This is a genomic window from Brevibacillus sp. FSL L8-0520 (genome assembly GCF_037963895.1).
GTDB classification, from domain to species: Bacteria; Bacillota; Bacilli; order Brevibacillales; family Brevibacillaceae; genus Brevibacillus; species Brevibacillus borstelensis.
This window is the reverse complement of record NZ_CP150171.1, coordinates 2377113-2490860: the sequence shown is the minus strand read 5'-3', so window position 1 is coordinate 2490860 and position 113748 is coordinate 2377113. Positions and strand designations below refer to the sequence as shown.

At 51.7% G+C, this 113748-nt stretch carries 122 protein-coding genes, 2 tRNA genes, 2 pseudogenes and 1 other annotated feature (2 of these 127 running past the window's edge); of the genes and pseudogenes, 13 read left to right on the top strand and 113 right to left on the bottom strand.

Annotation, left to right across the window (positions count from 1 at the left end; translation table 11 throughout):
• The 16 genes from NSQ24_RS12465 to NSQ24_RS12390 all read right to left on the bottom strand — a co-directional run.
• On the bottom strand, nt 1-83 hold the 5' end (the start) of the coding sequence (locus NSQ24_RS12465) for a hypothetical protein (protein ID WP_171506298.1). Its footprint begins 610 nt before the window's first position; only the first 83 of its 693 coding nucleotides appear in the window; the start codon lies at nt 81-83; its stop codon lies beyond the left edge, outside the window.
• A gap of 375 nt (nt 84-458) precedes the next feature.
• Nucleotides 459-1757, bottom strand: a complete 1299-nt coding sequence (locus NSQ24_RS12460) for an amidohydrolase (protein ID WP_031933273.1) — start codon at nt 1755-1757, stop codon at nt 459-461.
• Between the two features lie 15 nt (nt 1758-1772).
• Nucleotides 1773-2396 carry a redox-sensing transcriptional repressor Rex gene (locus tag NSQ24_RS12455; protein ID WP_003387037.1) on the bottom strand — a complete coding sequence of 208 codons (624 nt, stop codon included), beginning with the start codon at nt 2394-2396 and terminating at the stop codon, nt 1773-1775.
• A 16-nt stretch (nt 2397-2412) separates the two neighbouring features.
• Entirely contained in the window at nt 2413-3312 is a 900-nt protein-coding gene (locus NSQ24_RS12450; protein ID WP_024985011.1) for an MBL fold metallo-hydrolase, read from the bottom strand.
• 41 nt (nt 3313-3353) lie between these two features.
• The gene (gene dinG / locus NSQ24_RS12445; RefSeq protein ID WP_031933272.1) at nt 3354-6278 is read right to left on the bottom strand and encodes an ATP-dependent DNA helicase DinG; all 2925 of its coding nucleotides are present in this window, start codon (nt 6276-6278) and stop codon (nt 3354-3356) included.
• Nucleotides 6279-6365: 87 nt separating this feature from the next.
• Nucleotides 6366-7931, bottom strand: a complete 1566-nt coding sequence (locus NSQ24_RS12440; protein WP_003387041.1) for a tetratricopeptide repeat protein — start codon at nt 7929-7931, stop codon at nt 6366-6368.
• Nucleotides 7932-8007: 76 nt separating this feature from the next.
• The gene (panD, locus tag NSQ24_RS12435) at nt 8008-8391 is read right to left on the bottom strand and encodes an aspartate 1-decarboxylase (RefSeq protein ID WP_003387042.1); all 384 of its coding nucleotides are present in this window, start codon (nt 8389-8391) and stop codon (nt 8008-8010) included.
• Between the two features lie 23 nt (nt 8392-8414).
• Nucleotides 8415-9275 carry a pantoate--beta-alanine ligase gene (gene panC / locus NSQ24_RS12430; protein WP_003387043.1) on the bottom strand — a complete coding sequence of 287 codons (861 nt, stop codon included), beginning with the start codon at nt 9273-9275 and terminating at the stop codon, nt 8415-8417.
• Entirely contained in the window at nt 9272-10135 is an 864-nt protein-coding gene (gene panB, locus NSQ24_RS12425; protein ID WP_003387044.1) for a 3-methyl-2-oxobutanoate hydroxymethyltransferase, read from the bottom strand. Before panB ends, panC begins: the two co-directional genes overlap by 4 nt.
• 263 nt (nt 10136-10398) lie before the next feature.
• A complete protein-coding gene (locus tag NSQ24_RS12420; RefSeq protein ID WP_311067559.1) occupies nt 10399-11382 on the bottom strand; it encodes a biotin--[acetyl-CoA-carboxylase] ligase in 984 nt (327 codons plus the stop codon).
• Nucleotides 11372-12595: a CCA tRNA nucleotidyltransferase gene (locus tag NSQ24_RS12415; RefSeq protein ID WP_024985007.1), complete on the bottom strand. Its 1224-nt coding sequence runs from the start codon at nt 12593-12595 to the stop codon at nt 11372-11374. The genes NSQ24_RS12420 and NSQ24_RS12415 overlap by 11 nt, the downstream gene beginning before the upstream one ends.
• A 132-nt stretch (nt 12596-12727) precedes the next feature.
• Nucleotides 12728-13849 carry an N-acetyl-alpha-D-glucosaminyl L-malate synthase BshA gene (gene bshA, locus NSQ24_RS12410; RefSeq protein WP_031933270.1) on the bottom strand — a complete coding sequence of 374 codons (1122 nt, stop codon included), beginning with the start codon at nt 13847-13849 and terminating at the stop codon, nt 12728-12730.
• Between the two features lie 18 nt (nt 13850-13867).
• Complete coding sequence (gene bshB1 / locus NSQ24_RS12405; protein WP_003387048.1) at nt 13868-14563, bottom strand: bacillithiol biosynthesis deacetylase BshB1; 696 nt, start codon at nt 14561-14563, stop codon at nt 13868-13870.
• Between the two features lie 5 nt (nt 14564-14568).
• The gene (locus NSQ24_RS12400) at nt 14569-14970 is read right to left on the bottom strand and encodes a methylglyoxal synthase (RefSeq protein WP_003387049.1); all 402 of its coding nucleotides are present in this window, start codon (nt 14968-14970) and stop codon (nt 14569-14571) included.
• Between the two features lie 54 nt (nt 14971-15024).
• Nucleotides 15025-15777 carry a 4-hydroxy-tetrahydrodipicolinate reductase gene (dapB, locus tag NSQ24_RS12395; protein ID WP_003387051.1) on the bottom strand — a complete coding sequence of 251 codons (753 nt, stop codon included), beginning with the start codon at nt 15775-15777 and terminating at the stop codon, nt 15025-15027.
• Nucleotides 15777-16118 (bottom strand): nucleotide pyrophosphohydrolase, encoded by a 342-nt coding sequence (locus tag NSQ24_RS12390; protein WP_003387052.1) that lies wholly within the window; start codon nt 16116-16118, stop codon nt 15777-15779. Before NSQ24_RS12390 ends, dapB begins: the two co-directional genes overlap by 1 nt.
• Nucleotides 16119-16450: 332 nt before the next feature.
• Here NSQ24_RS12390 and NSQ24_RS12385 point away from each other — a divergent pair, with 332 nt between their 5' ends.
• Nucleotides 16451-17308, top strand: coding sequence for a YitT family protein (locus NSQ24_RS12385; protein ID WP_003387053.1), 858 nt, complete (start codon nt 16451-16453; stop codon nt 17306-17308).
• A 142-nt stretch (nt 17309-17450) separates the two neighbouring features.
• Here NSQ24_RS12385 and NSQ24_RS12380 read toward each other — a convergent pair whose 3' ends face one another.
• The 48 genes from NSQ24_RS12380 to NSQ24_RS12145 form a co-directional block, all read right to left on the bottom strand.
• Complete coding sequence (locus NSQ24_RS12380) at nt 17451-18266, bottom strand: sporulation protein YpjB (protein WP_031933269.1); 816 nt, start codon at nt 18264-18266, stop codon at nt 17451-17453.
• A gap of 48 nt (nt 18267-18314) precedes the next feature.
• A complete protein-coding gene (locus NSQ24_RS12375; protein WP_003387055.1) occupies nt 18315-18914 on the bottom strand; it encodes a DUF1405 domain-containing protein in 600 nt (199 codons plus the stop codon).
• Nucleotides 18915-18988: 74 nt separating this feature from the next.
• Complete coding sequence (locus NSQ24_RS12370; RefSeq protein ID WP_003387056.1) at nt 18989-19786, bottom strand: menaquinol-cytochrome c reductase cytochrome b/c subunit; 798 nt, start codon at nt 19784-19786, stop codon at nt 18989-18991.
• 26 nt (nt 19787-19812) lie between these two features.
• Nucleotides 19813-20484, bottom strand: a complete 672-nt coding sequence (locus tag NSQ24_RS12365; RefSeq protein ID WP_003387057.1) for a cytochrome b6 — start codon at nt 20482-20484, stop codon at nt 19813-19815.
• 1 nt (nt 20485) lies between these two features.
• A complete protein-coding gene (locus NSQ24_RS12360) occupies nt 20486-21004 on the bottom strand; it encodes a ubiquinol-cytochrome c reductase iron-sulfur subunit (protein ID WP_003387058.1) in 519 nt (172 codons plus the stop codon).
• A gap of 229 nt (nt 21005-21233) precedes the next feature.
• Nucleotides 21234-21641, bottom strand: a complete 408-nt coding sequence (locus tag NSQ24_RS12355) for a DUF2487 family protein (RefSeq protein ID WP_003387059.1) — start codon at nt 21639-21641, stop codon at nt 21234-21236.
• Between the two features lie 81 nt (nt 21642-21722).
• On the bottom strand, nt 21723-21938 hold the full coding sequence (locus NSQ24_RS12350) for an IDEAL domain-containing protein (protein WP_003387061.1): 216 nt from the start codon (nt 21936-21938) through the stop codon (nt 21723-21725).
• Nucleotides 21939-21947: 9 nt separating this feature from the next.
• A complete protein-coding gene (locus tag NSQ24_RS12345) occupies nt 21948-23063 on the bottom strand; it encodes a hypothetical protein (protein ID WP_227277475.1) in 1116 nt (371 codons plus the stop codon).
• 118 nt (nt 23064-23181) lie between these two features.
• Nucleotides 23182-24120, bottom strand: coding sequence for a tetratricopeptide repeat protein (locus NSQ24_RS12340; protein ID WP_003387063.1), 939 nt, complete (start codon nt 24118-24120; stop codon nt 23182-23184).
• A 120-nt stretch (nt 24121-24240) separates the two neighbouring features.
• Nucleotides 24241-24870: a zf-HC2 domain-containing protein gene (locus tag NSQ24_RS12335; protein ID WP_231504352.1), complete on the bottom strand. Its 630-nt coding sequence runs from the start codon at nt 24868-24870 to the stop codon at nt 24241-24243.
• A gap of 14 nt (nt 24871-24884) precedes the next feature.
• Nucleotides 24885-25475: a sigma-70 family RNA polymerase sigma factor gene (locus NSQ24_RS12330; protein ID WP_003387065.1), complete on the bottom strand. Its 591-nt coding sequence runs from the start codon at nt 25473-25475 to the stop codon at nt 24885-24887.
• Between the two features lie 147 nt (nt 25476-25622).
• Nucleotides 25623-26744 (bottom strand): amidohydrolase family protein, encoded by a 1122-nt coding sequence (locus NSQ24_RS12325; protein WP_251237476.1) that lies wholly within the window; start codon nt 26742-26744, stop codon nt 25623-25625.
• Nucleotides 26745-27058: 314 nt separating this feature from the next.
• The gene (gene aroA, locus NSQ24_RS12320) at nt 27059-28339 is read right to left on the bottom strand and encodes a 3-phosphoshikimate 1-carboxyvinyltransferase (RefSeq protein WP_339167902.1); all 1281 of its coding nucleotides are present in this window, start codon (nt 28337-28339) and stop codon (nt 27059-27061) included.
• 114 nt (nt 28340-28453) lie between these two features.
• The gene (locus NSQ24_RS12315) at nt 28454-29554 is read right to left on the bottom strand and encodes a prephenate dehydrogenase (RefSeq protein ID WP_024985000.1); all 1101 of its coding nucleotides are present in this window, start codon (nt 29552-29554) and stop codon (nt 28454-28456) included.
• A gap of 70 nt (nt 29555-29624) precedes the next feature.
• On the bottom strand, nt 29625-30719 hold the full coding sequence (gene hisC / locus NSQ24_RS12310) for a histidinol-phosphate transaminase (RefSeq protein ID WP_003387069.1): 1095 nt from the start codon (nt 30717-30719) through the stop codon (nt 29625-29627).
• A 30-nt stretch (nt 30720-30749) separates the two neighbouring features.
• A complete protein-coding gene (trpA, locus tag NSQ24_RS12305) occupies nt 30750-31568 on the bottom strand; it encodes a tryptophan synthase subunit alpha (RefSeq protein WP_243014307.1) in 819 nt (272 codons plus the stop codon).
• The gene (gene trpB / locus NSQ24_RS12300; protein ID WP_003387071.1) at nt 31565-32797 is read right to left on the bottom strand and encodes a tryptophan synthase subunit beta; all 1233 of its coding nucleotides are present in this window, start codon (nt 32795-32797) and stop codon (nt 31565-31567) included. The genes trpA and trpB overlap by 4 nt, the downstream gene beginning before the upstream one ends.
• The gene (locus tag NSQ24_RS12295; protein WP_024984999.1) at nt 32794-33438 is read right to left on the bottom strand and encodes a phosphoribosylanthranilate isomerase; all 645 of its coding nucleotides are present in this window, start codon (nt 33436-33438) and stop codon (nt 32794-32796) included. The genes trpB and NSQ24_RS12295 overlap by 4 nt, the downstream gene beginning before the upstream one ends.
• A complete protein-coding gene (gene trpC / locus NSQ24_RS12290) occupies nt 33435-34244 on the bottom strand; it encodes an indole-3-glycerol phosphate synthase TrpC (protein ID WP_251237474.1) in 810 nt (269 codons plus the stop codon). The genes NSQ24_RS12295 and trpC overlap by 4 nt, the downstream gene beginning before the upstream one ends.
• On the bottom strand, nt 34234-35259 hold the full coding sequence (gene trpD / locus NSQ24_RS12285) for an anthranilate phosphoribosyltransferase (RefSeq protein ID WP_339167899.1): 1026 nt from the start codon (nt 35257-35259) through the stop codon (nt 34234-34236). The genes trpC and trpD overlap by 11 nt, the downstream gene beginning before the upstream one ends.
• A complete protein-coding gene (gene trpE / locus NSQ24_RS12280; RefSeq protein WP_031933264.1) occupies nt 35253-36770 on the bottom strand; it encodes an anthranilate synthase component I in 1518 nt (505 codons plus the stop codon). Before trpE ends, trpD begins: the two co-directional genes overlap by 7 nt.
• 439 nt (nt 36771-37209) lie before the next feature.
• Entirely contained in the window at nt 37210-37575 is a 366-nt protein-coding gene (aroH, locus tag NSQ24_RS12275; RefSeq protein WP_024984995.1) for a chorismate mutase, read from the bottom strand.
• Between the two features lie 6 nt (nt 37576-37581).
• Nucleotides 37582-38682 carry a 3-dehydroquinate synthase gene (gene aroB, locus NSQ24_RS12270; RefSeq protein ID WP_003387078.1) on the bottom strand — a complete coding sequence of 367 codons (1101 nt, stop codon included), beginning with the start codon at nt 38680-38682 and terminating at the stop codon, nt 37582-37584.
• Entirely contained in the window at nt 38682-39842 is a 1161-nt protein-coding gene (aroC, locus tag NSQ24_RS12265) for a chorismate synthase (protein WP_003387080.1), read from the bottom strand. Before aroC ends, aroB begins: the two co-directional genes overlap by 1 nt.
• A 181-nt stretch (nt 39843-40023) precedes the next feature.
• The gene (locus tag NSQ24_RS12260; RefSeq protein WP_170208335.1) at nt 40024-40191 is read right to left on the bottom strand and encodes a hypothetical protein; all 168 of its coding nucleotides are present in this window, start codon (nt 40189-40191) and stop codon (nt 40024-40026) included.
• 73 nt (nt 40192-40264) lie between these two features.
• Nucleotides 40265-41038, bottom strand: coding sequence for a protein-glutamate O-methyltransferase CheR (locus NSQ24_RS12255; protein WP_003387081.1), 774 nt, complete (start codon nt 41036-41038; stop codon nt 40265-40267).
• Between the two features lie 150 nt (nt 41039-41188).
• A complete protein-coding gene (gene ndk / locus NSQ24_RS12250; RefSeq protein ID WP_003387082.1) occupies nt 41189-41632 on the bottom strand; it encodes a nucleoside-diphosphate kinase in 444 nt (147 codons plus the stop codon).
• A gap of 103 nt (nt 41633-41735) precedes the next feature.
• Nucleotides 41736-42701 carry a polyprenyl synthetase family protein gene (locus tag NSQ24_RS12245; protein ID WP_003387083.1) on the bottom strand — a complete coding sequence of 322 codons (966 nt, stop codon included), beginning with the start codon at nt 42699-42701 and terminating at the stop codon, nt 41736-41738.
• Nucleotides 42702-42720: 19 nt separating this feature from the next.
• Nucleotides 42721-43572, bottom strand: coding sequence for a menaquinone biosynthesis protein (locus tag NSQ24_RS12240; RefSeq protein WP_024984993.1), 852 nt, complete (start codon nt 43570-43572; stop codon nt 42721-42723).
• A 4-nt stretch (nt 43573-43576) separates the two neighbouring features.
• Complete coding sequence (locus tag NSQ24_RS12235; RefSeq protein ID WP_339167893.1) at nt 43577-44173, bottom strand: flavin prenyltransferase UbiX; 597 nt, start codon at nt 44171-44173, stop codon at nt 43577-43579.
• Nucleotides 44170-45039, bottom strand: a complete 870-nt coding sequence (locus NSQ24_RS12230) for a UbiA-like polyprenyltransferase (RefSeq protein WP_003387086.1) — start codon at nt 45037-45039, stop codon at nt 44170-44172. The genes NSQ24_RS12235 and NSQ24_RS12230 overlap by 4 nt, the downstream gene beginning before the upstream one ends.
• A gap of 42 nt (nt 45040-45081) precedes the next feature.
• Nucleotides 45082-45801, bottom strand: a complete 720-nt coding sequence (locus NSQ24_RS12225; protein ID WP_024984991.1) for a demethylmenaquinone methyltransferase — start codon at nt 45799-45801, stop codon at nt 45082-45084.
• 5 nt (nt 45802-45806) lie between these two features.
• Complete coding sequence (locus tag NSQ24_RS12220; protein ID WP_003387089.1) at nt 45807-46640, bottom strand: heptaprenyl diphosphate synthase component 1; 834 nt, start codon at nt 46638-46640, stop codon at nt 45807-45809.
• 103 nt (nt 46641-46743) lie between these two features.
• Entirely contained in the window at nt 46744-47259 is a 516-nt protein-coding gene (locus NSQ24_RS12215; protein ID WP_003387091.1) for a hypothetical protein, read from the bottom strand.
• Between the two features lie 55 nt (nt 47260-47314).
• The gene (locus NSQ24_RS12210; RefSeq protein WP_024985259.1) at nt 47315-48760 is read right to left on the bottom strand and encodes an IS1182 family transposase; all 1446 of its coding nucleotides are present in this window, start codon (nt 48758-48760) and stop codon (nt 47315-47317) included.
• A gap of 109 nt (nt 48761-48869) precedes the next feature.
• On the bottom strand, nt 48870-49112 hold the full coding sequence (mtrB, locus tag NSQ24_RS12205; protein ID WP_003387092.1) for a trp RNA-binding attenuation protein MtrB: 243 nt from the start codon (nt 49110-49112) through the stop codon (nt 48870-48872).
• Nucleotides 49113-49153: 41 nt separating this feature from the next.
• Nucleotides 49154-49828, bottom strand: a complete 675-nt coding sequence (locus NSQ24_RS12200) for a lytic transglycosylase domain-containing protein (RefSeq protein ID WP_003387093.1) — start codon at nt 49826-49828, stop codon at nt 49154-49156.
• A 156-nt stretch (nt 49829-49984) separates the two neighbouring features.
• A tRNA-Pro gene (locus tag NSQ24_RS12195) sits at nt 49985-50061 on the bottom strand.
• Between the two features lie 274 nt (nt 50062-50335).
• A complete protein-coding gene (locus tag NSQ24_RS12190; RefSeq protein ID WP_251237472.1) occupies nt 50336-51607 on the bottom strand; it encodes an MFS transporter in 1272 nt (423 codons plus the stop codon).
• Nucleotides 51608-51903: 296 nt separating this feature from the next.
• Nucleotides 51904-52182, bottom strand: coding sequence for a hypothetical protein (locus tag NSQ24_RS12185; protein WP_003387095.1), 279 nt, complete (start codon nt 52180-52182; stop codon nt 51904-51906).
• Between the two features lie 263 nt (nt 52183-52445).
• A tRNA-Pro gene (locus NSQ24_RS12180) sits at nt 52446-52522 on the bottom strand.
• A gap of 67 nt (nt 52523-52589) precedes the next feature.
• The gene (gene folE, locus NSQ24_RS12175; RefSeq protein ID WP_003387096.1) at nt 52590-53150 is read right to left on the bottom strand and encodes a GTP cyclohydrolase I FolE; all 561 of its coding nucleotides are present in this window, start codon (nt 53148-53150) and stop codon (nt 52590-52592) included.
• 171 nt (nt 53151-53321) lie between these two features.
• Nucleotides 53322-53594 (bottom strand): HU family DNA-binding protein, encoded by a 273-nt coding sequence (locus NSQ24_RS12170; RefSeq protein WP_003387097.1) that lies wholly within the window; start codon nt 53592-53594, stop codon nt 53322-53324.
• Nucleotides 53595-53831: 237 nt separating this feature from the next.
• A complete protein-coding gene (gene spoIVA / locus NSQ24_RS12165) occupies nt 53832-55310 on the bottom strand; it encodes a stage IV sporulation protein A (RefSeq protein ID WP_003387098.1) in 1479 nt (492 codons plus the stop codon).
• A 178-nt stretch (nt 55311-55488) separates the two neighbouring features.
• A complete protein-coding gene (locus tag NSQ24_RS12160) occupies nt 55489-56220 on the bottom strand; it encodes a hypothetical protein (RefSeq protein ID WP_024984950.1) in 732 nt (243 codons plus the stop codon).
• Between the two features lie 18 nt (nt 56221-56238).
• Nucleotides 56239-56583 (bottom strand): 2Fe-2S iron-sulfur cluster-binding protein, encoded by a 345-nt coding sequence (locus NSQ24_RS12155; protein ID WP_003387100.1) that lies wholly within the window; start codon nt 56581-56583, stop codon nt 56239-56241.
• 15 nt (nt 56584-56598) lie between these two features.
• A complete protein-coding gene (locus NSQ24_RS12150; protein WP_003387102.1) occupies nt 56599-56895 on the bottom strand; it encodes a 2Fe-2S iron-sulfur cluster-binding protein in 297 nt (98 codons plus the stop codon).
• 15 nt (nt 56896-56910) lie between these two features.
• Entirely contained in the window at nt 56911-57099 is a 189-nt protein-coding gene (locus tag NSQ24_RS12145; protein WP_003387103.1) for a DUF2768 family protein, read from the bottom strand.
• Nucleotides 57100-57237: 138 nt separating this feature from the next.
• Between NSQ24_RS12145 and NSQ24_RS12140 the strand changes: the two genes are divergently transcribed.
• Nucleotides 57238-57726, top strand: coding sequence for a hypothetical protein (locus tag NSQ24_RS12140; RefSeq protein WP_003387104.1), 489 nt, complete (start codon nt 57238-57240; stop codon nt 57724-57726).
• A gap of 119 nt (nt 57727-57845) precedes the next feature.
• Here NSQ24_RS12140 and NSQ24_RS12135 read toward each other — a convergent pair whose 3' ends face one another.
• The 17 genes and pseudogenes from NSQ24_RS12135 to prsW all read right to left on the bottom strand — a co-directional run bounded on the left by NSQ24_RS12135 (nt 57846) and on the right by prsW (nt 70960).
• Nucleotides 57846-58118: a stage VI sporulation protein F gene (locus tag NSQ24_RS12135; protein ID WP_003387105.1), complete on the bottom strand. Its 273-nt coding sequence runs from the start codon at nt 58116-58118 to the stop codon at nt 57846-57848.
• A 78-nt stretch (nt 58119-58196) separates the two neighbouring features.
• Nucleotides 58197-59225: an NAD(P)H-dependent glycerol-3-phosphate dehydrogenase gene (locus NSQ24_RS12130; RefSeq protein ID WP_024984948.1), complete on the bottom strand. Its 1029-nt coding sequence runs from the start codon at nt 59223-59225 to the stop codon at nt 58197-58199.
• Nucleotides 59226-59260: 35 nt separating this feature from the next.
• A complete protein-coding gene (plsY, locus tag NSQ24_RS12125; RefSeq protein WP_024984947.1) occupies nt 59261-59866 on the bottom strand; it encodes a glycerol-3-phosphate 1-O-acyltransferase PlsY in 606 nt (201 codons plus the stop codon).
• Nucleotides 59867-59881: 15 nt separating this feature from the next.
• On the bottom strand, nt 59882-61195 hold the full coding sequence (der, locus tag NSQ24_RS12120) for a ribosome biogenesis GTPase Der (RefSeq protein ID WP_003387108.1): 1314 nt from the start codon (nt 61193-61195) through the stop codon (nt 59882-59884).
• 54 nt (nt 61196-61249) lie between these two features.
• Entirely contained in the window at nt 61250-61432 is a 183-nt protein-coding gene (locus NSQ24_RS12115) for a hypothetical protein (protein WP_003387109.1), read from the bottom strand.
• On the bottom strand, nt 61422-62339 hold the full coding sequence (locus tag NSQ24_RS12110; RefSeq protein ID WP_003387111.1) for a YIEGIA family protein: 918 nt from the start codon (nt 62337-62339) through the stop codon (nt 61422-61424). Before NSQ24_RS12110 ends, NSQ24_RS12115 begins: the two co-directional genes overlap by 11 nt.
• Before the next feature lie 6 nt (nt 62340-62345).
• Nucleotides 62346-62984, bottom strand: coding sequence for a hypothetical protein (locus NSQ24_RS12105; RefSeq protein WP_003387112.1), 639 nt, complete (start codon nt 62982-62984; stop codon nt 62346-62348).
• A gap of 64 nt (nt 62985-63048) precedes the next feature.
• On the bottom strand, nt 63049-64119 hold the full coding sequence (gene fni, locus NSQ24_RS12100; RefSeq protein ID WP_339167889.1) for a type 2 isopentenyl-diphosphate Delta-isomerase: 1071 nt from the start codon (nt 64117-64119) through the stop codon (nt 63049-63051).
• A gap of 57 nt (nt 64120-64176) precedes the next feature.
• A complete protein-coding gene (gene rpsA / locus NSQ24_RS12095) occupies nt 64177-65349 on the bottom strand; it encodes a 30S ribosomal protein S1 (protein ID WP_024984945.1) in 1173 nt (390 codons plus the stop codon).
• A 247-nt stretch (nt 65350-65596) separates the two neighbouring features.
• A complete protein-coding gene (locus tag NSQ24_RS12090; RefSeq protein WP_003387115.1) occupies nt 65597-66205 on the bottom strand; it encodes a lysophospholipid acyltransferase family protein in 609 nt (202 codons plus the stop codon).
• Between the two features lie 4 nt (nt 66206-66209).
• Nucleotides 66210-66872, bottom strand: coding sequence for a (d)CMP kinase (gene cmk, locus NSQ24_RS12085; RefSeq protein ID WP_003387116.1), 663 nt, complete (start codon nt 66870-66872; stop codon nt 66210-66212).
• A 137-nt stretch (nt 66873-67009) separates the two neighbouring features.
• Nucleotides 67010-67192, bottom strand: coding sequence for a hypothetical protein (locus NSQ24_RS12080; protein ID WP_003387117.1), 183 nt, complete (start codon nt 67190-67192; stop codon nt 67010-67012).
• A 23-nt stretch (nt 67193-67215) separates the two neighbouring features.
• Nucleotides 67216-67905, bottom strand: a complete 690-nt coding sequence (locus NSQ24_RS12075) for a flagellar brake domain-containing protein (RefSeq protein ID WP_339167886.1) — start codon at nt 67903-67905, stop codon at nt 67216-67218.
• A gap of 105 nt (nt 67906-68010) precedes the next feature.
• A complete protein-coding gene (ypeB, locus tag NSQ24_RS12070) occupies nt 68011-69378 on the bottom strand; it encodes a germination protein YpeB (RefSeq protein WP_003387119.1) in 1368 nt (455 codons plus the stop codon).
• Nucleotides 69379-69403: 25 nt separating this feature from the next.
• A pseudogene (locus NSQ24_RS12065) lies at nt 69404-69760 on the bottom strand (cell wall hydrolase); the annotation flags it as partial.
• Nucleotides 69761-70102: 342 nt separating this feature from the next.
• Complete coding sequence (locus tag NSQ24_RS12060; protein WP_170208336.1) at nt 70103-70264, bottom strand: hypothetical protein; 162 nt, start codon at nt 70262-70264, stop codon at nt 70103-70105.
• 21 nt (nt 70265-70285) lie between these two features.
• A complete protein-coding gene (prsW, locus tag NSQ24_RS12055) occupies nt 70286-70960 on the bottom strand; it encodes a glutamic-type intramembrane protease PrsW (RefSeq protein ID WP_003387124.1) in 675 nt (224 codons plus the stop codon).
• A gap of 85 nt (nt 70961-71045) precedes the next feature.
• On the opposite strand from prsW, the gene NSQ24_RS12050 reads away from it, so the two are divergent.
• Complete coding sequence (locus NSQ24_RS12050) at nt 71046-72017, top strand: asparaginase (protein ID WP_003387125.1); 972 nt, start codon at nt 71046-71048, stop codon at nt 72015-72017.
• A gap of 55 nt (nt 72018-72072) precedes the next feature.
• Here NSQ24_RS12050 and NSQ24_RS12045 read toward each other — a convergent pair whose 3' ends face one another.
• Complete coding sequence (locus tag NSQ24_RS12045; protein ID WP_003387126.1) at nt 72073-73365, bottom strand: Glu/Leu/Phe/Val dehydrogenase; 1293 nt, start codon at nt 73363-73365, stop codon at nt 72073-72075.
• Between the two features lie 337 nt (nt 73366-73702).
• On the opposite strand from NSQ24_RS12045, the gene NSQ24_RS12040 reads away from it, so the two are divergent.
• A complete protein-coding gene (locus NSQ24_RS12040) occupies nt 73703-74449 on the top strand; it encodes a PIG-L deacetylase family protein (RefSeq protein ID WP_039070924.1) in 747 nt (248 codons plus the stop codon).
• A gap of 81 nt (nt 74450-74530) precedes the next feature.
• On the opposite strand, the gene NSQ24_RS12035 is transcribed toward NSQ24_RS12040, so the two are convergent.
• From NSQ24_RS12035 to NSQ24_RS12005, 7 genes are all read right to left on the bottom strand, one after another.
• Nucleotides 74531-75133, bottom strand: coding sequence for a genetic competence negative regulator (locus tag NSQ24_RS12035; protein ID WP_003387128.1), 603 nt, complete (start codon nt 75131-75133; stop codon nt 74531-74533).
• A gap of 278 nt (nt 75134-75411) precedes the next feature.
• Complete coding sequence (locus tag NSQ24_RS12030; protein WP_003387129.1) at nt 75412-75834, bottom strand: hypothetical protein; 423 nt, start codon at nt 75832-75834, stop codon at nt 75412-75414.
• A gap of 118 nt (nt 75835-75952) precedes the next feature.
• Complete coding sequence (locus tag NSQ24_RS12025; protein WP_339167882.1) at nt 75953-76855, bottom strand: NAD(P)/FAD-dependent oxidoreductase; 903 nt, start codon at nt 76853-76855, stop codon at nt 75953-75955.
• 59 nt (nt 76856-76914) lie between these two features.
• Nucleotides 76915-77679 carry a LysM peptidoglycan-binding domain-containing protein gene (locus tag NSQ24_RS12020; RefSeq protein WP_122958403.1) on the bottom strand — a complete coding sequence of 255 codons (765 nt, stop codon included), beginning with the start codon at nt 77677-77679 and terminating at the stop codon, nt 76915-76917.
• A complete protein-coding gene (locus NSQ24_RS12015) occupies nt 77676-78002 on the bottom strand; it encodes a CPBP family intramembrane glutamic endopeptidase (protein ID WP_339167880.1) in 327 nt (108 codons plus the stop codon). Before NSQ24_RS12015 ends, NSQ24_RS12020 begins: the two co-directional genes overlap by 4 nt.
• 249 nt (nt 78003-78251) lie before the next feature.
• Nucleotides 78252-79835 (bottom strand): ATP-dependent DNA helicase RecQ, encoded by a 1584-nt coding sequence (locus NSQ24_RS12010; RefSeq protein WP_339167877.1) that lies wholly within the window; start codon nt 79833-79835, stop codon nt 78252-78254.
• Nucleotides 79816-80949 carry a helix-turn-helix domain-containing protein gene (locus tag NSQ24_RS12005; RefSeq protein ID WP_122958406.1) on the bottom strand — a complete coding sequence of 378 codons (1134 nt, stop codon included), beginning with the start codon at nt 80947-80949 and terminating at the stop codon, nt 79816-79818. The genes NSQ24_RS12010 and NSQ24_RS12005 overlap by 20 nt, the downstream gene beginning before the upstream one ends.
• 104 nt (nt 80950-81053) lie before the next feature.
• Here NSQ24_RS12005 and NSQ24_RS12000 point away from each other — a divergent pair, with 104 nt between their 5' ends.
• From NSQ24_RS12000 to NSQ24_RS11970, 7 genes are all read left to right on the top strand, one after another.
• The gene (locus tag NSQ24_RS12000; protein WP_003387143.1) at nt 81054-81965 is read left to right on the top strand and encodes a hypothetical protein; all 912 of its coding nucleotides are present in this window, start codon (nt 81054-81056) and stop codon (nt 81963-81965) included.
• A 103-nt stretch (nt 81966-82068) separates the two neighbouring features.
• Nucleotides 82069-82278: a ferredoxin gene (locus tag NSQ24_RS11995; RefSeq protein WP_003387144.1), complete on the top strand. Its 210-nt coding sequence runs from the start codon at nt 82069-82071 to the stop codon at nt 82276-82278.
• Between the two features lie 123 nt (nt 82279-82401).
• A complete protein-coding gene (locus tag NSQ24_RS11990) occupies nt 82402-83334 on the top strand; it encodes a manganese-dependent inorganic pyrophosphatase (protein ID WP_003387145.1) in 933 nt (310 codons plus the stop codon).
• A gap of 326 nt (nt 83335-83660) precedes the next feature.
• Nucleotides 83661-83907, top strand: a binding site (T-box leader).
• Between the two features lie 162 nt (nt 83908-84069).
• On the top strand, nt 84070-85224 hold the full coding sequence (locus tag NSQ24_RS11985) for an alanine--glyoxylate aminotransferase family protein (protein WP_031933253.1): 1155 nt from the start codon (nt 84070-84072) through the stop codon (nt 85222-85224).
• A complete protein-coding gene (gene serA / locus NSQ24_RS11980; RefSeq protein WP_003387147.1) occupies nt 85217-86800 on the top strand; it encodes a phosphoglycerate dehydrogenase in 1584 nt (527 codons plus the stop codon). Before NSQ24_RS11985 ends, serA begins: the two co-directional genes overlap by 8 nt.
• A gap of 123 nt (nt 86801-86923) precedes the next feature.
• On the top strand, nt 86924-88204 hold the full coding sequence (locus NSQ24_RS11975) for an ArsB/NhaD family transporter (RefSeq protein WP_122958407.1): 1281 nt from the start codon (nt 86924-86926) through the stop codon (nt 88202-88204).
• Between the two features lie 15 nt (nt 88205-88219).
• A complete protein-coding gene (locus tag NSQ24_RS11970) occupies nt 88220-88495 on the top strand; it encodes a hypothetical protein (RefSeq protein ID WP_003387149.1) in 276 nt (91 codons plus the stop codon).
• A gap of 259 nt (nt 88496-88754) precedes the next feature.
• On the opposite strand, the gene NSQ24_RS11965 is transcribed toward NSQ24_RS11970, so the two are convergent.
• From NSQ24_RS11965 to NSQ24_RS11935, 7 genes are all read right to left on the bottom strand, one after another.
• Nucleotides 88755-89891, bottom strand: coding sequence for an HAD hydrolase-like protein (locus NSQ24_RS11965; RefSeq protein ID WP_122958409.1), 1137 nt, complete (start codon nt 89889-89891; stop codon nt 88755-88757).
• A 19-nt stretch (nt 89892-89910) separates the two neighbouring features.
• Nucleotides 89911-91689 (bottom strand): ATP-binding protein, encoded by a 1779-nt coding sequence (locus NSQ24_RS11960; RefSeq protein WP_122958410.1) that lies wholly within the window; start codon nt 91687-91689, stop codon nt 89911-89913.
• Nucleotides 91690-92406, bottom strand: coding sequence for a response regulator transcription factor (locus NSQ24_RS11955; RefSeq protein WP_003387153.1), 717 nt, complete (start codon nt 92404-92406; stop codon nt 91690-91692).
• A 103-nt stretch (nt 92407-92509) separates the two neighbouring features.
• Complete coding sequence (gene ccsB / locus NSQ24_RS11950; protein WP_003387154.1) at nt 92510-93739, bottom strand: c-type cytochrome biogenesis protein CcsB; 1230 nt, start codon at nt 93737-93739, stop codon at nt 92510-92512.
• Nucleotides 93740-93763: 24 nt separating this feature from the next.
• Entirely contained in the window at nt 93764-95392 is a 1629-nt protein-coding gene (locus NSQ24_RS11945) for a cytochrome c biogenesis protein ResB (RefSeq protein ID WP_003387155.1), read from the bottom strand.
• Nucleotides 95393-95400: 8 nt separating this feature from the next.
• A complete protein-coding gene (gene resA, locus NSQ24_RS11940; protein WP_031931834.1) occupies nt 95401-95928 on the bottom strand; it encodes a thiol-disulfide oxidoreductase ResA in 528 nt (175 codons plus the stop codon).
• 161 nt (nt 95929-96089) lie between these two features.
• A complete protein-coding gene (locus tag NSQ24_RS11935) occupies nt 96090-96839 on the bottom strand; it encodes a pseudouridine synthase (protein ID WP_003387157.1) in 750 nt (249 codons plus the stop codon).
• 169 nt (nt 96840-97008) lie between these two features.
• Between NSQ24_RS11935 and NSQ24_RS11930 the strand changes: the two are divergent.
• Together NSQ24_RS11930 and NSQ24_RS11925 are read left to right on the top strand one after the other, a co-directional pair.
• Nucleotides 97009-98380, top strand: a pseudogene (locus NSQ24_RS11930) (MATE family efflux transporter).
• Between the two features lie 140 nt (nt 98381-98520).
• Nucleotides 98521-98970: a MarR family transcriptional regulator gene (locus tag NSQ24_RS11925; protein ID WP_003387160.1), complete on the top strand. Its 450-nt coding sequence runs from the start codon at nt 98521-98523 to the stop codon at nt 98968-98970.
• A 122-nt stretch (nt 98971-99092) separates the two neighbouring features.
• On the opposite strand, the gene NSQ24_RS11920 is transcribed toward NSQ24_RS11925, so the two are convergent.
• From NSQ24_RS11920 to spoVAD, 17 genes are all read right to left on the bottom strand, one after another.
• Nucleotides 99093-99626 (bottom strand): spore maturation protein, encoded by a 534-nt coding sequence (locus tag NSQ24_RS11920; protein WP_003387161.1) that lies wholly within the window; start codon nt 99624-99626, stop codon nt 99093-99095.
• 12 nt (nt 99627-99638) lie between these two features.
• A complete protein-coding gene (locus NSQ24_RS11915; protein ID WP_003387162.1) occupies nt 99639-100229 on the bottom strand; it encodes a nucleoside recognition domain-containing protein in 591 nt (196 codons plus the stop codon).
• Entirely contained in the window at nt 100222-101388 is a 1167-nt protein-coding gene (locus NSQ24_RS11910) for a D-alanyl-D-alanine carboxypeptidase family protein (protein ID WP_031931830.1), read from the bottom strand. The genes NSQ24_RS11915 and NSQ24_RS11910 overlap by 8 nt, the downstream gene beginning before the upstream one ends.
• An 87-nt stretch (nt 101389-101475) precedes the next feature.
• Nucleotides 101476-102060: an SMC-Scp complex subunit ScpB gene (gene scpB / locus NSQ24_RS11905; protein WP_003387165.1), complete on the bottom strand. Its 585-nt coding sequence runs from the start codon at nt 102058-102060 to the stop codon at nt 101476-101478.
• Nucleotides 102061-102063: 3 nt separating this feature from the next.
• Nucleotides 102064-102819: a segregation/condensation protein A gene (locus NSQ24_RS11900; protein WP_003387167.1), complete on the bottom strand. Its 756-nt coding sequence runs from the start codon at nt 102817-102819 to the stop codon at nt 102064-102066.
• Between the two features lie 21 nt (nt 102820-102840).
• Entirely contained in the window at nt 102841-103515 is a 675-nt protein-coding gene (locus NSQ24_RS11895) for a site-2 protease family protein (protein ID WP_003387168.1), read from the bottom strand.
• An 87-nt stretch (nt 103516-103602) separates the two neighbouring features.
• Nucleotides 103603-103932, bottom strand: coding sequence for an AzlD domain-containing protein (locus NSQ24_RS11890; RefSeq protein ID WP_003387169.1), 330 nt, complete (start codon nt 103930-103932; stop codon nt 103603-103605).
• Nucleotides 103929-104657 (bottom strand): AzlC family ABC transporter permease, encoded by a 729-nt coding sequence (locus NSQ24_RS11885; protein WP_003387170.1) that lies wholly within the window; start codon nt 104655-104657, stop codon nt 103929-103931. The genes NSQ24_RS11890 and NSQ24_RS11885 overlap by 4 nt, the downstream gene beginning before the upstream one ends.
• Complete coding sequence (locus NSQ24_RS11880; RefSeq protein ID WP_003387171.1) at nt 104657-105388, bottom strand: alanyl-tRNA editing protein; 732 nt, start codon at nt 105386-105388, stop codon at nt 104657-104659. The genes NSQ24_RS11885 and NSQ24_RS11880 overlap by 1 nt, the downstream gene beginning before the upstream one ends.
• A 65-nt stretch (nt 105389-105453) precedes the next feature.
• Entirely contained in the window at nt 105454-106269 is an 816-nt protein-coding gene (locus tag NSQ24_RS11875; RefSeq protein ID WP_122958411.1) for a helix-turn-helix domain-containing protein, read from the bottom strand.
• 175 nt (nt 106270-106444) lie between these two features.
• Nucleotides 106445-106879, bottom strand: coding sequence for a peptidylprolyl isomerase (locus NSQ24_RS11870; RefSeq protein WP_003387173.1), 435 nt, complete (start codon nt 106877-106879; stop codon nt 106445-106447).
• 168 nt (nt 106880-107047) lie between these two features.
• Nucleotides 107048-109330 (bottom strand): bifunctional diguanylate cyclase/phosphodiesterase, encoded by a 2283-nt coding sequence (locus NSQ24_RS11865; protein WP_339168038.1) that lies wholly within the window; start codon nt 109328-109330, stop codon nt 107048-107050.
• Between the two features lie 167 nt (nt 109331-109497).
• Nucleotides 109498-110820, bottom strand: a complete 1323-nt coding sequence (gene lysA / locus NSQ24_RS11860; RefSeq protein ID WP_003387175.1) for a diaminopimelate decarboxylase — start codon at nt 110818-110820, stop codon at nt 109498-109500.
• 174 nt (nt 110821-110994) lie between these two features.
• Nucleotides 110995-112467: a spore germination protein gene (locus NSQ24_RS11855; protein WP_339167866.1), complete on the bottom strand. Its 1473-nt coding sequence runs from the start codon at nt 112465-112467 to the stop codon at nt 110995-110997.
• Nucleotides 112448-113035, bottom strand: coding sequence for a stage V sporulation protein AE (locus tag NSQ24_RS11850; protein ID WP_003387181.1), 588 nt, complete (start codon nt 113033-113035; stop codon nt 112448-112450). The genes NSQ24_RS11855 and NSQ24_RS11850 overlap by 20 nt, the downstream gene beginning before the upstream one ends.
• Before the next feature lie 31 nt (nt 113036-113066).
• On the bottom strand, nt 113067-113417 hold the full coding sequence (gene spoVAE, locus NSQ24_RS11845) for a stage V sporulation protein AE (protein WP_003387182.1): 351 nt from the start codon (nt 113415-113417) through the stop codon (nt 113067-113069).
• Nucleotides 113417-113748: the final stretch of a stage V sporulation protein AD gene (spoVAD, locus tag NSQ24_RS11840; protein ID WP_003387183.1), read on the bottom strand. It continues 697 nt past the right edge of the window; 332 of the gene's 1029 nt are visible here — the last part of the coding sequence; the start codon falls outside the window, past its right edge; its stop codon occupies nt 113417-113419. Before spoVAD ends, spoVAE begins: the two co-directional genes overlap by 1 nt.

Below are 113748 nucleotides of genomic sequence, written 5' to 3'. Positions count from 1 at the left end.
AGTTCTCCAAGCAAGGTGCCCAAGGCAAACAGGACGAGAAATAATGACGGAAGCCACCAGAGCTGTTTGGGCTTAATATACAAGTCCGTTCACCCCTGTCCCTTTTTCCTTATGCGTATGAATTCTGGGAAGGTTTTAGAACAGGACGGAAAACTTGCTAAACATACGACCCGGCACCTGGGCCATACTACAGATACACCCCGAGGAGGTGAGCGCGTGAAGTTGTCAAACCAAACGACATCTCCTGACCTCTTAGGGTCTATGCTGCAGGATTATCGCGTCTCCTGGGCAGCATTGTCTTCACCTCTAAGAGCATCGTCTCACTCATCCCCACTGGAATTTCGCCATACCTCGCTTGCGGAAGTATGGCGAAAATAAGTCGGCATGGTGACCAATCAAAATCCCTCTACCTACACCTACAACCTTTCTCCTGTCCCCCATGACAGGAGCCTTTTCCCTTATCGCTTCAATTGCTGAAACATCCGGTTGGCTTCAAAAATAACGCGCTCCTCGTCGACGGTGAGAAGCTCTCTGTTGCGCATCAGGAAAGAACCGGCCACAATCGTATCCTTAACATCGCGGCCATTTGCTGCGTACACGACATGGGACACGGGATCATGAGCCGGATGGAAATGCGCCTGATGACTGTCAAGCACAATCAAATCCGCTTGTTTCCCAGTCTCGATCGTTCCGAGTGTATCCGGCTGGAATACGCCCTCTGCGCCATAACGGGTTGCCATGCGCAGCGCTTCCTCGGCTGGAACTGCGACGGGGTCGTTGTTTACGCCCTTGTGCAAAATGGCAGCCAGCTTCAGCTCCTCAAACAGGTTGAGGTTGTTGTTGCTCGCGCTGCTGTCTGTTCCGAGGGAAACGTGAATCCCTTTTGCCAGCATTTTCGGTACTGGCGCCACTCCACTTGCCAGCTTCAGGTTGCTGACGACATTATGCGATACCTTCACGTGATAGTTTGCCAAGACGTCGATCTCTTCATCCGTGAGGTGAACGGCGTGGGCGAGCAAAGTTGGACGATTGAAGACACCCAGCTTTTCCAGGTGAGCAACCGGGCGAACCCCATAATCCTTTACATTCTGACCAACTTCCCACTCCGTCTCCGACATGTGGATATGGATCGGCAGAGACAGCTCCTCCGCTTTTTCCACAATTTGTGTGATAAATTCCGGTGGGCAAGTGTACGGAGCATGTGGAGCCATCATGACGGTCACGCGTCCATCCGCCTGGTTATGCCATTCACGGGCGAAAGAAACGGCATCCCGCAGCTTTGCCTGACGCTCTTCCTCGGAGCAAAGGCCGATCATTCCGCGGCAGAGACGCGCTCTCATCCCGGACGCTTGCACGGCTTTTGCCACTTCATCCATATGATCATACATATCGACGAATGTCGTCGTACCGGTCCGAATCATTTCGATAAGGGATATGTATGTGCCCCATTTCACATGCTCGGACGTGAATTGTGCCTCCAGCGGCCACATTTTGTCTTCGAGCCACTGCTGGAGCGGCAAGTCATCCGCATAACCGCGGAGCAGCGACATTCCTGCGTGCCCGTGTGTATTGATGAAGCCTGGCAGCACATAATCCCCTTTCAGATCAATCACTTCGTCATAGCCGGAGAGATCATCGGGGGTCGGACCGACGTACGTAATACCCGCTCCTTCAAATCCGACAGCTCCGTCCTGAATCACTTCATTTTGGTCATTTGCGGTAATTACCGTTGCATGGGTCAATATGGTCTTTTTCATCGTTACACTCCATTCTTACGTCAAGTAATAAGCAAGGCTCTGCAAACTGGATGTCACATCGGCATAGTGGATCCTGACATCGCGTTCGGTGCGAATCGTGGTGGGAGCAAAATTCAAAATCCCTTCAATCCCGGCCTCAAACAGCAGGTTGGCGACCGACTGGGCCGCCGCTGCTGGCACTGTTAGGATGGCAAGACGAATTTTCTGCTCTTTCACGGTCTGAATCAGCTCTTCCAGTGGCTGAATGGTGATTCCCGCGAGCACTTTTCCGCATTTGGCCGGGTCATTGTCAAAGATAGCCGCAATCCGCATGTAATCCTCTACCTGCGCATTGTAATTGCTAATGGCGTGTCCCAGATGCCCGGCCCCGATCAGCGCCACGCGAATTTCCTCGCTCAATTTTAAGATCTGACGGATTTTTTCTACCAAATAGTTCACGTCATAGCCGATGCCCTTTTTGCCGAAATCCCCAAAGGAAGAGAGATCTTTTCTGATTTGGGCAGGGTTGACGTCGAGATTTTTGCCCATCTGCTGGGAGGACACCGTCGTCACGCCCACTTGCTGCAGATAGCTTAGGTAGCGCAGATAAATCGGCAACCGGCGCACAACCGCTTCCGAAATCTTTTCACTTTTGGCCACGTACGGTCGATCCTCCTTACTTTTTTCTTTTCAAAACGCGATAATCCTTTCCATTGGAGAGGATCGTGATGGTTCCGTTCTGACTGGTAATGTAGGTCTCAGCCCAGGATTCGCCGAGCCGCTCCAGCACTTCTTCCTGGCCATCCTTTAGCTTTTCTCTCGGCTTTCCGGTTAAAATGACCGCCACTTGCGGATCCACCTTGCTCAAAAATGGCTGCGAGGAAGCCTGATTGCTGCCTTGAGCAGCAACCTTCAAAACCGCTGCTTTCAATTGATCTGCGTGTTTCTCAAGCAGCCTCTCCTCGGCCTTTTCATTCATCGCACTGGCGAAGAGAAAAGACAACTTGTCATGCCGCAATTGAAAGACAAGGGAGTTGTCTTGCGGAGACAGGAACAGCGGTTCACTCGGGTGCAGGACCTGGAGCATCACGTCTTCGTCCAGTCTGATTGCTTCTCCGTCAGTAACAGTCACTGCCTTTTTTGCTGCTTTGAGCGGGGCCGCGTTGCGAATCGAAGACTCAATCGGACGGGGCAAAATGACGTTCTCTACAAGCACCCGCTCCACAAGAAAAGCGAAGCCCCCTGCGTGCCCCGGCAAATCATTTGTCAAGACCACGTAATCCAACCGGGTAATTTTCCGTTCGGTCAGCGCCGCAAACAAGCGGGGCCAATCCTCAGCGCTTCCGGTATCAACGAGCATGTTTTTTCCATTCGGCAATCGAATCAAGGTTGCTTCCCCGTGCGGCAGCTCCAGATAGTGGATGACAAGCCCGATGAATTCACTCTCGTCTTCACTTGCGAACGGATCTTCTACTTTTACCGCCTTTTGCAAGTGGTTGTCGATCGAGCAGCCGGGTATCAAAAGCATTGTGACAGCCAACACCAACAGCCAAGCTCTTCCCGCTTTCCACAGCATTTATTTTATCACCTATATCCCTGTGAGACTATTGATTCATTTTATGAATCAGACAGGGATTGCATGCCCCGAAGAAACGGAGCGATGTCTTCGCGCAGGGTTGTCCAGGGGCCTGTTCTCGTATCGAAAGGTGGGAGCGATTTGAGAAACGAGCGTCCGTAGCGGGATTCCACGATGCGTGTATCAAGCACGACAACTACACCGCGATCGTCCTGGTGGCGGATCAGTCTTCCGACCCCTTGTTTGAATTGGATGACAGCCTGAGGCAAAGCGATCGACATAAACGCGTTTTTGCCCTGCTCTTTTACCTGCTCTGCCCTCGCCTGATAAATCGGGTGGTTCGGCGGAGTAAACGGAAGGCGTACAATCACCAGACAGCTCAATGCCTCGCCCTGGATATCTACCCCTTCCCAGAAGCTGCTCGTCCCCAGGAGAACGCTGTTTGTTTCTCTCTGGAACATGCGCACCAGCTTTGTCCGGTTGTTGCTGTCGATTCCGTGTCCGAGCAGTGTATAAGGCTCGTTGTCCAGTTGTTCCTTCAAGCCTTGGTACACCACACGCAGCATCGAATAGGAGGTGAACAGGATCATTGTCCGGCCGCCTGCTGCCCTGATGGCATCCACGCATCCCTGAATCACGGCCTCGAGGTACTGCTGCTCGCTCTCTTTGCCCAATGTAGGCAGATCGGATGGAATCAGCAGGAGCCCTTGCTTTTCATAACAGAACGGAGACGGCAGCTGGAGTGTTCGGACGCGCTCCTCTGGCAGCCGGTCGAGCCCCATCCTTTCCAGAATATATGAAAAGCTGTCTTTGACTGTCAGCGTCGCCGAGGTGAGAATCACGCTTCTGCGCTCGTCAAAAAGCGGTTCCGCCAAGCGTGTTGCCACTTGCAGCGGCGCAGCATGAAAGTACACTTGCTTTTTCGGGGTGCGAGACTCGATTTCCATCCAGCACACATACTCATCATCCGGCTCCAGGAGAAAGAAGTGAACCATTTCCATCCCTTCTTGCCACTCCTTCAGCAAGCCTGCAGCATCGGTATGAAGACTTTGCAGTTCAAAAGACGGCTTTTCGCCGGATGGCATGGAAGACAAAAGCGATTCCAGGTCAGACGCGTAGATCGACATCGATTCGATTACCCGCCGGGCCGTTTTTCGGATTCGCTCGTGCTTGCCGGAAAAAGACAGCGTCTGGTAACGGACCGTATCTCTTCCGGTATCGGAGGTCTCTTCTCCTCGGTCTGCCGCCCACTGATACAACAACTGCGTCAGTTGCTGGGCCTTTTCCTTGAGCCGGAGAAAATGCTCATTCATGCTTGCCCGCACCGAATTGACAGCCGCTGCCTTCTCATTTCCTGGCCAAGCCAAGAGCTGCTCGGCAAAACGGTGGAGATAGCTGCCCTCCTCCGGATTGGCTCGCTCCAGCAAAAACAAGAGCTGGGCCGTCGAAAATTGCTTGCCCAGATGGTGGGTTGCCACACTCTCCAAATGATGGGCCTCGTCAATGATCGTGATGTCATGAGCAGGCAGGATTCTTTTCTCAGCCTGCAGATCGCTGACGAGCAATGCGTGATTGACGATGAGAACATCTGCTTCGGCGGCTCTTTCCCGCGCCTGAAAGTAATAGCAGCGGCTAAACCATGGACAATTCCGGTGAAGACATGAATCCGTATCGCTTTTCACCTGCTGCCAGTACAACTGGCCGGTTGACGGCATGCTTAATTCTTCGACATCCCCGGTCTCGGTCTGGGTCAGCCAGGTCACCATTTGGCCTTTCACCAGCCGGAGCTCCTGGCTGCTGCCTTCCATGGACTCTTCCAGACTCTGTTCAAATTTTCGCAGACAGAGGTAGTTCCCTCTCCCCTTGAGCGTGGAAGCCCGGAAGGAGAACGGGAGCGACTGCTGCAGCGCGGGGATTTCTTTGTGAAACAGCTGCTCCTGGAGCTGAATCGTATTCGTACTGATGACGACAGGCTCGCGCCGCTGCTTCGACCAGAGGATGGCCGGCAGCAAATACGCGAGAGATTTGCCGGTGCCGGTCCCCGCTTCCACTAGCAAGTGAGATCCCTTCTCCATCGAGTCAAAAATGGCCCGCATCATCGATTCTTGGGCCTCCCTCCGCTGGTACCCCGCAAGGTTGCGGGAAAATGCGGCTTCTTCCCCAATCATCTGTTCGATCATGTCCTCAAACGAAGAAGTGGCCGGCAAGCCTGGGCTTTCTTCCCTTTTCAGAGAAGCTTTGAGGCGTTCCGGCTTTTTGCGCAGAGCAAGCTGCCTGTACACATCCCATTTTTCGGAATCGTCCGGGTCTGACATCCCGTCAGCGTCCCGCCCGAGCGTATCCAACTGGTCCATCGATCCCCATTTTTTCATCTCAAAGAACCGCAAGAGCTCCGAAATATCGGAACGAAAAGAAGAGACCAGCATCTGCAGGCGTTGGATGGTCACCAGAGGCAGCTCATTTATAATGTCCAGCAGATGCAAAAACAGCTGGGCCGTAGCCAAAGCGTCACTGTCCGCCTGGTGCGGACGATCATGTTCAATGTGCAGGTCATCAGCCAATTCTCCCAACCGATAGCTGCCTTGCATCGGCAACAGGAAACGAGAGAGCTCGACCGTGTCCAGTACATATCCGTCAAACGTATAATAGCCCTGGCTCAGCAGGGCTTCTTGCAAAAACTGAAGATCGAAGCTGGCATTATGCGCGACGAATGCCCGTCCTTCCAGCATGCGAAGGAATCGCGGCAGGACCTCCTCCATTGTTGGCGCATCCGCTACCATCTCGTCGGTAATGCCAGTCAATTGCTTAATAAAAGGGGGAATCGCCTGTCCCGGATTGATCAGGGTGGAAAATGACTCGGTAATATGTCCGTCGTCAATCGTAACGGCACCGATCTGAATGATGCTGTCTCCCTGTCTGGGATGGCTCCCCGTGGTTTCGAAGTCTACTACGATGAAACGATTCAAGCTATGGTCACCTCGTACTTGCGCGGCCCGTATCGTGTCCGCTTCCCTAACACTTCGGCAAAGACCGGGAAATTTCCTGCTCCCTGATCAAGGATGCAAAAGTTCGCTCTCGGCTACGTGTTCCCCCAGCTTGCCTGCGCACATTTGCAGATAAAACGGTATTTCCCTGAAGTGATCGCTGTGCGGCAATACCCGGCGGAAATATTGTTCGGCCAGTCGCCAGTTTTCCTCTGCCAAGGCGATCCGCCCCAGGTGGTAGTATCCGAGTGATCGGACGTATGGATCCTGGTCTTCGGTAAACGGCTTTGCCAGTTGTTTGGCCGCCAAAATATCCCCCATCCATTCATAGGCCGTGATCATTCCCGATTGGGCAAGGCGATGATCCCGCTGCTTCAGCAAAATGAACCGGAAGGCTGCCAATGCCTCTTCGATTTTGCCGTCAAATAACAGCATCCAGCCATAGCTAAAGGTAAAGTCGAGCTGATCGGGGGCCAGGGCGATCGCCTTTTTCATCAATGTCAAAGCGCGGCGCGTTCCGGCGATGAGCCACGTGTTCCAGGCCAGCCCATGCCAAGCATGGCCGTCTTGCGGATAACGCTCGGTCAGGAAGTGATAGCAGATCTGTGCCCGGTGGTAATTCCCCAACGATTCATAGAGGGAGGCCATCTCCTGCAGCGTCGCGCTGTCAAGATTGCGGTTGGGCAGCCTAAGTCCGCCAGGCGGCGCCAGCTCCGCTGCCGGGTCGCTCATTTGCAGCAGACGGGCTGCCCGCAGCCAAAGCATCTGCGCTTCCCAATCCTGTTCTCCTTCATCGAGCACCTTCTCGATCGTCTCCATGGCCTCGTGGATGTATCCGTCTTCCAGATAGCACAGCGCCAAGTTAAACCAGGCATCCCGGTGATCGGGCTTGATCGAAACGGCTTCCTTGAACGCTTGGGCAGCTTCCAGCCACTGCCGTTCTTCGGCCAGGATGCATCCGATGGCATTATAGCTGATCGCCGTGACCGCAGGGGAGCTGGCCGATCTGCTAAGGAGGCGAAATTCCCGCAGCGCCGTTTCCTTTTCACCGCAAAACAAGAGACTGTACCCGTAATACAACCGCCCGCTTTCCCAGTCCGGAGACTGGTCTACCAGCTCGGCAAAACAGCGTTTGGCATCCTGGTACATCCGGAGGTGGTAAAAGCCCTCTCCTTTCCGAAACATATGCTCATATTCCCGATGCAACTCGAGGTGACCCTGCTTTTGCTGGGAAGCTGCTTGTGCCAAGGACTGCTCTTCGGCCGTAGTCGCGCCGTCTGTCAAAGCGGATTGCAAATCCTTCCACGCAGATGTGGAAGCGTTTTGATCTGCTTTTGGCTGTTTCCCCTCGGTCTTCGGCTTGTCCTGTGATGTATACGATTGTCCAGCAAGAGGCTCGCCAAAAGCTTCTTCCTGCTCATCATCCTGGCCTTCCATCTTTTTAATCTGCCGAATTGCAGCAGACAGCTTCTCTTCAAACTGCAGCCACAGATCGACGACTCTGTCGCTTACCTGGCGAAGCTGAAACAACTGATCAGCAAGCTGAAGCTTTTCATGCTCGGAAGCCGCCGGCCACCTTTGTTCAATTGTTTCCGCTTTTGTTTGCAATGTATCAAACCATTCTTCCAGCTTCAAAAAAAAGCCACCCCCTGTGAGGCGTGTGTAGTCTCATTGTTTCACAAGGGATGGGGCTCTATGCAGATTCTCCCGATTAATAGACGGTGGCGTGTACTTCCTCGGCGAGAAGCTGTGCAATTTTATTGTGCTCATCCATGATCGCAACCCGCGGTTTGTGGCTGCGGGCTTCTTCATCGCTTACCAGCGCATAGGAAATGATGATGACGATATCGCCGGGCTGCACCAACCGGGCTGCCGCTCCATTCAGGCAAATAACGCCGCTTCCCGGTTCTCCCTCGATCACGTACGTCTCCAGACGAGCTCCGTTGTTGTTGTTGACAATCTGCACTTTTTCATTCGGCAAGATGTCCAAGGCATCGAGAATGTCCTTGTCAATCGTAATACTTCCTACGTAATTCAGATTCGCTTCCGTTACCGTTGCCCGGTGAATCTTTGCTTTCATCATCGTACGAAACAAAGGGGAATCCTCCTTTTCCTGCATCAAACTGTCACAATCACGTTGTCAATCAAGCGTGTTTTGCCAAATCGCACAGCCAGGGCGATCAATACCCGGTCTCCCTTTTCCGGTGCTTCTGGCTTTGTCAAATCAGGGTATCGCAACAGCTCTACATAATCGATGTCCGCCAGCGGCTCGGCCTCGATGGTACGGATCATCTCATCCCGGACGCTATCGAGGTCTGCTCCGCTCGCCACTTTCTTTTCGGCTAGCTGCAGGCTGCGGTACAAGACAGCAGCCTGTTTTCGTTCTTCGGCGCTGAGATAAACATTTCGCGAGCTCATCGCCACGCCGTCTGCTTCGCGGACAATCGGGCAAGGGATGATGGTCACAGGCACGGAAAGATCCCGTACCATCTGCTCCACAACAGCAACCTGCTGCGCATCCTTTTGTCCAAAAAAGGCGTAATCGGGCTGCACGATCTGGAACAGCTTCAAAACGACTGTTGCCACACCGTCAAAATGACCGGGACGGGAGCGGCCGCAGAGCGGTTCCGAGACGCCTGAGACAGAGACGTTTGTTTTTACTTGCTGCGGGTACATTTCCCCTACACTGGGCGAGAACACAAAGTCAACACCGGCAGACGCCGCCATCTTCAAATCCCGCTCCATATCGCGAGGATAACGGTCAAAATCCTCGTTTGGCCCAAACTGCAGCGGATTGACGAAAATGCTCATTACGACGATCTCACAGTGTTTTTTTGCTTCATTCACCAAACTGAGGTGTCCCTCATGCAAGTAACCCATCGTCGGTACGAGCCCAACCCGTTTTCCCTGACGACGAGCTTCTTTCAGATGCTGCCGCAGCTCGGCAATCGTCACTACTTGCTGCATGGTCTGCATCATGACCGTAATCCCCCTCCTCCGTACAGCTTCGAAACCATTTCTTCTTTGGCATGAAAGACATGTTCCGGAGCGGGGAAACGGCGTTCCTTTACTTCGGATACATAATCACGCACTGCGTCCCGGATGGAAGTGCCGACATCCGCGTACCGTTTCACGAACTTCGGCTGCAATTGCGATGCGTACCCCACCAGGTCATGAAAAACGAGGACTTGTCCATCGCAAGAACTGCCAGCGCCGATGCCGATAACCGGAATGTCCAGTTTGGCGGAAATAAGCGCTGCCACCTCTTCCGGCACACATTCCAGCACGAGGGAGAAAATGCCTGCCTCCTGCAATGCTTCCGCCTCGTCCATCAGCCGGCGCGCCGCTTCCAGATCCCTTCCCTGGACCTTGTAGCCGCCTAATTGATGAACAGCCTGGGGGGTCAAGCCGATATGACCCATCACGGGTATGCCCGCCTGCACGCAACGTTTTACGAGCGGAACAAGTTCGGTGCCCCCCTCCATTTTGACGGCCTTTGCCAACCCTTCCTGCAAGAGCCTGCCCGCATTTTTCACGCCTTCTTCTACGGTACCGTGATAGCTGAGAAACGGCAAATCCGCCACGACGAACGCTCTCTTGGCCGCTCTGGTCACAGCTTTGGTATGGTGCAGCATGTCATCCATTGTCACTGGCAGCGTCGAGTCGTATCCGAGTACGACCATGCCGAGTGAATCACCGACAAGGATCATTTCGGCCCCGGCCTCTTCCACCAGCTTGGCTGAGGGAAAATCGTAAGCGGTAATCATGGCGATTGGTTCGCCCGCATGTTTTTTTGCGCGCAGATCAGACGTTGTGATCGGCGCCAGGTTGTTTGTCATCTCTCTCCCACCTCTACATGCGCCCTTTCCCGTGAGACCAGTACGGAAACGAAAAAACCTTCTCGCCGATAAAGGGAGAAGGTTGTCCACGCAAATACCTGGCAACATCATCAATGTCGCCGGATTCCTTCTGTCTCGGTCCACACAGGCTCTGAGCAGATTGTTGTCCATAGCATTACACAGAATGAAAAGAAAAACCCCACATACGGGAGTGCCGGTCGGAAACCCGATACAGCCTCCACTCATGGAGTATATCAAAAGAATCAGGAATTTGCACCATAATTGACGTCTGCCGAGTACACCTTGTGCCTCTTTCCAGTAGCGTCTTCCAGGATCAGCACGCCTTCCTCGTCCAGGCCAATCGCCCTTCCTTCGAGCGTATACTGAATCGTGCTCACGGTAATCCATTTGCCGATCGTATAGGAGTGCTGCTCCCATTCCGATTTGACCCGCTCAAAGCCCTCCCGCAAATAGTGATCGTATTCCCGCTCAAAATTCTCGCAAAAGCGCTGGATGAAAGCGACCCGCTTGATCGGCTTGCCCGATTCGATGCGAAGGGAAGTCGCGATCGAGGACAGCTCCGGCGGGACGTCCTTTTGCTCGAGATTGGCGTTGATCCCCATTCCGATCACCAGGTAGTTGACGCGGTCCGACTCTGCATTCAATTCCGTCAAAACTCCGCTGACCTTCTTGTCGCCGATAAAAAGATCATTGGGCCACTTTATTTTGATGTCAACGCCGGTTGCTTCCCACATCGTCTTGGCCAACGCTACCGCGGTCAACAGCGTCATTTGCGGAGTTTTGGGCAGCGGAATTTCGGGTCTGATGATCAGACTCATCCAGATGCCGGTCCCCCTCGGAGAATGCCAGGGGCGGCCAAGTCGTCCCTTTCCGCCCGTTTGCTGCTCCGCGATCACTAGTGTTCCCTCAGGCGCACCTTTGGCGGCAGCCTCGTGCGCCAATGGCTGCGTCGAGAGAACGGTGTCATACGCCAGAACCTGCTGGCCGATCCGATAGGTGCTGAGTCCGGCTCTGATCTCCTCCGCTGAAAGGCGGTCGGGTGCAGCGATCAAGCGATAGCCTGATTTCCGCAGAGCCTCAAACTCATACCCGTCCTTGCGCAGCTCCTCGATATGCTTCCAGATCGCTGTACGCGAGCATCCACAGGTCTGACTCAGCTCCTCCCCGGAGATGAACTCCCCGGGTTTTTCATGAAATGCCTTGATAATCTCTTGCTTAATATTCATGACGGGCAACCTCTTTCTTCGCTTCCTCAAGCAATGCCTCCGGCGTATTCGCCAAACCGTAAAATGCCGTCTGCTCCCACAGATGCTGCAGCATGTGCTGTACCCATTGGCCGGGCTTTTTGTCCAGCAACGTATACAGTTGCTTTCCGTTCAAGGCCAATTCCTGCACCGATTTGACAGGCATTTTTTCGCAGGTATCTTCCAATGATTTTTTCAAATCAAGAGCCGGCATGTTTTTCCATACGGCCTCAAGAAGATTCGACAGCTCCAGACAGAACGGCAAACCCGTTTGCAAGAGCAGGGGCCTCCAGTCGATCACAGTTGGTTCATCCCATTTCGGCTTCAATTGCGTAATATGCTGGACAAAGGAACAGACCGCTTCTGTCTCCCGTTTTGACAGCTTCAGCTCATGGCAAACGCCTCTTGCCTGATCGGGGTCAAGCCCGGCCGCATACATCAGCAATGCCCATTTTTGCGGAAGGTTCGCAAGGAAAGGCAATCGCGAGACATACTCCTGTCTCACCGAGAAAAGGCGCTGCAGCAAAGGTGATGTGTGCAGTGCTGCCGTCTCCGCCAAAAGCCTTGCCCCTACCTCCGGCGCTGGACTGTCCATGATTTTATGCAGTTCATCACGAACTCGCTCCATCGCGATATGGGACAGCAGAAAAGAGGTTTCGCTCATGGCTGCAAGAGTTGCGGGCTCGATCTGAAAGTGTAATTGTGCGGCAAAGCGAACAGCCCGCAAAATACGAAGCGCATCCTCTCGAAAGCGTTGAACCGGTATGCCTACCGCGCGAATCAGACCGTTTTCCAGATCAGCCTTGCCCTGAAGGGGGTCTTTCAAACAGCCATTCCGATCCATGGCAATGGCATTCATCGTAAAGTCCCTTCGCTCCAAATCGATTCGCAGCTCCGAGACAAAACTGACTTCGCTCGGCCTGCGAAAATCTTCATACCTTCCTTCAGTGCGATAGGTCGTCACTTCATAGAGCGAGCCGTCCAGCTTGACAGAAACAGTCCCATGCTTGAGTCCTGTCGGCACATGGTCGGGGAACAAGCGCATCACGTCGCCTGGATGGGCATTGGTACATATGTCTATATCATGCACAGGTCTATTCAGCAGCCAGTCACGGACGCAACCGCCGACGAAATAAGCCTCGTACCCGTTTTCCTCCAGTATTTTCAAAATGATTTCTGCCTGTTTCTTTCCCACACGTTACACTCCGTTTTCGTCCGCCCTGGTTAGTAGGAGGCGTAGTTGATGAAATTTCTCATGGGTTTATTTATTATGATTTCGAAGCTGTTTCAGCTTGCAAAAAGCAGTCCGGTCCGTTCCGTCCATAAATCAAGATTGATTGATTAATTGCAGATAGAGCGACTCGTACTCCGAAGCGATCTTGTCGTGACAAAATGTTTCACATGAGCGCTCGATGCTGCTCCGGGAAAAGCGGGCGTACAATTCTTCATCCTGCAGTAAACGCAGCGTCTGTTCAGCCATTCCAGCCACATCTCCGATTGGGCGGAGAAACCCGCACACGCCGTCCAACACGACTTCCGGCAAGCCGCCAGCCAGTGTAGCGACCACAGGTACGCCACATGCCATCGCTTCCAAGGCTACGAGTCCAAAGCTCTCTTTTTCGGAAGGAAGCAGCATCACATCCGCCATCGAGATGACTTCGGCAACATCCTCCTGCTTCCCGAGGAAATGAACGTCTCCCTCCAGGCCTTTTTCAACGATTTTCTGGCGTACCATGCTCAGATCAGGCCCTTCTCCGATCAACAGCAGCTTTGCCGGCATCTGATCCCGGACCCTTGCGAAGACTTCAATCACGTCCTGTGAACGCTTGACCGGTCGGAAGTTGGAAATATGCATGATAATTTTCTCGCCGTTCGGGGCAAATACCCGCTTGATTTCGCTTACTTCCTTGGGGTAGTACCGGCGCTTGTCGACGAAGTTATACACAGGGACAATGTCTTTCTCCACGTGAAGCAATTCTTTTGTCTGGCGTATCAAATCATGGGATACCGCCGTGACCATGTCGCTTTGTTCGATCCCAAAGCGGATCAGGCTGCTCAAGCTCGAATCGTAACCGAGCACCGTGATATCGGTCCCGTGCAAAGTCGTGACGATTTTAAGCTGCTCGCCCACCATCTGTTTGGCCAGATAGGCACAGAGAGCATGCGGTACGGCGTAGTGAACATGCAGAACGTCCAGCTTCTCGTTCTTTGCCACTTGTGCCATGCGGTTCGCCAGCGTCAGATCATAGGGCGGATATTTGAAGACGTCGTAATGACTGACCTCTACCTCGTGATAAAAAATGTTGGGGTGAAACTTCCCGAGGCGAAACGGCATGCTTGATGTAATGAAATGCACCTGATGCCCGCGTTCGGCAAGAAGCTTCCCCAGCTCTGTCGCCACAACGCCAGAACCTCCCAGTGACGGATAGCAGGTAATTCCGATGTTCATTCTTGATTTCACCTCTGTTTACAAACGATCCAGCACATAGGGTGTGGCGCTGACAAACCCTTCGGCATACATAACACCAGACTGCTGTCCGAATAACCGCTCCCGGTATTCCACTGATTCCAGATAGCCGTTATTCAACGGGGTAGCGACTGTCCCCTCTTCACGTTCAAATTGGCTCCGGTAACAGCGCAGCACATCCATTTTTTCTTTGTAGACAGATGTAATGTCTACAACGACATTTGGTGTCACGGTCGTATTGATAAAGTAGTACAACAGTTTTTCCGGACGATAAGCAGGAAGCGACAGGCCAGCCGGGTACTTGCGGATTCCCGCGGAAAACACGGCTTCGCGGACGATTCTGCTCACGCTTTCGTGATCGGGATGCCGGTCTTGCCAATAAGGAGCGAGCACAACGCGCGGTTTGATCTGCCGAATCAAATCGACCGTCCGGCTGATAGCCTCTTCCTTTACAGCTTCCAGGCCGCGGTCAGGCAACCCGAAATTGTACCTTGTAATTCCCCCTAAAGCCCGGTCTGCCGCCGCTGCTTCCTGCTGCCTGCGCTCTACGGTCCCATTGGAAGAGAGCTCTGCATAGGTCAAGTCCAGGATTCCGACACGCTCTCCTCGTTTTGTGGCGAGCAGCAAGGTTCCTGCGGCGCCTATTTCCACGTCATCGGGATGCGCTCCGATTGCCAGGATATCTACACGATCCATGCGTTTCACTCCTTGTGAACAATTTCCCGCCAGCTAAGCTCACCGCGTTCCAGAGCTTTCAATAAGACCTCAGCCGTTCCCAGATTGGTGGCAAACGGGATTTTGTGCACGTCGCAAAGTCTCAGCAAAGCGATAATATCCGGCTCATGAGGCTGAGCCGTCAGCGGGTCGCGCAGGAAGATGATCAGATCCATTTCATTCCGTGCGATCATGGCCCCAATCTGTTGGTCACCACCAAGCGGTCCGGAAAGGAAACGAGTCAGGGTCAAGGAGGTCGCCTCCATGATCCGAAGACCTGTCGTACCGGTTGCATACAGCTCGTGTTCAGATAAAATGCCTTCGTACGCCATGGATAGGTTTACAATCTCTTCTTTCATCCGGTCATGGGCAATCAATGCGATTTTCAATCAGACCTCTCCCTTGCTGTCAGTAGGAATTAAACGATCGTTTAAAAATGCAACCTAGTCGATCAAATGCTCCAGTCCATAGACCAATTGATTGAGGTTCATCACGGCTTTAATGGCCATGTTCACGCCAGGCATGAACGATTCGCGGTTGATCGAATCGTGCCGAATCGAAAGAGTCTGACCAGTCGCTCCAAACAGCACTTCCTGATGAGCCACCATCCCCGGCAAACGAACGCTGTGGATGCGAAAACCATCGTAGTCAGCGCCCCTGGCTCCAGCGATTGTTTCTTTCTCTTCCGGATGCCCTTGCTTCATGTTCTCCCGGACAGCAGCGATCATTTCTGCTGTTTTCAATGCGGTTCCGCTTGGTGCATCCAGCTTTTTATCGTGGTGAAGCTCGATAATTTCCACATGCGGCATGTATTTTGCTGCCATCGCCGCGAATTTCATGCACAAAATGGCCCCGATCGCAAAGTTCGGGGCAATAATGGCTCCAAGCCCCGCTTCTTTATAGCGGGCCGTCAAGTCTTCCAATTGCTCCGGAGTAAGCCCGGTCGTCCCGACAACCGGTCTTACATTGTGACGCAAGCACAGCTCCATATGCCGATAAACCGTATGCGGAGTCGTGAAGTCAACCAGCACATCCGGCTTCATCTCTGCCAGCTGCCGCTCAATTTCTTCATCACTCACCCTCGTGTCCAATGCTCCAGTATAGACCAGCTCCTGATCCTCGCCAAGCATTTTGACGACTTCTTGTCCCATTCGGCCTTGCGCTCCTGCAACCGCGATACGAATCTGTTTTTCCATCATTCTTCCGTCTCCTCTATTCTTGTCCACCGGTCTTTATCCCGTGTGTTGAACTTATGCATGATACGGTCAAATGCCTCTTGCAGGTCGATGCCGAGCGAATTGGCAAAACAGAGCACAATAAAGAAAACATCACCCAGCTCCTCTTCGACCGTTTTTTCGCCCTCATCCTTTTTCTTTGGCTTTTCGCCGTAAAAATGATTGATCTCCCTTGCCAGCTCGCCCACTTCTTCTGTCATTCGGGCCATCATTGCCAAGGGGGAAAAATAACCTTCTTTAAACTGTGATATGTATTGATCTACTTCTTGCTGGATTTCCTCCAGGGTTTTGCGCTGAGTCATCGGGTCACTCCTTTTGCAGCCTTGATTTGCCATTGCCTTTATCGTAACCGAAACAGGGCCGTTTGCCAAATCTCAATACGCTGCGACTGGCAGCATATGGACATTTCCATCAGCCTTCAATTATAATGGCTGTCGTATACATCAAAGCAACTAGGTATGATAAACAAAGTTTCGCCAGTATGAAGGAGGCACCCGAAGGGCACGGGATCTGGCTGCGCATGGATGCTTATTCGAGGCAGTTTCGCCAGTTTAAGGAGGCACCCGAAGGGCACGGGATCTGGCTGCGCATGGAAGCTTATTCGAGGCAGTTTCGCCAGTTTAAGGAGGACTTTATGAAAATTCGGTTGACAAGCATTATTGCCATCATCATTGGTTCTGCCATCATGGGGTTTGGCATTAACGCCTTTAATATTCCCAATAACCTGGCAGAAGGCGGAATCACAGGGATCAGTATCTTGATCAAGCTGCTTTTCCCGAGCGTCGACCAAGGTATTGTGTTTTTCTTGCTGAACATTCCCCTGTTCATCCTCGGCTGGAAGGTTTTGGGGCGGACTGCTTTCATCTATACCATTTTGGGAACTGTCTCGTTATCCGTTTTTCTCTCCTTGTTTGAAGGTGTCTACCCGATGCCGATGCAGGACCGCCTGCTCGCCTCCCTGTTTGCCGGGGTTGCTGTAGGTGTCGGACTGGGGATCATTTTCCGATACGACGGAACGACGGGTGGAGTCGACATCATTGCCCGATTGCTGCAAAAATACATGGGAATTAGCATGGGACGTACACTCTTTTTCGGAGATATTCTCGTCATCGGAGCATCCCTTGTCTATTTGAATGTGGAAAGCGCGATGTACACGCTGGTGGCGGTATTTATCGCTGCGCGAGTGATCGACTTTTTTCAGGATGGAGCGTATGCCGGAAAAGCGCTCACCATCATTTCCGATCACGCAGACGACATTGCCAAACAAATTCTTGACCTTGGCCGCGGCGTAACACTTTTGGCGGGAAAAGGGGCATTCTCCGGCGCAGAAAAGCAAGTCGTCTATGTCGTCGTTAGCCGAAATGAGGTAATGCGCTACAAAAGCATCGTACAGGGCATCGATCCTCACGCGTTTGTGATCGTCAATGATGTTCATGAGGTGCTTGGCGAAGGCTTTACATTGGACGAAAACAAGCAGCCTATACGGAGTTAACGATTTAAGCCAATCAACGGGAAAACACCTCGGGATTTTTTCATCTCGAGGTGTTTTTTTCGGGAAAGTATAAAAGCCTAATAAGAAGAAAAAGAGGGCAGGCATAAGGCGGTTAGCTTCAGCATCTATCTCCTCCACGCTGCTACGATACCGTCCGGAACTGTCCCTGATACTTTTTCCACGCTACGTAGGCCAAGGTCATCAAAACAGCCGCTACGATGCTGAAAATCAATCCAAAAGGCGATTCGCTGCTGATCAGGTAGGCAATCGTGCTCTTGTCTTCGCCGATAAAAGCTTCCTGCATGCTGGTTTGCAGTTCCCGCAGAGCGCTCCGGATTTGATTCCATTCGATTTTGCTGTTCCTCATTTCCTTGGAGATGGCGTCATATGCCGAATCGATTTTCTTTAGCTGTTGTTCGGGAAGATGGATCGTCATCGCTGGTCTGATCACGTGATACAACCGAGAGTTTTCTTCGAATTGTTCGCGAAAATGAGCGTAATCACGCTTGACCGCAGATTCCAACAAATCCTGCAGCTGTGCAGAAACGGACGTGTAATAGCCCCTCCACATCGGCTGATGATCATGTGTCAGCGCGTCGATAACGACTCGTACACGAGTAGCATGCTCCAGCAGTTGCTGCTCATCGAGCGCCGTGTTGTTCAAGCCGTTCCTGGCAGCAAGAATTGATTGCGTGACCGCATTCAAGCTTTCGATTCTCAGCGTTTCCGGCAGCTGCAGATGAGGGAACTGCTCTGCCAGCATCCGGACCCGCTGCCGGGCCGACTCCAGGTCCCCTTTTCGTGCTGCGTCCAACATCTGATGAGCTATGTCATCCAATGCGGCAAGCTGCTTTTCCTCCGCCGGCCGCTCAAGGTTCGTCAGTAATGAATGAATCGGCCACGATAAGAGCAAGCCGATCACCAGGAAGAACAGCAGGAACCGGATGTTCTTCTTCACACAAAAACCCTCCTTCCCTTAGTACAACCTATGGAAAGGAGGACATGTTTAGACCTTGTTTCTGCCGAATCGCATATTGGCAAACCAAATAATCGAGATCGAAACGATACTGAGAAGCACTGTACAAAAACCGATGATACCCGTATAGGGATCGAGCACGGCAGGCAGCCACGGATGAATATCCATCACATAATCGAGGAAATCATTGTTCAATGTCCATAGTGCAGCAATTCCTACAGGAAGCCAGCTCAATTTATAAAAACGAGCATACAACACGGACTCGGCGGCCATTCCAGTATGAGAAACCAACAGCATAATATCGGTTCCGCGAATGGGATTCCCCATCATCCAGCCGGCAATGATAATCGCTACCGCCCATATGCCGTATTTAAAATTAGTAATGCCAGCGAGGGCTTCCAAAACAGGAATGTGGCGTCCGAGCAAATACGTTAGCAACACCAGGGTAAACAAACCACTGCCTGTCGGGCTGTCCGGGACGAACAAGCGAAGATACGCCGGTGTGTCAGCTAATTGATTGCCGTACCAGATGAATCCATAAATGGTTCCTAGCAAGTTTACGACAAACAGGGTCCAGAGAAACCACCTTTTCCCTAATGACTGCCAAAACCACTCCCATAACAAGCTCATGAAAATCGTCTCCCGCTATGTTCGCCGCTAAAGAAAAAGCTGACCGAACGACAGTCAGCTTTTTCTTTATAGGCTTATTTCAAGGATGCCAGGTACTCTGCAAGTTTTTGGATCTCTGCCTCGTCCTGAATCAGGCCGCCAGGCATCTGTCCTTTACCGTTCTTGATGACTTCTGCAATCTGTGCAGCGTCGAGCTGGCTACCGATCTTTTGCAGATTCGGTCCGAGTGCGCCTTCCATGTTTTTGCCGTGGCAACCCATGCAACCCGTTTGTGCTGTCCAGAGAGGATCTGGCTTGAAGCTTGGGTCGGCTGGTGCTGCAGGAGCAGCAGCGCCGGAGCCACCGCCGTGTCCGCCGCTTCCGCCCTTGCTGGAGGCATGGTTCAGAGAGTGCTCATGGTCAGCTGCCCAAGTCAGGTAAAAGATACCAACCAACGCTGTCAGCATCAGGCCTGTCGCAACAGGACGACGAGACGGACGGCGGTCTTTACCAGTGTCCAGCCAAGGTGCCAGCATCAAAGCACCGAACGCAATACCTGGGATGACAACTGTTCCGAGGACGACCCAGTCCCCTGCAGCCCAAGGATACTTGAGCAATTGGTACAGGAACAAGAAGTACCAGTCAGGCAGCGGGATGAACGAAGTGTCGTTCGGGTTTGCCAGATCGGTCAAAGGCGATGGGTGTGAAACCGTTAACACCAGGAAACCGACCAAACAAACAGCTGCGACCATCCATTCTTTCAGCAGGAAGTTCGGCCAAAACGGCTCGGATTTTCCCGGAAAATCCGAATAAGATGGGGCAATATTCGGGATGCGCTTCGCCGATATTCGGGAGTCTCCGACGAAGGTAGCATCTTTGTCCTGTTTTGCCATGCTAATACCTCCTTAGTATCGAAAACTTATAGTGGGCCCGAAATACCTTGCACCCGAATCATAACGAAGTGAGCTCCCAACAGTCCAAGCAGTGCGCCTGGGAGGAAGAACACGTGAATCGCGAAGAAGCGAGAAAGCGTCGTCGCCCCTACGATGTCCCCACCGGTCAGCAGCGTCTTCAAATAAGGTCCGATCAGGGGAACAGAGTTTGCGATCTCCAGACCTACCTTTGTTGCGAAGTACGCAGTGTTATCCCAAGGAAGCAGGTAACCGGTGAAACCGAGGCCGAGCATTACGAAAAAGATCAGAACGCCCACTACCCAGTTCAGTTCGCGTGGACGCTTGTAGGAACCGGTAAAGAATACGCGCAATGTATGTAGGAACATCATTACGATAACCAAGCTGGCTCCCCAGTGGTGCATACCGCGAACGATTACGCCAAAGGCTACTTCGTTCTGCAGGTATTTTACCGATTCGTACGCGTTGATAATATCTGGTACATAGTACATGGTCAAGAACATACCAGACAGAATTTGAATGACTGTAATAAAGAACGTAAGGCCACCAAAGCAGTAAACAAATGCAGAGAAATGGTGAGCAGGGTTTACGTGCTCCGGTACTTCATGGTCGGCCAAATCCCGCCACATCGGAGTAATGTTTAAGCGTTCATCGACCCAGTCATACATTTTTTGCAACATGTTAGCCACTCACCCCCGGACGTGGATTTGGTTTCAGTTTGCCCAGATAGAGCTTGCCGTCTTTTACTTCCGTCTCGTATTCATCGAGGGATGCTGTCGGCGGTGTACCCAGAATGTGTGCCCCTTCAATGTCATAGCGTCCAAGGTGGCACGGGCAGAAATACTCGTTTGGATGATTCGGGTCGGTATTCCAGTTGACCGTGCAACCCAAGTGCTTACAGATTGGGGACAGAGCGAGAATCTCACCCTTCTCATTCTTGGTTACCCATGCAGACAAGGTCGATTCGGATTCATACCAACCGTCCTTGGTATGTACCTTAAATTCCACAAGCTTTGGCTCTGGACCAAAATCATCGACACTACCAACAGCTACTGTATCTCCACCCGCATGGCCCTTGAGCAAGGGGTCGACCGCAAAACGGATCATAGGTGTGATCATACCCGCAGCAAGGAACCCGCCAGTTCCCATAAGTGCGTAGTTTAGAAATGTTCGCCTGGAAATTTCTCTGTTATCGCCCATCTCTTTTTCCCTCCTTATCCTGTAGAATCGCACAACGATGGCGTTTTCAATACATATACACTAGGTCAATCCCAATCATAGCTAACGCCTAAAAAGATGTCAAGAATGTCCAATAGACATGCCGCATGGCAATCGCGCAAGTAGAAGAGATTGTTACCATTTTGTCAAATATGGCATATTGCTTCTCTGATTTTCCTAGTGTCTCCAAAAATATCAAGCATTAATGCCTCTATTTCTCCTGCCACATGCGGATGACTTCCTGAGTCAAAATGTCGACCGTAACCTCGAACCGGAGGGGGGAATCGAGGTCCTCATCGCCAACTGTCAGCCTGCGCGCTTCTTGACCGAGCAGCTTGATATCATCTCCGCTGAACTGAAGCAGGATGCAATGCTGAAAGCCCTCGGGAAACTGCTGCGGGATCGGTTCGTGCCCAAATTGGTAGCAGAGTGGAAACAGAAGCACTCTCCCCTTCAACTTCTGCTCAATCGAGGCTGCCACATTTAACAGATAACTCGTTCTCATCACATGATCCACGAGCTTTGTGTCCGGACGGTACAAATAAAGAGGGAGCAGCGCAGTATCCACGAAGGGCTGCAACTCCTCCCACTTTTCCATTTCCTGTATGTTCCATTGCATATGCCGTCTCCTCTTTCCTGTTTTTTTCTGGAGACTAGCGTATCACGAAATCCGCAGCTCTAGCAATTGTCCTTTCCCAAACTACGTGGCTTCGTAAGCCATGATTTCACGCAGCTCGTTCGTCAAGACGAGGAAGCGCTCCTTGTCCTTTTCCGCTAAAGCTTCGTCAATTTCCTGGTACAGCGTTCTCTTCCGGTACAGCCGCACTTGCTCGTCGATCAGCATTTCGGAAAGCAAACCGGATACTTGCTGATTGTTCGTTCCATATGTATTCGAATAAAAATTTGGCCACTCCATGCACATCCCTCACTTCAATAAAATGGTAGATTCTGTGAATCCATTGTATTTGCGAAGCCAAGATTGGCTGGCGTACGTCCCGGAGTAAATCCACTCTTCACCCGACTGGCCGACGCGAATCAAGCCAAGGTGGACCATCATTTTTAAAATCCGATTCACCAGAATATTGTTCGGATCATCATAGTAAAAAGCGCGAATCCAGGGAAGAAGACTTCTCGCAAGAGCCGTCTGGGTGACCCAGCCGCTTGCTGCCATCATCGGTATCAGTTGGACGAGCATGGGCAGATTCGGTATGGCACGCTTGTACAGCCTCATCCAGAAGCGGATGACTTCGTGATACAATGCGTCACTATACGGTTTCTGCAATTGTTCATTGCCCGCTTCCGTGAGTGATACCTGACCCGGAACCTCTTCGATCCACCTCTGGTAGTAGCAAAAATCGTAGATGAGAGAAAACCTGTCCGGATACAGATCAAAATGCAGACCGTAGCCAAAGCGCCAGCGCTCCGGCGTGAGCGGCTCCTCCTTCACCTGCAAAAATTGAAGCACCTGCTGCTGATACCGTTTGTACATCCCGCCTTCTGCAGTCAATGGGACGGGCTCCCGCTGAAGAAATCGCAAAAATTGCATGATATCGTCAACAAGGGCCGTGCCTTCATCCCGATACGCATCCGGCTCCAAAACGAATGCATTTTCGTCCTTCTGCCATTTTTGCAGCCAAGTGTGAAGAAGCGGCTCTCTGATGTCCAGCGGCACCTGGTACTGTCCGATCGTCCTGCTTTTTGCCGGAAAAATCCAGCCGCGCTTCATCGCTTTCGCTACGTATTTGCGGGCCTCCTCCTGCTTGCCTTCCTTCTTCGCATCCAAAGCTACGCCGGCCTTTGCGAGAAGGTCCTCCAGAGACATCTCCGTGCGCTTGTCCAAGAACAGGAGCAGAAAAAAATGCGTCTCTTCCGGCGACAACTGTTCGATCTCGCGGGAGATTGTCTGCTTATGGCGCAAGTTGGCCAGCAACGTAGTGATCAATTCGTTTTTTGAGTGAGGATTGCATTCACAGCCGTAATGGTCGGCCATCTGATTGAGCTGCCGGATGTCGGTGTAGACTAAAATCTCTGCCAAGTTCATCTGGGCATCCCTTCCTTAACGAAGGCTTTTGTTACCCACCATTCTTGTCCAATTTCCGGCAAAATAAACAGGAAGCCACAATAGTGACTTCCCTAGGAAACAAGCAATTTGCCCGCATTTACTCTTCGTCTACATTCCAAGCATCGAGCAGCTTCTGGTATTCTTTTGCGTCCTCATAGCGTCCGGATTGCGTCAACAGGGCGACCAGCCTGCGGATTTGATCGAGATCGAAGCCCGACAGCTCCACGTATTGCTCAAGCGCTTCGATCGATTTTTCCGTTTTCCCCATGGAGAGGAAAATGTCAGCCGCCAACGGATACCCGGCGACGTACTCTTCATCCAGCGCGAGCAATCTTCCCACATAATCAGCTGCCTCTTCGACATTGCCCGTATGAAAAGCCATCAGGGCACAGCCGTACAGAATCTCTGCGCTTTGCTCCTGTTCGAGAGCATGCTGGTACAGATGATAAGCCTGCTCAAAGTCTCCATTCTGAGCCAGAACGCGGGACTTCGAGAGGAGCAGCTCCACACTTTGCTCCCCGGCCTGTTCCAGCGCTTTCATCGCTTCATCATCTTTGCCGATCTGGAAGTACATGTTCCCAAGCGCCGTGAGAATTTCCTTGTTGTCAGGTTCCTTCTGGCGCGCCTGTTCCAGGTACTTGATGGCGACCTCATCCAGCCCTTGCATGGCGTACAGATCAGTCAGCAATAGGTCCAGCCGCAGGTTCTCATAGCCGGACTCCTTCAATTCGTACAAGATGTGCTGCGCCGCTTCAAAATCGTTCCCATCCAGCGCAATTTCCGCCAGGAGCAGCTGGCACTCCCGTCGCAGCGGCGGATCAAGCTCAGGATTTGCCTTCATGACCTCTGCAAGCAATTCCGCCGCTTCATCCAGATGGCCCAATCGATACCACACCTCCGCCAGATACAGCATCACTTCCGGCAAATCCTTGCCATGCTCCTGAACCTTTTGGAGCGCTTGCAGCCCTAGCTCCACTTCATCGTTCTCAATCCGCTTGATCGCTTCGTCGATCACATACAGCCACTGTTTCGTCATTTTTGTTCACCTCATCTATAGGGTGGCATTTCTTATGTACAAGCTTTATATCAAAACAAGCTGCAAAAGACCGTCCGAAGACGGTCTTCCCAAATAGGACGATACTATAAAGATAAACCATTAAGCCCGCGTAAACCAGCTCATTGTCAAAACGGTTACCAAAATGCCAAACACACTGAGGACGACGGCGTAATTTGGGCTTTCATACTCGCTGGCTCCCTGCTTTCCGTCCATCGGTACAATAGAGGCCGTCGCATTGGCAAGCGGCTGTCCTTCAGAGACTAACTGATCCGATTCGACGATATATGTACCGTCTTCGGTCTGCATGGAGGAGGTCACGACTTGCGCCTGTTTGCCCATCGCCAAAACCTCGCCGCCGATCAAAAGAGAGTTTGCCTGTTCTGCATTGCTTGTGTTTACATACAACGTAAACGTACAAAGCATCAACAAAACGACAGCGGCGCACGCACCGATGCGACGCATTCTCGCTGTAACCGAAAACACCTTTCGGCCAAACGGAATCGCCCACTTCTCTTCTGACAGAATACGCGCCATGACCGCATCCACGATCGACTTGGTGGGCGCAATGGAATGGTACCGCTCTTTGTCAGTCTCCATCCACTCGCTGCTGTCCTTCCACAGTTCGTAATCTGAGCGACAGGAAGAACATGCAGCCAAATGATGATCGACACGCCGCCGCGTTACATCGGGCAGTTGTCCATCTGCGTAATCCGGCAACTTATCTTGCACATCTTCACATCTCATCATCGATTCATCCCTTCAGCTTCATCCAAATGAGGGTCCAGGATGTAGGCTTCCAATTGAGTCTTGATGCTCTGCCGCGCTCGAAACAGCAAAGATTTCACTGAACTCACTGTCAAATCGAGGATCACGGCTATCTCATTGTAGTCCATTTGCTCGTATTCCCGCAAAATCAGGGCGGAGCGCTGTTTTTCAGGCAAATTGTTAATCGCCTGGCGAACGAGATGCTCCCGCTCGTTGCGAAGCAGCACTTGCTCCGGCAAGCGTTCAAACGAAGCCAACGGCACCTGCAAAGTATCTTCGAGATACACATCCGAATTCCGGCTCTTGCGCAGCTCGCTCAATACGGAATTGCGGGCTATGGTGTAGAGCCAGGTAGAAAAGGTCGCTTCTACATCACGGAACGAATGAATGCTCTTGTACGCCTTGTAAAAAGTCTCCTGGCATAAATCCTCTGCCACATGCTCCAGATGTGCCTGACGGAGCAGATGCGTGATAAATGCAAGAATCTTTTTTTCATACCGACGTATCAACTCGGCATAGCATTCGAGATTACCTTCTTTTATTTCGCGGATAAGCTGGGAATCGGTCATGATCAGGATTACCTCCTTGCGATTCCGATCCCTCCGCAGTCTTTGTATGTTTAGACTGCCAGGGATGTAAAAAGTTGCGCTGACCTGACAAATCTTTTTCTCGTCAGGTACCCGGAATCCTTTACGAAAAAACCCCCAAATCTGGGGTCACATGACAAAATTGTATGGCTTGATGTCCAGATGGCATCGTCCCATGCCTATGGTTGCGGCAAATTGCTGCTCGGCAAAAATCCACTTTCCGTTCGACATAACAGATGTTGGAAGGCGGATTTCGCTAAAATTGAGAATAGTGTAAAGATCAAATTTTGTCAACCATTGTTCTTTTTTCACGAATAAAAGATCTGCGTCAGCACCGGGAATGATGCACCCTTTGCGTGGGTAAAGCCCCAATGCCTTGGCGGTATTTGTCGAACAGAGCTTGACGAGTAAGCGGAGCAATTCCGCATCCAGCCACTTCGTACGCCTCAGATCTACCTGGACGCTGTCCAGCGAAGCCATTACGGAAAGCGAGCGGAAAGGATGCTCGGCCAGAAAACGGAGCGCATGATCTGCGGTCATCCCCTTTACTTGATACACATGGTAGAAATCATCAAATGACTCCAAAGCCTGTGCCCAATCGGCCTTGACCCATGTGCGAATCTGCCAGAAGCGGCAGCGCCTGAGCCATTGCCTGTGCATATTTCGCTTTTCCTCCCGTGAAATAGCGGAATCGTCCGGTATGTGCAAAGTTAGTAGCACCCTATAAGACGTAAGTATCGGGGAAAACGTTTCCCATTCCAGACGGTTAATTTCTTCCTGCTTGCGAACGGTCACCCTGATCGACCTGTATCCTTCCAAGCAAAGCTGCCGAACCAGTCCATGCGCCATTTGGCTGGCGGAGACCTCCACCACCATCGTATAGTCGATGACATTGTTGAAATGAATGGCAGCCTGATACCGCCATTGATCGGATTTTTTCCAAGGATCTACGTGCAGCACATCGGTCATGCAGGTGTAGCCGTTTGCTGCCAAAGAACGGACGGCATGCAGATATTCTTCCAAGCTTCTGATTTTCGCATAGGATTTATCGGGCAAGGCAAGAAAGCCCGGCAAAATGTACATTCCGGAGGCATCCCACTCTTCAAGCGGCTGGTCGGTATCTCTGTACACCCGTAACAGCTCCTTGGCCACCCGTTTGATTTTCCCGTCCTCTATCCAAATGTCTGCTTCGACAATACCGCTCGCGGTTACAACAGTTCCATTTCGAATAACCAGTTCGTTCATTGCCATAGCTCGTCCCTCCTCCATCCGCAGATGGACGCTCTTCCAGTACGAGCATATGCATGGGTGGAGGAAAAAAGGACAAAAAAAAGCCACCGTCAATGTAAGCGCATTCAAACGGCGGCAGCACATCTGTGCTTTATTATATTGGATAGGAGTGGAGAGAAACCATACTGTACCTTTATTATATCTGAATGTAAGCGCTTGTCAAACACTTTTTTACCTATTTTTCTGTCCATTCTTTTCGAGGCTTATCCCGTCTTCACTAGTCAAAAAACGAACCCGCGATCAGCACGGGTTCGTCTCGTTGTTTCATCGTTTCGCTATTTACTGATGCTCTGGAGAACGTCAGGAAAGCCAGGGAATGAAACCAAAATGGCGTCGTCATTCTCGATCAGCGTTTCCCCTTCTGCTGCCAGCCCTGCGATCGCCATGGCCATTCCGATCCGATGATCGCCAAAGCTGTCGATGACTGCACCCTTCAGCGGAGTTGGTCCCTCGATAATCATGCCATCCTCCGTCGCGATGATCTTTGCTCCCAGCTTTGACAGTTCGCTCACAACAGTGGCAATTCTGTCCGTTTCCTTTACTTTTAACTCCTCCGCGTCCTTGATGACGGTGCGTCCGCCAGCTTGCGTCGCCATTACAGCAATAACGGGGATTTCATCGATCAGCCGGGGGATGATGTCGCCGCTGATCTCGATTCCTTGCAGCTCGGAATAGGTCACGAGCAGGTCTGCGACCGGCTCTTCATTGACCACTCGTTCGTTGATCCGCTCAATTTTTCCGCCCATTCTGTCTACGACATCCAAAATTCCGGTGCGGCTTGGGTTGATCCCCACATTTTCGATCAGCAGAGAGCTGCCCGGCACCATCATCACTGCCGCAATCATGTAGGCTGCAGAGGAAATGTCTCCTGGGACCTGAATGGCTCTCCCCTTCAATTTCTGCCCGCCTTCAATTGAAACGGTCAAGCCGTCGCGGACGAGCTTGACGCCGAACGCTTGCAGCATTCTCTCCGTGTGATCTCGGGATAGATGCGGCTCGGTCACACTCGTAACGCCGTTTGCCTGCATGCCGGCGAGCAAAATCGCCGATTTGATTTGGGCACTGGCCACAGGGGATTGATACGATATCCCTTGCAGCTCCCCTCCACGTATGGAGAGCGGCGTGTATTCCCCATCCTTTCGCCCATCGATTTTTGCCCCCATCTGGCGGAGCGGTCCGATTACTCTGCACATCGGGCGTTTCGCGATGGATTCGTCCCCTTCCATCACACTGTGAAACGGTTGGGTAGCGAGAATGCCGGCCATCAACCGAATGGTCGTACCGGAGTTTCCTACGTCGAGGTGCTGGGAAGGCTCCTGCAGTCCGTACCAGCCCTGGCCGTGAACGGTGACCCGGTCCTTGTCCTGCTCAATCTCTATGCCCATCTTGCGAAAACAGCTGATCGTGCTCAAACAATCGGCACCCGGGAGGAAGCCTTCAATACTTGTTGTTCCTTCTGCCAGCGCGCCAAACATGACGGCGCGATGGGAAATCGATTTATCTCCTGGTACTCGAACGGTTCCGTTGATCTGACTTGCTCGTTGAACGCGCAGCACAGTGACTCTCCCCTTTTTTCTCTGTATTTCTACGTATCGTAGCTATATTCTGTCCACGCACGTGCATTCGCACAGCAAAGCGTCTATCCCCCAAAGCGGGATCGTATGAGCAAACTACTCCCGTCTGTATACGTTATATCCGAAGTAACAGAGCAGCTCTTCGCCCTTTTCCAATTCGAGCTGACTGCGAAACGTTATCCGCAGGACACCGAGTATATCTTCGCGGGTTTCCCGAATCTGGAGATTGGTGATGTTGATGTTTTTCGCGCCAAGCAAAGTCGTAATCCGGCCGATTTCCCCCGGATGGTCCGGGATATCGATATACAAGTCGTACAGCGGAGGCATTGCTCCCTTTTTTCTTTCGGGAAGGCCGTCTCGGAAATCTCGGGCGGTCCGGAAGAAATGCTCGATCTGTTCGGCATCTCCTTCTTTTACAAGCCCCATGACATTATCCAGCGCTTTCGCCCAATCCTCGGCAATACGCAGGAGATGCTCCCTGTTGTTCAGCAGAACATCCCGCCACATCCTCGGGTTGCTTGATGCGATCCTCGTAATGTCGCGAAAGCCGCCAGCAGCCAAGCGATGGTGCCACGGATTGCTGTCGTCGTAGCTGGCGACGAGATTCACCAGAGCCGACGCCAAAATATGCGGGAAGTGGCTGACCGAACCGACAACCTGATCGTGTTCATCCGGGTCCATGCGAATCACTTTGGCTCGTGTCAAAGCAAGCAAGCTGGCCAATTTCTCCACCTGATCCTCCGGAACATCAGATGCCGGAGTCAACACGTAATAGGCATTTTCAAACAGCCGGTCAGACGCCGCCTCGACCCCCGACTTGTGCGATCCCGCCATCGGGTGCCCGCCGATGAAGGTGACTTCTCTTGGCATTTTCTCCCGTGCGTAGCGGACAATGCCGGATTTTGTGCTCCCCACATCCGTGACGATGACTCCCGGCTGCAGGGACAAGGACGGAAGCCTGTCCAATGTAGCGTAAATTTGCTCCACCGGTGCAGCGATAAAAATAATGTTTGCTTCTCTGACGGCGGTCTGCAGATCAGTCGTTCCGGCGTGTATGACACCGGAAGTAAGCGCCTTGTCCAGGCACTCCTGGCGCACGTCGAAGCCGACGACACTCACCTGCGGGTCCTGGCGCAGCGAAAGCGCGATGGACCCGCCGATCAAACCGACCCCGATAATTGCGATGGTGGTCTTCATCTCCACACTCTATCCTCTCTGTGTATGTCTAGACAAAAATGCCGGATGCTGAACACCGGCATTCTTGCATTTATTTTCCTGCTCCCACGACGATATTGGCCAAAGCCTGCAATACCTTTTCGTTTTGCTCTGCCGTTCCCACTGTGATGCGCTGATATCCCGGAAAGCCGAGCGCCTTGCCGGAGCGGACGATGATTCCCTGCTGCAGAAGTTGTTTGAACACTTCATCGGAATCGAGGTTCAGATTGACCAGGACGAAGTTCGTTTGAGACGGGTAGTAGGACAATCCCCACTCGTCAAACCGGTCTGTGAGCTGCTTCAAGCCTTCCCGGTTTCGTCTGCTGCATTCCTTGACGAACTCCTGGTCTTTCAACGCAGCGCGAGCGGCAGCCTGGCCAAGCGAGCTGGTGTTGAACGGTTCGCGGACGTGGTCCAAATGGCTGATGATCTCTTCGGATGCGATACCATAGCCGACACGCAGCGTAGCCAGACCGTAAATCTTGGAGAAAGTGCGAAGAATGATCAGGTTTGGATACTGTGCGAGCATCGGGATGGTCTGCGGATACGCTTCGTCCACGACATACTCGTAGTACGCTTCATCCATCACAACGAGGACGTCTTTTGGCACCTTCTTCAGAAACGCCTCCAGCTCGGACGTGCCGACAATCGTTCCGGACGGATTGTTCGGGTTGCACACCCAGACTACCCTCGTCTGCCCGTTGATCGCGGACGCCATGGCCTCCAGATCGTGAACGCCGTCTTTCAGCGGCACCTCGATCAGCTCGGCACCCTCCACCATTGCGTTGGAACGGTATTGGGAAAACGTCGGAGTTGCCATTACCGTATTGGTTCCCGGTTCCAGATAAGCCCGGGAAATCATCAGAACAATCTCATCCGATCCGTTTCCAAACATCAGCTGCTCTGGCTTTACACCGAGGAAGTCTGCCAGATCCCAGCGAAGCTGGAGACTTGCTCCGTCCGGGTAGAGTGCGAGCGAATCCAACTGCGCTGCAATCGCTTCTTTGGCCTTGGGTGAACAGCCGTAAGGATTTTCGTTGGACGCCAGTTTGATAACTTCTGTCAAGCCGAATTCTCTTTTCACATCATCGATCGGCTTTCCCGGCTGGTAAACCGGGGCGCTGAGAATACGCTGCTTGGGTCGCATCCACACTTCACTCCAGTCACATTTTTCCCCTTATTGTAGCGCACTCGTCAGCTGATGTACAAAGGTTTTTATTCTTTCGACACCTTCCTCTACCCGATCTGGATCCGCCAACAGCTCGCGCTGACGCTCGATTTCCATCACGATGGCGCTGCCGACAATGATCCCGTCCGTGTGAGGAGCAACTGCCTTTACCTGCTCCGGCGTAGAAATGCCGAAACCGACGGCCGTAGGTGCCTTTGTCGAAGAGCGGACCCGCTGCAGGAAGTCAGCCAAATCCTCGCTCAAGCTGGCTCTCGCGCCGGTCACGCCAAGCGAAGAGACGCAGTATAGAAAGCCGGTGGCCTGCTCGCCAATTGTTCGAACGCGTTCCTCCGAGGTTGGAGCGACCAGTGAAATGACGTGGAGTCCATGCGCCGTAGCCGCTTTTACTGCAGGGGCATTCTCCTCCACGGGCAAATCGGGAATGACGATCCCGTCAGCTCCCTTCGCCGCCAAATCAGCGAACAGGCGATCGATCCCGTATTGCAGGACCGGGTTGATGTAGGTGAAGAGCACGAGCGGCGTCTCCATCCCGGATTGACGCAGACGCTCCACCAGTTCAAGCGCGTCCTTGATCGTCACTCCGTTGGCCAGTGCCCTTTGCGAGGCTCTTTGTATCGTAGGTCCATCTGCCAGCGGATCGGAGTAGGGAACGCCGAGCTCCAAAAGGTCTGCCCCCGCTTCTACAAGGCCGTGCGCCAGTTGGAATGTAGCCTCCAGGCTAGGGTCTCCCACGGTCAAAAAAGGGATGAACCGTTTGCGTGTACGGTCGGCAAACAGGCGATCAATTCGATTTTCTCTCTGGTTCATTTTGCTTCCCCTCCTGCTGCTCTCGTCTCCAATGCATGCTGAATCGTTTCCACGTCTTTGTCTCCTCTTCCCGACAGACAAATGACCAGGACCTGGTCAGAGGACATGTGCGGCGCCCGCTTGATTGCTTCCGCTACGGCATGGGCGCTCTCCAGTGCAGGAATGATGCCCTCTGTACGGCACAACAGCTCTACCGCCTGCAAAGCTTCGTCATCCGTAACCGACGTGTAATGCACCCGTCCCGTATCTTTCAAGTACGAATGCTCCGGACCTACGCCCGGATAATCAAGTCCGGCGGAAATCGAATGCGCCTCTTGTACCTGGCCGTACTCATCCTGCAATAGATAGGTCATGGCCCCGTGGATGACACCCGGCCTGCCGAGACTGAGCGTCGCGGCATGCTTGTCTGTCTGGATACCGTGTCCTGCCGCTTCCACTCCGCGCAACGAAACGGCATCGTCCTGGATGAACGGATAGAACATCCCGATGGCGTTGCTCCCTCCGCCGACGCAGGCAATCACTTCGTCCGGAAGCCGTCCGAGCATCTCCCGTATTTGTGCACGTGTCTCTTCGCCGATGATTTTTTGAAACTCCCGGACCATGTAAGGATACGGATGCGGGCCGACGACCGAACCGATGACATAAAAGGTTTGATCCACATGGGACACCCAGTATCGGATCGCTTCATTGGTGGCATCCTTCAGTGTCCGCGAGCCCGATTCTGCCGGAATCACCTCGGCTCCCAGCATCTTCATCCGAAAGACGTTCAGCGCTTGCCGCTTGATATCTTCCGTTCCCATAAACACTTTGCAGGACAAGCCCAGCTTCGCTGCTACCGTTGCACTGGCAACGCCGTGCTGGCCAGCGCCCGTCTCTGCGATAATGGAGGTCTTGCCCATCCGTTTGGCCAGCAGCCCTTGACCCAAGGCGTTGTTGAGCTTGTGGGCGCCGGTATGGTTCAAATCCTCGCGTTTTAAATAAATCCGGGCACCGCCGAGATGTTCGGTCAGTTTATCGGCGTAAGTGAGCGGAGTCGGTCTGCCGGCATATTCGCGCAGCAAATCGCCCAGCTCTTTGCGGAAAGCCGGATCAGCCTGCGCATCGGCAAATGCTGCCTCCAGCTCAGCCAGAGCGTTCATCAGCGTCTCCGGAACGTATTTCCCCCCAAAAGCCCCAAACCGTCCGTACTGATCAGGTACTTGCTTTGCCTGCGTTTCCGTCGTTGTCATGCCTCTCTCACCCTTCCGACAAATTCTCGTATTTTCTGTTCGTCCTTTTCTCCCTCTGTTTCCACACCGCTCGAAACGTCAATCACGGACGGCCGGTAATTCCTGATCAGCTCGCCGACGTTTTCTGCGTGAATCCCGCCAGCAATAATACAGGGGAGCGGCGACGCCGATTGTTGCAGAAGCGGGATTTGCTCCCAGGAAAAGCGTTTCCCCGTCCCTCCTGCCAGCGCCGGATCATACGTATCAAACAGCAGGGCATTTGTCACGCCAAGGTACGCTTCTATCTGTTCTGCCCCTGCATGAGCGCCGTTGTCGCTTCCCACCGCCATTGCTTTCCAGACCGGCAAGGAGAAGCGTTCCTGTACTTGCTGGCAAAAATCTGGGGTTTCACGGCCGTGGAGCTGGATCACGGAAAGTTCGGCCTGTTCCAGAACCTCTTCCAGTTCGGCCAGTGTCGGATCTACAAACACCCCGACAGCAGGTGGATGACCCGGCACTGTGTTCATTATGGCTCCAGCTTGTTCAGCCGTCACTTGACGCCTGCTTTGCGCAAAAACAAATCCGACGTAATCGACAGCCAATGCTGTGAGACATGCAAGTGTCTCCGCTCGTTTAATGCCGCAAATCTTGATCTTCGTCATAACCTCACCTGCTCGCTGTTCTCCGCTTTTTTCCCGACCAGATCAAGCACGGCCTGAGTGACGTTCTTCTGGCGCATGAAATGCTCCCCTACCAGAATTGCACGCGCCCCGGCTTCTTGGACATAAGCTACGCAGTCCACGCTGTTTATCCCGCTTTCGCTGATGATCGGAATCCCGGCAGGCACCAGAGCCGCAAGCTCGCTGGTAGCAGCCAGATCGGTCTGAAACGTATGCAAATTACGGTTGTTGATGCCCAAAAGAGTCGGTGTGACAACTTGGAATACCGATTCCAGCTCCCGCCTGTCATGAACCTCGATCAGATAGTCCATGCCAAGCTCCGTTGCCGTCTCGGCCAGCTCCTTTAGCTGTGGCCCATCAAGAATAGCAGCGATCAACAAAATGCAATCGGCACCGCAGGCTCTCGCTTCGACTACCTGCAGTGGGTCGATCATAAAATCCTTGCGCAGCAAAGGCTGGGAAACGGCCTTTCTGATGTCCTTCAGATACGCTTTGCTTCCCTGAAAAAAAGGAGTATCGGTCAGCACCGACATGCATTCAACTTCGGCAGCAGCATAGCTTTGGGCAATGGCTACCGGATCAAAATCGGGCCGGATCAATCCTTTTGACGGCGAAGCCTTTTTCACCTCGGCAATCACACTGACAGGGCGGCTGCTGTGCAGCAAAGCTTTCCCGAAGCCCTTGGCCGGCTGCATTTCCTTTGCCTCCTGCAGCAGCTTTGCCATGCTGGTGGCGGCCCGAAGCTGCGCCACTTCCTCCCGTTTTCTCTCCACAATTTTAAGAAGCATGAATCAGCCCTCCTGCCACTTGCCGAAATTGTTCCAATTTTTCCTTCACAATGCCATCGTCGATCAATTCGGCAGCGGTTATGACACCGTGGCCGATACTGCTGACTCTGCCGGAAAGATAGAGGATTGCTCCCGCATTCAGGAGTACGATGTCGCGGGCTGCGCCTCGCTTCCCGTTGTAGATGTCCTCTATGATTTTCGCATTTTCCTTGGCGTCCCCGCCCCGCAGGGCATCCAGGGAATATCGCTTTAGTCCGAATTGCTCCGGCTCGATTTCGTAATTGGTAATGATGCCGTCGCGAAGCACGGAGATATAACTGGTCCCCGTCACTGTCAGCTCGTCGAGACCATCCGCGCCAGCCACGACCAGCGCCCGCTCGACACCCAATTCACGCAATACTTCAGCAACGGTATGCAATAGCTTGGCGTCATATATACCGAGCAGCTGGTACTTTGCGCGCGCCGGGTTGGTCAGCGGGCCGAGCAGATTGAAAACGGTCCTGACCGCCAGCTCTTTGCGCGGGCCGGCTGCATGCTTCATCGCCTGATGGTAGAGCGGAGCGAACAAAAAGCAAAGGTTCGTCGCTCGCAAGCAATCGGCTGCATCTTCCGGGGAAAGGGTAATTGGCACGCCTAACGCCTCAAGCACATCGGCGCTCCCGCTTTTGCTCGATACGGCCCGGTTCCCGTGCTTGGCAATCGGCACGCCTGCACTGGCCGCCACAATAGCCGCTGCTGTCGAGATGTTGAAGGTGTGGCTGCCGTCTCCGCCGGTACCGCATGTATCGACCATGCCAGGGACATCAAGAGGAAATTGCACCGCTCGGTCTCTCATCGCTTTTGCAAATCCGATGATTTCTTCGACGCTTTCCCCTTTCATCCGCATGCCCGCCATAAAAGCACCGATCTGTGCCGCCGTCGCTTTGCCATCCATGATCTCACCCATGGCTGCTTCCGCTTGCACTCGGTCCAGATCGCATCCGCCAATGATTTTTTCCAACGCTTTCTTCAGCATATCGGCTCCTCCTTCCGGGCGAAAAGCTGCTCTGCCTTTTCCAAAGCCGCCAGCATCGCCGCCGCCTTGTTCACGGATTCCTGGTACTCTGCCGCCGGATCGGAATCGGCTACGATCCCTGCACCTGCCTGGACGTAGGCGTATCCTCCCTGGAACAGCAGCGTCCGGATTGTAATGCACGTATCCATCGTCCCGTCAAACGCCAGGTACCCAATTGCCCCGGCGTACAGATGGCGGGAATCCGGCTCCAATTCAGCGATAATTTCCATAGCCCTGAGCTTGGGCGCACCCGAGACCGTTCCGGCCGGAAAGGCTGACAGCAAAGCGTCGAAGGGATGGGCGTCCTCGCGCAGCTGTCCCGTTACGTGAGAGACCATGTGCATGACATGTGAATAGTTTTCGATAACAAGTGCTTCTTCGACCTGAACGCTGCCGTAGCGCGACACTCTGCCCACGTCATTTCTCCCAAGATCCAGCAGCATGTAATGTTCAGCCCGCTCTTTTGGGTCATTCAACAGGTCTTCCGCCAGCCTGGCGTCTTCCTCGGCAGAGCTGCCCCTCTTTCGCGTACCGGCGATCGGGCGCATTTCCACCTTGCCGTTCTCTACCCTCACCAAAAGCTCCGGAGAAGTGCCGACGATCGTTTCCTGATCGTACTGCAGAACGTACATGTACGGGGATGGATTTAGCGTCCGCAGCACTCTGTAGACGGAAAACGGATCAACCTCTGTCGCGGCCCGGAAGCGCTGGGAGAGCACCACCTGGAAAATATCCCCTGCGGCAATATACGACTTCGCTGCTTCCACCATCTTCTCGTAAGCTTCGCGGCTCATGTTGCTCTCAACCGCTATTTTCCGTGCCGGCACTTCCCCCAACGGAAGCCGTTGATTCCCATCTTGTCCCGGGGCTGTCACCCGGACGGCCAGCTCCTCCAGTCTGCTGCATACTGCCGCATACTTTTCACTGATGCGCTCCGGGGTGTCATCCGTCTCCACGTGGAGGTTGACGATCAGCTGGATCTCCAGTTTCAAGTGGTCAAAAGCGATGATCTCGTCGGCAAACAAGAAGCGCATATCCGGCAGCTCCAGGCTGTCTTGCCGATGGCGCGGCAATTGTTCGAAGTAATGCAGGGTGTTATAGCCAAAAAATCCGACGGCTCCGCCGCTGAGACGGGGAAAATGACTTAGCTTCGGACTCTTGTAGCGCTCCATTTCCTCACGCAGGTAATGGACTGGGTTCCCTTCGAGCGTAAACTGCTCTCCGTTTCGTTTCTTGACCGCAATCAGGTTGCCGGTTGCTTCGACGGTCTGAAACGGATTGAGCCCGATGAACGAGTAGCGGGCCCAGCGGGAGCCTCCCTCCACACTTTCCAACAGGAAAGAATGGGGTGTACGAATCTTCTGATACAAGCGGATGGGGGTTTCTTGGTCAGCCAGCAGTGTCATACGAACCGGAATCAGCGAGTATGACTTCGCCAGTGACTGGACTTCTGTCAAGGATGGGGTAAACATGAATACTCTCACCTCTTTTGTCGAGGTGCCAAAAGAGTATAGGGGGAAGAAGCCTTCGCAAGCAGAGCAAAAGGAAACCCAAGCACAAGTCGTCGAAATTGTGCGCCTTTTCCTCGTATGCTGTCTGCTATCGATGCACAGGGCGTGCACTGGCCGATTCTGTCCCGGGGCATGGGCAGATCCCGCCACGGCTCTTGATCCTCTTCCTCTTTTGACACCTGCGTGTTAGAGGAAGAGATAGGGGGAGAATAAAAAAACCAGGAGGATCCCTGGATTGATTGTGTATGCATGCACAATCCCAGCTTGCTCTTCTCTCCTCAGCCTAACTCTTCTTCACTCAACTCTGCTCAATCTCTACTCTGCCGGTTTTGCTTGTTACCGGTAAAACGAGGCACCCTCGTTTTTTACTATACTAAAAGAGGGTGCCCATGATGTCAATCTACTTTACCAAATCCGGCCGCAATTTTACGGCATCCCGCATAAAGACGTGCTCGATTTCGGCTGCTGCTTTATCGGTGTTGACCAGCATCATGACACGGATACAGGAAGGCAGGCTTCCCGGCACCGGTATCTCTCTGGCACACATCAACGGAACGTATTGCCAGCCCTCGATCTGCCTGGCTGCTTGAGCAGGAAACGCCGCCTTTACATCCTCAGTCGTCGTGATTAAGATGCTGGCGATGTCATCTGGTAAAACGTGATTTCGCTTGACCATTTCTTCAAGCAACAGCTTGGTGGAAGAGACAATCTCCTCTTTCGTATCTTTTTCTATCGTAATGGCTCCTCGTATTCCTCGCACTCCCATTTTCTCTTACGCCCCCGATTCTTCATTCATGACTGACAAGATAAGTTCTTCGTCTACCTGAGAAAACAATTCTACGGCGCCGATAGCCCGCGGCAAAACAAGCGCCAGTTTGCCGCCGACAGCCTTTTTATCGCGCTTCATCACTTCCAACACCTTTGCCGGATCGAGCTTGTGCGGCCATTCTGTCGGCAATTGATACTGCCGCAGAAGCCTCCGGGTACGATCGTGAACGCCTGCCTGCGCAATCCCCATGCGCTCCGCCACCTTCGCTGCGAGGCACATCCCGATTGAGATCGCTTCGCCGTGATTGAGCGTCGAATACTCGCAGAGGGCTTCAAAGGCATGCCCGAACGTATGCCCCAGATTAAGCAGCGCCCGCTGATTCTGCTCGGTTTCATCTGCCGAAACGATGTTCGCCTTCACTTCACAGCCGCGATAAATCGCTTTGCTCAACAATTCAGAATCCAGCTGCCAAAGCTTTTCTGCGTTTGCCTCCAGCCAGGAAACAAACGTCTCGTCGGCAATCAAACCGTGCTTGAGCACCTCCGCAAAACCGGCAGCACGTTCCCTCTCCGGCAATGAGCGGATTGTGGATGTGTCGTATAGAACGAGCCGCGGCTGGTGAAAGGCGCCGATCAGATTTTTCCCGAGGGGATGGTTGATCGCTACCTTTCCTCCGACAGAGCTGTCGTGCGCCAAAAGTGTTGTCGGCACTTGGACAAAAGCGATGCCGCGCATGTAAGTCGCAGCGACAAAGCCTGCCAAATCACCTACTACCCCGCCGCCAAGGGCGAGGACAGCCGATTTGCGGTCCAATCCGGCAGAAATCGCTGCGGTCATCACTGCTTCATACACGGCGAGGCTTTTTGACTGCTCTCCGGACGCAATCACAAAGGAATGGACAGCGTATCCCTCCGCTTCCAAGGCGGTTTTCAGCGTTTGCAGATAAAGCGGTGCCACGTTTTCATCCGTAACCACGAATAACTTGGACGTCGGGGCCAGCCCCGCCTCCCGCAGCATGGGCCCCGCCTGCTGCAAGAGGCCGTCGCCGATGACGATCGGATACGAGCGTTCGCCCAGTTCAACTCGCAAGATTTCTCTATTCATCAGAATTTCTCCGTATAAGCACGGTATTGGCGGACGTTTTCCAGCATGTCATCGAGCGAATCGGATGGGAACTTCTCGCACATCGCCGACGCGATTTCCCAAGCGACCACTGCTTCAGCCACTACGCTCGCGGCCGGGACCGCGCAGCTGTCGGAGCGCTCGATGCTGGCTGAAAACGCTTCGCGGCTATCAATGTCAACGCTCATCAACGGCTTGTACAGGGTCGGAATCGGCTTCATGACGCCACGCACCACGACAGGCATTCCGGTCGTCATGCCGCCTTCCAGCCCCCCTGCCCGATTGGATTTTCGGCTGTATCCGGTCTCTTCGCTCCAGACGATTTCATCATGAACCTGCGATCCCGGCCGTCCTGCCGCTTCGAATCCGATCCCGATTTCGACGCCTTTGAACGCCTGGATGCTCATGACTGCCTGCGCCAAACGGCCATCGAGCTTTCGATCCCATTGAACATGGCTGCCCAGGCCGACCGGAACGCCATCGACGATCACCTCGACGATTCCGCCCAGCGAATCTCCGTCCTGCTTCGCCTGATCGATCGCAGCCATCATCAGCTGTGCAGCCTCCTCATCGAGACAGCGAACAGGGGATTCTTCCGTGCGGGCAATCAGCTCTTCCAGAGGAAGATCGATTCTTTTGGCAACGACATTGCCGATCTGCAGCACCTGTCCGCCAACGCGAATGCCGAACGCCTCCAGCAATTGTCTGGCTACCGCCCCGACAGCGACACGAATCGTCGTCTCACGGGCGCTGGACCGCTCCAGAATATTGCGCATATCGCGCTGATGGTACTTGATCGCTCCATTCAGGTCTGCATGACCAGGGCGCGGCCGGGAAACACGGCGTTTTTCTTCAGCACCCTCGACCGGCTCGACACTCATGATGCCCTGCCAGTGGGCCCAGTCTTTATTTTCGACGACCAGCGTGATCGGAGCCCCGGTTGTATAACCGTGTCTGACACCGGAGAGTACCTTCACCTGGTCCTTTTCAATTTGCATTCTTCGGCCTCGACCGTGACCTTTTTGCCGTCTCGCCAATTGTTCATTGATCGCCTCGACAGAGAACGGCAGGTTGCTTGGAATCCCTTCGATTATCGCCGTCAATTGCGGCCCGTGCGATTCCCCTGCTGTCAAATAACGCATCTCTCGCTTCCTCCATCCTCCAGGCAGCACTTTCTTTTCCCGAACGGGGGCGCTGTCCTTTATCACTTTTAAGCGTTATAATATCATACCTATTACCCCGAGGAAATACAAAAGTGGGAAACTTTCTGAATCTAGACAAAACGCTTCTCTTTTCGGAGAAGCGTCTGCTGTCACGTCCAGTTTAGTAATAATCAGCCAAAAACAAAGGATTCGAAGGAACCGAACGCCGGCTATGATCTGCGCGGACGAGGTCATCCACCTGCGTTTTTTCCGCACCAAGAATTTGACCGCACTCCTGGAGAGTGATCAAGCCTCTTCGATATGCCTCGATGACCTTATGCTTATCCATCTGCTTCCTCCCTATCGGCTTGTTATTCATAGTGTTGGGAAAAAACAGCATGGATATACCCGCTCGGCTCCTTTTACCCTAATTTTCGGTAAAAGAATGTATCCTCTGTTTCAAACTGGTACTGCTGCGGCTGAAAAATCTGCTCCGTGCTGCCGACGAACAGGACGCCGCCAGGCTTTAGGGCACGGCTGAATTTGTGGTAAAGCTCATGCTTGGCCTCTTCCGTAAAGTAGATCATCACATTGCGGCAAATGATCAGGTCAAACCCGGATTCGAACGTATCGGCCAGAAGGTTGTGCTTGCGGAAATTCACGCGTTTTTTTACTTCATCTGAAATGCGGTAGCTCAAGCTGTCCTTTTGAAAATATTTGTCCAGCAAATCTTTTGGACAATCCTGCAAGGCTCTTTCTGTATAAACCCCTTGCTTTGCTTTTGCGATCGCTCCTTCGTCAATATCCGATGCCAGCACCGAAGCGTCCCAGCGATGGCGCAGCAGCAAGAGCGACAGTGTGTAAGGCTCTTCTCCCGTCGAACATGCGGCACTCCAACATTTCAGACGCGGAGACTGACGTACCAGCCTGGGCAAGATCTTATTTTCAAGCACTTCCCAACGCCCCGGATTGCGAAAAAACTCCGACACGTTGATCGTCATGCGATCGAGAAACTCGTAAAACAGCTCTTTGTCTTTTGCGATCGCCTCGAAGTACTGAGCGAATGTCGTATAACCCCGTTTCAAGCGGAGCGAAGTAAGCCGCCGTTTCATCTGTGCTTCCTTGTAGAGTGCGAGGTCAATTCCTGTCATTTTTTTTACGCTGGCGATGAACTGGAGAAAATCCTTGTCTTCCATACTTCGAAATCCCCTTTCGACGACTTACTCATGCGATTCGCGTTTTTTTGACAAAATCCTGCCGAATTTTGTTGCAGATTCGCGAATAAAAGAAAAAGACCCCTTAGCGGAGTCTTTATCCATCTGCGTGATTGCTCTTTGTTCAAGAGCTTAGATCCAGCGTTGGATCGTCTTTTCGTAGGAAAGAACTTCTCCTTGGCCAAACCACAGAGCGATTTCGCGCTCAGCGCTTTCTGGAGAGTCGGAACCGTGGATGATGTTCATGCCAACGGAAGTTGCGAAGTCGCCGCGGATTGTTCCGGATGCAGCGTCTGCAGGGTTGGTTTTGCCCATCATGGAACGAGCGGTGGAAATCACGTTGTTGCCTTGCCATACCATCGCGAATACAGGTCCGGAGGTAATGAAGTCAACCAGTTCACCAAAGAACGGGCGCTCTTTATGCTCAGCATAGTGCTGTTCAGCCAGCTCGCGGCTAACATTCATCAGCTTTGCTCCAACGAGTTGGAAGCCTTTTTTCTCGAAGCGGGAAACGATCTCTCCGATCAGGTTGCGTTGTACGCCATCAGGTTTTACCATCAGAAACGTTTTTTCCATCGTAAGGTTGCCTCCAGTATAGCTATGTATTGGTATTTCACACACCATCAGAAATTTTATCAAAAGATAGAGGGGCAATCAACCTGCTCCTCAGCAAAAAACGCTAAAATTTGCGATCGATAATAAAATCGGCCACACCGATCAGCGATTTTTTCGTTGAATTGTTCGGCAGGTCGGCGATAATGCTGCGCGCTCTGGCGATATAGCGCTCCGCCAGCCTCTGTGAAAAAGCGATGCCTTCGTCTTTTCTCACCAGCTGGATCGCCTCGTCCACATGGTTCCAGAAGGTATCCTCCCGAATCCATTTTTGAAACTGTTCCCGAGCAATGCCGTGATGAGCCGTGTACATCGCGGGAAGGGTAATGTTGCCCTGGCGCAAATCGCTTCCCGCAGGCTTGCCCAATTGCTTTTCCGTACCGGTAAAGTCAAGGATGTCATCCGTGATTTGAAAAGCCATCCCGACATTGTAGCCGTACCAGTACATCCTGCGGACGAGATCCTCTGTCGCTCCGCTCGCAATCGCCCCCATCTGGCAGCTGATCGCGATCAAGAGAGCGGTCTTGCGCTTGATTCTGCGCAGGTACATACGGAAATTTTGATCCCAGCTGTGCAGAGCCCGCACCTGCTCGATCTCTCCCTTGACCATTTCGACGATCGCGTTGGCCAAAATCTGGTGGAGCTGAGGAATTTTCAGCTCCGTCACAATCGACAGCGCCCGGGCAAGAATGTAATCGCCGGTGTACATCGCTACTTTGTTGTCCCATTTTGTTTTGACCGTATCCCGGCCTCTACGCTTGTCCGCATTGTCGACAACATCGTCGTGCACAAGCGTGGCCATATGAATCAGTTCGAGCGGAACTGCCACGTACTTGAGCCGGGTCACGTCATAGGACCCCCACTTTCCACCAAGCAACACAAATACGGGACGGATGCGCTTCCCTCCCGCCTTCAGCAGGTGCGTGGACGACTGATACAGCTCCCGCACTCCCGTATCGATGGACAGCTCCAACTGATTTTCGATGTACTCCACATCTTTTTTCATCTCAAAGTATATATCGACTAGGTTCATCCGCTCCACCTATTTTCGTTCAACGTAGTTTTTGCCGTCCGGACTTCTCCCACAATTCCACAGTAACCGGTCCCGGAAGCAGTCCCTGCTCCGCCGCGCAGCGATAGTAGTACTCCAGCCCCGTTCTTTGCTCATCGCCAAAAACGTGCTGCAGACCTTGAAAGTATTGGCGCCAATCAGCCTTTTCTCCGCCATAATGCTGATGTACGTACTCGATCAACGGTTCAGGATTGCTTAGATGTTTCTGTTTGCTCTCCAAAAAGGCATTGTGCACCTCGCTGAGCAATTCGGCATGTTCGGCCAGAATCGCCTTGCGGACTGTCCACAAAGCAAAGGTCATGGAATATCCGGTGAAGCGATACCAAAGTTCGCCCAGATCGTAAATCATATAGGGAACACGCTGGCGTATCGCCCTGATCGCATCGTCTCCAATCAGGAGAGCCGCATCGGCACCAAGCATCATTTCTTCAAGTACAGGTGCTTGCATCGAGTAAGAGACTTGCAGCCCGTAAAACTTTTGCAGAATCACTTTCAACAAATTGATGGAAGTAGCTGACGTATTGGTCAAGGCAATTCGCGCCTCATTCAGCTCTTCAATCGGCTTTTTGCTGAACAGAAAGATCGAGCCGACTGGGCCTTTGGCGCTGACGGACAGGTCCGGCAGTACCAGGTAATCCTTCGCATGCTCTGCGTAGCTGAAAGAAGAGATTGGTCCAAGGTCGATCTCGCCGCGGGCCATCGCCTCGTTTAACTGGGCAGGAACCTGCCGGATAAACGAAATCCGATCTTCAAAACGGGCTTGGTCAAAATGAAATGTGACAGGGAAGGTGTTGGTGTATAGGATTTGTCCAATGCGCAAGGACTTTTGCATATTCTTATTCCCCCCAGCGCCGAAACAAAGCGTGCGGCACATCGAGTGCGTCCAATGCTTTGCCTACGACAAAATTGACTAGGTCATCCATCGTCTGCGGTTTTTGATAAAAACCAGGCATGGCCGGCAATATCTTGACACCGAGCCTGCTCAATCGCAGCATGTTCTCCAGCTGGATCGCGTTCAAAGGCGTTTCTCTGGGAACGAGTACGAGCTTTCGTCCTTCTTTCAACATGACATCTGCGACACGCTCAAGCAGGTTGCCTGAGGCACCGTGCGCAATGCCGGAAAGAGTTCCCATCGAACAAGGCACAACAATCATCCCCTCGCAGCGGTACGATCCGCTCGCAGCGGGACAATTAAAATCGCGCAAGCCCCAGTAACGAAGCTCTCCGGGAAAATCCTTCTGAAGCTTTTCCGCCAATAGTCCTTCGCGGTTTTCCGTATTCCAGTCCAGTTCGTCATGAAACACCTGCCAGCCTGCCTCCGTCACCATCAAGTGTACGGTATGCCCGCTCTTCAAGAGCTCCTGAACCAGTCTCACGCCATAAATCGCACCACTAGCACCTGTGATTCCAACAGCCCATGCTTGTGTACTCATGATATCACCAGATCAAGCATGGTAAAAGTAAACATAACCATGCTGAGTATTCCGTTCATATTGAAAAAGGCGACGTCAAGCTTGGACAAATCCGTCGGCTTCACCAAGCTGTGTTCGTACAGCAGAATGGCCCCGGAGATCAAAACGCCGACCAGGAACCAAATGGACAAATCTGCGATCATGTACAGCGACAAAAGGCCGAAGAACGTAATCACGTGGCAGCCTCTGGCAATCAGCAGCGCTTTGCTGATGCCAAACCGGCTTGGCATGGAGTACAAACCTTCCTTGCGGTCAAAGTCCGCGTCCTGACAAGCGTACATAATATCAAAGCCGGCTGTCCAGAACAGCACGCTGATAAACAGCAGAAGACCGGTGCCGTCTACCTGCCCTGTCGTTGCCACCCAACCGCCCAGAGGCCCAAACCCGATCGCTACACCCAGCACAAAATGGCAGAGCCAGGTAAAGCGCTTCGTATAGGAGTACAGAATGAGTACAAAAACAGCTAAAGGCAACAATTTTACCGCAAGTGAATTCAACTGGAAGGCAGCAAAGAACAACACAGCAAAAGACACGACGATGAAGACGACAACTTCTACTATCGAGATCAAACCGGCAGGAATCGCCCTGTTCGCGGTTCGCGGGTTCTTCGCATCGATGAACCGGTCAATCAACCGATTGAGCGACATGGCCGCGCTTCGTGCCCCTACCATCGCGACAGTCACCCATAAAATTTCCATCCAGGTCGGCCACGTTTGCTCTACTACAATATTACCCAATACGGCACCCATAAAAGCAAACGGCAACGCAAAAATAGAGTGCTCGAATTTAATCATTTCCAAAATAATTTTTAATTTACGGAGACTCACAAAATACACTTCCTATCCACTGAAGAGATACCCGATGATTGATCAGGGCTTGGTCCCGATATGCAGTGCAGCCACTCCACCCATGAACAATTTCACCTCAACCGGGTCAAGGCCTGCCTGCTGAAACATGCGGGCAAGCTCTCGGCTATCGGGAAAATTCGTCAGTGACTGTGGCAGCCAGGCGTACTCCTCATACTTGTTAACTGTCCATTTCGCAATCAATGGCAAGATTTTGTAGAAATACAAATAGAAAAGCTGGCGATACGGATAAAAAGGAGGCTTGGACACCTCCAACGACACGACTTTGCCCCCAGGCTTGACCACTCGAGCCATTTCTTTCAACACGGTTTGGATATCAGGGACGTTCCGCAGCGCAAAGCCAATCGTTGCAAAGTCAAAGGAGTTATCCTCGTACGGCAGCTTCATGGCGTCACCGTTTACCAGTTGCACGATTCCGCCCACGCCCCTCTGCGCAACCTTGTATGCGCCTACATCCAGCATATTCTGGCTGAAATCAAGTCCGACGACACGACCATCCTTGCCAACGGCATCCGCTAATGCGATCGTCCAGTCACCCGTGCCGCAAGCCACATCAATCGCCGTTTGGCCCGGTTGGATATTCATTCGCTTCATCGTATAGTTGCGCCAGGCAACGTGGCTGCCAAAGCTGATGACATTGTTCATCTTGTCGTACTCTTGCGCGATGCTTTCAAACACGCTGTGCACGTGCTGTGCTTTTTCTCTCATCTGCATCTCGTTCACTTCCATCACATCTCCTCAATAACCCGTTTCAGACGATTCACGCGGTGGGAATATCGAGATGTAAACCAAACGAGCACGTCCTGGGCTTCAGTCTGATGAAGGGTACGCAATAGCTGTTCGCACATGTTGATCAGTTCAGTCGCTTTTGTTTCAATCCCGGCCAGTACCTGGGCTAGTGTCGCCCCTGGTTTTTGCAGCAAAAAACGGGCAAAGCCGGCAGGAACCTGGTCTTGCCACTTTAATTGTTCCCATTCGTTTATCATGCTTTCCACCGTTGACGTGTCCTTTAAGAGCGACGTCCAGAAGCGGCGTTCTTCCTCCGACTCGGCATACTTGTCAACCATCGCGACGTACAAGCCCGTATCAATGACAGTTCGCAGCTCCAAATACGCTTCGGAGGACAATTTTCCCTCTTTATCTGCCAAATAAAGCTTCATCTTGGCCTCGTTTACATGTTGAATCGCATCCGCCAAGACGCGAATGGCTTCTACTTCACCGGCATGAGCGAGCAACTGGTAGTAACGGCTGCTGTAATAATCGCCTGCCAAAACCGTTAATTGCCTGTTCCGTTCTTCCACAAGTGTATCGCCATAAGCATTTTTGACAGTTTCATGCATGTCCAATCCTAATTGCATGAGGCCGGTTGTAATTGAGAACGTCCGTGCGCGTTCCTTGCCTATTCCCCGGTTCAATAAAAAGAGGTACAACAGCGCTAGCCGATTCTCAGCTATGGCCGGTACGTCTACGTATTGTTCCACATAGGAAATGGATATTCGCTGGTAGATCTGATCGATAATGGCACGGATCTCGTCGATGAATGGGTTTTTTTCTTTGCTCATGCGTCCTCCTCCACAACCTGGTCATTACCTGTTCCGTTCGGTTTCATGCTTTTACCGAGTGTCGGCAAAATACCATCCCTACCATCATACCATACTTCACCCGTCAAGGACTAACTCTCTCGTAAAAATAAGGCTCTACCCGCACCGGGAATCTTGTCTTGACGTGCGTCTCATAATCCTCCACATCCGTCGGTGAGACGAAGTAGGCTGCTCGATCCGGACGATTCGCTTCGATGGCTACAAGCAGTTTGCTCGTGTTCTCTACCTCTTCTTTTTCCAGCAGCCGAAAATATACATGCTCCACATTGCCGGTCAATCGAAAGAGATCGTACGTTACTGCGTAAAAATCATGAAACACCCGATTTGCATCTATCCGGTCTTTTGGACTCACCGCCAGATCGACAAAAACCGACGGATTTTCCCATTTTACACGCTTAATATTATAATGAGTCGTCATGAATGTAAATAAATCCACTACATTTTGTTCACTCAGCTCTACTGGTCTGGCGGCTTGAAAAGCAGGCACATCCTCCTGTTTCCAGGACAATGTCGGAACCCATGACAACATGGCGGCCAGGAACGCGGACATAGCGATGGCGACAAACAGTCTGCGCGGCATAGACATCCCTCCTCACCACCATTGTACAAATAAAAAAAGCAGGCTATGCCTGCTTTCAGGTTGCAGACAAACTCCCTCGCTGAACGAACAGCAGAGGGAGTTTGTTTAATAATTTGATGAAAATACCGAAGGTGTTTTGATCGTTCACCTTTTGGCGACCTGATTTCCATAGCCAGGTCGCCATTTTTTTCAAGTTCATGGCAGCGAAAACAAGCATCGCCTGCATCGTGACCTTCTCCAGTCCTCGTAAGGTCGTCCAACGCATGCCATGCTTTTCCTTCATATCAGCGAATACACGTTCAATCGTTTCTTTCCGTTTGCTATAGATTTGTTTGTTTTCCTCGGTATGCCGGAGGTGGTCTACCTCTTCGAGGTAATCAGCCCAGATGTGGCGACTCACTCTCTTTGTGTAGTCTTTACTTTCCGTGCATTGTTTCAAGAACGGACAACTTCGGCAAACTTGAGAATTTGATCGATAGATACGGTACCCATCCTTGTTTGTTGTCTCATATGTTAAGATTTGCTCGTTCGGGCAGATGTAGCAGTCGAAATATTCATCATACACATATTCGTGCTTTTTAAAAAAACCTTCTTTGGTGCGTGGTCTTGTGTAGGGCATAACGGGGCGAATCTGGTCATCAAGGAGTGTTTTACTGATGTAAGGCGTCTTGTATCCCGAGTCCACTGCCACAGCTTGAGGCTGTGCAAACGTCTTTCGCACTTGATTCAAAACATCCTCAAAAACCTGACTGTCATGCACATTGCCTGGCGTTACCTTGGCACCAAGCACAAATCCATTTCGATCACATGCTGTATGAAAACTATAAGCAAATACACGTTCCTTTTCCCCTTTTACAAACAATCCGCAATCCGGGTCAGTTGTGCTGACTTTCACCTCCTTCTTCGAAGTTTCTGTCTTTTTTTCAAGGGGCTTCTTTCCATGTGCAATACGATCCTGATTGATTTCTTCGTCCAGCAGCTCTTGATATTTCTTCGCTTGTTCTTCAACGATTTCTTTCACGTATTTATGCTTATTCGCACTGGCTTTTACATGCGTAGCATCAATGAAAAGCACATCAGGCTTCACGAATCCATGATGAACCGCCTCCTCCAATATTCGAAGGAAGATCGACTCGAAGAGTTGAGTATCCCGAAAACGGCGAACATAGTTCTTGCCTAGGGTCGTGAAATGGGGAATGGGCTGACTGAAATCATAGCCAATAAACCACCGATAGGCAACATTGGTTTCGATCTCTTTAATCGTTTGTCGCATGGAACGAATTCCAAAAATATATTGGATGAAAGCAATTTTAACTAAGACTACAGGGTCAACACTGGGTCTGCCATTGTCATGACAGTAGAGGCTTTCCACCAAGTCATAGATGAACGAAAAGTCGATTGCATTTTCAATTTTTCTTACGAGATGATCTTCTGGCACCAACTCATCTAGCGAGAATGCAGATATCTGATAACGCCCTTCGGCCTCTTGCTTATTAAGCATAATGCCACCTCTAAAAAATAACTTTTGAAAACGTAACATGTTCTATATTCAACAAAAAAGCCTGCAGACCCTGTTCCTTACGGAACTTTGTCTACAGGCTGAAAGCAGGCTATGCCTGCTTTTCATCCGACGTATCGATAATCCCGTGATGCGTATAGATCACGGCTTTTCCTCTTACCTTGATCGCGGAGGTGTGCTCGGTAAACTGGGCCAGCATGACCTCGCCCTTGTCCAATTTCTCCGTATGATGGAAACGGGTATCGGAGCCTCTTGTCAAACCGATCACGTGGACCCCGTTTTCTTTTGCCTTCACCACAAAATATTCTTGCTGCCCATTCGGTGTTTGTGCCACCTAAGTTCCTCCTAACTGGCAATTTCCGTAGTTTTTCGTTTCTAGGATGTCCCGCCTGGTTCCAAGCGTTTCATGATCTTGTCAACATACCTCTGGGTCTCCTGTGGAAGAAGCTCGTACTTTTGCTCTAGCTCATCATCCGTATCAATGCCCAGGCGGCTGATCCGTCCGGGGCCGGCATTGTAGGCAGCCAGAGCGACCTTCACGTTGCCATCGTAACGGTCAAGCAGGCCGCGCAAGTACTTTGTTCCCCCGGCCAAATTGTCGTCCGGATTATAGACGTTTCGCACATGCAAGGACTTGGCCGTGGCATCCATCAGCTGCATCAAGCCTTTGGCTCCAGCACGAGAGACTGCGTTGGGATTGAAGTTCGATTCTGCGCGAACGACCTCCCGAACCAGATTTTCATCGACGCCGTACGAACGGGCGACTCGGCTAATTTTGTCCAATATTCCCTGCACGTTCTGCGGTGTTTGACTGCTCGATCCGGTTGTATATGTATCAGAAGCATCAGTAAAATCCCAGTCTGTTGATCCGTCTAGCTCGGCCAATATCTGCTCGGCCCGAATAACCCTTTGACCATTTGCTAGTTCCGCTTGAAGCACTTCAGAAAAAGGCATCTCTGCTGAAGGCACATAAGAAGCAGGCTCGCTTTCGCTCAGATCATACCTGTTCATTGCCGACAGATAGGGTTGGATAGGCAGTGACATCTTCATCAGTGAACAACCTTTCTGCTTGTCATTCTTCTATCATATTATAGGGAAGAAAAATAAGGAAGCCAAGAGGCATTTTGACTGACAGAAAAAAAGAAGCCTGACTGATCGATACACAATCAGAGGCTTCTTTTCACAACGAGCTGCTCGCTGTGTGTATGGTCGGAATGCAGGGATTTGAACCCTGGACCTCACCCACCCCAAGGGTGCGCGCTACCGGGCTGCGCCACATCCCGAAAATCATTCAAGCGTATATTCGGAAATATCCAATCACAGCAAACTTGAAAGTTTTTGAACTTGACATTCCACGCTTTCAGGACTTATTTTATCATACATTTACTCACCTTCGCAAGAAAAAAACCAGCCCGCCATAATATGAAAAAGTGCGGACGGGCTAGGTTTTTTGAACAGAGCTCTTTTTACAGCAATACGATACCCCGCCTTGAATGCAATCAGAAAATCACCTTGAAGACTCATTCAACTCAGATGAGCGGGCATCACTGCTTTTGCCTATTGTACTTGCTTGGTTTTGCCTCCCCGCTCTTGCTCACTGCTGACTTTATCCAAACCGGCTGCCGACCGCATCAATTTGCCCATAGAAAAGGCTATTCCTAGCGCCGCCATCAGCAATAGGCCAGCAAGTACGAGGTAACCTGCCGCTGCCCCGGTGTAATCAAGCATGACGGTGAACAAAGCGAGCAGCAGCAGCCTCATCAACGTACCGACCGATCTGAAGAAGCTGATTACCCTCCCCATAAATCGATTTGGCACCAGCTCCATATACAAAGTTTGCCGGATAAGCCGGGTCGAGACATTGCACCAGCCTAATAGGGCAGATAGCAGTACAAAGACCCAGGCTTTCGGCATGGCAACTGTCAAAACAAGAGCGATCGCCATCAGCACGTAGGTAAAAACCATATACGGAAATGCGCCGAATTTTCGGCAAAGCAAGACAACCAGCACTCCTGCCACCACTGCTCCAATCGAATAGGTAACCTCCCCAAGTGAATAGATCCTTACATCGCTCTGCAATGCTTGGCTCACAAAGATAGGGTTCAGAAGATTTGCCAGCATCCCGGCTAGAAATGGCATCAGAGCCGAGACGCCAAAAATCAGAAAACCACGTCTTTCGTTGATATAGACCCAGCTTTGGTGAAATTGCATCATCCAAGATGTTCGAGGGGCCGTTGCTTTCTGTTGTTCCGTGGAAAACGCATACTCCATTCCCCACTGCATCAGAAAGGCAAGCAAGTACGTCAATGAGTTAATCAGCAATACCGCCTGCAACCCAAAGCTCTCCAAAAGCAGCCCGGAAAATGCTCCAGCCAGGACCAGAGCAGATTGGTTTTCCATCTCCAGCAAGGAGTTGATCGACTTGTAATGCTTTTGGTCAAATGCTTCCTGTACGAAGGCAGCCTGTGCCGGTTCGTGAATATGGAGCATAAACGTGGATGCCAAAAAAATGAGGACCATCATCCACTCATGGTAGGCACCGAAAAATCCCCATACTGTCAAAAGCGCTAAAACAGTAGAGCCTCCCAGCTGTTCGACTTGCAATATCGCCTTGCGCGAAAAGCGGTCAATCAGTGTACCTGAATACGGTCCGATGAGAAGCGTCAATATTGAAGAGATAAGCATCGCAGAGCCAAGCAAGCTGGCTGAGCCTGTCGACTCAACCAAATGCCAGGAGATCCCAATCATGGTCATCCCCTGACCAAATCCTGAAAATAAATTTGAAAAGAACAACCTCCGAAAATTCCGATTGCCAAAAACCTCTCCCACTTCCGTCACTCCTTCGGTTTATTAGGGCTGATGGGGGATCAATTTTCAACCCATTTTGCAGCCCTAATAAAAACATAAAAGGAGCCTGAATATTGGAGAGTGTTTACACTCAACAATGATCAGGCTCCCGGAATTTCCGTGGGCTCAGTAGGTTTTTCACGGCAACGTATACAGCCTTTCTCTTTCAATGGCATACTCGGCTTCCTGCGAGGGAAATGACCGAAGCGTACCAGAATGCTACTACTTTTGACTTTGGATCTGGTTGGTGCCAATAACATTTTAACTGCCTGGATGGCCTACTCCTCATTTTCCTCGGAGGCAATGACGCCAAACCGAACTCTGGAGGGCAGTGGGTCAACACCGATATGACGGTAAGCATCGATAGTATCAGGCACATAGCTTTCCGTTAACTGAATGCCGCGGATAATCTGCTGTCGCTCCTCGGGAGAAAAGGTGAGCAATCGATTCCCGCACTTTTCACAAGCAAGGCACCATAAGTCGTCTACCTCCACCAAGTGGTGGATATTATACCCGCCTGCATGATTGCAGTTTGAACAGCTTGTTTTGAAACGCATGCATTCCTCTCCCCCTTTGATTCTGATTATACCAGAATCCAGGAGTCGCTTTCGTTTCTATGTTCCGGTTTCTATGTTCCGATGTATTTGTCTTTCTCGAAAACAAAAAACACCTCTCTATTGATCGGAACTGATCAATGAGAAGCGTTCTATTTCGCGGTGTGTACACTCGTTCACTCCAACAGATAATCTCAAGCGGCGACGGGCCGCTGCTGTGCACCTTGGTTACCTGCATCAAGCGTGAAGACGCTGATTTTGACGAATGGTCGGAATGCAGGGATTTGAACCCTGGACCTCACCCACCCCAAGGGTGCGCGCTACCGGGCTGCGCCACATCCCGACTGTACATCATCACTATACAAAATTTTAATTACATTGTCAAGAAAAAATTTCCGTTCAGCATCCGTCTACTTGATCAGACTGAATACCTCTGCCCGTGCCGCGGGGTCATTTGCAAAGATTCCTCGTACAGCCGAGGTGACTGTTTTGGAGCCTGGCTTTTTCACTCCGCGCATCGTCATGCACATATGCTCAGCTTCGACGACGACAACTACTCCGTGAGGGTCCAGCTTGCGAACGATCGCATCCGCTACATGAGCCGTAATGCGCTCCTGAAGCTGCGGCCTGCGAGCGACAGTCTCGACGGCGCGAGCCAGCTTGCTCAATCCTACGACACGACCTCCGCGGGGAATATAGGCAACATGCGCCTTGCCAAAAAACGGAACCAGGTGGTGTTCGCACATGGAGTAAAACGGAATATCCTTTACAAGCACCATTTCCTCATGGTCTTCGCTGAAAACCGTCTCAAAATACTTCTCTTCATCTATGCCAAGGCCTTCGAATGCCTCTGCGTACATCTTCGCTACGCGCTTCGGTGTATCCAGCAGACCTTCCCGGTCCGGATTTTCACCGATCGCTTCGAGTATCATTCGAACGGCAGTCTGAATCTTTTCCAAATCGACGTTCATTCTCGTACCTCCTCCTCACACAGCGAAACAAGCCCATCTTACCACATTAGCCCAGAAAAGACAAAACGAACTGTGCTTGAGAAACACTTTGACCGAAAAAGGCATAAAACGTAAAAAAATCCACATTTATTCAATGTGGATTTTATGTAAGTGAAACTTTAGCAGACGTTATTACTTGATAGAGTCCTTGAGTTGTTTGCCAGGTTTGAAGGCAGGGACTTTGCTGGATGCGATTTCGATTTCTTCACCAGTTTGCGGGTTACGACCTTTACGAGCCGCGCGCTCGCGAACTTCGAAGTTACCGAAGCCGATCAGTTGGACTTTATCACCGTCTTTCAACGCTTCAGCGATTGCATCGAGAACCGCGTCAACAGCTTTCGTTGCATCTTTCTTTGTGAGCTCGGTGGTCTCAGCCACTTTTGCGATCAGTTCTGTTTTGTTCATATTGTTCACCTCCCCTCAATGACGGTTGAGTCGTAGGTATTACTTTTCTTTACCGAAACCCTGCGTTTTATACGCGATTGGGTGTTTTTACCGCTCTGACAAGCTTATAGTAATACACCATTCTTGTAAATTCAAGCCCCCTGATGTCGAATTTAAACGAAATCCAAGAAAAAAAGGCTTCCCGTCATGCCGGGAGCCTCCTTTGCCTGTCTATATTCTGGTTCTTTATACCTATTTTCACAAGATAATAGCAATCAGTCCGCCCGAGCCCTCGTTGATGATGCGACCGAGTGTTTCCTGCAGCTTGTAGCGTGCGTTGTCCGGCATCATGGTGATTTTCGCCTGAATTCCTTCGCGGACGATCGAATGGAGCGAACGCCCGAATATATCCGAATTCCAGATGGAGAGCGGATCTTTATCAAAATCTTGCATCAGGTAACGGACCAGCTCTTCACTCTGTTTTTCCGTTCCGATGATCGGCGCAAACTCCGATTCAACATCAACGCGAATCATGTGAATCGACGGAGCCGTCGCTTTTAGCCTCACACCGAAGCGAGGTCCCTGTCGGATAAGTTCAGGTTCGTCCAAGGTCATCTCATGCAAGGACGGTGCCGCTATGCCGTAGCCTGTGGTACGAACCATGTGAAGCGCCTCGGCAACCTGGTCATACTCGCGTTTTGCATGTGCGAAATCCTGCATAATCGTCAAGAGGTGGTCTTTTCCGTTTATCTCTACACCAACGATCTCCATCAAAATCCGATCGTACAGTTCATCCGGCGCATACAGATCGATTTCAGCGATACCCTGCCCCATATGCATACCGGCAAGCGAAGCCCGCTCGACAAAGTCATATTCATTAAAGAACCCTACGACCCTGTCGACATCGCGCAAGCGCCGGATGTCCTGTACAGTGTCTCTGACGGCTTCCTCGTAGTTTTGACGCAGCCAGTGTCCATTTTCCAGTACCATCACCCAACTGGGCAGGTTCACGTTTACTTCATGTACAGGGAATTCAAACAGCACTTCTCTCATGAGCATCAATATTTCCTGCTCAGACATGTGATCGACGGACAACGCCACAACAGGCACATCGTATTTCTCCTGCAAGTCCAATCGCAGGTTCTGAGTTTCATCCGAGCGCGGCCGAGTCGAGTTGACGATAATGACAAAGGGTTTCCCCACTTCTTTCAACTCGTTGATGACTCGCTCCTCCGCTTCGATATAACCGGCCCTCGGGATCTCCGCGATACTGCCATCCGTTGTGACGACGATACCGATCGTGGAGTGCTCCTGGATTACTTTTCGCGTCCCCACTTCGGCCGCTTCCTCGAACGGTACCGGCTCCTCATACCAAGGGGTATGCACCATGCGCGGTCCGTTGTCGTCCTCGAAGCCCTTGGCTCCTTGAACCGTATAGCCGACGCAGTCAACGAGGCGAACGTTGATGCTGAGCCCTTCTGTAACGTCTACCTGGACGGCTTGGTTCGGAACGAATTTCGGCTCCGTAGTCATGATTGTTCGCCCGGAAGCGCTCTGAGGCAATTCATCTGTCGCCCGAATACGTTCCGCCTCCGAGTGAATGTTGGGGATGACGACCTGTTCCATAAACCTTTTGATAAAGGTCGATTTTCCCGTGCGAACCGGGCCAACTACCCCCAGGTAGATATCCCCGCCCGTCCGTTCGGCAATGTCTTTAAAGATATCGACTCGTTCCACCATCGATGACCTCCTTCTATTTGTCTATTGTTACACTATGACCGCTTTTCCGAATTATCCCTGACCGCCAGCATTTTCCCGTGAATCTCGTACTAGAATCTTGGACAATACAAATATATGTGAGAATCAGTTCCGTAGAACAAAAAAAAGCAGCTCAACTTGAGCTGCCCCGATCATTTCAATTATTCAATTTGAGCAATTTCGGTTCCCCATTGACCATTTCGTAGGGGAATGATTTTGCCGGGACAAACATAGATTTTCTAGCCATGACGTATCTCGGATCCGTAGCCTTGGGGACCTCCGCCTTTGAATTCCGCAGGACCGTCGCAATGTCCGCCGCATAATCGATCCCTACTTCTCCTTTTTCGTTCATCACCAGTGGCAACAGGTAATTGCCTGCTGTGCCCGGAACCTGCACTTCCTTCATGCTCAGCTTTGAAAAATCAATGGAATAGTAACCGTTGCCGATGTCTGCCTTAATCGGCAGCTTTTCGTAATTTCGTTGATAACGGATGACGGCAGCCTGGATGTCCGCCACCTTGCTCACCGATCCGAGATGGATCAATCTCACTGTCGGTTTTGTCTCGACATCGATCAGGGTGTACATATAAATACCGCCCTTTTCAAACGCGTTGGCAGGTACGTCAGGCAAATATTTGGGCATCAGCTTCCGAAAATCGATCTCATACTTTTCGAAGATCGGCGTGTTGATGTCCTTTGTAGCAATCGGAAGCACCCCTGTGTCCTTCTGGAACTGCTCGACAGCCTTTTGGGTCGCTTCCAGGTAAAATTCACTAGGGATCTGGTTTTCCAGCTTTTTTTCCTCGGGATACATACAGCCGCCTAGCAGTGCCGCGATCATCACCAGCAGCGCTGTCAACAGTACTGTGTTTCTCATTTTACGCAACATCTCTCGCTACTCCTCTAGCTACCATTCTTCTTCCTCCAGGCGCTGTCTCTCCAGCGCCGCCTGAACGACCGATTTCCATTTGCTCTCCGGAATCCGGACGGAACAATCGGTCCCCATCACCTTTGCCTGACAGGCAAGCCGGATGCCTTTGCCAAGGTCCGCTTCAGGCATTTTCCGCTTTTCCAGCGTACTCGGCTCACTGAGTTGCCCGCTTTCCACAACTACCCGGCACATGAGACAGGACGCATGTCCCCCGCATCGCTGCGGAATGACGACTCTTGCCGCCTTCGCTACGCTCGTAATCGATTGCCCCGGCCTCGCTTTTATCGACTTGCCCGCAGGCAGAAACGTAATTTTTGCCATTTCACCACTCTCCCGTCAATACGGACGGTGAGCCAGAGTAACATTGCCCTCGTGAATCACTTTGATTTGACAACCGAGCCGATACCCTTCGGCCCGCTCCGCTTTTCTCAGACGAAGCTTTTCCGCATCCGTAATCTCATTCAAGTGTTCCGCGCCTGCCTCAACATGCGTTCGGCATTGCGCGCATATCCCCCGCTCGCAAGCATAGCCCCAGCTCAGCTTATGCTCCTTTGCGATAGCGACGATTGTTTTTCCCATCACAAGAGGCATCTGGTGCGTGCCGGAGCGCGTATGTAATGTCAATTCCTTCAACTTCTGCCACTCCCCTTAGGCAAATATAACGATGATGATCATGACGAAGGTGACCAATAGCATGAGAAAAGCAAACGTCTTCAACAAGAAGCGAACCAGGTTGTTTGCGGTCTTTCGTGCAAAAATCATCAAAAAATTACAGATGAACATCAGCGCAATCGCAACCAAAGAGATGTTCATCTTGGTCATCGGATCGATAGGCATTGTCTTGACAGCATCCTTTTCTCTTTAAGTTTTGCTTTATTATACCATACTTCCCGTATTCCACGCTTTTTCATCTGAACCATGCACTAGACGCCCGCATAGACTATTTTGATGAATCCGCCCAATGGAGGGATACAGATGAGTACGAAAAAATGGCGCAATCCTTATGCCCCCATACCGAGTAAAAAGCTAAGCGATCAAATAACCGATGTTTCTTTGGCTGTGACGCCAAAGAAAGTGGTGCAGCCAGTCGATCTCCGGACATCCGTATCAAAGATGCGCACCAATATCAAGGGGATCAGCAGCACGATCCGCCAAGTCGAAGAAACCATGGATACGCTTTACGGTGCCATGGAGATGTTTGAATCGATTGGCAAGCGCAGCGCCAAAGGAAACGCCACAGAAAAATCTGTGGAAAGACCCGCAGACAGGCCCGTTTCCAAAAAACAAACCGCAGAGAGCAGCCAGGAACCTGAAACCGTGCGGGACGAAGCAGAAAACAGCGGATCAAACCCTTTGGCAAACATAGATATCGGACAGCTTCTGGGGCTTTTGCAATCTCCTCTCGTTCAAAACCTGCTGAGCCAGTCGACAAACGGCGCAGCAAAACGAAAAAAAGAGGGATAATCTCCCTCTTTTTTTTCTTGATCCTGCAGACCAGCCATGTCCCTGTAGAGCCATGATTGTTCCTAGTCATACTGTATGACATTTTGTCAAGCATGCAACGGTCATAACCGCCCATTTCTCTACGAGCGCAATAGTTTTGTAAGGGACTGGATGTCGTTTAGGCTGATCTCCTGATTGCGGAACATTTCCACGATCTTGTCTTCCCGCTCTTCATTCAAAGTCTTCCCACTCAGCGCTGCAAGCGAGCGAATGATTTGACGCAGCTTGGTTTCATCCTCAAAGTCGCTGCGCTGGAATTGACCGGCCAGCGAGCGCAATTTCCCTTCATCGACTTTATCTGAAGCCTGTTTTTGCAACCTCTCCAAAAAACGGCGAGAAATACTATTGCTCATCGCTCAAAGCCCTCCTTGCAACATTTGGATTACACCATTAACGTATGTGCAGGAGCCTAAAAAGGTGAGCGAATCGACTTAGATACTGTATGGGCCGAGGTATTCGTTTTCACGTGTGCGCCCGCGTCCCATCAATTCCTCCACTCCTTGCCGGGGGGAGGTTCCTTCAAACAAGATCCGGTATAAAACGTCCGTGATGGGCATGCTGACATTTTCCCGTCCCGCCAGCGCATAGGCAGCGTTGGTTGTCCGGACGCCTTCCACGACCATCCCCATTTGTTCCAACACCTGGTCAAGCGGCTTTCCTTGTCCAAGCAAATAGCCTGCCCGCCAATTTCGGCTGTGCTTGCTCGTGCACGTAACTACAAGATCGCCAATTCCGGCAAGACCGGCAAAGGTAAGCGGCATTGCTCCGAGCTGGATGCCCAGCCTCGTGATTTCCGCCAAGCCCCGCGTCAGCAATGCGGCTTTTGCATTGTCTCCGAACCCCAGTCCATCGGACATCCCCGCTCCGAGCGCAATGATGTTTTTGAGCGCCCCCGCAATTTCTGCCCCGACCATATCCGGATTGGTGTACACGCGGAAATAGTTGTTCATCAACAGGTCTTGGGCTCGCAGCATCTTTTCATCTGAAGCAGACGCTACCACTACTGTCGTCGGAGAGCGAAGAATCACTTCCTCGGCATGGCTGGGGCCGCTCAGCACGACCAGTCCGCTGGCGATCGATGCCGGCACTTCTTCACCGATCACCTCCGACATCCGTTTGAGCGTTTCCATCTCAAAGCCTTTGGTCGCATGAATCAGCAGTACGTCTGGTTCCAGGTAAGGCACCAGCTCACGCGTTACCTGCCGCATGGCATGCGACGGAACAGCCAGCAGGACGACTGGCTTCCCTTGCACCGCTTCCTTCATGTCTGTCGTCGCGACGATTTGCGGGGACAACCGAGCCTCCGGCAAATACTTTTCGTTTACGTGCAACGTATTTACTTTCTCAGCCAGCTTTGCATCCCGCATCCACAAAGTGACCTGATGGCCGTTGTATGCAAAAACGGATGCCAGCGCCGTTCCCCAACTTCCCGCACCTATGACTGCAACTTGTAAACTCAATAGTTCCCCCTCCACACTACACATTGTTTCGGAACTTACTTAAACGGGCGCTGGGCAGATTCCCCCAGCCTTCGTTCCTTGCCTGAGAGAAGATTTCGGATATTACTGTAATGACGAATGTAAGCGAAAATGGCGAGTACGGTACTCACCCATATAAAGGCAGGTTCCTTGGCAAATACGTATAGAAAAATTGGAAGCATCGTCACCAACACGAGTGAACCAAGGGAAACGTATCGCGTAATCGCAATAACAATAATCGTAATAATGCCCGAAATCAGAAAGGCAAGCGGAGAAAAGCCGAATGCCACCCCAACGGTTGTGGCAATCCCCTTTCCTCCGCGGAATCCGAAAAAGACAGGCCAATTGTGTCCAATGATGGCAAACAAACCGGACAAAGCGTACGCCAGTGCATTCCCATCAGTCAACAAATGGGTAAGTCCCATTGCGGCCAGACCTTTCAAAGCATCCAAAACCAGCACGGTGACAGCGGGTCCTTTCCCCAGGACACGCAGCGTGTTGGTAGCGCCGGCATTGCCGCTGCCGTGAGAACGTATATCGATACCCGCGATTTTTTTGGCAATGAGGTAACTGAAGCTGACTGATCCGATCAAATAGCTGATCAGCAAGGACAAATACACCATGGTCGTTTCCTCTCCCTATGTTTTTTTGCGCGTCCAGATACGAATCGGCGTTCCCTCAAAGACAAACGCTTCTCGTATTTTGTTTTCTATGTAACGCTCATAGGAGAAATGCATGAGTTCCGGATCGTTGACAAATAGGATGAAAGTAGGCGGTTTGACCGTCGCCTGTGTCGCATAGTTGATTTTAAGGCGTTTCCCGCGGTCTGAAGGCGGCGGCGTCATGATTGTCGCATCGGTAATCAGGTCATTGAGAACCGATGTAGGCACCCGCATCGAATGGGCTTCCGCCACTTGGTTTACCTTTGGCAGGATGGTGTGAACACGTTGCTTCGTCTTCGCCGACACATACAGGATCGGAGCGTAGTCGAGGTATTTAAACTCTTCGCGGATCAGCTCGGTAAAGCGATTCATCGTTTTGTCGTCTTTTTCGAGCGCATCCCATTTGTTCACGATGATAATGACGGCACGTCCCGCTTCATGGGCATATCCGGCAATCTTTTTGTCCTGCTCAATGATTCCTTCTTCCCCGTTCAAAACGACCAATACCACGTCAGATTCCTCAATGGCACGCATAGCGCGCATCACACTGTATTTTTCCGTGGTCTCGTACACTTTTCCGCGCTTGCGCATACCTGCCGTATCCACAAGCACATACTGCTGTCCGTCGCGTTCGAACGGAGTATCAATCGCATCCCGCGTAGTTCCGGCAACATCGCTGACAATGACGCGTTCTTCACCGAGAATGGCGTTCGTCAAAGAAGACTTGCCCACATTCGGGCGCCCGATGATCGAGACGCGGATGACGTCGTCGGCCTGATCTTCTTCCTCTTTTGCAGGGAAATGACGGACCACTTCCTCCAGCACGTCTCCGAGTCCCAAACCATGGCTGCCGGATACGGGAAACGGCTCTCCAAGCCCCAACGTATAGAAATCGTAAATCTCCGCTCGCATCTCCGGATTGTCTACCTTATTTACGGCCAATACGACGGGTTTTCCCGTGCGGTTAAGCATGCGCGCAAGCTCCAGATCGGCGTCTGTCGCACCAGTACGGCTGTCTGCGATCATGATGATGACGTCCGCCTCATCGATGGCAAGCTCCGCCTGATGGCGCATTTGCGTCAAAATCTCGTCGGTCTCGCCGAACTCAATACCTCCCGTGTCAATCACGTGAAAATATTGATCCAGCCATTCCCCTTTCCCGTACAAACGGTCCCGGGTAACGCCTGGCTTGTCCTCTACAATGGCAATACGTTCACCGACCAATCGATTAAATATCGTGGATTTGCCCACGTTGGGTCTCCCCACAATGGCTACCACTGGCAATCCCATAGTTGACAACACTCTCTCTCGTATCTGTTTTTAACTAGACAATCATACCACACACTACTTGTGACTCACAATGACCAGGGTATCATCATTCAATTCGTGGACCATCGCATCCAAAATTTTTTCCAGAACAAAGGCTGTCTTCTGCAGACTTTCCTTGTCCTCTACTGCGAAAATGGGGGCTCCGCCTGCTACTTGCTCTTTCTTCATCGTAACGATGGCCATGATCTTACCCGCCATGAGCGCCTCCCTCCGCCGCAGCAGGCGATTCCAGCGGCTTTCGGAACACGCTTTCCAAAATCGGCACAGACTCAATGACGATTTTTGCCCGCTCCTGATCCATGACCTGCGGCAGCAAAAATACGCCCAGCCGACCACTAGCCAAATCTCTCTTGATTAAAGGGGTCAGGGATGGCTCTCCCTCGTCCGTGAACAGGCCCATCTGAACAGCAACGTCATGCAAAATAGCCTGGCGCTGGCCCGGGTGCGCAATCGTAACGCTGGCATTCGCGTCTTTCGGTACAAGGATAAATCCCAGCCCCTGCTTCTTGATGACGTCCTGTGCATCTCGAAGTCCGACGTTCATGATATAGATATCGCCGACATACAAATCCTTTCCGTCGACTCGCACCTCCGCGGGAACGACATCGACGATATGGGACAAGTTCTTGCCTGATTTCAGCCACCGGGAGACCAGCAAAGTACCGATACCCGCCAAAACACCGCCCCACCAGTCGAACAGGACCGTTGCAAAGGTCGTCAGCAGGGAAGTGAAGATAACCAAATAGTTTCTTCCCTCGAACACCATCGCAATACCTTCGATATAGGGACCTCCGCGGGGGATCAGCTCCCTCTTGTCGATCTCCGTCAAAGTAGTGCGTTCCATGTTGCGCACATCGCGAAACTGCTGGGCAGCAACCGTTAAAAAGGTTACCGCCGTATAATCCTGCTTTAGCAGCGAGGGAACTGCAAGAGCGCCGAGAGCAGAAGCAATGACTCCCAGAGAAACGTGTATAATCTTGCCGTGCGGATAGGTGGGGTACTGCCGATAATCCGTTTGCAACAGGTATATGCGGCAAACGATCCCGAATCCAAAGCCAAGCGAGAGCGGAATTACATATTCATTGGAGAGCAGTTCTTGAAACAATGAGCATCACCTGTTCGTGTCTGAATTGGAAGTCTTCCTCCCCCCAAACCGGAAGAGCATTCTCGCCATCGCCCAGCCGCCGGCGCATACTCCCCACAAGGAAATTGCGCTCCACAACAAATCGTGCGCATACTCGTTGCCAATTTGACAGGAGCCAGTCAGCTTCCACTCATAAAGCGAATACAGCAAATCGCTTAGAGGCAAGGAGAGGAGCAGCAAGAACATCTGGGTTAGGCTTGAACGACTCACTGTCAAAGCGGCAAAAACAGCACATACAGGCACCATCCACCTTACATCCCAGACGGCGAGCACCGGATCTGTAAAGAGCAGCCAGCGAAACCAAAACAGCGCTATCCCGATACATCCGCCGATGATCACGTAGATTCTCTTCCGCCCGTGCTGCTGGTTCGAATACAGCCAACCGGCGCACAGAAAGGGCAGGATCGCTCCACTGACGCTTACGCGAATAGCCGGAAAAAAGGAGAGCTGCCAGCTGACGAACGTGCAGACGAGAAAAAGGGTCACTACAGCCAACGCACCAGCTCTCTTGATCCCCCAGCGGTGAAAAACTCCGTCGCAGACACCCATCCATATCAGACAGAGGAAGCACCACTGGATGAGGATCGCTAGCGTTCCATCGTTCATGTCCATCTCCCTCTAGATGCGGTTGTCTTCCCCAAGTATGCCTCATTTTTCATCCTTTCATGAATCAGGAATCTCGCTTGCCCAGTCTTTTCCTCGCATATTTTTCAGGCGCTATTCCGCGCAGGCGAGCACGCTCTGCCGTTCTGCCTGTGATCATTACCGTCACCTGCTGCAGTTCGTTGATCAAGGCTGCTCCCAGTGCTGTCATGGCCACGCGGATCTGATGATGCCAGAGGTCGACGGTCGCCAGGCACTCCTCTATGGAAACCGTCTGAACAAGACGCAAAAAAGAACCGGCCATGCCAACGGCGGACGCTCCCAGAGCAATGGCTTTGACAGCGTCAAGCCCATGACGAATGCCTCCCGAGGCAATAAAAGTGATTCCCCTTGATTGAAGCTCGGCCGATTCCAACAGACTCTCCGGTGTTGTAAAGCCCCAATCCTCGAACATGAACATCGGCGTGTGATGGCGTCTGTTCTCAACTTTGGCAAAGTTGGTACCTCCCCTGCCCCCTACATCCAGGAGGGTGATACCGGCATCTGCGAGTTTTTCCATGCTTTCTGCAGACATGCCAAACCCTACTTCCTTTACGCTCACCGGGACCCCAACGTGCTCCTTGATGCGCCTGATGTTATCGAGATAACCTCGGAAGTCACGGTCTCCTTCCGGCATCAGGAGTTCTTGCATGACATTGAGGTGAATCTGAAGGCCATTTGCTTCAATCATCTCCACTGCTTGTACTGCTTGTTCAACAGTTGCTTCCGCACCCAGGTTGGCAAACACCATCCCTTTCGGATTTTCGCGCCGGACAACCTGGTAGCTTTCTCTGACGGCAGGATCGCGCAACGCCGCCATTTGTGACCCCACTGCCATCGCCAACCCTCTTTCGCGGGCGATGACCGCAAGCTTCTGATTGATTGCGGTGACCGCAGGAGCACCCCCGGTCATGGCATTTATCAGCAGGGGAGAAGAAAGCTGGAGGGGAGGCAGTGATGCAGCAAGATTGCAGTTACCATAAGACATATTCGGTAAACTATTTGGCGCAAAGGATATGTCATCCCAGATACTGCTTTCTTCCTCTCTCGTTTCTAATGCAAATTGTATATGGTCCATTTTCCGACGCGAACGATCCATGGATTACCTCCGTATCTACAGAAAAAGGGACACGCCTATGCGCATCCCCTTTTATTCTTACTTCAGTTTATCTTTCAGGTCTCCAAACAGTTCTCCCAGCGTCACACCCAAAGGTTGATTGTTCTCTTGCTGGAACTGCTGCTGTTCGCGCTTGCTCGCACGCTCTGCCTGCTCTACACGATCTTCTTCAACGGCACGAATGCTGAGACTGATGCGCTGCTCTTTCGGCACCACATCCAGGATTTTCACCTGAACCTCTTGGCCTTCCTTCAGCACCTCACCTGGAGTCGCTACCCGTCGGTTCGCGATTTGGGAGATATGGACGAGGCCTTCGATCCCTGGCGCCACTTCTACAAATGCTCCAAAGGAGACGAGGCGTTTTACCGTACCGGCGACCACATCGCCAGCTTTGAATTTCTCAGCGGCTTCTGCCCAAGGTCCTGGCTGCGTTTCCTTGATGCTGAGGCTGATCCGTTCGTTTTCCTTGTCAACCTTCAGAACCTTCACCTTTACTTTGTCGCCTTCTTTGACGACATCAGAAGGCTTGTCGACACGGTTCCAGGCCAACTCGGATACGTGTACCAGTCCGTCAACTCCGCCGATGTCAACGAATACGCCAAAATCAGTCATTCGCTGCACGGTACCTTCCAGTACCTGACCGGGCTGCAGTTGATCCAAAACAGCGCTCTTCTGCTGTTTCGCCTCGTCCTCCAAAACCGCTTTATGGGAGAGGATTACCTTATTCTTTTCTTTATCCATTTCGACAACCTTCAAGCGAAGGTTTTTGCCCTTGTACTCGCTGAAATCTTCAACAAAGTGACGCTCAACCATGGAGGCAGGGATAAAACCGCGCACCCCTACATCTACGACGAGACCGCCTTTGACGATTTCCTTTACAACGGCTTCAATTACTTCGCCAGAAGCCATTTTTTGCTCCAGATCGCTCCAAGAAGTTTCCATGGCAACAGCCTTTTTGGAGACAACCAGTTCTTCTTTTTCATCGTTGAGCTTGATTACCTTTACCTCGAACGTGTCCCCTACCGAAACGACATCGGACACCTTTTCCACGTGCAGCGGAGAAAGTTCGCTGATCGGAATCAGCCCGTCGTATTTGTAGCCGACGTCTACCAATGCCTGTTTTTCCTCCACCTTGGTAACCGTAGCCTTAACTACATCACCCACGGAAATCACTGTTGCATCCGTCAGGCTTACGTTGCTTTCTTCCATCATGAGTAAAACCTCCTTCGATACCATCAAGTCCCAAGCGTCTATTTAGAGGCTGTTTAAAAAGCGAGGCAACCAAAATTTTGCATGATTGCAGGAAACAGACTGTCATCCAGCCGGTTACTCCTCCTTTTTAAACCTCCACTGTATAAGAACCGGGAACATGTATATTTGCAACTGACGCCAAATGGCTGACAGTTAGCTGACAAGCCAGGAAGTTCCAGCAAAGTTAGTATTCTACCCTTTGCTGTTTCTATTCCGCCTTGCGCGAGAATCGATGTTGATCCAGCAGCGATTGGATATGGCTCATGATCAGGTCAGTCGTCTCACGCAACGTTTCGGAGTCCGTTTTTCTCTCCCGCAAAGCCGAGAGGTCAATCGGCTGTCCGTAGACGATCTTGACCGGCCGGAACAACTTGTATGGACCGATGATGGCCACTGGTATGACTGCAGCATCAGATTTGAGGGCAAACATGGAGACGCCGGGCATACCAGCGCCCAACTCTCCCGTTTTGCTGCGAGTTCCTTCCGGGAAAATTCCAAAGATTTTTCCCTCTTCCAGCAATTTGAGAGTCGCGCGGATCGCTCCGCGGTCGCCAGCTCCCCTTTTCACGGGGAAGGCGCCGAATTTGGTGATCAGAAACGAAATGACGGGGATCCGGAACAGCTCTTCCTTTGCCATGAAATGCACCTGTCTGTCGATCCCGCTGCCCAGCAACGGCGGATCCCACAAGGAGAGGTGGTTGCAGCAAAGAATTACAGGGCCTTCCTTAGGTATATGTTCGGCACCGATTACTTGCCAACGGTAAAATGTAGAAAATATAAAGCGGAAAAAGCCCCGAAATACACGATAGTAACTCACGTTCTTACTCACCCGATCGCTTGCAAATTTGTAGGATCCGATCGACAACCTGCGGAATGGTCATGCCTGTCGTATCCAACAGAACGGCATCCTCTGCCTGTCGCAGCGGAGCAACCTCCCGCTCCATATCGCGTTTATCTCGCTGCGCGATCTCCGCTTCCAGCTCGGCCAGATCCGTTTGATGCCCTTTTTGCTGCAATTCCTTCAATCTTCGCTCTGCCCGCTCACGGATGGATGCGGTCAAAAAGATCTTTACTTCCGCATCGGGCAGCACATGCGTGCCAATGTCCCGCCCATCCATGACGACATTGCCTACCTGAGCCAGTTGCCGCTGCAAAACGAGCATTTGCTCTCTGACCGCACCATAGCTGGCTACGACAGAAGCGTATTGACTTACCTGCGGTGTCCGGATTCGATCGGTAATATCCTCGTCATTCCAATAAACGCGCTGCTGCGCAGAGTCTCGCTTCAAGTGAATAACGTTGTTTTTCAACAATTCGGAGACGGCTTGCTCGTCTTCTATTTCAATCTGGTGCTCTTGGGCAGCCCAGGCCAAGGCCCGGTACATAGAGCCGGTGTCGATGTACAGGTAGCCGAGCTGTTCTGCAACCATCTTGGCTACGGTGCTTTTCCCCGCTCCTGCTGGGCCGTCTATTGCAATGTTCATTCTGTTTCTCACCCGCTATGTATGAGTGCCGGAAAGATACAAAAACAAGAAAAGCTTCTGTCGAAGCCCTTTCATAACTTTCTCAACTCTCTATGTTGTCTATAATAGTACCATAGTATGGAAGCATGCGCAAACCCTTAAGGAATATGCGACACGCCTTCCAGACGTTCTGTTTCCAACAGGAAGACTCGCAGCGGATCAACCGCAAGCAGCAGTTCACCAGCTATGAGCAAAGCTGCGCAGACGAAAATAAGCAGGACCATTGCTCTTTCTACTCGCCTGGATAAACGGTCAAATTGCTGGTCGAAGTCTTCAGCCATCCGGTATCACCCTTCAGCAGTTGTTATTCCAGTACGCCTTTTTTTCTCATTTCCAACTGTCTCTCGTAGCATGTACGAACGATCTTTGCCCGATCGGATTCGTTGATTTTCGTGAATTTCACTGACACCCATTGATGCTTCCCCTTTTCATCTGCAGGCTTTTGCCGCACAATTTCTCCAAGGGCAAAAGCGTAATGCACCTGACCTGCCTTGCTGGGCAGCGACAGCCATATCTCCAGACTATCCTTCTCCTGCAAGCGCATGTTGTCCTCGCATGTAAAGGAGAGGCCGCCTCCACTCAAGTCGACTGTCCGAGCGAGAAAATGGTACTGTCTCAGCGGATCGTCCATTTTCACTGCAATCTCTACAGCCGTTTGAATACGGAGGTAATTGCGCCTTTGATTCCGAATGACCGCATCTTTACTTGGGAGACTCATTAGCAGGACCGGAATGTTTTCCGTTTGCCTGCCGATGATCGTTGAGCGAAACTCATAGCGGGAGCCGTCTTCTCCGATGTACCACACATCGCATTCAGTACCAGTCAACAGCGGGGCGGTTCTTCCGGTCTTCTCGCTAATGGGAAGCTCGATTACTGCCGTGTCGTCCCGAAGGTCTGCAACTCTTGTTTTTAATGTATGATCGCGGTTCTCATCCCAGGCATCGACGAGGTTAAGGCGGAGTGTTTGTCCGATTCTAGGCAGCAACATGATCATGCTTTTCCCCCTTTTTCTCCTCATGCCTTCCATTATAACCCGGGGGCCCAATAAACGGCAAATAGGGAAAACCGTCGCCAGCCGGCTTTCCCTTTGAAGAAGCATCTATTCTGTAGCTTTGCTTTCTTGTCCTGTGGTCATTTTCACAATTTCTTCCTCTTCGCCGGTCATTGCATTGATGTAGACCATGTACGAATTCCCTTCAAAGCTGCAGGCCAGCTCCCAGCACAGCACTTCATTTCCATCGTTTTTTCCTTCAATGAGCGCCAGCCGCTGGTCGGTGACTTTTACGCTGGGATTCACTTTTTTCTTTGCTTGCTCAGCTGTCACTTTCGGCTTGGAAAGGATTCGCTGCTTGTGGTTAAACAGATATTCGGTCGAATTGAAGCTGACTACTGTGCCATTGTCCAAAGCCGTTTTCACCGCAACTGCATCGGGATAGATGCGGACGCCATCTTGCTCGGGGACAAAGGTCATAACGGCCATGCCCTCATAACCGTCTTTTTCCGCTACGACCATATTCGAAAAGCCATGCGCCTCCAAAAATTTCTTGGCGCTCGCTTCCGCTTGCTCCATGGACATCCGCTGTTCCCCTACATCCCGTTCGTTCATCAACCATGCTACCTTGCCGCCGCGCTTCGTCACATCCATGTAAATAGGTGTCGGCGACTGGGGGGAGGTTAAGCGAACGCTGTACGCCGAATACGTTTCCGCCTTGCCGTTATCGTCGACCTCTACCTTTGTATTGGCCGGGTCTAAACCGGTAAAGGACAGAGCGATTTTTTGCGCCTCCTCCTTGGAAACCGGGTTTCCGTCAATTCCTTTGATCCGCTGCTGCTTTTTCTTGTCCAGGCTCTTGATGCCTACGCCCCAGTCTACTTCCGGAAATTCCTGTACCTTCTTTTCAATCGTTCGGAAACCGTCAATAATGGTGTTGTCCGTCTTTTTGTCATCAGATGCAAGAGCGGTCTCCACATCCATCCAGCGCAACCGTTTGTCGATCACCTTCGTCTGTACGTGCTGAAGCTGCTTTTGAATGCTTTTGGAATTGTTGTACAAGCTCTTTAACGTTTGATATTCCTGATTAGTGAGCGGATTTTTGTCCAGGTCGCGCACGGCTACCCTGTATGAAAAGTCAGCTACCTTGGCCAAAAATTCCTCTGTATTGTTGAACGGCATCAGTGTCAGCGGCAATTGGCCGACATCGGATTGAGCTGCATAAGCAAGTCGCCACACGTTTGTCAAAGATGGGGTCATCTGACTCCGCGAGTTGATTACGAGAGATTTCCCCAGTTCGTCATGAAGCTTGTCGATATGGTGGTTCAAGTCATGGAATGCGCGTTGATACTGGTTTTCGGCCTTGATCAGCACCGAGTTTTTTTCGTTGTGCTCCTGATAGCCCCACATGCCCGCTCCTACCAAGCCAACGAGAGCAACGGGCAAAGCAACACGTGCAATTGCTCCATATACCATGTTGTGATAGTCCCCCCTTCACTAGTTAACGACAAAATATATGTCTGCCGATTCTTTTTACCTGCGGTCGGCTCCAAATCCATTTTGAAGTAGCGGTCGCCGGATTGAAGTAATACGTGCAGCCCCCTGTCGGGTCCCAGCCGTTCAAGGCATCCCGGACAGCTTTTTTCGCCTGGGCATTTGGAGTCAGCCAGATTTGCCCGTCTGCAACGGCCGTAAATGCTCTTGGCTCAAAAATGACACCGGAGGGTGTATCGGGAAACGAAGGGCTTTCCACCCGATTCAAAATGACTGCCGCAATCGCTACTTGCCCCTCATACGGCTCTCCCCTGGCTTCACCGTAAACAGCATTGGCCATCATCTTCAGCTCATTGTCCGACAAGCGGGAGGGATGGAAGCTTTGCGTCTTTGCCTGCGCCTTTCCTTTTGCCGGTGCAGCGACTTCCACTTCCTGTGCAGTCGCCACCTGTTTATCCGGTTCGTCTGAATAAATCCAGTACCCGGCAACTGCAGCCAGCACTGCCAGTACCCCTGCGATCAGCTTCGTTCCCACGGTACACATCCTCCTTGACATATCATGCAATCTTTGCATAGTGTTAGTGGAGCTAGAAATGTTTATTCACGAATCCACCTTTCCGGGCAGAAAAAAAGAACCGGCATCATGGCCGATTCTTCTCTGCTCCGCGATCTCGTCGAAGCTAACGCTATTCGATTAGGGCAAAGACTATGGTTGTTCCTGAATGCTGAAATGTCTGTCGTTGTTGCAAAGACATTGTTTAAAGCCGGTCTCCACTTCTCCGCTGGGCTCTCGCCGTCCCCGGAGCGTAAACTTTTCTCCGCATTCATTGCAGCGAATCGTCACTTTCGTTCGTTGGTTCCTAGACACGTCTCTTCTCCTCCTCGCTACTTATTGTGGACGGGAAGTTAGTGTTTTAGAACCGAAATCGTGGGCCCTCTGCACTTTTTTCAGCCCTTGCCACCATAGAAGCAGCATAAAGGGAACTATGATCCAAATCCAGTGCTCTGTCGTCAAAAAGATGGAATTGTACAACGCGTGCAAAATGATCGGCAATGCAAGGGAGACAAACAAACGTCTCAGCTCCAGGTTTGCTTTTCCCGAAAACTTGGCTTTCCCTAAATAATACCCCATCCACACGCCGAACAGCGCGTGACTGGAAACGGGCAAAAAAGCGCGCCAAAAGGCAATATCCACCCCATTAATGATCAGGTAAATAAAGTTTTCCAATGTGGCAAACCCAAGGGAAACGGCTACCGCATACACAATTCCGTCATAAGGCTCATCAAACTCCACGTGTTTATAGACAGTGAAATACAGGACCATCCATTTAAAAAATTCTTCTACCACCGCTGACTGGAAAATACTCGCAAACAGCTCACTTCGCCAGTTCCACTCGGTCTGCATAATATGCTGCAGGACCATCACGGGAAAGACTAAGAGAACCCCGAAAATAAAGGTCCGAATCACCATGGATATCGGCTCGGGCTCCAAATTGTCACGGAGATAAAAATAACTCAGGATGGCGATACCGGGGGCGATAGCGGCCCCAATGACAGCAAGCATCTGAGTATTGCTCCTTTACACAAGACTATTATTCATCGTACCATGAATAATGGTTACTTGAAAACCGCTACAGGAGAGAGACTTTATGCAAAAGAAAATTTTAGTCATTAACACAGGCGGCACCATCGCCATGTCCGTCGACGAATCAGAAGGAGTCAAGCCTCTGGAAGATCACGCTGTCGAAAAAATTTTGCCTTTTTTGGATCGGTACGCCGATGTAACCATGATCAATCACATCAATCTGCCAAGTCCCCATATCACTCCTGCGATTATGAATGAGCTTCGCCTTTTCATTCAACACGAGTTGAGCCAGCACGGCTATGACGGGGTCGTGGTCACCCATGGAACCGATACATTGGAAGAAACCGCTTATTTCCTCGACCTAACCTTGCCTGTGACCGTGCCAGTCGTTGTGACCGGCGCCATGCGGAGCAGCAATGAGCTGGGAGCTGACGGACCTGTAAACCTGATCTCCTCCGTACGAACTGCCGCTGATCCCCAGAGCAGGAACAAAGGTGTACTGGTCGTGTTTAACGATGAGATTCACGCAGCCAGACATGTAACCAAGACCCACACCAGCAATGTCGCTACCTTTCAATCGCCGCAATACGGTCCGATCGGGACTATTTCCAAAAAAAGCGTCAGTTACCATCATGCTCCACTGGTCAGGGAATACTACCCGATCGCCAGCGCCCAGGCCGATGTGCCGCTGCTGAAGGCTGTTTCCGGGATGGACCCTCGCTGGCTTGGCTTTTTGCTGGAGCAGCCGGTTGACGGTCTTGTTCTGGAGGCATTCGGGCTTGGAAACCTGCCACCCGCGATCGTCCCTGTCCTGCAAGAGCTGCTGGACAAGAAAATCCCGATCGTCCTCGTCTCGCGCTGCTACAACGGCCAAGTCCAGGATGTCTACGATTACGCCGGCGGCGGCCGCCAGCTCAAGGAAATGGGCGTCTTGTTTTCAAATGGCTTGAATGGCCAGAAGGCACGCCTGAAATTGATGGTCGCCCTGCAGCAAACCCGCGACTTTCAAGAGCTTCAACAATTGTTCGAGCAATAAAGAAACCTCCTTGCTGCATACGCAAGGAGGTTTTTTTTTCGGAACAAAGCCTGTCTTATACCCAACCGCGGAAGCGGGAAGCTTCTGCCATTTTGCGTACACCCACCATGTAGGCGGCCAGACGCATGTCGATGCGGCGTGTTTGAGCGAGGGAGTATACATTCTCAAACGCTTTTACGAGAACTTTTTCCAGCTTTTCAATAACTTCTTCTTCGGACCAGTAGTAGCCCTGGTTGTTTTGCACCCACTCGAAGTAGGAAACCGTTACCCCGCCAGAGCTCGCCAATACGTCTGGTACCAGCAGAATGCCGCGCTCTGTGAGAATTTTTGTAGCTTCGAGTGTGGTTGGTCCGTTTGCTGCTTCCACCACGATCTGCGCTTTGATGTTGTGCGCATTTTCAGCCGTGATTTGGTTTTCAATCGCAGCAGGAACGAGAATATCGCATTCCAGTTCCAGCAATTCTTTATTGGAAATGGTGTTGTTGAACAGCTTTGTAACAGTACCGAAAGAATCGCGACGGTCGAGGAGATAGTCGATATCAAGACCGTTCGGATCGTACAGGGCACCGTAAGCATCAGAAATACCGACGACTTTTGCACCTGCATCGTGCATGAATTTGGACAGGTAGCTTCCTGCGTTACCGAAGCCTTGAACGACTACGCGAGCTCCTTCCAGTTGAATGCCGCGGCGTTTTGCAGCTTCGCGGATGCAAATAGTTACACCCTTGGCGGTAGCTGTTTCGCGGCCGTGGGAACCGCCCAGCGCAATCGGTTTTCCTGTAATGAAACCTGGCGAATCAAACTCGCGGATGCGGCTGTACTCGTCCATCATCCAGGCCATAATTTGCGAGTTGGTGAACACGTCTGGTGCTGGAATGTCTTTTGTCGGGCCTACGATTTGGCTGATCGCGCGGACGTACCCGCGGCTCAGGCGCTCCAGTTCGCGGAACGACATTTCACGCGGGTCACAAATGATACCGCCTTTACCGCCACCATATGGCAGGTCGACGATACCCGCTTTCAAACTCATCCAAATAGAAAGCGCTTTAACTTCATCTTCTGTAACTTCCGGGTGGAAACGAATGCCCCCCTTGGCAGGACCCACTGCATCATTATGCTGTGAGCGATAACCTGTAAAGACCTTAACTTCTCCGTTGTCCATGCGAACCGGAATACGTACGGTCAGAACGCGCAACGGCTCCTTCAAGAGTTCGTACATTGCTTCCTGGTAACCTAGCTTTTCCAGTGCCTCTTTGATCACCGTTTGGGTCGAATGCAGCAAGTTCATGCTTTCTTGTTGTTCTTTTTTCCCTTGGGTGTTTTCGGTTACCACTTCGTGATTACCCATTACTTATTCACCTCAAAATAGTTGTCGGTAAACCCATCGTTAAGTATACACGCTTGTATCAGGGATGAGAAGATGAAAATTCCCTTTTCATGCGGAATAGGCACTTTCGGGCTAGACCCGGCACGTTTTTTTCAGCAGTTTATTCAGCAGGTAAATATGCTTGAAAGCCTGTCCTGACAGCAAATTCAAGGGAGGCTGCTCCTCCTTTCAGACGTGTCGTTAGCTTGCCCATTTTATTGGAAAAACATTACCTTTGCTGCACTTCCCCGACTGTCAAAACCGATTTTCTGTGCCATAATATAGATTATCACCCCATGCTGCCTAACGGAGGTTCATCATGAAAGAGAAAAGAATCTTGTTCGTTTTCGCTCACCCCGATGACGAAACGTTTACCTCTGGCGTCACGATCTGCAAGTACGCATCCCAGCCCGATGTATCCATACATCTTTTGTGCGCAACCCGAGGAGAGGCAGGCAAGCCCGGAGATCCGCCCATCTGCACGATGGAGGAGCTGCCGGCGGTACGGGAAGCCGAATTGCGAAAGGCTGCTTCCATCCTCGGCATTTCCCGTGTGGAATTCATGGGCTACCGAGACAAAGAACTATCGAATATCCCTCCGGCGGAGCTAGAGCAGAAGATCAATGAAGCGATTGAGCGGATCAAGCCACAGGTCGTCATTACATTTGCTCCGCATGGCATCTCCGGCCATCCGGACCATCAGGCGATATCAGCCGCAACTACGAGCGCGGTTCAAGCCTTGCCTGCCGGCTCAGTTACCCAGAAACTGTATTATGTTACTCATGCTGCGGACCAGAATTTCGGCATAGCGTCACCTCCCTATACCGATCCGATCGACAGCATCACTACGATTATTTCCGCGCCTGCTTATGTACCGCAGGTAGCCCAAGCACTGGCCGCCCACCGGACACAGCACCTGTCCGTCAGCCGTGTCTTCCCTGGCGTCCTGCAGGGCGATACGACTTATGTTCGTACAGTCAATCACTTCATTCTCGTCGGCGACCGTCCCCGGGAAACCTCTGTAGAGGAAAAGGAAACAGACCTTTTCAGCGGCATAACGACGTAGAAGCCTACATTTTGATGAAAACAGGAAAAGCACCTAGTTGCGCAACTAGGTGCTGTTTTCACGCGTATATGCGGAAGTTCGTTAGGTAAAGTGCCTGCATATTTCCTTGACAGCATCATCTGCGACAACCACTTTCCCGTATTCCTCCAAAACGTATACGGTCGTTGGCGTCGCCTCTCCATATTCCGAGAGGATCGCAATCATTTTCTGGTAGCGGTCCTGATCCAGGTCGAGCTCTTCCAGTACCAAATAGTATTTCCCTTGATAGAAATAAGCTGCGCCTCCGTTGATCAGGAATGCGTTTATACGATGAGCGGCTTCAACCAGGTGCTCAAAGTCGCGGAAAGAATAAATGACAAGATCGCTTTCCTCGAGTGTGACCTCGAGTTCGTACACATCGTCCTCGTCGTACTCTTCCTCATCTTTTTCAGTCTTTGAGCCTGTTTTTCCGCGAGTTACGATTACGACCATCCCCTGAGCTGGCAAGGCAAACACTTCAACGGCGACAGGACCCGACACCTCGAAACCAAGTTCCTGGTAAGCCTGCTCCATCATATCGTTGAACAGTTCATGAACTTTGGGAATGTCACGCCACATGTCCTCTTTTTCGATTCCTCGTTCCGACAAATCGTCGAACGTGAGAAAGATTCGTATCTTGTCTTGACCAAGGCGTTCAACACGCATGACCGTCCCCTCCTCGCCATCCAGTCGTACTACAAATTATGAATGAAAGCCTGTAAGAGTTCTCCGCATTTTCCGACGAATACCTGGCAGCGGATGACCCAATTTCCTACATTTCGGTCATACCTATATCATATCACATTTATGGACAAGTACATAGCGCTCTACCTGTCTTTTCAATCGGGGAGAACACTTTGACCGTGTCGAAAGCTAGCGAACTGTCACCTTTGCAAGGTTGGGGGATGTCGCTTCCTGCGCTTTCCCAGGAAAGATTTTCGCACTCATTTCTTTCGCGTCAGTTGAGTGATTTCCGTATAGAGTGCCCTTCGCCGTATGAGCTTGATTATTGAAAACAACAAGAGAAAGATGAGCAGTACAGCTGTCGGGCCGGGCATCTTCACATACTGGATGTAGGCAATCAGCGAGAAATACCCGCACATCATCAGATGCAAGAAGCTGTCCATGGAGAGAGGCCGCTGCGTCAACCGGAGAAAATGGCCTACAAATGGTTTTCCCCACAGGAGCGAAGCAATTAAAAACAAGGAAACAGAGATGATCAATTCGATGGGCTTAAACAACAGTAATGTCATCCCTTCTCCCAAGCCGCGTGCAGCCAGCTCCTTGACGGGAAACAATTTGTAAGCGCCATTCATAGACCACCAGGCAAGAACGCCGGCTATCAAATCCTTCAGGTACGCCGTCACTTCTCCCCCATCCTCCTCAATACCATACTTGCTATCAAATTATATGGCGTTCCTATTCACTTGTGCCTATCAACCCATGAAAAAAGATTGCACCTGTCAAAATGCAATCCGTCTACACCTAATCTTGTTGTAGCAACCGTTTATGTATCCAAATGGCCGCCTGGGAACCATCCCCCATAGCGATGGCTACCTGCTGAGAATGGGCAGCAACGTCACCGATCGCCCAAATGCCGGGATAGCTTGTCTCTTTCGTGCGGGGATTCACGATTGCATGCCCTTTCTCATTCATCTCAACCGGAAACGCCCGCAGCAAATGGGATTGTGCACGTGCTCCTGGGAATGCGAGAAAAACTCTGGACAGCTCAACCTGCTCTCCGGTTGCCAAATGCAAGCACCGCACTTCACCGGCTTGATGTTCAAGCGACACTACCGGTTCAAAGCAACAGGGGTACGAAGAGTTCTTGGCGCTGTCAACGTCCGCTGTTTCTTCCTCCGTGCTCGAGATGAAAAGCTGCAGCTTGTCCGTATAATAAGAAAGCGCATTTGCCATCTGCACTGCCTGCCTTGCCCGGCCGATCACCCCTGTTTGCTTGCCGACGGTTTCATACCCGTCACAATCAGGACAGATGAAAACCGAGATGCCGAGGCACTCGTGCAATCCGTCGATATCAGGGAACGGGTCTGCGATTCCCGTTGCCAGCACGATTGTGCGCCCCCGGATTGTACTACGCGTACGTCTCGTTTCTACGCGAAAGAGCTGATCAGCATCCTGAACAAGGGAGACCACTTCATCCTCGAAGTACTCCGCTCCATAGCGCATCGCATGCGTCCGTCCTGCCTGCCGCAATTCGTCGCCACTGATTCCGGCGGGAAAGCCCAACAGGTTTCGATACCTCTTGGCCGCAGACGAACGCCCGCCACCGTCATCGATCACCGCTACCTTTCGCAGGCTTCGGCTCAATTGAATGGCAGCCTGCCAGCCAGCGATCCCGCCGCCAATTATCACGGTGTCAAATGTCAATGGTCATTCCACCTCGTCTGTCTGGTTTCCGTTATTTTTCCCCAGACATCCCCGGCTCATTACCGGGAAAGCGGAATTTGTACGATTTGCCCTTCCAAAAGCTGTGCTTCCGCGCTGATCCCGTTGTAACTTGCAATTTTCTTTACCCCGCTGTTATGGCCGTAGTACATCCGGGAAAGCTGAAACAGCGTCTCCCCTTTTTTCACTTTATGCTGTTTTACTTCGGATTGCGGCGAAGAAGCCTGTTGCTTTTCCACAGCGGCAGGCTTGTCTTCCGGTTTGGTCGCCGGGGAACTGCTGCCGCTTCCCTGATGGGCTTCCGAAGCAGCCTTCTCTGCTTGTTTTTCTCCTCCCGCAACAGCATTGGTCTCCGCTTGGCTCGCAGAAGGAGACTGGGAGGCAGAACCGAGCTTTTGTGATCCAGGCGACTGGTTTTCCGCATTTTGCTGTTGCCCAGGGGTTGACGAGTCTTGGCCCGACGCCGTATCTGCCTGTGGATGTACCGCTCCCTCTGCTGAGGCTTCGACTGGCCCCCTCTCTGCTTGCGAAGATTCTGTTCCTTGCGAACTCTCTACAAAGGAAACGGCACCTGGCACTGCTTGTGACGCCTTGTACAATTCGAATCCGATCAGAATCAAAAACAAAGTTCCAAAGACAGCAAGCCCTGATTGCAGGATGGTCCTGTAAGAAAAGGCTGGCATCTTCACCTGACCGGCCTGCTTGTGCTTTGTTCTCCTGGGGGGCAAGCCTCCATGCTGAGCGTTTGCTCCGTACTCAAAGCTTTCTATGCTCTCGGGCTGTTTTTTGTTCTCGTTTGGTGTCACTCCAGGTTCCTCCTCTCACGGGAATATCCATGTTGAATATAGAAGGCCAACAAAAGGTCAATGACGATGTGGGCCAGAATGGACGGAAGCAGGGAACCGCTCGTCTCCATCAGCCACCCCAACAGCCAGCTGGTGACAAATACACTCCCGACAAGCAATGGTTTGGACAAATAGCGGACGTGAACCAGCGTAAAAAGAACGCTCGTCCACACATTGCCGATAACCGGCTGGACGACACCGCGAAACAGCCATTCCTCGCCAATGCCAATGACGCAGCAGAGAACGAACGTGCCGCCGATAGAGCCCGGAAAAAATGCGTTCATTGATACTCCCGTCGTCCTGCCAGCGAGGAGGCAAAAAACGGTCCATGCCAATGCTTGACCCGACGACGACAGCAGCAACCCCTATCGCCCACATCAACGACCCGATGCCTGGAAAGCGAAACAGGGAAAGCGTGTCTGCCCATCCGTGGACAAAGAGGCTGCCGATCAGGGCCACACCAATGACGACGACTTGTGTCAGCCAGAGATTAAATCGCAATGTCGCATCGTCCAGACCATGGTGCACGCGCTTCAAAAGATGCTTCCTCCCTTTTTATTCGGCAAAAGCTTTTCCAATGCCTTCCTCAGATTCCATGCGTTTTTCTCTGTTCTTTCCGTTCGCGATCCGGACTTGTCCAAATAGGCGGATCTGTCCAACCCGCAATGACTGCAGCAGGCAGCCGATGAAGTATGATCGAGCTCGCCAAAGTATCTATTTAATCGCATCCGATAGCATTCGTTCCCTTCGAGCCAGCGAAGCATTTCCAACAGTTTTTGACGCTTTAGCCATTTCGGCTTTTCCATCGCTTCGATCATTTGGGATGCTTTTTCGGCGAGGTTCCCCATCTGCGAGGCATCACTCAGTTCATAGCGGTATTCTTCTCGTCCCGCTGCCACGCCACTGACGATCCCCGCTAGCTCTGCATAGAAAAATAAGAGAGCTGCCATCTCTTCCGGGATGTCATGCATCGCAAGCTCGGAGATGGGCTTGGTCCCTGCCTGGGAAAGCCCTTGCAAAAACCGAAGCGCCTGCTCCGTGGTGGGATACTCCTTCTCCTGCAGATGGGTGTGAATCAGCCTGTCTTCCGGGACGTAGTAAAGCCCGGCATAGCCTGCTTTTCCATCCCTTCCGACTCTGCCGATTTCCTGCGCATAGGCTTCCAGACTTGGCGGAAAGTGATAGTGCAGAACAAAGCGGATATCGGATTTGTCGATTCCCATGCCAAACGCATTGGTAGCTATGATGGCATCGAGCTCCCCCCGCAAAAACTGCGTTTGCACAACCATTCTCTCCATGCTGCTCATCCCGCCGTGATAGCCATGCACACTTTTTTTCCCGGAAAGCTGATACTCCGCAACGAGCAGTTCCACTGTTTGCCGGGTACTGCAATAAACGATTCCCGGTCCTTGCAATTCGTCTATGGATTTTTTTACCATCTGTCTGCGATCCGCTTCGGACTCAGCCAGGATGACGTCTATGGCGATATTTTCCCGATTGAGCGGCTGGGTAATGACATTTTCCTGCTTGATGTCAAAGAGATCGCAAATCTCCGCTTTCACCCCTGGCGTCGCCGTTGCCGTCACTGCCAGCACAGGAGGCGATCCCAAGCTTTGGACCACCTGTGGCAGACGCAAATAATCAGTGCGAAAATCATGGCCCCACTGCGAAATGCAATGGGCTTCATCAATCGCGAGCATAGATACGCCAGCGCGGACCAGCGCTTTTTGAACTGCGGAATTTTGCAATTTTTCCGGTGATACATAAATGAGCTTGTACGCTCCGCGGCTGATTTCAAACAGGCGCTCCCGCGTCTCTGCAGGCTCCATAGTGCTATTGATGTACGCAGCGGGGATTTTTCTCTTCCCGCGAAGCTGCTGCACCTGATCGGTCATCAAAGAGATTAGCGGGGAAACGACGACTGCCGTCCCTGGCAAATAAAGCGCAGGAAGCTGATATGTCACGGACTTGCCTCCCCCCGTAGCCATCAGTCCCAGCACGTTTTCGCCTCGGAGAATCCGCTCGATGATTTCCCACTGTCCCGGACGAAAAGAGGAGTAGCCGAAATGACGCTTCAGAAGATCCCCGAGTCTTAGGTCAAGCGTCTCTTTTTGCATCTTCTTCTCCTCCTTTCTTTCTTGCCAGCGCCAGTCGGATTTGCAGATACGAAACGCCCGGGCCGAGCTGGTCTTTAATGAGTCTCAACCTGCTCGTCCCAAGCCGCTCACTGATTTTGACAATTTCTTCTGCCAGTTCAGCTGAAAGATATCGCGAGCCGTCCCACTCCGGGCAGCGCAAAGCGATTTCCACCAGGTGGTCTTCGACCGTACCCGGCTTGATGCCCCGCCTATTGGCAATCTGCTCGATGCTGCTTCCCTGTTTGGCCAATACGTATGTCAAAGATGCGCTTTCAGTCAGACGCGGGTCTTTTCCCCCCTCATTTTTCAGCAAAGCAGACAGCAGGGGGAACTCAGCGCGATTGTCCTGAATCGTACGGATCATCCGAGCCAGCCCGCAGCGAATCTGCATGTGAATATAAGCTGGAGCTTCCCGTTTTCGCAAACTCAGTTGTGACAGCGTGAGTCCCGACTGGGAAACGCCCGAAAAACGCTGGAAGATCATTTCCTGGACGGACTCAGAAAGCGGAGACATGGAACAGAACAGCTCCTGTGCCAAGCCTTCTGTCCAGCGAGCCCGCCGCTCCTTGTCCGCCAGACACTCTTTTACCCAGCGCTGGGTGCGTTTTTCCTGGACGATCGGCTGAAAGGAAAGATCGCCTTCCAATAAGTGGGAAACCGTCTGAACGATCAGATGCAGCCGCAGCCAAAACAAATCAATCTGCTCGGCGATATCTGCGGCGGTAAAGGGTTCAAACCAGTACGAAAAGTTGTACTCTCTTTCGCTTTCGGACGCGATTTGAAGAGCTTTTTCCGTCAAGACAAATGACGGTTTTCTTCCACTTTCCGCCCTCTGCATCGGGATCAGCAAAGACTCCTCCTGCAATTTATAAACAATTTTCTCCCAATCCTCTTTCAAAAGACGGGGAAACATCCGATAATACGGATAAAGGCTGTATAAATGAACGTCCTGCAGGGTCTGGTTTGCTTTTCTGCCACGCAATATGTAATAAAGGGCCTGAACCGTCCGCTCGCCTGCCAAGGGAAGCATCCCTGTAATGGTCAGCGAACGTATGAAAGCCCATTCCCGATCATGAAGAGTTGAACTGCTCATGGGTACTCCTTTTCCATATCGGGATACAGACCCGTGTATGATTGCTCTCCTGCTGCCAACACGAGACTCATCCCTTAATCGTACCAACAACTGTGGAGGATTGTATGAACAAGCGTCTGTCGAAGTCAGAATTTATCTTTGCCTACATGATCATCATAACACTTGCTTGCTTTGTTGGCGGATTTTTTTTCGGTGCCTACTATATGAAATCAAAGATTGAAGCACAGCAAGCAGCCGTTCTCGAACAGCAGAAGCTGGAAGCAGAACGGGAACGCCAGTTGCGCGAGCAAAAGCTGTACAGCGAACAGGACTTTATCCGTTTTTACTACGCCGTTTATGCTCCTGTGCAGGAATTGAAACGAGCGCATTTTGAGAAGATGGCAGCTTGGCCGAATCTGGACAAGTCCGCGCAAAAGGATGCGTTGGAGCAACTGGTCGAAGCCGCAAAGCAGACTGGCAAACAGTTGGACAAAGAAGTTCCCTTGCCAACCTCTCCTCTTCTCGTTCAGGCACACAGCCAATTTAATACTGGGGTGCGGGCTTATTTGGATGGTATGAAGCAATTGCTCTCCGATCAGAATAGTAATGCTCTCTCTCCGGCTGCAATCTCTTCTCGGCTGTCCTTGGACGGCTGGTTCAAGGGAAGCGAGCAGTTCTACCATTCATTGGCCGTTTGGGAGTCGGCGTACGTTACAAAGCAGACGCTCCCAAAAGACGTCCCAGCCAATGTGAGCGCAGACCAATGGAAGCAGTTGCCGTTCCACTACAAGACGTACATCGCGGCTCATTCCATCAGCGCCCATAAAAAATGGGAGAGCTACAGCCCGGAGGATTTGACCGCTCGTCTCGACTTGCTGTTTGGTTCTGACGATGCCAAGAACTTGGGTATAAAAGACGTTGACGCCGCAGTTCGCCTGTTGACAGCGACTGATGCGGTGCACAGCGGAGATTTTAAAGAGGTACAAGGCAAGCATTACAGCAGCCTGAAGGCACCTGAGATACCGCTTTATCGATAGTCGTACATTTTTAGATACGATTCATTCTTGAAATCTTTCCAGACAGAGCATACAATGAGTTATGACAGTGGACGTACCATCAGGTATGGGAGGTGAAACCACGATGACCACATGGGTAGATAAAGAAACCTGTATCGCTTGCGGTGCTTGTGGCGCAACGGCTCCTGACGTTTTCGATTACGATGACGAAGGCCTTGCTTTCAACAAGATCGACGATAACACCAATAGTGCTGAGATTCCGGAAATCCTTTTTGACGACGTTCGCGACGCGGCTGAAGGATGCCCTACTGATTCCATTAAAGTGGAAGAGTAAGATTCCCAGCTCACAAAAAACCGCTCACCGCTCTTCAGCTGTGGGGGTTTTTTCATTTTCATCGCATTTCTCCCCCTTTTCATGGTATAATTTTCTCGCCAAAAACAACGAAGGAGCATTAGAATGGGAAAAACACTTATTTTCGGACATAAAAATCCGGACACTGATTCCATTTGTTCTGCAATCGTATATGCGGATCTCAAAACCAAGCTGGGTGCAGATGTGGAGCCCGTTCGCCTGGGCGAGATCAGCAGCGAAACGCAATTTGTGCTGGATACGTTCAAAGTAGATGCCCCCCGCCTGGTCGAGACCGTGGCAAACGAAGCAAACGAGGTCATCCTGGTAGACCATAACGAGCGCCAGCAAAGTGCAAACGACATTGATAAGGTCCAAGTAGTCGAAGTCATCGACCACCATCGCATCGCCAACTTTGAAACGAGCAATCCTCTGTATTACCGGGCCGAACCAGTCGGCTGCACAACGACCATCCTGAAAAAGCTGTACAAGGAACACGGCGTTGAAATTTCGAAGACAATGGCTGGGCTGATGCTGTCTGCGATTATTTCCGATACGCTGCTGTTGAAATCCCCTACTTGCACGGAGCAGGACGTAGCGGCAGCCCATGAATTGGCGGAGATTGCCGGAGTCGATCTGAATGCGTACGGCCTGGATATGCTGAAAGCCGGTGCCGATTTGAGTACGAAATCGATCGCCCAGCTGATCTCTCTTGACTCGAAGGAATTCCAGATGGGCAGCTACAAGGTGGAAATTGCTCAGGTAAATGCAGTCGATGTGAACGACGTTCTGGCACGCAAAGCGGAGCTGGAAGAAGCACTTTCTGCAATTATTTCCGACAAGGGCCTGGATTTGTTCCTGTTCGTGGTAACCGATATTTTGAACAACGATTCCATCGGCCTTGCTCTTGGACGCGCTTCGAATGCGGTAGAAAAGGCATACAACGTCAGCCTTGTTGATAATCAGGCGGTACTGAAAGGCGTCGTGTCACGGAAAAAACAAATCGTACCTGTTCTGACGGATACGCTGACCAACATGTAACCACTCTCCCCTGCATCACTTCCTTTCGTAAGCACTTGAGAAAAATGCCCTGTACCCTTCTGTGAGCTGACGGTAAAGGGCATTTTTCTTCAATGGGCATTCGATCAAGCAAAACCCGAACATTTTCCGCGCAAAAACCCATTTTATAGGAAACTTATTACTTAACGTTCGGTTTTAGGTTATTTTCATTAATCCCTTTTGGTAAAACCTCCTATATTTCACGAACTATATATTGTTTTTTTGTATCAATGTTCTTTTTTTCTGTTTTTTGTGCTTGACGACTATAATTACCCGTGTTATCGTAGATACAAATCTTAGCGAATACTTCAACAACGGTGACGAAGATAGGCCTAGCCCGGAAACCCTCAGAGAGCCGATGGTAGCTGCGAATCGGTGGTTCCGCACTAGGATGAGCACTTCCGAGTTGTTGCGCTGAACCGATATCCCGGGTATCGCAGTAGGCGCGAACGGTAGATCCGTTATCTCTCAGGTCTTGTACCTGCCAAGGTCTTTCTTTGCGAGAAGAAGGACAAATGAGGGTGGCACCGCGAAGCATAGCCTCTCGTCCCTCACTGTTTCCAAGCTGGGAGCAGTGTGGGAACGGGAGGCTTTTTTGCATTCAGCAAATGTTTGCCTGCACTTTCGATTTGCTATTTTCATGGCGATCTTCGATGCTCGAACCGTCATGTTGCTTACTTTCCACTCACAGATCGATAACCAAGGAGGAGAGAAACCATGTTTGCAGACAAAATGATTTTGAGAATACCAGGTCCTACCCCGATCCCGCCCCGTGTCCAACAAGCGATGAATCAGCCGATGATCGGCCATCGCAGCGGACAATTTTCCGATTTGTTTGCCAGTACGGCAGAGCGGCTGCGTCCCTACTTCGGGACATCGGGAGACGTCTTTATCCTGGCCGGCAGCGGTACGAGCGCACTGGAAATGAGCGTGGTGAATACGCTTCAGCCTGGCGAAGAGGCCGCCGTACTGGTCAGCGGCGCATTCGGCGAGCGTTTTGCCAAAATTTGCGAGCGATACGGCATCGTGGTGCATCGCCTGGAGGTTCCTTGGGGCGAGGCTGTCACAGCAGAAAAGCTGGCGACGTTCCTGGCGAATAAACCGTCTGTGCAAGCGGTATTTGCAACATATTGCGAAACCTCAACAGGGGTACAAAATCCAATCCGCGAGCTTGCACAAGTCGTTCGCGAAAAATCCGATGCCCTCTTTATCGTCGATGCAGTCAGCTGCCTTGGCGCGGTCGCTTGCGAAATGGACGAATGGGGCGTAGACATCGTGGTTACCGGCTCGCAAAAGGCATTCATGCTGCCTACGGGACTTGCTTTTCTGGCAGCGAGCAAGCGGGCATGGGAAGTGATTGACAGGAAAAAGCCACTCGCCTTTTACCTGGATCTCAAAGCGTACCGGAAGAGCTTCGCTGACAAAACAACTCCGTACACACCAGCCGTCTCGCTCGTTTTTGGCCTGGCAGAGGTATGCAATATGCTCGAGGAAGAGGGATTGCCGGCGATCATCAAACGTCACGAGCTCATGCGTGATATGACCCGTGCAGCGATGCGTGCGCTGAACATCCCATTGATGGCCCAGGATGAATTCGCTGCCGCTACCGTTACTTCTTGCCATCCGCAGGATGCATTCGACCCCGAGCAGTTGAGAAAGGTGCTGAAAAATCATCACAACATCGTAATTGCCGGCGGTCAGCAGCATCTGAAAGGAAAGATCTTCCGCATCGGCCATATGGGTTATTGCGAACCGCTTGATGTCCTTCAGGTCGTTGCCGCCATTGAATTGTCGCTTCGCCAAATCGGCGCTCCCGCAGAATTGGGAGCCGGTGTAAAAGCTGCCCAGGAGGTGCTCCTTACTCATGTATAAAGTATTGATTACGGATCCGCTCAGCGAATACGGCATCCAACAGCTGTTGGACGCACCAGATGTAGAAGTTGTCCGCAACACAAGCCTCTCCCCTACCGACCTGCTAACGGTCATCGGAGATTACGATGCGCTGCTCGTTCGCAGCCAGACACAGGTCACAGCAGAAGTGCTGGCAGCCGGCAAACGCCTGAAGGCTGTCGGACGCGCCGGTGTCGGTGTGGATAATATTGATGTCAATGCAGCTACGGAAGCCGGTGTCGTCGTCATCAACGCACCAGACGGAAATACGATCTCTACTGCGGAACACTCTTTTGCCATGCTCATGGCTGTCGCCCGCAATATTCCGCAAGCCTACCGAAAACTTGCTGACGGCACGTGGGATCGGAAAAGCTTCCAAGGTGTTGAACTGAACAACAAAGTGCTGGGTGTCATCGGCATGGGACGTATCGGGACCGAGGTAGCCAAAAGGGCAAAAGCGTTCGGGATGACCGTGCTCGGTTACGATCCATTTCTGACTGAGGAGCGTGCCCAAAAGCTGGGTGTTGCCAACGCAACGGTGGACGAAATTTGCCGCCAGGCTGATTTCATTACCGTCCACACTCCGCTGACAAAGGAAACGCGCTACCTGATCAGCAGCAGAGAATTTGCCAAAATGAAGAATGGCGTTCGCCTGATCAACTGCGCACGTGGCGGCATTATCGACGAAAAAGCACTCTACGAAGCGATCCTGACAGGAAAAGTAGCCGGAGCCGCGCTTGACGTATTTGAAGTGGAGCCGCCTGTCGACAACCCGCTGATCGGACTGCCCCAGGTAGTCGTAACGCCACACTTGGGAGCATCCACTGTCGAGGCGCAGGAAAACGTCGCTGTCGACGTATCGGGGGAAATTTTGAAGGTGCTTCGCGGCGAGCCGTTTAAAAATGCGGTCAACCTGCCTTCCATGCCGCCTCATGTAATGGAGCGCCTCCAGCCTTACTTCACCTTGGGCGAAAAACTGGGTCATTTCCTGGCTCAAGTAACGGTTGGTTCTGTTCAGGAAATAGCCATTACGTACAGTGGAGAATTGACCGACGTCGACACTGCTCCACTCACCCGGACAGTCGTGAAAGGCGTGCTTTCGTTCCACCTGGGCGAGGAGGTCAATTTCGTAAACGCGCCTCTGCTCGCAAAGGTTCGCGATATCACCGTCACCGAACAAAAAGCGGCTCAGAACAAAGGTTTTACCAATCTGTTGACCGTTACGCTCAAAACGACTCAGCAGTCGCGCAAGGTCGCCGGCACCCGGCTCAACGGTTACGGAGCGCGCATCGTGAAAATCGACGAGTTTGCCATCGACGTGGCTCCAGAAGGCTACCTGCTCTACATTCACCACAACGACCGTCCCGGTGTCATCGGGCGCGTCGGTTCCATCCTCGGTGAAAACGGCGTCAACATCGCCACGATGCAGGTAGGACGCCGTGACATGGGCGGGGATGCGATCATGATGCTGTCTGTGGATAAACCGATTACCGCCGAACTGTTGGACACAATGGGCGAACTTGCTGAAGTGAAGAGTGTGACCCAAATCGAGCTGTAGCCGCCTTATGCTTGCTTTTCCATCCACACGGCCTGGTCTATTGACCAGGCTCTTCCTTTACCCATATTAAAGTTATCGTTATAATTATATCCAGACTAATCCATTCACCGAGAGGAGATTCTTATGGCCACACAAGCGATAATCGCAATCGGCATCTTTTTGGTTACATATGCCTTCATTATCAGCGAAAAGCTTCACCGTACCATTGTCGCCATGTTTGGCGGAATCCTGATGATCCTGTTTGGCGTCATCGATCAGGAGCAGGCCGTGCATCACATTGATTTCAACACCCTCGGCCTTTTGATCGGCATGATGATCCTTGTCGCCATTACAGCGCAAACAGGCGTGTTCAAGTACATGGCGATTCGTGCTGCCAAGGCCGCGAAGGGAGATCCCCTGCGTATCCTGATCTATCTGAGTCTCATTACAGCAGCCGCATCTGCTTTCCTCGACAACGTGACGACTGTTCTGCTGATCGTACCGGTCACATTCAGCATTGCAAGACAACTGCAGGTCAATCCTCTCCCCTATCTGATCTCGGAGATCATTGCCTCGAACGTCGGAGGAACGGCAACGCTGATCGGCGACCCACCGAACATCATGATCGGAAGCTCTGTGCCTGAGCTGGATTTCATGGCGTTTCTGACAAACCTGGCTCCAGTCGTTATCGTCATTATGATTGTAACCGTTTTCTGTTTTGCTCTGATCTATCGAAAGGATCTCAAGACGACGCCGGAACTGAAAACAAAAATTATGAGCCTCAATGAGCTGGATGAGATCACAGACTCCAAGCTGCTCAAAAAATCGCTCACCGTCCTTGGACTTACGATTGTCGGCTTCATGCTCCACGGAATGCTGCATCTCGAATCCGCAACGATTGCCCTTACCGGCGCCTTCCTGCTCCTGCTCATCACTGGTGAGCACTATTTGGAAGAGGCTATCAGCAAAGTGGAATGGACAACCATCTTCTTCTTCGTAGGTCTGTTCGTACTCGTCTCCGGATTGGTGGAAACAGGCGTAATCGCGAAGCTGGCCGCAGAAGCGATCAACCTGACTGGCGGAGATGCCATGAAGACTTCGTTTTTGATCCTCTGGTTGAGTGCGATTGCATCGGCGTTCGTCGACAATATCCCGTTTGTCGCCACGATGATTCCGATGATCAAGGAGATGGGCGCACTGGGAATTACCAATCTGGAGCCGCTCTGGTGGAGCCTGGCATTGGGTGCGTGTCTCGGCGGCAACGGTACGCTGATTGGCGCGAGTGCAAACGTGATTGTGGCCGGCTTGGCGGCCAAGGAAGGACATCACATCAGTTTCGTCGGCTTCCTGAAGGTCGCTTTTCCGCTGATGATCATGTCCATCATCCTGTCGCACGCATACATTTTCCTGCGCTACTTTTTCTAATAAGGAGGATCGGGTATGGTTGCATATACGTTTGATCAGTCCCTGATCGAGATTCAGGAAACGGAAAATGAAAACGATGTTACCTTCTCCATCGAAGTGAAGTCCGAAGACATGCGCAATCGTCTGAAGCAGGTTCGCTCCTATTTTGAGGACAACAAGGACTATACCGATGCCTTTTTCTACTCCCGTCAAGGCGGCTCTTACGAAGTGATCGTGCGTAAGGATGCGGTTATTCCTTTCCTCGTACAAGCCTTCCGCTTCCGCTGTCTGGAATCTCTTCAATGGAAGTAATCAACGAATTTCACTATTAATTGAAAGCAATTGATTGAAAGCATACGAAAAGCCGGTTCTCTGCGACCCGGCTTTTTTTATTTTTTCACGCATTCGTCATCGCTTGCGATGAGTCCCAAGCAACCTTTTTTTACTGTCTGACTGCATCCATGCAGCGCCGCGACGCAAGCTGGGAGACGGCTGGAAATGACCCTAACAGCCCCTGATCCTCATTTAAAAAGCCCCGCCAACCACTGCTGACGGAGCCAAACACTTGCCATTATTCAAGAATCGAGAGAATGTCGCGAACATCGTCTAAAATATAGTCCGCTTTTGCGCTTTCGAATTTGCTCCGTGCCGCCTTTCCGGACAAACCTGTCAGTGTTGCAGCAAAACGGCATCCCATCGCCTGTGCAGCCAGCATATCTGCGGGGGAATCTCCGACGATCAACACTTCGTCCCCGTTTGGAACAGGCAGTGCAAAGCTATGAACTTCGCTGTTTGGCGTATCCAGGCCGAGCAGTCCTTTTACATAGCAGAATGGATGCGGCTTGGACAAAGGCGCGTGGGCCGGTGATTCCTTTTCTGCTTCCAGCACATGTGTCGCCGTCACGACACGGTTGGGATCAAACCACTCCAGCAGCTTCAGCTCTCCCAGCGGCACGTGCGTTTCGATAGACGGACGGCCTGTGCCGATTCCCAATGTGTAGCCCTTCTCTTTTAGTGTCCGGAACAGCTGAATCATCTCTTCCGGGCTGACAATCGGGATTTCATCATTCAGAAAGCCTTTCTTGCCGGGCTGCATCGTTTCACGGCCAATCGAAGCCGCGATACGGTCATCACCCAGGTACCACTCCTGAAAGGTCTCCTGGCAGAGCTGCCAGAGGTCGCTGTTTCTGGAAAAGACGTTGGTGACGACACCACACCGTTCGCGGGCGATCTGGTTGAGATACAGGAGCATTTCCGCCTTCTGGGCATTCCCGCGGGAAAAGTCGGTAGTAAACTTCGCATACTCGATCGCAAAGTCCGGAGCGTACTCTTTCGCCCATTCAGCCAGACGCGCCAGCTCTGCACGATTGATTTGTCCAGTCAAAAGATCGGTGACCTTTTGGCCCAATTCCGCTTTCAGCCGCTCACAGAGTCTGATGATCTGGTAGGCAACAGTCAAGTAGACCATATCCCAGTTGGAGTTGATCCCTCGCGACTTGATGAAATTGAGCACTTCGTCATTCGCAAAAACGAGTTCGCGGACGCGGCGGATGTCTTTTTCTTCCGGTGAAGCGGTAAAGATATCGCCGCTCAACCCGAGATAGAGAGGGCTGTGCAGAAATTCCCACACGGTTAACGCCGAGGCGTCAAAATAGCGCTCTTCGCTCAACATAACACCGTCTACATCAAACAGGATGGTTTTGATCATTCTCTCTCACTCCTCTAAATTATTTCTGTTTCTGTTTGTCAGGCAGGGCTATCGTAAAGGTCGTCCCTTCTCCCAGCTTGCTCTGTACGCCAATCGTGCCTCCGTGCGCCTCGACAATGTTCTTGGCGATTGCCAGGCCCAGACCCGTCCCCCCGGCTTTTCCCCGGGTGCGAGCCTTGTCTGCCTTGTAAAAGCGTTCGAAGACAAACGGAAGGTCTTCCTGGGGAATGCCGCTGCCTGTATCGTTTACTTCCAGGAGGAGTGTCCGATCGCCGCGCGCCCGCAACGTGACATTACCGTTCTCCGGGGTATGGCGGATCGCGTTGTCGATCAAATTGGTCAGCACCTGCTCCATTTTGTCCGGATCGATCCAGATGCTCGTGACAGATGTGTTGATTTCCAGGAGGAGGTGAATCTTTTGCTCCCTGGCCAGATTGACAAACTTGCGCTGAATCCGTTCCAGATACGGGCTGACCTCGACCTTTTCCAGCGAGACCTCCACATGGCCGGCCTCCATCCTTGCCAGATTGAGAAGCTCATTTACCAGCTTGGTCATGCGTACGGACTCGTCGTAAATGATCTGTGCCAGTTCCTTGTGCTCCTCGGGGGTAGCGGCGATGTCATCCACGATCGCTTCGCTATACCCTTGAAGCATCGACAGCGGCGTTCGCAGCTCATGTGAAACATTGGCCACGAAGTCATTGCGCATCTTGTCCAGCTTGCGCTCACGGGTCACCTCGCGGACGACGGCAACCGCCCCGCGGATTTGCTCGCGATCCGTGAGCGGAATCATCACCAGTGACCAGATTCGCCCCTGTGCCGGGATTTCATCTGTCACTTCCTGCCCTGTCTGTACAACCATTTGATAGAACGGGAACAATGGGATAGGCTCGTCTGGATGCTCATAAGTCCAGTCCCGCAAAAAGTGCTCGGCCGGAGGGTTCGTAACGGCAATTTTTCCTTGCTCGTCGATCATGATGACACCGTCAACCATGCTCCTCAAAACACTTGCGAGCTGTTCCTTTTCCTTGGACAAGGCGTCGACCAGCTTGTTCAGATGACTAGCCATGCTGTTGAAAGAAGCCGCCAACTCCCCGATCTCGTCGTTCGTGCGGATGGGGATTTCGGCATGGAAGTCGCCTTCCGCGATGCGGTGGGCTGTCTCTTTCATCTGCCGAAGCGGAAAGGTAATCCGTGAAGACAGGAAGAAGGCAAAGACCGTTGTGGAAATAAAACCGATCACGCCTACTACGAATATCAGCTTTCTGACTTCCTTCACGGTATCGTCAAAATCTTCAATCGCCTGATACATAACAAGTGCGCCCTGCTTGTCCTTCGACAGCTCGATCGGAACAGCCACAGCCAATAGCTGCACGGCTCCATTTCGGTCCGCCGGATTGTGCGAAAAGATAATTCGTTCAGGCGTATGGTGCTTGCCCTGCAGCGCTTCGCCCAGCTTCAGCTCCGGCGCTTCCAGCAGCTGCTCAACAGGGATAAACGAAAAATCGTTTCCCTCGCTCGCCCCGATCGGCTTCCCTTTTTCGTCCACCATGATCAGTCCGGTGCGGTGCACGGCGGAAAAGCTGGCTGCTACTGAGAGAGCCGTCGTTTTATCGGTATAGGCCGACAAGGTTTGCGAGAGGCCTTCTGCCACGTTTTGCAAATTTTTCGTTTGTCGTTGAAAGTAAAAGCTGTCAAAGGACTGTACGATCATCAGACTGAACAGCGTCAGTACGAGAGCGAAAAGCGCGATGATGGTCATCCATAGTTTTCCAACTACGCTGCGAACAATATCCACTTACTTTGGCACCTCAAGCTTGTAGCCGACGCCCCAGACCGTCGCGATCATTTGCGCGGCTGCCGGCGACACGCGGTTCAGTTTTTCCCGAAGCCGTTTGATATGCGTGTCCACTGTGCGCAAATCGCCAAAAAACTCGTAGTGCCAGACGTCTTTCAGCAGCTCTTCGCGAGTGAACACCTTGTCGGGTGAAAGCGCCAAATAATGCAGCAGCTCGTATTCCTTTGGTGTCAAGCTGACCTCCTGTCCGCTTGCAATCACCTTATGCGCGTCGTGATCAATCGTCAGCTCCGGAAAAACGAGAACGGAGTGGCTGTTATAGGTCTCTGTCTTGAGATAAGCCGTTGCTGAAGAACGGCGGAGGATCGCTTTTACACGATAAACGACTTCACGCGGGCTGAACGGTTTGATCACATAGTCATCTACGCCAGCCTCGAAGCCGTGAACGCGATTCGTTTCCTCGCCTTTTGCCGTAAGCATGATGATCGGCGTCGCTTTTCGCTCGCGGATCTTTTGGCATACTTCAATTCCATCCATCCCAGGCAGCATCAGATCAAGCAAAATAATATCGTAATCGGATGTCAAAGCCATCTCCAACGCCTGTTCGCCGTTATCGGCCTCGTCAATCAGAAAAGATTCGCGCTCCAAATACATTCTCAGCAGGCGACGAATGCGCTCCTCGTCGTCAACGACCAAAATGCTTGCTGTTTTTTCCATAAGATCACCTCGTGGCTCCCTTTAAATTCGATCTGTTTCAACAACCGGATGATAGTCTAAAAAGCTGGCATCAAAACCAGCTTTTTAGACATCCAGTTTTCCCTTACACGCCTGCGTAAGAATGCAATCCGGCAATCACCAGATTGACGACGACAAGCGTTATTAAAATGATGACAAATCCGATGACAGACATCCAGGCGGATTTCGCCCCGATCCATCCCCGCGACAAGCGCAAATGCAGGTATGCGCTGTAGAACAGCCATACGATCAGCGCCCATACCTCTTTAGGGTCCCAGCCCCAGAAGCGTCCCCAGGCTTCTTCTGCCCAGATCATCGCGAAGATCAAGGCGCCCAGCGTAAATACGGGGTATCCGATACTGATCGCCCGGTAGCTGATCTCATCGATCAACTCGGGGTCAATGTCTTTGACGGCTGGCTGCATAGCCGCCCCCAACCGTTTGCGCAGGATCAAGCGCAATCCCCCGTACAAAACCAAACCGGAAATCACGGACCAGATCATCGTGTTGAGCTTTCGAGCCGCGTCTTTTCCTTCCATCCAGCTCGGAGCTGTAAACAGCGGTGTCATGGGACCTGCCTGGATAATCTTCGATCCTTCCGGAGCGACGATTGCAGGCAGCGTATACTCTACCTTCATTTTCTCCATTTCACCCTGAAAGTTCAATTGTTCTTTTGGCAATTCGAATACTGTTTTGTGATCCAGGCGCGAAAAAGTAGATTCCATACCGATAAAGCCCACCAGCATCATGACGACTGCCAGAACAATTTCAAGCCAGCGCGTGCTTTTGGTAGCCGCTTCTTGCGGTACCGTACGCACCAGATACATCAAGCCTGCGGCAAAGCCGACAGCGAGAATCCCTTCTCCCAAAGCTGCCGTCGTCACGTGAATATGCAGCCAGTAGCTTTGCAGAGCAGGAATCAAAGGCGTGATTTCCTTTGGAAAAACGTAGGAATAAGCAAGCATGATAACACCGAGCGGCAGAACGAACGCGCCGATCACGGTAAGCTTGTAAATACGATAAATAATCAGATACGCAAGGATAATACAGTAATCCAGGAAGGCCATAAATTCAAACATGTTGCTCGTCGGGCTGTGGCCCCCTGCGATCCAACGGAAAATGACGTACCCAGTCTGGGCGATAAAGCCGATGAGCGCCAGCCAATAGGCGATCCGGCCGTATTTTAATTCATGCTGCTTGGGATCGCGTCCCGCCCAATTTTTCCCCGTCATGGCTACGACAAAAACGATGGACGCCAACACGTACAGCACGAAAGCAATATCCAGCAACCAATCACTTAATTGTACAAGCTGCACGTCTAAAAACCTCCTCAAAGCTGTTTACGCTTTTGATTTATCTTCGATCGCAATCGGCAGTTTGGCTTGCTCGATCATCGCCCCCGCCTCCTGTTTCAAACCGTACCAGTTCTTGTTGGTATGTCCGGCCAACATGACTCTGGTGCCATGGAACTGGAGCCAGATGCGTCGGTGCTGCCAAAAGAATCCCATCGCCACGCCGATCATGAAGATAAAGGAGCCGAAATAGATGAGCGGAACAGCCTTGTCCTTGCGAACCATCAAACCGCTGATGTCGATCAGATCCGGCATTTTTATTTCAAGTGTATAGCGGGAGTCGTCTTTTTCCGTAATAATCGATCCGCTCAGATAGACCAGCTTTTCTGAAGCGTTGTCCGCCTCCGAGACAACTTCGAGCGCAAACATCGGGTTTTTCGGCAAATTCGTCTGGGTCGCCGGCTTCCCGTCTTTTCCCATCACAAAGTCAGGGAAGTAATCCAGGACGCGAACCTTGACACCATCTGCGACCTGTTGCTCAGCCGGGACATTGTAGAGATCCAGCTTGATCGGTCCGATCTCCTTGTTGCCGGCCTTTTTGTCGACCAGAACAAAATTCAAGGCTCCCAGCTGCATTTCCTGAACGCCAGTTTGATAAAGGGCCAGTCCTTCGTGTTCCATCGGGTGGTTGACGATGATCGGACCGCTTTTGATCTCGACCAGATCCGGGTTGGCCCCTGGCAGATCAGCATTTTTGTTGAGGTAGAGGATGGCGTCTGTCTGGTAACTCTTTACGACGGCTCCGCCTTTGAGATCCAGCTCCTGAGCCATTTCCTCCTCTTTCCAGTACTCTGTGTGATACTGAACATTTTTGACGTAGTACGGCGTGTCCGGGATCGCTATGGTCTGCCCTTCGCGTACCCAGACGAATTCGTCCAGATAGAAGCCCGGGACATTCCGAAGCAGCACACCAAGCAAGAAGATGATCAGACCGATGTGGTTGATGTACGGGCCCCATCGGCTGAAACGGCCTTTTTCCGCCATCATCGCTTGATCGTTTTGGAAAATCCGGTATCCCTTTTTCCGCAATGCTGCCGAAGCGGCTTCCACCAATGCGGCGGAGTCTGTTTCTGCAGGCAATTCGGCTTCGCCGTAAAATTTCTGTCCTTTCAAAAAGGACTTGTGCTGATTGACGCGCGGTTTGCTCAGCGCCTTGTACAAAGGGATAACCCGGTCCAGACTGCAGATCACAAGCGACGTACCCAGCGCTACCAAGAGCGTGACGTACCACCAGGATGAGTACATATTGTGGAAGCCCAGGGTATAGTAGATCGTTCCCAGCTTTCCGTATGTTTCGGTGTAAAACCTCGCGACGTCCGGCTCTGTCGGAACCGGAACAGGAATATATTGCTGTTGGGGGAAAACGGTTCCAATTGCCGAAGCGACTAAAATAATAACGATAATGCCGATAGCAACCTTTACCGAGGAGAAGTAGTTCCAGATACGGTCGATGATGGTCCGGGAGTACGTCTGTGAACGGCGAGCCATCCCTTCATAGCGCATGTCCGGGAACGATGCTTCTCCTTTGATCTCCAATTCCAGCGGCCTGCCGCACGACTCGCAGAGCATGGTTCCGACCGGATTGGCATGACCGCATTCGCATTTTATCTGATCCATATTGCTCCTCACTTAGGCAAGATTTTTGCCACTTTTTGTGTAATCATGTCCTCGTTGAGCGGTCCCAAAAAGATTTCCTGCACCTTTCCATCCGGGTCGATGAAAAATGTGCTGGGAATTGGAACGATTCGATAGAGCTTGGTAATCTCCGATTGCTTATCCATCAGGATCGGGAACGTAATCCCGAATTGCTTCGTAAACGGCTCAACTGTAACAGGAGATTCTCCGATATTCACCCCGAGGATGACCAAGCCTTTGTCCTTGTAAGCCTCATACTGCTTCTGAAGATCTGGCATCTCTTTTTTGCATGGTTCGCACCAGGTACCCCAGAAGTTGAGAATGACGCCTTTTCCTCTGAAATCCGACAACGTGACAGCCGGGCCGTTCAACTGCTCCAGGCTGAAGTTGGGGGCTTCCTTCCCTACTTTGACTGCATTGGGGTCCTTGACGAAACTGGTATAAACGGCGAAGACGAGCGCCGCCAGCAAAACACCCAGGATCGCCACCCTGATGTATGTACGATTCTTTTTGTCCATTCTGCCCTAGCTCCCATCCTGCATCTTTTGGGTAACCAGATAAACGGTTCGGCGGTATGCAGCTCTCGTTTGTTACCCATATTTCCCTTCTATTATAGCCTTGCTTTTTTTTCTGACAGCCTACAACATATGAACAGATTTTGAACGTCGCAAAAAACGGCTTAACGATGCCGTTTCCTTCTTTTTGGACCCGCCGAAAGTCCGCTCTTTATTTTCTCTACCTCAGCAGAAGTAAGCGGGCGATACTGCCCCGGCTGCAAGCCCTCCAATGTCAAAAAACCCAACTGGATGCGCTCCAGACTCAATACCGGATGGCCTATCGCTTCGCACATCCGGCGCACCTGCCGATTTCGTCCTTCGTGGATGGTGAGCTCCAGCAGTGAACGGTCACGAGCCGAAGTTGTTTTCAGCAGCTTGGCCTGTGCCGGCGCGGTCATTCCGTCCTCCAGCCTGATCCCGCTCTCGAGCTGGCTCACTTTCTCTCTGGCAGGAACCCCTTTGACCCATGCCCTGTACACTTTGTCCATCTCATAGGAGGGATGGGTGAGCATATGAGCCATTTCTCCGTCGTTCGTCAAGAGCAGCAGACCTGACGTATCGTAATCGAGACGCCCGACTGGATAGACGCGCTCTTTGATTCCTTTTAGCAAATCGACCACGACCCGTCTTCCCTGCGGATCCGAGACGCTGGTGATGTAGCCGGTGGGCTTGTACAGCAAGACGTATATCTTCCTTTCGAGATGCACCAGCTTTCCATCGACCTTGATCTTGTCGTTATCCGGATCAACCCGTGTCCCCAGTTCCTTCACGATCTGACCGTTGACTTGAACCCTGCCTTGGACGATCAGCTCCTCGCAATGTCGACGAGAGGCAACTCCTGCATTTGCCAGCACCTTCTGTAAACGTTCCATGTCGAATCACCTCTACAACATCATACCCATTCTTACCAGTGTGGACAAGAACAACGGAAAATCTCCCTGCTGGTTTGCAAGTTTCTTCAAGTGGGTTGACAACGAGGCATAAATATATTAGAGTTTAGTTAAGTTAACTTAACCATATAGAAACAGGAGCTTGTTTATCATGACAGATACTAGCGTAAAATTGCGAGAAACACCTATCAGAAAGCTTTTCATTTCGTATTTGATTCCCTCTGTCCTCGGCATGCTGCTGATGTCGATCAATATCGTCGTCGATGGCATCTTTGTCGGGCACGGTGTGGGACCTAACGGTTTGGCCGGGGTCAATATCGCGGTCCCCGCTTTCTCTATCTTTCTCTCCATCTCACTCTGGATCGGGATGGGCGGGGCTACCATGTACTCGATCGCTCTGGGACAAAATGAAATCAAGCAAGCAAGCGAGAACGATCTTTTCTCACGCCATAGCACTTGCTGTTTTCCTCGTAGCTTCCATTACCGCCCTTTGTCTATGGAAGCTCGATGAGATTGCCTATCTGTTCGGAGCAAACGAAGTCATCCTTCCCTACGTTCGGGATTATTTGACTGTGCTCCTGGCCTTTGGCTTTGTCTACGTACTGGAAAATATCTTGAGTGTCTTTGTCCGCAATGACGGAAACCCGACTCTTTCGATGGCTTCATTGATCGTCACAGCGATCCTGAACATTTTGTTCAACTATGTGTTCATTTTCATTTGGGGCATGGGTGTGAAAGGGGCGGCGGCTGCTACGGTCCTGTCTGCGGCAGTCGGCTTTCTCGTCTTGCTGACCCATTTTCTCAGAAGGAGCAGCACTCTGCGGGTCGTTGCCTTCCGCTTGCAGCCGAAAATCTTCAAAGACATCCTGAGCATCGGATTTCCCAGCTTTGTCGCTGAAGCGTCGACAGCAATCGTGACCATCGGGTTCAACATCGCTTTCATGAAAGCGATGGGTGAAACTGGTGTCGCTTCCTACGCGATCGTGAACTACATCCACGCCGTCATGGTTCTGTTGTTCCTGGGCATTGGCGCAGCGCTGCAGCCGATCGCCAGCTTCCATTTTGGAGCAGGTCTTTTCGGAAGGCTGAAAAAAAGCCTGAGGCTCGGTGTGCAGACCGCCTTGGTTGCCGGAGTTGTCGCCGTCTGCTGCGGATTTGTATTTGCCGGCCCGCTCGTCAATTTGTTCGACGTCCAGTCTGAAGAGCTCTTTACTCTTACGGTAAAAGGGATAGGCATGTTCTTTCTGGCGTACCTGTTTCTCGGATACAACCTGGTTTACGCCGAATATTTCCAGTCTATTGGACAAATAAAAAAATCGCTAGTGATCATTGCCAGCCAGGGATTGCTTCTCGTCCCTCCGTTTCTATGGCTGTTCCCGAAATGGTTTGGAGTAGACGGGATCTGGTTTGTCTACCCTGCCGTTCAGGCAGTTACCGCTCTCGCAGTTGTTTTCATAAACCGATTGCAACAGCCGGTGCCGACCAGTCCTACTGTCGCTGCAGGCTGGGGCAGCAAGCAATGACCGCCACGTCGCATTGTCTTCGTTGCTGATGATGTTTCAATGGAAAGCCTGTACGAACCATGACCTTATCGTTACAATAATAAGGATGGTTATGTTCTTCACTTATGCCGTTCATTCTACTTTTCTCAGGAGTGTTGCGGATGTTCGAGCAATATCAGCAGGTAACAACCGAATTGCACAAGGCGATTGACGAGTTTAACGCCTTGATTTTAAACGATACCAAAGAGCTGGATCAGTATAAGCTGACTGCGCAGCAGGAGATTATCATGCTGCAAATCATTCAAAGGGACGAGATCACCTCCAATGAGCTGGCCAACAGCTTCAACATCTCCAAAAGCGCAGTCAGCCAGGTCATCTCGAAGCTGGAAAGCCGCCAGCTGATATACCGCCAGCCCAATCCCGCGAACAAGCGCGAGTTTTTTCTCAAGCTGACCGCAGAGGGTGAGCAGTATAAAAAGGTACTTGAGTCGATCGATATGCGACTCATCAATAGCTACTATTCAAAGGTCGATCTCGACGAGCTTCAGCAGGTCGTACGGACGATGAAGAAGCTTGTCGATATAGCAAAAACGGTCAATCAGCGCAGTTAACCGCATGTCACCTCGCTTGATCATCCAGGACGAAAAAAGCCAAACGCTCTGCAGCCTTCAGAGTGTTTGGCTTTTCTTTTAATCAGACAAAACACGGATACATCAGCGTGCAGCGAAGCATTTTATCCAAACACGTAGGATACGATCACCAAAGAAAAAATGACCCCGGCCAGGTCGGACCATAGACCCACGCGCAGAGCATAAGCGGAATTGCGAATGCCCACCGCTCCGAAATAGACAGTCAGCACATACAGGGTCGTATCTGTACTTCCTTGCATAGTCGCTGCCAATCTTCCCAAAAATGAGTCCGGGCCGTACTGTGCAATCATATCCGTCGCTACGGCAAGCGATCCTGTCCCGGTAATCGGACGAAGCAAGGCGAGCGGGACGATTTCCTCCGGGACATGCAGCAGCTCCAGCAGCGGCGACATCAGGGAGAGCAGCCATTCCAGCGCACCCGACTCGCGAAACATCGTGACAGCTACCATCATCGCAACCAAGTGGGGCAATATCCGGACTGTGGTGGTCAGGCCCCCCTTTGCCCCGTCTACAAACGTCTCATATACAGGAACGCTCCTGCTCCAGCCATAAACCAAAATAAAGGCGATCATGACCGGGATAGCCCACAGAGAGATCATGGAAATCCATTGGTACATGGCTGCGCCCCCTTATCTTGTTTTGCGTTCGTGACGGTAGCGGTACAGGCGGTCGAGTGTGAGGGCGACAACAGTAGCGCCAAAGGATGCAAGCAAGGTCGTGCCGACAATTTCTACAGGATTGGCTGAGCCGTATTGCATGCGAATAGCAATCATCGTCGTCGGTATCAGCGTAATACTGGCGGTATTAATCGCAAGCAGCGTACACATGGCAGGAGTGGCCTTCTGCTTGTCAGGGTTCAGCTTCTGAAGCTCTTCCATCGCCTTCAGTCCCATGGGAGTAGCGGCATTTCCCAGCCCCAGCAGGTTGGCGCTCATATTGGACAGAATGTATCCCATCGCCGGATGGCCTTTCGGCACGTCGGGAAACAGGCGGCTGATAATGGGCGAAAGCAGCCTGGCCAGCCCTTCCAAAAGGCCGCTCTTCTCCGCTATCCGCATCATCCCCATCCAGAACGCCAGGACACTCAACAGGCCAAAGCAGACGGTCACCCCCGTCTTGGCACCCTCGAAAGCCGCCTGGTTCACCGCTTCGATCCGGCCGTTGAGCGCACCAACGACGATACTGATCACGATCAAGGCAAGCCAGATGTAGTTAAGCACTCCACATTCCCCCTGCGATGATCTTCCATACCCTCTCCCAGAAGGTTGGATGATGGCCGCTTTTCGCCATGGTCGGCGAGTCGCCCAGAACCGCGAGCGGAACCTGCCCGATCTGCCGGTCGCCGATAAATATTTGCAAAAAGCCGGCATGACTCCCCGCGAGCGCTTGGCTGACCTGCTTCTCGGTCAAGACAACCTTTTTCTTGATCTGTGCGGTTTCCTCTTTTCGCAGCGGATAAATCCATTCGTTGAGCGCCGCCAGCCTGATCCCCTGGCCCCTGTCGGACAACGCTGTCTCCACGATCTCCCCTTTTTCTACCACGGTGACATTGGAAAACTGCTGAAAGCCCCAATCCATCAACGCCATCGAATCATTCCAGTCATCCGGTGCATTGAGCGTAATCGTTGCCAACTGCCTTCCGTCTCTGGTCGCCGAGGATGCGAGACATCTTTTCGCCAGCTTGGTATAGCCTGTCTTCACGCCGTCTGCGCCCTGGTACAGATGGAGCAATTTGTTCTTGTTTTGCAGCCGGCGGTCGTACTCCTCGCCTTCCCAGGAGATGTTTTTTACTTTCGTGGAAACGATCTGCCGAAAGACGGGATTTTTCAGCGCATAGGCGGACAGCTTTGCCATGTCTTCCGCTGTAGAGTAGTGCATGTTGCTGTCATCAAGTCCATGCGGATTGGTGAAATTGGTGTGACTCATCCCGATCATGGCCGCTTTCTCGTTCATCAGGTAGACAAAACCGGGCACCGAACCGCCAATGTGATGCGCTACAGTAACCGCTGCGTCATTTCCGGAGCGAAGCATCAGTCCGTACAGCAGTTCCTCCAGCGTCAGCTTCTCGCCATTTTTCAAATAAATCGAGGAGCCCTCCACGCCGACAGCTTCCTTCGGCACGCTCACGATATCCTCCAACCGGCCGTTTTCAATCGCAACAATGGCTGTCATCGTCTTCGTCAAGCTGGCAATCCTCATTTTTTTCGAACCGTTTTTGGAATACAGAATCCGACCGCTGGCTACATCGATCAGGGCTGCCGCTTCCGCTGAGATTCCGGGTGCTTTGGATGCGGCTTTCACACTTGCGACATTCGGCGTCCCTAGCAGGAAAAAAAGAAAAACGACGAGCGCGCCGGACAGATATTTCCGTACGTTCATAACGTCCTCCCCATTTTGCGATACCAGTGTTTGTACCAGTATATGGGGACGAGTTATTCAATAGTACCGAATCTGTCCTGGACGAAGCTAGTCGTTTACGGGTTCTTCCGGGCTGCCAAAGAGTGCTGCAGCCTCCATTCTCGCTTCTTCAATATTTAAACTGACCGGCGGTTCCGGCAAATCGCTCAGTTCGCGCAGCCCGAAATGCTCGAGAAATTCTTTCGTCGTGGCATACAAGATGGGACGCCCTACGCCTTCGGCTCTGCCAGCCTCCCGGATCAACTGCTTGGAGAGCAGCGTATTCAGCGCCTTCTCGCATTTTACCCCGCGAATTTCCTCGATTTCCGAACGCGTAATCGGCTGTCTGTAGGCCACGATTGCCAGCGTCTCCAAGGCTGCCTGGGAAAGGGTCGACTGACTGGGGGAAGTAGCGAGTCGTTCAAAGTAGGGAACATGCTCAGGCAGTGTCGTCAATTGATACGCTCTGGCTACCTCGACAATTTGGATCCCTCGCCCGGCTCGGCGAAAATCCGCCTTCATATCCTCGATCAGATCGACAATCGTCTCTTCGGGCACTTCGACGATTTCGCTAATTTGCTTGGCGTCGATTCCCTCATCGCCCGAAATGAACAGCAGCCCCTCAATGACGCCTTTCAGCTTGTCATAATCCATCAGCTAAAGGCCCCCTTCTTTCGATTGTTCACAGATCATGATGTCATGAAACAGCTTGGTTTGTACGCATGTAATGTGCTTGGACTTCATCAGCTCCAGCAAGGCGAGAAATGTCGTGACGATTTCCGTGCGCGTGGCATTCGCTGAAAACAACTGAAAGAAACGAACCATCCCTCCGCCAACCTTCAACAATTGGCGGATTTCCTGCATCCTGTCCTTGATCGAAATTTCATCACGGGATACTTTGGCCACCGGGTCTGTCTGGGTTACCCTTTTTACCAGCTTCTCCAAGGCGTGAAGCAGATCGTACAGCGTTACGTCCTTCACCGTATTTTCCTCTTCGCGCACATAGGGGGCCAAATTTTCCGCCGGACGGGTGAACACCTGGTTGCGGCCTACTTCCATCTCACGCAAATTCTCCGCCAGCATTTTATATCGTTTGTACTCAAGCAGTCGCTGAACGAGCTCTTCGCGGGGATCGATCTCTTCCATTTCCATATCCAGATGAGGCTGGAAGACATGCTCTTCCTTGCGCGGCAATAGCATCTTGCTCTTGATCGACAACAGCGTCGCTGCCATTACCACGAACTCGCTGGCCACGTCCAGTTGAAGCTCTTGCATCGTGTCGATCGTCGCCAAGTACTGCTCGGTGATCTCCGCGATGGGAATGTCGTAAATATCCACTTCCGCCTTGTCGATCAGATGCAAGAGGAGGTCAAGCGGCCCTTCAAAGGAATCAAGTTTGATGCTGTAAGACACGACTTCTCCCTCGTTTCTTGACTAGAACAGCGCTAAAATTGAAAAAGCAATTTCTTCCACGCTCTTCAGGGCTAATTCCAGCGGCACTCCCAGGATCAGCCCCCTGATCGCAGGCAAGAAAATTAACAACAGCAACAGCCACGGGCCGTAAATCTCCCATTTGTAAAAGAAGCTGTCCCACCGGCGCGGCGATAAAAACCGGACGATCTTCGACCCGTCCAGCGGGTGGATCGGCAGCAGGTTAAATACAAACAGCGCGCAGTTGATGACCACACAGTTGACGAGCGTCAATCTGATGGCGAGGCTCATTTTGTCGCTCATGTCCAGCAGTACGCCGGATTGCATCACCACGACGAAAATGACCATGAAAAAGACGGCCAAAATAAAGTTCACGAGCGGTCCCGCCGCTGCAACATAGACGATCCCCAGCCGTTTGTTGCCGCGAAAGTTAATCGGATTGAACGGTACGGGCTTGGCCCAGCCAAAAGGACCGAACAAGATCAAAATCAATCCGAAGGGATCGATGTGCGGAACAGGGTTTAGCGTAAGACGCCCCATTTGTTTCGCGGTGTCGTCTCCCAGTTTCCAGGCGACAAAGGCGTGTGCCCATTCATGCAACGTAAAGGCGATGACAAATGCAATCAGGCGAAAGGGCACCGTCTCCCAATCAAAGTGAAACAAATTCCCAAAGTCCATTCCGTTCTCCTCCGTAAAAAGGCTATCTTCTAGCATACCAGCAGAGCGCCGGGCTTACAAGCCTGTCTGTTCGCGGAGGAGAAGGAATCAAGCCGAGACTGGCGCCAGGAATTTGACGAGAAGCACGAGAAAAAGACTGATCCCGAAGCCGAGGAACACATTTTTCCAGCGGATCATGACAAGTACACAAATGACGCTTGCTCCCGCATACAACGGATTAAAGGTCCACTCCCCTCCCTTGACAAACAGGGAGGGAAAAATCAAAGCAGCGAATATGCCCAGCGGAATCATGTCCAGGCCGTTTTTAAGCCGCGCAGTGAAAAAAGACTCCGGCAAGGTAAGAAACGCCCTGCGCGTAAAATAAGTCACGATGCCCATCGCCAGGATTAGCAAAAACATACGCAAATCGCCGTTCATCCCGCTTTTCGCTCCTCTCCTTGCGCTCCCTTGCCTCCGTCTGCGGGCTTTCGGATAAATCCGACTGCAAATGCGAGCAGTCCGGCTCCCAGGACATGCAGGCCGCTGGTTGAGGCCATGCTCAAAAGACAGGCCACAGCACCGCAGCCGAGGAAAATCGCTACGCGGATTGGCGAAGACAGCATGCCGACTGACAGCGCAAGAAACATGGCGGTGAAGCTGTACTCAAGCCCAAACCTTTGCGGGTCCGGCAGCAAGTACCCGAACAAGCTGCCCAGCCATGTACCCAGCGCCCAGAACAAATGCAGAAAAAGGCTTACGGATAAAATGTAGGACTTGTCGAAGCCGTACTGCTGAATCCGGTTGTAGGTGATCGCATACTGTTCGTCTGACAGGAAAAACGCGATGAGATCGGCAAATCTTTTGTTTTGCCTGGAATAGTAGGGAGCCAGAGACATCGCCATAAGAAAATGCCTCGAATTCATGAAAAAGGTGACCATGACCATCGTCCAAAAGCCAGCCCCTTCCACCAGCATGGGCAGAACCGCAAATTGCGACGAGCCCGCATGTACAAAAAAGGACATCCATACGCTTTCTGCTGTGCTCATGCCAGTCTGCAGAGCCAGCATGCCGAATATCCCGCCAAAGACCAGAAAGCTCATGCCGACGGGGACGGAATCCCGGATTCCTTGCTTCCACGAGGCCATCTGTTGTTGCTCGTTCATCAGCTTTCCACCGCGGCCGGCAGCACGGCCCTTACTTCCATCCGCTTGTTGTTTTTCCCTTTGCTTTTTATATCGGTGATCACCAATGACCCGATTTCACTCGTTCGCTTTACATGCGTGCCCCCGCAAGCCTGCTCATCGATTGAGCCGATCGCCACAAGCCGCACCTCACGGACGGCTGGAGGCAGCAGGCTGATCATCGTTTTGATCATGCCGGAAGTCGCCTCGGCCTCCTCCCTGCTGACAGTCCGGTACGTGATCAGATGATCTTCGGCAATGATGCGGTTCGCTTCTCTGACAATCTCCTCCACCTCTTCTGAGGACAAGTCCTGCAATTGGTTGAAATCAATGCGCGCACGCTCGGGATATATTTGGTTTCCGGTGCAAAGAGCGCCGTATTTTTCATAAACGACCGCTCCGAGCACATGCAGCAGACTGTGATGCCGCATCAACCCGTACCGGCGCTGCCAGTCGATCTTTACTACTGCCTCTCCTTCGTTCAGCGTCTCGGCACCCTTTACGTAATGAACGATTTGGCCAGCTTCCTTTTTGACCTGATAGACTTCATATGCGTGCCCATTTTGCATCAATACACCTGTATCGCATTCCTGGCCCCCGCCAGTCGGATAAAAGATGGTCTGATCCAAAATGACTTTTTCGCCGTCTACCCGTTTTATCAAAACGGTGCATTCCTGATTGTAGCTGTCCTCCAAAAACAATGTCTGGGTCATTTCTGTTTCCTCCTGTTTATGAAGTTAGTATACTAACGACTAATATAGTGCCGGTAAAAAACGGTTCACTCTTCCATGAACCGCTTGCCGGTCACTACCTCGGACAAAATCCGATTGCTGCGCCAAAGCTTTTCCAGTTTTTCAGAGCCAAATTCTCTCGTCAGCTCTTCGATCATGATGTCATGCCTGATGTACTCGACTGCAACCTGAACGAGTGCAGGATCGGTCGTTTTGACAGCCCATGCCACGCCCTTTTCCGAAAAGTGGGCAATGACCACTTCTTCTCCGTCCCGAGCCGCGATCGTCAGTCTTCCGCCCATCCGCTCCTCAACCACTTCTGGCGGCATATAATTGTGGTGGAAGGTACTCCCCAAGCGTTTATCCTCGCTGCCGAACAGGATCGAGTAAACCGAAACGCCCCGCTTCAGCAGTGTCTGCACGCAAGGAAGCAAAGCCTCGTACTGCTGCTCCCAGACCGACAGCCAGCATTCCTGCTTGCTTCGCTCCATAACGGCCAGCATCTCGTTTAACACTGCCTGCTTGCCTCGAATATGCCAGATCACGTCCATTTCCGTCGTATTTCCTACAGAATCCAAGGCCTGCTCCAGGTAATCGAGCGTCTCTTCCATGCCTTTTCGCAGACGGCCAATCAACTCCTTGGCAGGGACTGGAGCGTATTTGACCGGATCGGAAGGAACGGTGTGAACGGCCTCTCTGTCCAGCAGCTTGCCGAGCACCTCATAAATCATCGAACGGGGCACTCCGGTACGCTTGCTAAGCTCGTATCCGGTAACCGGCGACCCTTGCAGCAAGCCGACATAAGCTTTGCACTCGTACAAGGAAAAGTTCAGTTTTTGCAGTTCTCTGTAGATTTCTTCCATGATTGCTCCGTTAGTAGTTTGACTTATAACTACTATTTATCACAAACCGCCAATATATGTCAATCCTTGATTCGGTCTTCTTGGTTGATTGCAGCCTCGGTATATTCTGCTGGCCGGTCTTCATAAAAAAACCCGCGTCATCGATTCGCGGGTTTTGTGCCACATTCGGCGTTTTTTATTCAGAAATCGTTACTTCCTTCATTTTGTCGCCCTGCTTGATTTTGTCTACGTGCTCCATGCCTTCCACCACTTGTCCGAAAACGGTGTGAACGCCGTCCAGATGCGGGAAAGCATCGTAGCAGATGAAGAACTGGCTGCCGCCTGTGTCCTTGCCTGCGTGAGCCATGGACAGAGCGCCGCGAACGTGTTTGTGCGGGTTTCCTTTGGTTTCGCATTTGATGGTGTAGCCAGGGCCGCCAGTACCAGTGCCATGCGGGCAGCCGCCTTGGGCAACGAAGCCAGGGATTACGCGGTGGAACGTCAGGCCGTTATAGAAACCCTCTTTGGACAATTTTTCAAAGTTGGCTACCGTGCCGGGCGCTTCCTTTTCAAACAGCTCCAGCTTTACGGTTCCGCCGTTTTCCAATTCGATTGTTGCATACTTGCTCATATGTAAGGACCCCTTTCAGTCTCGAAATATGTACGACTACGATTATACGCGAATCAGACAAAAAAGGAAAACAGTAGATCAAAGGTGCAATGCCCCGAGCGCAGTGACACGCTTATTTCCCTGACACACCGCGGACAAGCAAGCAGTTCGAATATCCGACAGAATGCCTTAACACTCCTGGACTGCGTCAGAAAAACTGACCCCGTGCTCCTCCGCTTTGTCGGCGACAAATACGGTTCCCGGAATGCTTTTGGCGATTTTTTTCATCGCAGCGGCTTGCTGGGCGAGCTCCTCGACACTGCCAAATCGTCCTGGTGAAAGCCGCACACCTGCCATCGACATCGACAGTCCATTCGCGTCTGTGAGATTGCGCCTGTGATAAATATCTAAGAAATAGGATGAAAACGCCTGGATTATGAAAGCAGTCATCGCATCCAGACAATTTGGCGTTGTCATGACGATGAAATCATCCCCGCCGATGTGTCCGAGAAAATCGCGCTCATTGCCATAGTGCTGCACCGCTTCCTTTAACAGTCTGGCCGTTCTCACGATAATTTGATCGCCCACTTCAAACCCGTAGCGATCATTGAACCATTTGAACCTGTCCAGATCACAGTAAATGACGACCTGCTGCTCGCTTCTTTTGATCCTCGCCTGCAGCTCCCGTTCGATCTGGACGTTTCCCGGCAGCCCTGTCAACGGATTGGCAGAGCTGGCCATCTCGAGCTTGATGGACGCCATTTTATCAAGCAAGCTCTGAACCGTAATAATTCCGATGTATTCCCCATTGTCACCGGTGATCACCACGACGTCGTAGAGGTGATAGGCATCCCGGGCCATTGCCCTTTTGGACACCTCATCTATCTGGTCGTCTTTTTTGACCGTGAGCGGATTCGTATTCATGATTTGCGAAATCGGCCGTTCATAGTAAAGTGCGATCCCGTATTGCCCTCCCAAAATTTGATAGAGCTGAAATCGCATCACCAGCCCGATCGGTTTGCCTTCTTCCAGCACGACGACACTTTCGATTCGCTGGTTCTGTTCAAAGATTTGATGGACCTGACGCACTTTTGTCTGTTTTCCCACACAGATCGTCTTGGTCACAATGTCAGTCATGACGGGGGCGTGAATCCGCGGCTCCCGATCTGTTTTGGCGCTTGCTTCGCGGACACGGCGAAGAAAATTCATGGCCTCGCCCGAGATGTGTGCCATCCCTTTTGCCGGAGATCCGAGATAGAAGCCTTGTCCGTATGTAACCCCCAGCTCCATCAGCGACTCCAGCTCCCGTTCCGTCTCGATGCCTTCGGCGATGATTTTGCACTTCACCTTTTCAGCGAATTGCACAATCGTTTCCAGCAGCGCCTGTTTGATCGGATCGACGTCAATATTGCGGATGAGCGACATATCCAGCTTGATGAAATCGGGATAGATTTCGGTGATGGATTCCAGACTGGAATAGCCCGCTCCGGCGTCGTCGACCGCCACCAGATACCCCTTTTTCCGGTATTCCTCGATAATTTTGCGAAAGACGCTGTAATTGCTGATGGCATGCCGCTCGGTAATCTCAAGTACGATATTATGCGGATTCAGCTTGGTCTGCTCCAGCAGCTTGATCAGGTCCCCGCGCAATAAATACGGGTCGTCAATCGCTCTCGGATCAATGTTGATAAACATCTTTTGGTGCGGCTTTAGATATCGGAGATGCTCCAATGCCCGCTTCCTGCAAATATGCTCCAGCCGAAACACGGTATCCGTCTCCTCGGCATAGCCAAACAAGGCAGCGGGAGAGAAAAAAGGCGTGTTCTCCGGTCCTCTGGCCAAAGCCTCCCACCCGAGCGGCATGCCGTCCCGCAGGTCGACGATCGGCATGAACTGCGTGTGAATGTCTTCATCCTGCAGCAGCTTGTGGTACTGTGTCACGAATGTATACTTCTCAGAAGAAATCCCGTATTTCGCCATGTGGACGGCATGCTTGACAGACGTGTACATCTCTTTGACGACGTCCTGGCCAGGAAATGCCGCATAGCCGATATGCACCCGCAGGTCCTCCCGGTTGACAAAGCTCACATGCCGATTGAGCTGCAATTCGGCCTGCTCCTGAAAGCTGATCGAGAGAAGCCGGCATTCCTCCTCATGGGAGCCTTTCGGAAAGGAAACATAGATGGCAAAATCGTCTCCCCACAGCTTTTGAATGGCTAATACCCGCCCCTTGATCTCCAGTACATCCTGGCAGACCGTGGGCAGCGTCCGCTCAAATATATGCAGCACTCTTTTCGCGATCAAATCCCCATAGCGATTTTCGATGTCCGTCAATTTGACGATGTCTACGTAAAACAGGACGACCGTCGCACCGTTGCCCACTTCCTCGGCAATCATCGACGTGATCGTTCGACGTTTGTCCAGAGCGAAGACGGAAAATCGGCGGAATCGCTTTCGCAATTTAGACCACATCATGGCTCTTGCCTCCTCGCCCCCTCATTATGACAAGGGACTCTTAAGGCCATGTAAAGAGTTAATGAACATTTTATAAATGCAGCAGTCTTGAGAACGAATGGATCAGAGGACGAATAGAAAAGACCTTCCCCTGTACAAGAGGGAAGGTCTTGGACTGATATCGGTTAGCGCAACACTTTCGAGCCTTTGGGCAGTACGTCCTGACTTACCACATCGGCAAATGTTTCTCGTTTTACGACCAGTTCCGCCGTACCGTCATGAACAAAGACAACGGCGGGGCGCGGAATGCGATTGTAATTGTTGGACATGGCGTAGCCGTATGCGCCTGTGCTGCTGACAGCCAAAATGTCGCCGGCTTTCGCTCGAGGCAAGGCAATGTCCCTGATGAGCATGTCGCCGGTTTCGCAGCACTTTCCCGCGATGGAGACCGTTTCCGTGTCAGCCTCGTTCATCCGATTGGCAATTGCTGCTTCATACTGGGCCTGGTAGAGAGCCGGTCTCAGGTTGTCGGTCATCCCGCCATTGACAGCGACGTACTTGCGAACATTGGGAATTTCCTTTTGGGACCCGATGTGATACAAAGTGGTTCCTGCATCGCCGATAATGCTTCGGCCCGGCTCAATCCACAGCTCAGGCAGCGGCATTTGCCGGTCGGAAAGCTCGGCCCGAACCGCAGCCGTGATCGCTTTGACATAATCGCCCGGCGCCAGCGGTGTATCGCCTTCTACATAACGAATGCCAAACCCGCCGCCGACATTCAGCACTTGGGAAATAAAACCGAATTTTTCTTTGGCCTCTTCAAGCAATTCCACCAAACGTTTGATCGCGACCAAAAATCCGTCTGTTTCAAAAATCTGCGAACCGATATGGCTGTGGACACCGAGCAGATGCAGCCACTTGCTTTCGTTCGCCTGGCGGATCGCTTCCAAAGCCTGCCCGCTCTTTACGTCAAACCCGAATTTCGAATCCTGCTGCCCAGTGGAGATGTACTCATGCGTATGCGCCTCTACGCCTGGCGTCACGCGCAGCAGTACAGCTACCTTCTCCTGTCTTTCCTCGCCGAGCTGGGCCAGCAGCGAAAGCTCATAAAAGTTGTCAACGACAAAGCAGCCGATCCGGGCATCCAGAGCCATCTCTATTTCTTCTATGGACTTGTTATTGCCATGAAAGTGGATACGCTCCACTGGGAAGCCAGCCTGGAGAGCCGTGAACAATTCTCCCCCCGACACGACGTCAAGGGACAGCCCTTCCTCTTCAATCAGCTTGCACATCGCCATCGTACAAAACGCTTTGCTGGCGTATGCTACTTGAAATGAAAATCCCGATTCGCGAAAAGCGTCCACGAAGGCTCGACACTTGCTGCGAATCAGCGCTTCATCGTACACGTATAAAGGCGTTCCATACTCAGCAGCCAAATCCGTGACGTCGCAACCTCCAATTTCCAAGTGGCCCTTCTCATTGACTCGACTAGTTCCGTGTAGATACATCCCCAAATCCTCCCCGATACGCTGCTGGATAAATGTTCGTGTAGCGCCGCTTCTCTATATAGAAAGGCAACTGTATGACCTTACAGTTGCCACCTCTACCTGCTTTGGCTTATCAATCAATTTACTATAATAAAGCGCATTTGACAATGGGTGAAGCCTTCATTGTCAGAATATTTATTGCCGGGAAGAGTTGGGTGAACGGACAATGCTCGGCCGTCTGTTTTTCATCGGGACAGCCATCCTCACCAAGATATCCTTCATGGCTTTAAAGTTGAAGGGAATGAACGGCCACAGATACGGCGTATCGAGAGAGCGTGTCACAGCGAGACCGATGAGAACGACAAGCAAGCCGATCATCAGACCCGCAGTCGAGAAAAATCCGACCATCAGGATCAAGAATATCCGTACCAGCCGATTTGCCAAGCTCAGCTCGTAGCTGGGAGTCGCGAACATACCGACAGCTGCGACGGCCAGGTACAAAATGACTTCAGGGGCAAACAGCCCGACGTCGATGGCGACATCCCCGACCAAGATCGCAGCCAGCAGACCCATCGCGATTGACAGAGGGGAAGGCGTATGTATGGCAGCCATCCTCATCAGATCAAGTCCAACCTCCGCCATCAAAAATTGTGCCAGCAGCGGTATGCTCCCTTTGTCCTTGATCCCGATGAAATGCAGCGGTTCGGGGATGAGCGATGGATGCATGGCCAACAACAGCCAGACGGGGAGCAAAAATACCGAAGCAAAGATGCCAAAGAAACGCACCCAGCGAAGGTACGCTCCAACGACGGGGGTCTGTCTGTATTCTTCTGCGTGCTGTACATGGTGAAAATACGTGGCCGGTGTAATCATGACACTCGGCGAGGTATCCACGTAGATCAGCACATGCCCTTCCAGCAAATGGACGGCGGCCACATCCGGCCTCTCCGTATAGCGTACGAGCGGAAACGGATTAAAGGTCTTGCCGATGATGAACTCTTCCACCGTCTTCTCGGCCATCGGGATGCCGTCAATCTGGATATTTTGCAGCCGGTGTTTTAATTTATCAATCAGCTCTGTATTGGCCACACCCTTGATATAGGCGATGGCTACATCCGTTTTTGTCCTTTCTCCGATTTGCATGATCTCAAACCGCAAGCGTTCATCCCGGATACGCCTGCGTGTCAGTACGGTGTTGAGCACAAGCGTTTCGGTAAAACCGTCATGCGCACCGCGTACAATCCGTTCCGTATCCGGCTCCTCTGGCGAGCGTGTCGGCAACACTTTTGCGTCCATGATGATGGCATTGTGTGAACCTTCGATGACGAGTCCTACCTGACCGACGAGCAGTTTATCGATGAACTCATTTGCCGTTGCCACCTTGGCCATTTGAAAGTAAGGAATATATCTGTGGTACAAGTGCTCAAAAACATCGGCAGGCAGCTCTCTCTCCCGCAAGTCATTCAAATCCCGGAGAACCTGCGTAATGATGTTGTCGCTCGCAAAGCCATTGATGTAGTACAACAAAATGCGAGTCCGGCCAACTGTAAATTCGTGAACCCCGACGTCAAAGCTAAATCCAATGCCAAGCTTGTCGTTTAGGTATTCCTTGTTTTCATCCAGATCTTCCACGATCAGCCGCTTCTTCTCACTCTTGGTTTCCGGCATGGAACCCGCTCCTTTCCAATATCCAATTCACTGCAGCCATGGTAATCGGGCAACCATTGCGCAAGCTGTCCCTCCCTTGCATTTTTCCAATATCGCCGATTCCGATGATATTGGGCACATTAAGCTTGTTCAGGATATCGACGGTATCTCCGTAGATTCGGTTCTCCAGCTCTGTTTCCGCATAACCGTGTTTGTCAACAGCCTCATTGACAATCCGGCCGAGGTTGTCCACGGAAACCTTGACCGCAGCCCCGTTCACCCACTTTGTATTGGATGCCACTGCAATCGCACCCAGCACTTCGATATCGGGATGTTTGACAACGTATTCGATTGCCTGCTCTCCGCGGCCCCGACCCCTGTCTCCGTTGTCGTCAAACATGATCAGAACGGGGTCTTGCGGCGTCATTTTGATCAGCTCGACCATTTGGCTTCCGCTCAGCGGCGTCGGATTCCCCGCCGACAACGAAACCGCTCGTCCCCCAATCTTTCTGGCTATCATTTCTACCACTCTTTGCGCTACATGATCACCGTCTGTGATCAGAATGACCTTCCGTCGCTTTTCTGGCATGCACCTCTCCCCTTCCTCTTCACGGGGGGGATCATCCCTTTGGTTTAAAGACTAGCGACGCCAGGAACCCGAACGCGATAGCGGCGGAGATGCCCGCACTCGTAACTTCAAAGATTCCCGTAACGACTCCGATCAGGCCGTGCTGCTCCGCTTCCGATATGGCGCCATGGTATAGGGAATGGCCGAAGCTGGTGATCGGAACAGTCGCTCCCGCACCGGCAAAATCAATCAACTTGTCATAGACGCCAATAAAATCGAGCGCAACCCCGGCGACGACCAGCGTGCTCATCACGTGGGCGGGGGTCAGCTTCGCCACGTCCAGCAACAACTGACCGATCACGCAAATCAATCCGCCAACAACAAAGGCGATCACATATTCCATCAGCTTCCTCCTCCTTCTATCGAAACCGCATGGGCTATGCAGGGAATGGAGTTGCCCTGCTGATAGCTGACCGGGCTTAGCAATGCACCAGTTGCACATACCAAAACCTTGTTTAGCTTTCCTTTGTTCAACTGGTCCATGATATAGCTGTACGTCACTACTGCACTGCTGGCACATCCGCTGCCGCCGGCAAAAACCTCCTGATCCGGCGAGTACACCATCAGACCGCAGTCGTTGTAAACCCGGTCCAAATCGTACCCATCCATTTTCATCAGGTCCTTGAGGATGGGAAATCCGACGGCTGCGAGATCTCCTGTTACAATCAAATCGT

Bases quoted from the DNA above. Each gene is read 5' to 3' on its own strand.
- NSQ24_RS12010 (WP_339167877.1), bottom strand. From the start codon at position 79,835: ATGCAAAAAGAGACGCTTGACCTAAGACTCGGGGATCTTCTGAAGCGT.
- trpC (WP_251237474.1), bottom strand. From the start codon at position 34,244: ATGCTTCTTAAAATTGTGGAGAGAAAACGGGAGGAAGTGGCGCAGCTT.
- spoVAE (WP_003387182.1), bottom strand. From the start codon at position 113,417: ATGGAATATGTGATCGCCTTTGTTGTTGGCGGATTGATTTGCGTGATC.
- NSQ24_RS11985 (WP_031933253.1), top strand. From the start codon at position 84,070: ATGTTTGCAGACAAAATGATTTTGAGAATACCAGGTCCTACCCCGATC.
- NSQ24_RS11890 (WP_003387169.1), bottom strand. From the start codon at position 103,932: ATGAACGGCGATTTGCGTATGTTTTTGCTAATCCTGGCGATGGGCATC.
- NSQ24_RS12260 (WP_170208335.1), bottom strand. From the start codon at position 40,191: ATGGATAAGCATAAGGTCATCGAGGCATATCGAAGAGGCTTGATCACT.
- NSQ24_RS11855 (WP_339167866.1), bottom strand. From the start codon at position 112,467: ATGCCGGAAACCAAGAGTGAGAAGAAGCGGCTGATCGTGGAAGATCTG.
- NSQ24_RS12035 (WP_003387128.1), bottom strand. From the start codon at position 75,133: ATGCGTGTTGAACGCCTTGGTCAAGACAAGATACGAATCTTTCTCACG.
- NSQ24_RS12145 (WP_003387103.1), bottom strand. From the start codon at position 57,099: ATGCCTATCGATCCGATGACCAAGATGAACATCTCTTTGGTTGCGATT.
- panC (WP_003387043.1), bottom strand. From the start codon at position 9,275: ATGATGCAGACCATGCAGCAAGTAGTGACGATTGCCGAGCTGCGGCAG.
- NSQ24_RS12240 (WP_024984993.1), bottom strand. From the start codon at position 43,572: ATGCAAAAGTCCTTGCGCATTGGACAAATCCTATACACCAACACCTTC.
- NSQ24_RS12420 (WP_311067559.1), bottom strand. From the start codon at position 11,382: ATGAATATTAAGCAAGAGATTATCAAGGCATTTCATGAAAAACCCGGG.
- NSQ24_RS12450 (WP_024985011.1), bottom strand. From the start codon at position 3,312: ATGCTGTGGAAAGCGGGAAGAGCTTGGCTGTTGGTGTTGGCTGTCACA.
- plsY (WP_024984947.1), bottom strand. From the start codon at position 59,866: ATGGTGTATTTGTCCTTGCTGATCAGCTATTTGATCGGATCAGTCAGC.
- NSQ24_RS11850 (WP_003387181.1), bottom strand. From the start codon at position 113,035: ATGCCAGAAAAGCGACGGAAGGTCATTCTGATCACAGACGGTGATCAT.
- panB (WP_003387044.1), bottom strand. From the start codon at position 10,135: ATGACAAACAACCTGGCGCCGATCACAACGTCTGATCTGCGCGCAAAA.
- NSQ24_RS12360 (WP_003387058.1), bottom strand. From the start codon at position 21,004: ATGGGCGATAACAGAGAAATTTCCAGGCGAACATTTCTAAACTACGCA.
- rpsA (WP_024984945.1), bottom strand. From the start codon at position 65,349: ATGATGGAAGAAAGCAACGTAAGCCTGACGGATGCAACAGTGATTTCC.
- NSQ24_RS12460 (WP_031933273.1), bottom strand. From the start codon at position 1,757: ATGAAAAAGACCATATTGACCCATGCAACGGTAATTACCGCAAATGAC.
- serA (WP_003387147.1), top strand. From the start codon at position 85,217: ATGTATAAAGTATTGATTACGGATCCGCTCAGCGAATACGGCATCCAA.
- NSQ24_RS12295 (WP_024984999.1), bottom strand. From the start codon at position 33,438: ATGACGAAGATCAAGATTTGCGGCATTAAACGAGCGGAGACACTTGCA.
- NSQ24_RS12210 (WP_024985259.1), bottom strand. From the start codon at position 48,760: ATGCTTAATAAGCAAGAGGCCGAAGGGCGTTATCAGATATCTGCATTC.
- trpB (WP_003387071.1), bottom strand. From the start codon at position 32,797: ATGACAACGACGGAAACGCAGGCAAAGCAAGTACCTGATCAGTACGGA.
- NSQ24_RS12155 (WP_003387100.1), bottom strand. From the start codon at position 56,583: ATGGCAAAAATTACGTTTCTGCCTGCGGGCAAGTCGATAAAAGCGAGG.
- NSQ24_RS12365 (WP_003387057.1), bottom strand. From the start codon at position 20,484: ATGTTGCAAAAAATGTATGACTGGGTCGATGAACGCTTAAACATTACT.
- NSQ24_RS11965 (WP_122958409.1), bottom strand. From the start codon at position 89,891: ATGATCAAAACCATCCTGTTTGATGTAGACGGTGTTATGTTGAGCGAA.
- NSQ24_RS11865 (WP_339168038.1), bottom strand. From the start codon at position 109,330: ATGTGGTCTAAATTGCGAAAGCGATTCCGCCGATTTTCCGTCTTCGCT.
- NSQ24_RS12375 (WP_003387055.1), bottom strand. From the start codon at position 18,914: ATGAGCTTGTTATGGGAGTGGTTTTGGCAGTCATTAGGGAAAAGGTGG.
- NSQ24_RS12390 (WP_003387052.1), bottom strand. From the start codon at position 16,118: ATGACTCAGCGCAAAACCCTGGAGGAAATCCAGCAAGAAGTAGATCAA.
- prsW (WP_003387124.1), bottom strand. From the start codon at position 70,960: ATGCTTGCTGTCATTGGGGCCGCTATCGCCCCCGGTATCGCCATCCTG.
- ypeB (WP_003387119.1), bottom strand. From the start codon at position 69,378: ATGGTATATGGAGCAATTGCACGTGTTGCTTTGCCCGTTGCTCTCGTT.
- bshB1 (WP_003387048.1), bottom strand. From the start codon at position 14,563: ATGGATCGTGTAGATATCCTGGCAATCGGAGCGCATCCCGATGACGTG.
- NSQ24_RS12330 (WP_003387065.1), bottom strand. From the start codon at position 25,475: ATGACCGATTCCCAGCTTATCCGCGAAATAAAAGAAGGTAATCTCGAA.
- NSQ24_RS12000 (WP_003387143.1), top strand. From the start codon at position 81,054: ATGAACAAGCGTCTGTCGAAGTCAGAATTTATCTTTGCCTACATGATC.
- NSQ24_RS11995 (WP_003387144.1), top strand. From the start codon at position 82,069: ATGACCACATGGGTAGATAAAGAAACCTGTATCGCTTGCGGTGCTTGT.
- NSQ24_RS11910 (WP_031931830.1), bottom strand. From the start codon at position 101,388: ATGAACGTACGGAAATATCTGTCCGGCGCGCTCGTCGTTTTTCTTTTT.
- NSQ24_RS12045 (WP_003387126.1), bottom strand. From the start codon at position 73,365: ATGGGTAATCACGAAGTGGTAACCGAAAACACCCAAGGGAAAAAAGAA.
- fni (WP_339167889.1), bottom strand. From the start codon at position 64,119: ATGGATCGTTCGCGTCGGAAAATGGACCATATACAATTTGCATTAGAA.
- NSQ24_RS12115 (WP_003387109.1), bottom strand. From the start codon at position 61,432: ATGGCGGGTAAGATCATGGCCATCGTTACGATGAAGAAAGAGCAAGTA.
- der (WP_003387108.1), bottom strand. From the start codon at position 61,195: ATGGGATTGCCAGTGGTAGCCATTGTGGGGAGACCCAACGTGGGCAAA.
- lysA (WP_003387175.1), bottom strand. From the start codon at position 110,820: ATGTATCTACACGGAACTAGTCGAGTCAATGAGAAGGGCCACTTGGAA.
- bshA (WP_031933270.1), bottom strand. From the start codon at position 13,849: ATGAACATCGGAATTACCTGCTATCCGTCACTGGGAGGTTCTGGCGTT.
- NSQ24_RS12325 (WP_251237476.1), bottom strand. From the start codon at position 26,744: ATGGCAATGAACGAACTGGTTATTCGAAATGGAACTGTTGTAACCGCG.
- NSQ24_RS12080 (WP_003387117.1), bottom strand. From the start codon at position 67,192: ATGGCTGAAGACTTCGACCAGCAATTTGACCGTTTATCCAGGCGAGTA.
- NSQ24_RS12135 (WP_003387105.1), bottom strand. From the start codon at position 58,118: ATGAGCAATAGTATTTCTCGCCGTTTTTTGGAGAGGTTGCAAAAACAG.
- aroH (WP_024984995.1), bottom strand. From the start codon at position 37,575: ATGGGAGTGCGAGGAATACGAGGAGCCATTACGATAGAAAAAGATACG.
- folE (WP_003387096.1), bottom strand. From the start codon at position 53,150: ATGAACGTCGATTTGGAAAAGATTCAGACTGCCGTTCGAATGATACTC.
- NSQ24_RS11970 (WP_003387149.1), top strand. From the start codon at position 88,220: ATGGTTGCATATACGTTTGATCAGTCCCTGATCGAGATTCAGGAAACG.
- NSQ24_RS12235 (WP_339167893.1), bottom strand. From the start codon at position 44,173: ATGAGTACACAAGCATGGGCTGTTGGAATCACAGGTGCTAGTGGTGCG.
- NSQ24_RS11920 (WP_003387161.1), bottom strand. From the start codon at position 99,626: ATGTACCAATGGATTTCCATGATCTCTCTGTGGGCTATCCCGGTCATG.
- NSQ24_RS12340 (WP_003387063.1), bottom strand. From the start codon at position 24,120: ATGACGAAACAGTGGCTGTATGTGATCGACGAAGCGATCAAGCGGATT.
- NSQ24_RS11880 (WP_003387171.1), bottom strand. From the start codon at position 105,388: ATGACCCAGACATTGTTTTTGGAGGACAGCTACAATCAGGAATGCACC.
- NSQ24_RS12005 (WP_122958406.1), bottom strand. From the start codon at position 80,949: ATGAGCAGTTCAACTCTTCATGATCGGGAATGGGCTTTCATACGTTCG.
- NSQ24_RS11945 (WP_003387155.1), bottom strand. From the start codon at position 95,392: ATGGATCAGATAAAATGCGAATGCGGTCATGCCAATCCGGTCGGAACC.
- aroB (WP_003387078.1), bottom strand. From the start codon at position 38,682: ATGAATAGAGAAATCTTGCGAGTTGAACTGGGCGAACGCTCGTATCCG.
- NSQ24_RS12075 (WP_339167886.1), bottom strand. From the start codon at position 67,905: ATGATCATGTTGCTGCCTAGAATCGGACAAACACTCCGCCTTAACCTC.
- trpE (WP_031933264.1), bottom strand. From the start codon at position 36,770: ATGTTTACCCCATCCTTGACAGAAGTCCAGTCACTGGCGAAGTCATAC.
- NSQ24_RS12185 (WP_003387095.1), bottom strand. From the start codon at position 52,182: ATGCGTTTCAAAACAAGCTGTTCAAACTGCAATCATGCAGGCGGGTAT.
- NSQ24_RS12315 (WP_024985000.1), bottom strand. From the start codon at position 29,554: ATGAAGACCACCATCGCAATTATCGGGGTCGGTTTGATCGGCGGGTCC.
- resA (WP_031931834.1), bottom strand. From the start codon at position 95,928: ATGGACAAAAAGAATCGTACATACATCAGGGTGGCGATCCTGGGTGTT.
- NSQ24_RS12215 (WP_003387091.1), bottom strand. From the start codon at position 47,259: ATGCCGCGCAGACTGTTTGTCGCCATCGCTATGTCCGCGTTCCTGGCC.
- NSQ24_RS11875 (WP_122958411.1), bottom strand. From the start codon at position 106,269: ATGGAAGAAATCTACAGAGAACTGCAAAAACTGAACTTTTCCTTGTAC.
- NSQ24_RS11885 (WP_003387170.1), bottom strand. From the start codon at position 104,657: ATGAACGAGCAACAACAGATGGCCTCGTGGAAGCAAGGAATCCGGGAT.
- NSQ24_RS11955 (WP_003387153.1), bottom strand. From the start codon at position 92,406: ATGGAAAAAACAGCAAGCATTTTGGTCGTTGACGACGAGGAGCGCATT.
- NSQ24_RS12140 (WP_003387104.1), top strand. From the start codon at position 57,238: ATGAGTACGAAAAAATGGCGCAATCCTTATGCCCCCATACCGAGTAAA.
- NSQ24_RS11895 (WP_003387168.1), bottom strand. From the start codon at position 103,515: ATGGACTTTGGGAATTTGTTTCACTTTGATTGGGAGACGGTGCCCTTT.
- NSQ24_RS12350 (WP_003387061.1), bottom strand. From the start codon at position 21,938: ATGGAGTGGCCAAATTTTTATTCGAATACATATGGAACGAACAATCAG.
- NSQ24_RS11935 (WP_003387157.1), bottom strand. From the start codon at position 96,839: ATGGAACGTTTACAGAAGGTGCTGGCAAATGCAGGAGTTGCCTCTCGT.
- NSQ24_RS11975 (WP_122958407.1), top strand. From the start codon at position 86,924: ATGGCCACACAAGCGATAATCGCAATCGGCATCTTTTTGGTTACATAT.
- aroC (WP_003387080.1), bottom strand. From the start codon at position 39,842: ATGCGTTATTTGACAGCAGGGGAATCGCACGGGCCGCAATTGACGGCG.
- NSQ24_RS12255 (WP_003387081.1), bottom strand. From the start codon at position 41,038: ATGGAAGACAAGGATTTTCTCCAGTTCATCGCCAGCGTAAAAAAAATG.
- NSQ24_RS12170 (WP_003387097.1), bottom strand. From the start codon at position 53,594: ATGAACAAAACAGAACTGATCGCAAAAGTGGCTGAGACCACCGAGCTC.
- cmk (WP_003387116.1), bottom strand. From the start codon at position 66,872: ATGAACATTGCAATAGACGGCCCAGCAGGAGCGGGGAAAAGCACCGTA.
- NSQ24_RS11990 (WP_003387145.1), top strand. From the start codon at position 82,402: ATGGGAAAAACACTTATTTTCGGACATAAAAATCCGGACACTGATTCC.
- NSQ24_RS12370 (WP_003387056.1), bottom strand. From the start codon at position 19,786: ATGGCAAAACAGGACAAAGATGCTACCTTCGTCGGAGACTCCCGAATA.
- trpD (WP_339167899.1), bottom strand. From the start codon at position 35,259: ATGCTGAAGAAAGCGTTGGAAAAAATCATTGGCGGATGCGATCTGGAC.
- trpA (WP_243014307.1), bottom strand. From the start codon at position 31,568: ATGAACCAGAGAGAAAATCGAATTGATCGCCTGTTTGCCGACCGTACA.
- hisC (WP_003387069.1), bottom strand. From the start codon at position 30,719: ATGCGACCCAAGCAGCGTATTCTCAGCGCCCCGGTTTACCAGCCGGGA.
- NSQ24_RS12245 (WP_003387083.1), bottom strand. From the start codon at position 42,701: ATGAACCTAGTCGATATATACTTTGAGATGAAAAAAGATGTGGAGTAC.
- NSQ24_RS12345 (WP_227277475.1), bottom strand. From the start codon at position 23,063: ATGAACTTGGCAGAGATTTTAGTCTACACCGACATCCGGCAGCTCAAT.
- NSQ24_RS12385 (WP_003387053.1), top strand. From the start codon at position 16,451: ATGAAAATTCGGTTGACAAGCATTATTGCCATCATCATTGGTTCTGCC.
- NSQ24_RS11925 (WP_003387160.1), top strand. From the start codon at position 98,521: ATGTTCGAGCAATATCAGCAGGTAACAACCGAATTGCACAAGGCGATT.
- dapB (WP_003387051.1), bottom strand. From the start codon at position 15,777: ATGGAAAAACAGATTCGTATCGCGGTTGCAGGAGCGCAAGGCCGAATG.
- NSQ24_RS12200 (WP_003387093.1), bottom strand. From the start codon at position 49,828: ATGAAGATGTCACTGCCTATCCAACCCTATCTGTCGGCAATGAACAGG.
- NSQ24_RS12040 (WP_039070924.1), top strand. From the start codon at position 73,703: ATGAAAGAGAAAAGAATCTTGTTCGTTTTCGCTCACCCCGATGACGAA.
- NSQ24_RS11870 (WP_003387173.1), bottom strand. From the start codon at position 106,879: ATGAGCAAGTATGCAACAATCGAATTGGAAAACGGCGGAACCGTAAAG.
- scpB (WP_003387165.1), bottom strand. From the start codon at position 102,060: ATGGATTATGACAAGCTGAAAGGCGTCATTGAGGGGCTGCTGTTCATT.
- NSQ24_RS12105 (WP_003387112.1), bottom strand. From the start codon at position 62,984: ATGAACGATGGAACGCTAGCGATCCTCATCCAGTGGTGCTTCCTCTGT.
- ndk (WP_003387082.1), bottom strand. From the start codon at position 41,632: ATGGAAAAAACGTTTCTGATGGTAAAACCTGATGGCGTACAACGCAAC.
- NSQ24_RS12160 (WP_024984950.1), bottom strand. From the start codon at position 56,220: ATGTTGCGTAAAATGAGAAACACAGTACTGTTGACAGCGCTGCTGGTG.
- NSQ24_RS12355 (WP_003387059.1), bottom strand. From the start codon at position 21,641: ATGCAATGGAACATACAGGAAATGGAAAAGTGGGAGGAGTTGCAGCCC.
- NSQ24_RS12220 (WP_003387089.1), bottom strand. From the start codon at position 46,640: ATGAGCAAAGAAAAAAACCCATTCATCGACGAGATCCGTGCCATTATC.
- NSQ24_RS12015 (WP_339167880.1), bottom strand. From the start codon at position 78,002: ATGAACGCATTTTTTCCGGGCTCTATCGGCGGCACGTTCGTTCTCTGC.
- NSQ24_RS12050 (WP_003387125.1), top strand. From the start codon at position 71,046: ATGCAAAAGAAAATTTTAGTCATTAACACAGGCGGCACCATCGCCATG.